Genomic DNA, 97,716 nt, shown 5'->3' on the forward strand with positions numbered 1-97,716 from the left:
CCGCCGGCGCGCCGATCCTAGCTTGCCCGGACCCGGCTCATGCCCCAGATCGCCCAGCTTGCCGAAACCTATTTCAGTCAGATCTTCTGGCTGCTGGTGTTCTTCGGCATCACCTTCTTCCTCATCGGCCGCGGCATGGTGCCCAAGGTGATGGGCACGGTGCAGCTGCGCGACAAGCAGATCGCCGACGATCTCGCCGCGGCGCGGGCCGCGCGCGACGCCGCCGACGATCAGGAAGAGGCCTGGCGCGAGCGCGAGAATGCCAATCGCGCCAAGGCGCAGGCCCTGATTGCGGAGGCCAAGGCCAAGGGTGCGGCCGCGTCCGAGGAGAAGTTGGCCACCGCGCAGGGGCGCTTTGACGAACAGCTGGCCGAGGCGGAAGCCGAGATCGATGCCGCGCGCGCCTCCGCGATGACCGAGATCGAAACCGTCGCGACCGAGGCTGCGCAGGACATCGTCGCGCGCCTTGCCGGTGCCAAGGTCGACAAGCGCACCGCGCGCAGTGCGGTCAAAAAAGAGCTCGCCCATGGTTGATATCGCCGCCCTCCTGCCGGTCGCCACCGCCGCTCCGGCCTATGCCGCGCCCTCGGCTTTCGGGCTCGAGGACTACCAATGGGTCAGCCTTTCCATGGCGGTGCTGATCGGCATCATCCTGTGGAAGAAAGTGCCCGGTGCGATCGCCGGCGGGCTCGACAAGAAGATCGCCGAAATCAAGCAACAGCTCGACGAGGCGAAGTCCCTGCGGCTCGAAGCCGAAAAGCTGCGCGACGAATATGCGACCAAGATTGCCGGCGCGGAAAAGGACGCCGAGGCGATGATGGAAAGCGCCCGGCGCGAAGCCGACACGATCCTCGAAAAGGCGGAAGCCGACAGCCAGGCGATGGTCGCGCGGCGTCAGCGCATGGCGCAGGACAAGATCGCCGCTGCCGAACGCGAAGCGGTGGCCGACGTGCGCGCGAAAGCCGCCAATGCCGCAACCGGCGCCTCGCGCAAGCTTATCGCCGAGCGTCACGACGGCGAAGCCGACCGCAAGCTCGCCGACGACATCATCGCCTCGATCTGAAAAGAGTTCCCCGGCCCGACCGTGCTAGCGCGGACGATCGCAAGTCCACATTCGCCGGCCGGACCGAGGGATCGTCGCTTCAGGCTTCAGGGCCCGCCGCGTCGAGTTCAATGATCGTTTCGGACGCGGCCGACATCGCGCCCGTGTTGTTCACGCCGTCGCTTCAGCGTTCGAGCAATGTCACCTGCAGATCCTGCCCGCGATCGCTCGTGACCATGCGAGTCTCGCCGATCGTATATGGGGTGTAGGGCCAGCATTCGGCGCCGCGCGGCACGAAATTGACGCAGAGCGTGTCCGCATCGGCGAAGCCGTAGACGCCCTGGATCACCGGACCGCCCGGATCGACCAGGATGTTCATCACCCCGTTGGGCTCGAAATTGATCTCGTTGACGACGCCCTCATCGGTCTCGATCCGCGCGACGCGGCCTTCGAGTTCGCTCGGCCAAGTGGCGTAGGGCTCGACCTGTTCGTCCGGGATGATCGCGCCGCTTTCCGCGACCTCATATTGCATGCAACCGCCAAGCGCCGCAGCGCTGCCGGCGAGAATGAAAAGGGTCCTGCTCTGCATCGTGATTTCCTTTCGTTATCAAAGGAATGGATGCTGAGCGTATTCGTTCCTGACGCGTTAACTTTACCGGCTAACGTCGAACACTACTTTGCCGACCAGTTCGCGATTCGCCATCGCCTCGAACCCCTCGCGCCAGTGCGACAGAGGCAGGGTGCGGTCGATGGCCGGCGCGATACGTCCTGCTTCGGCGAGCCGGGCGATTTCGGCAGCGATGGCGCGCCCGCGCTCGGGGAAGCGGCGCGCATATTCGCCTGCGCGCAGGCCGACGATGGAAAACCCTTTGATGAGCGGGATGTTGGTCGCAACCTCGGCGATCCGCCCGCCGGCAAATCCCACCACCACAAGCTTGCCGCCGAACGCGACGCAGCGCGTGCATTCGTCGAAGACGTCGCCGCCGACCGGATCGAAGACGATGTCGCAGAGTGCGCCGCCCGTCAGCTCGGCAACCCGTTCACGAAAGCGCCCTTCGGCAAGGATTACGTGGTCGGCTCGCGAACGCTCCTCTAGCATCGCCCGCTTGCCCGGCGATCCCGTCGCGGCGATGACCTTCGCGCCCAGCGCCTTGGCAAGGTCGATCGCCGCCAGCGCCACGCCGCCGCTCGCGCCCGTCACCAGCACCCATTGCCCGGCGGTAAGGCCGCCCAGCTCGACGAGGCCGGTATAAGCGGTCGAATAGGCCGCGCCCAGCGCTGCGCCTTGGGCGAAATCCAGGCCCTCCGGGATGCGCGACAGCCCGCCTTGCGGAACGCTGGCGATCTCGGCGAAGGCGCCGGTCTTGTTGCCGCCCATCACGCGGTCGCCGGCTGCGAAACCGCTGCCGGCGTCGGCATCGATCACCTCACCTGCCAGTTCGAGGCCGCTCGTGAAGGGGGGGTCGGGCTTGAACTGATATTCGCCGCGCATCATCAGCAGGTCGGGGAAGTTGAGCGAGGCGGCGCGGACGCGGACGAGCACTTCGCCGGGTTGGCGCTCGGGCGCGGGAAGGTCGCCGAGTTCGACGCCCGACAAGTCGTCGGAGAGCTCATTCACACGCAGCGCGTGCATACGCTCAGAAATCGTCCTTGGCAGCCCGCAGCGCGGCAAAGGTCTCATGCGGGGCCTCGCCGCCCCACCGCTCCTGCAAAGTGGGATCGTCGGCACGCAGGAAGGGGTTCGTTTCGAGTTCGCGGCCCAGCACGGTGGGCACGGTCCATTCGCCGCGCGCGCGCTTTTCGTCGATCTCGGCGGCGTATTTCTGAAGAGCCTCGTTGTCGGGATCGGCGTGCAGCGCGAATTTTGCATTGGCCTGCGTATATTCGTGCGCGCAATAGAGCACGGTGCCGGTCGAGAGCCGCTTGATCCGTTCCAGGCTGCGCCAGAATTGCTCGGGCTCGCCCTCGAACATGCGGCCGCAGCCGAGCGCGAAGACGCTGTCGCCGACGAAAGCCATGCCCTCCTCGACGATGTGATAGGCGATGTGCCCGTTGGTGTGACCCGACACGTCGATCACGTCGGCGCTGTGTTCGCCCAGCGTCACCGTGTCGCCATGTTCGACCACCCGGTCGATCGGCGAGAGCTTCTCGACCTCCTTGGGCGCCAGTACCCGCGCGCCGGTCGCCTCGACGATCCCGACATTGCCGCCGGCATGATCGGGGTGCCAGTGGGTGTTCCAGATATGCGTGATGGTCCAGCCCTTGGCCTCGGCTTGCTTCAAATATTCCTTCGCATCGGGCGTATCGATCGCGGCGGTCTCGTTCGACACCGAATTGTGAAGCAGGAAGCCGTAATTGTCGGTGAGGCATGGGAATTGATGGACGGTGAGCATGGTGCGCATTCTACGCCTGCATGACGCAATAGAAAAGGCCCGCTCTCCGGTTCGGGAGAGCGGGCCTTTGTTTTTGACGTCATCCCGGACTTGATCCGGGATCCGTTGCAGCACCGTCCGAGCTTATGGCCCTGGGTCCCGGGTCAAGCCCGGGATGACGGTGCGTGCGATCAGTCGTCCGACTTCTTGAGCGCCTCACCCAGGATGTCGCCGAGCGATGCACCGCTGTCGGACGAGCCGAACTGCTGCACCGCTTCCTTCTCTTCGGCGATCTGGCGCGCCTTGATCGAGAAGTTGGGCTTTTTCGAGCGGTCGAAACCGGTCACCATCGCGTCGAGCTTGCTGCCGACCTGGAAGCGGTCGGGACGCTGTTCGTCGCGGTCGCGGCCAAGGTCGCTGCGCTTGATGAAGCCGGTTGCGCCGTCGTCGCCGACCTGCACCTCGAGCCCGCCATCGCGCACTTCGAGAACGGTGACGGTGACAGTCTGGCCCTTGCGGAGCGAACCGGCGGCCGCGGCGCCCGCTTCGGTCGGAGCACCCTTTTCGAGCTGCTTCATGCCGAGGCTAATGCGTTCCTTTTCGACATCGACGTCGAGCACGACCGCCTTGACCTCTTCACCCTTGCGGTGGAGCGCCAGCGCGTCTTCGCCCGAAATGCCCCATGCAATGTCGGACATGTGGACCATGCCATCGACGTCGCCATCGAGGCCGATGAACAGGCCGAATTCGGTGGCGTTCTTAACTTCGCCCTCGACTTCGCTGCCGATCGGATATTTCTCGGCGAACTCGTCCCACGGATTGCGCTGGGCCTGCTTGAGACCGAGCGAAATCCGGCGCTTCTCGCTGTCGACCTCGAGCACCATGACCTCGACTTCTTGGCTGGTGCTGACGATCTTGCCGGGATGGACGTTCTTCTTGGTCCAGCTCATTTCGGAGACGTGGACGAGGCCCTCGATCCCCGGCTCCAGCTCTACGAAGGCGCCATATTCGGTGATGTTCGTGACGGTTCCGGTCAGCTTCATGCCGGTCGGATATTTCGCCGAGACGCCGTCCCACGGATCGCTTTCGAGCTGCTTCATGCCCAGGCTGATGCGCTGCGTTTCGGCATTGATGCGCACGATCTGGACGGTCACGGTCTGGCCGATCTCGATGATCTCGCTGGGGTGGTTGACCCGCTTGTAGCTCATGTCGGTGACGTGGAGCAGGCCGTCGATACCGCCGAGGTCCACGAAGGCGCCGTAATCGGTGATGTTCTTGACGACGCCGTCGATCACCTGACCCTCGGCCAGCTTGTCGATCAGCTCGCTGCGCTGTTCGGCGCGCGTTTCCTCGAGCACGGCACGGCGCGAGACGACGATATTGCCGCGGCGGCGGTCCATCTTGAGGATCTGGAAGGGCTGCGGCATGTCCATCAGCGGGGTGACGTCGCGCACGGGGCGGATATCGACCTGGCTGCCGGGCAGGAAGGCGACGGCGCCGTCGAGGTCGACGGTGAAGCCGCCCTTGACCCGGCCGAAGATGCGGCCTTCGACACGCTTGCCTTCGCCGAATTCGTTTTCGAGCTTGTCCCAGGCGGCTTCGCGGCGGGCACGGTCGCGGCTGAGCATGGCTTCGCCGTCGGCGTTTTCGACGCGGTCGACATAGACTTCGACTTCGTCGCCGACCGAGAGGCCGTGATCGTCTTCGCCGCGGGCGAATTCCTTGAGGTTGACGCGACCTTCGCTCTTGAGGCCGACATCGATGACGGCGTTGCCGGCTTCGATCGCGGTTACGGTGCCCTTGACAACCCGGCCTTCGAAGCCGCCATCGTCGGCGCCGCCGAGTTGTTCGTTGAGGAGCGCTTCGAAATCGTCGCGCGTTGGATTGGGTGCAGTTGCCATAAGTGAGGCGGTTCCTGTCGTTTTCGTTTGCTACCGGCCACCGGTTTTACCGGGGTCTTAAACCGCCGCCTGGCGCACCATTGCGCTGGCCTTGCGGGCAAGAGGCCGTGTGACTGCACGAGGCCGAATGCCGCCGCGCAGGTTCCTTCAACCAAGGCTCAAGGGAACGGGCGCGCGCCTAGGCGATGGCGGGGCAAAATGCAAGCGGAAAGGGGGGGTGTGGGGCCCACGCGGAGACACGGAGGCGCGGAGGGGGTTGGCGCCATTGGGCGAAGCCCCTTCACGATTACGATTGTCCCGCAAGGTATCGAGGACAGCAAGATGAAGGTCGACTGCGCCGACGGCATTTCCTCTCCGCGCCTCCGGGTTTCCGCGTGAATCCGATCAGCCCTTCCGTTCGGCCAAACTCGCCTCGACCGCTTCAAGCACGACTTCGAATGCCTGGTCGCGGTCGAAGCTGGTGGTGTCGATCACCAACGCGTCGGGCGCGGCGCGCAATGGGGCGTCGGTGCGGCCGATGTCGCGGGCGTCGCGCGCAGCGATGTCCTTCTCGATCTCGGCGAGCGGGATTTCCTCCTCGCCATCCAGCGCCTTGTCGACCATTTCTAGCCACCGTCGCCGCGCGCGCGCCTGCACACTGGCGGTGATGTAGAGCTTCACGTCGGCGTCGGGCGCGATCACCGTGCCGATATCGCGCCCGTCGAGCACCGCGCCGCCCTCCTGCGCGGCAAAGGCGCGCTGCCGATCGAGCAGCCCTGCGCGCACTTCCGGATGGACCGACACGCGGCTGGCGAGGCCGCCGACTTCCTCGGTGCGCAGGATCGTGTCCTCGAGCAGTTCCTCGGCAAAGTCGACCGCGGCGCGCGCATCGGCCACATTGTCCGGATCGCCGCCCGCAAGCGCGACCTGCCGCCCCACTGCGCGGTAGAGCAGACCCGTGTCGAGATAGGCGAGCCCATAATGCGCCGCCAGCGCCCGCGCAATCGTGCCTTTTCCGCTGGCGGTGGGGCCGTCTACGGCGATGATCATTCCGTTGCCTCGCGCTCAGCGCTTGATGCCGCATTGGACGCGACAGTGCGCATGGTCTTAGTCTGACCAACCCCTTTGTCATCTCCGCGAACGCGGGGATTCAGGGCGGCGGCGAATGACCGAGGCCATCCTGGGTTCCCGCGTTCGCGGGAATGACATTTGAGATCATTCATCCCGCCACCCCTTCCAGCAGTTCCATGAAATTCGGAAAGCTCGTCGCGATCGGGGCGGTGTCGTCGATCGTCACGCCGTCGCGGCTCGCCAGTCCGGCGACCGCCATGCTCATGGCGATGCGGTGGTCGAGGCGGGTCTTGACCTGCGCGCCTTCGGGCGTGCCGCGCAGGGGTTCGCCGCCGCTGCCGTGAACGGTGAGGCCGTCGGACTTTTCCTCGACCCGCGCGCCCGCCAATGTCAGCGCCGCAGCCATAGTCGCAAGCCGGTCGCTTTCCTTGACGCGCAGTTCCTCTAGCCCGCTGCTGCGCGTCGTTCCTTTCGCGAAGGCGGCGGCAACGAAGAGGGCAGGAAATTCGTCCACCATGCTCGGCACGATCGCGGGATCGACCTCCACGCCCGAAAGCGCCGCATGGCGCACGCGCAGATCGGCGACCGGCTCGCCGCCGACGTCGCGCGGGTTCACCTCCGCGATGTCCGCCCCCATCTCGCGCAGCACGGTGACGATCCCGGCGCGGGTGGGGTTGAGGCCGACATTCTCGATCGTCAGATCGCTGTCCGGCACGATGCTCGCCGCGACCAGGAAGAAGGCGGCGGAAGAGGGATCGCCGGGCACGGTCACGTCCATCGGCGCTAAGTCCGCCTCGCCATGGACCGCGACGCTGCGCTCCTTCCCCTCGGCGACGTCCTCTTCGCCGATCTCGATCTTCGCGCCGAAGCCCGCCAGCATCCGCTCGGTGTGGTCGCGCGTGGCGACGGGCTCGATCACGCGGGTGATGCCCGGCGTGTTGAGCCCGGCCAGCAAAATCGCGCTCTTCACCTGCGCGCTGGCGACCGGCAGGCGATAGAAGATCGGGACGGCGGGAAGGGCGCCGCGCACCATCAGCGGCAGCGTGCCGCCAGTCGAGGCTTCGAACGCCGCGCCCATCTGCGAAAGCGGCTCGATCACGCGCTTCATCGGCCGGGCGCAAAGGCTCGCATCGCCGGTAAAGGTGGCGGTGAAGCCGTGGCTTGCGAGGAGGCCCATAAGGAGCCGGGTCGAAGTCCCCGAATTGCCCATGTCGAGCGCGCCTCTCGGCTCGATCAGGCTGCCGAGCCCCGTACCCTCGACGACCCAGGCGCCATCCTCCTGGCGCTCGATATGCGCGCCCATCTGGCGCATCGCGGCGGCGGTGGCGAGGACGTCCTCGCCTTCGAGCAGCCCGTCGATCCGGCTTGTCCCCACCGCGAGGCTGGCGAAGATCAGCGCGCGGTGGCTGATCGACTTGTCGCCGGGCACCGCGATCCGGCCGGTAAGCGGAGGTGAGGAGGTGAAGAGGCGGCTGGGCATGGCGCAGCGGGTCTTTGACAGCGCCTCCCCCTTCTGGCAAGGCGCGCCGCAATCCGGCCACACCCGCGGTGACGTGCGGTCTTGATCGCAGCGGTGCGGCCCCCAATTTTCCACCTCGAACAAGGGGGCGTGCCCACCCTTCGGCGCGCTCGATTTAAGGACATTTGCAGACATGGCGAAGCCAGAATGGGGAACCAAGCGGACCTGCCCCGATTGCGGAACCCGCTTCTACGATCTGGGCAAGGACGATCCGGTCACCTGCATCGAATGCGGCAATGAATGGACGCCCGAACCGGTGCTCAAGTCAAAGCAGCCGATCCCGCTCGACGATCCCAAGAAGAAGGACGGCGAGGCGGACAGCGATCTGTCGGGCGACGACGATGACGATGATCTGAAGGACATCGAGAATATCGACGACGACGACGATTCGCCCGACAACGACGTGGACCTGGGAGGCGACGACGATCTCGGAGTCTCCAAGGGCAAGGGCGACGACGATAGCGACGACGATACGTAAGGGGTGGCGAAAACCGTAGCGTGTCCCCGCGAACGCGGGGACCTAGTGGAAGGTTGCGCTGAGGTTCACTGTTGCGCCCGACTTGAGGTAGGTCCCGGCCCTTCGCGGGGACGCGGCGGGTTTGACGCGACCGCTCGCCAGCCCCCGTCATCCCCACGAAGGCGGGGATCCCGCTTCTTTATCACCACTCGGGAAAACTCTTGCATTCCCACGGCAGCTTTCATAGAGGGCTGCCTCCCTTGCGAGAGCGGGGGCGATGCCTTATTTCGGTAAGGTATAAAACGATGGATATGGGGCCTTAGCTCAGCTGGGAGAGCGCAACACTGGCAGTGTTGAGGTCAGCGGTTCGATCCCGCTAGGCTCCACCATCGACCCGGCCTTTCCGCCGGGATGGGCTGCAAATCGCCCGAAATTGCGCTTCCTGTGCTCACGACCCTTAAGGTCGCTGCGCGCCGGGTCACAATCTCGAACGATTTTCGCCTTCATCCCGACGAAAATTCCGGGCCGATGGCAAGCCATCGAACCATATTCAGTCGGACATCCAACCAGGATATCCGCACGCTGGCCGACGAGGTTTCGTCCGCCGGCGTTTTTCGCGTTTAGCGGGTGCCCACGGTGCTCGTGAGGAGTTGAAGACGAATGTTCGACAATCTGTCCGACCGCCTTGGCGGCGTCTTCGACCGGCTGAAGGGGCGCGGTGCGCTTCGCGAACAGGATGTGCGCGACGCGATGCGCGAGGTGCGCGTGGCGCTGCTCGAAGCCGATGTCGCGCTTCCTGTCGCGCGCCGCTTCATCGACGCCGTTACCGAAAAGGCGATCGGGCAGGAAGTCCTCAGGGCCGTCAGCCCGGGCCAGCAGGTCGTCAAGATCGTCCACGACGAACTCGTCGCGATGCTTTCGGGCGAGGATGCGAGCGCGGAAGGCGAGATCGTCGGCGAGGGGCTCAAGCTCGATGCGAAGCCGCCGGTCGTGGTGATGATGGTCGGCCTTCAGGGCTCGGGTAAGACCACCACGACCGCCAAGCTCGGCAAGCTGATCCGCGAGAAGTACGGTAAGAAGGCCATGATGGCCTCGCTCGACGTCAATCGTCCAGCCGCGCAGGAACAGCTCAAGGTTCTGGGCGAACAGGTCGATGTCGCGACCCTGCCGATCGTCGCAGGCCAGCAGCCCGTCGACATCGCCCGGCGCGCGATGGAAGCGTCGCGGCTGCAGAATTTCGACGTGCTGCTGCTCGACACCGCAGGCCGCCTGCATGTCGACGAAGCGCTGATGGCCGAGATGAAAGCCGTCAGCCAGGTTTCCGCGCCGACCGAGGTGCTGCTCGTCGTCGATGCGCTGACGGGGCAGGACGCGGTCAATGTCGCGCAGTCCTTCAGCGGCGAGGTGCCGCTCACCGGCGTGGTGCTCACCCGGATGGACGGCGATGCGCGCGGCGGCGCAGCGCTCTCCATGCGCGCGGTCACCGGCAAGCCGATCAAGTTTGCCGGCACCGGCGAAAAGCTCGACGCGATCGAGCCCTTCCGCCCCAAATCGGTCGCCGACCGCATCCTGGGCATGGGCGACGTCGTCAGCCTGGTCGAAAAGGCCGCGGCGACGATCAAGGAAGAGGAAGCGGCCAAACTCGCGGAGAATTTCGAGAAGGGCAAGTTCGACCTCGACGACCTGCGCATGCAGCTGAAGCAGATGCAGAATATGGGCGGGATCGGCATGCTCGCCGGCATGATGCCTGGCATGAAGAAGGCCAAGCAGGCGATGGCCGCGGCCGACATGGACGACAAGGTGTTGGTCCACATGGATGCGATTATCGGCTCGATGACGGCCAAGGAACGCGCGAACCCGAACCTGATGAACGCCAAACGAAAGAAACGCGTCGCGGCGGGCAGCGGCACTGACGTGCAATCGGTCAACAAGCTCCTGAAGATGCACCAGGAGATGGGCCGCGCGATGAAGCAGTTGAAGAAGATGGGCGGCTTGAAGGCGCTCGCCGGCATGTTCGGTGGCGGCGGAATGCCCCCCGGCCTTGGCGGTCCCGGCGGCGCTGGCGGCTTGCCCGGCCTAGGCGGTCCCGGCAGCGGGCAGGGCGGACTTCCTCCCGGTCTCCCCGGCCTTGGCGGTCCGAAAAAGAATTAGAACCAGGTTTCACATCAATTCAGTCAGTTACATTCGAAAGGTAATATACAATGGCAGTTGCAATCCGGCTTTCGCGCGGCGGCGCCAAGAAGCGTCCTTACTACCGCATCGTGGTCTCGGACTCGCGATCCCCGCGTGACGGCAAGTATCTCGAGCAGATCGGCACCTACAATCCGCTGCTCGCCAAGGACGACGACAATCGTGTGAAGCTCGACACCGACCGCGCCAAGTACTGGCTCGGCGTCGGGGCTACCCCGTCTGACCGCGTCCTGCGCTTCCTCGACGCCGCCGGCATCATGGAGCGGCCGGCGCGCAACAATCCGCAGAAGGCCGAGCCGGGCGAGAAGGCCAAGGAACGCGCCGAGGAGAAGGCGGAAAAGGCCAAGGAAGCCGAAGAAGCCGCGAAGGCGGCCGAGGAAGAGGCGAAGGCCGAAGCCGAAGCGCCTGCTGAAGAGGCGGCTGCCGAAGAGGCTCCGGCTGAGGAAGCGCCTACTGAGGAAACCGCTGCCGAGGAAGCGCCCGCAGAAGAGGCGAAATCGGACGACGGCGATGAGGAAAAAGCCGAAGGCTGAGCTTTTTATGCCCAAAGCCGTTCGCGCTGAGCTTGTCGAAGCACCGTACTTTTTCCCGCGACGTATGTGTCGAAAGAAGTGCAGCCCTTCGACAGGCTCAGGGCGAACGGAGTTCATTAAGTGAGCGATGCCCCCATCACCCTCGCCGCCATCATCGGCGCGCATGGCGTGGCGGGCGAGGTGCGGCTCAAATTGCTGGGGGAGGGCATCGACGCCCTCCGCCGGCATTCCACCTTCAACGGTGGCAGGTTGACGCTCGCAAAAGTGCGCTCCGACAACAAGGGCGGTGCGATCGCGCGCTTCGCCGAGGTAGCGAGCCGCACCGAGGCCGAGAAACTGCGCGGCACAGCCCTTTCGGTCCCGCGCGAAGAACTGCCCGACCTTGCTGACGACGAATATTACCACGCCGATCTCGTCGGTCTCGAGGTCGTCACCGATGCGGGCGATGCGATCGGGACATTGCTCGCCGTGCACAATTTCGGCGCGACCGATATTTGCGAGATCGAGCGCGTCCCCCCGCCCGAAAAGGGCCAGAAAACGTTCATGGTGCCCATGACGAGGGCCGCGGTGCTCGAATGGGACGATCGCCAGCTTGTCATCGCACAGGATTTCGCCGACCAATAGGAGCCATGAGCGAGGCTCCCTATCGACCGGCTATCGCCACCGATCTGTGGCAACGTCTCGCCGAATACGAGATCGGGCCGCAGGCGGCGACATTGTCCTTCGCGAAGCGCCTGGCGCGCGAAAATCGCTGGCGCGAGGATTTCGCCCGGCGCGTCATCCTCGAATACAAGCGGTTCTGCTACCTCGCCGTCACCGCGCGCGAGGAGGTGACCCCCTCCGATGCCGTCGACCAGGTCTGGCATCTGCATCTGACATACAGCCGCGACTATTGGGACGTATTCTGCCGCGAGATCCTGGGCACACAGCTTCATCACGGGCCGACCCGGGGCGGCCAGAGCGAACGCAAACGCTATTACGACCAATACGCCGCAACGCTGCTCCTTTACGAGGAGGCATTCGGCGAGCCGCCGCCGGCGGACATCTGGCCGGGCGCCCGGCGCCGCTTCGGCATCGATCCCGAGGGACAGCGCGTTAACCCCAAGGATGTTATGGTCCTCGACCGGCGCTACGCGGTGCTGGGAGCGGCGGCGTGGGTCGCGCTGGGTATCGGGATTGCCGTCCTCGTGGGAGCGATTGTCTGATGGAACTGTTTGCGTCCTATACCGGGCCCCAATTCCTGATCTTCTACGCGATCATGCTGGCAACTTGCGTGTTTCTGGGCCTGTGGATCCCCGCCTCGCTGCGCGAGGAAGGACGGCCCGGCTCGCTCGAAAACGCCGAGGAAGCGGCTCTGCTCGCCGGCGGGATCGATCGCTTGAACATGGCCGTGCTGTCCGCGCTGTTTGCAAAGGGCGCGGCGGGTCCGGGCGGAAAACACACGCTGCGTGTCGAACACGGCGAGCTGGCGAACAGCCCGGCCGAACGTGCCGTCGCGGCGCAGGTGGGCGAGGTCCAGCTGCGCGAGGCGAAGAAGGCGCTGAAGATCGAGGCCGAGCGGATCGGGGCGCGGCTGGTGCGCAAAGGTCTGCTGATGCGGGAGAGCGCGCGGCGCAAATTGCGCTGGCTCTCGGTCCTGCCCTATGCCGTGCTCTTCGCCATCGGCCTCTATCGACAACAGGCGGGCGCGGCGCTCGGCGAGCCGACCGGCATCCTGATCGCGCTGCTGGCGATTACGGCAGCGTTCGCACTCGGGCGCTTTTTCACGGGCTATCCGCGCACGATGGCGGGGAATGCGGCGGTGCGACGGCTCGAACAGGGAAGCAGCCGCCTGAAGCGCGCGCCCCAGGCGGGCGAGGTCGGCTATGCGGTCGCGATCTTCGGCACCAGCGTTCTGGTCGGCACGCCGTGGGAGCCGGTCCATGCGGTCCGGCAGGCGGGCACCGGCGGCGATGGAGCGGGCTATGCGGGCGGCGACAGCTCGGACAGCGCGGACGGCGGTGGCGGCTGCGGCGGGGGATGCGGCGGTTGCGGGGGCTGAGCAGGCTTCGTAAGCGGCGTGCATGACCATGCTAGACGTTGCGATTTGCCAGGCCGCCCCGATCCCGCTCGACATCGATGGGGGGATCGAAAAGGCAACCCGGCTAGGCCGCGAAGCGATCGCAGCGGGCGCTCGCTTCGTGGCCTTCGGTGAGACGTTTCTAGGCGGCTATCCGCTCTGGCTCGACGAGGCGCCGGGCGCGGCCTTATGGGATCATCCCGGGACGAAGGCGCTCCACGCGATCATGCTGGAGCGGGCGGTGGTGGCGAATGACGAGCGTCTGCTCCCCTTGCAGGAGCTGTGCGACGAGAGCGGGGCCTGCATCTCGGTCGGCGCGCATGAGCGAGTGCGCCGGAGCCTTTACAACAACCAGCTGCTCTTCCGCCCCGGCGAGCCGCCGCTCGATCATCGCAAGCTGGTGCCCACCCACGGCGAGCGGCTGATCTGGATGCGCGGCGACGGCTCGACGCTGGGCGTCCACGAGGCCGAATGGGGCCGGGCGGGCAATCTCATCTGCTGGGAGCACTGGATGCCGCTGGCGAGGGCGGCGATGCATAATCTGGGCGAGAGCGTCCACGTCGCCGCATGGCCGACCGTGTGCGAGGAATACGGCATCGCCTCGCGGCATTACGCGATGGAGGGCCGCTGCTTCGTGCTGGCGGCGGGGCTGGTGCAGACAAAGGCGGATCTGTTCGTGGGGCTCGAGCGGGTCGGCGGCAATGCGGAGGCGAAGGCGCTGTTCGAGATGATCGAGGGCGACGCGCTCAATTGCGGCGGCTCGATGATCATCGCGCCTGACGCGCGGGTGCTGGCGCGGGCGGGTGATGGCGAAGAAATCCTCTATGCGGAATTGGACGTGGCTGAGATCGGGCAGGGTCTGACGAGCCTCGACACCGACGGCCATTATTCAAGGCCCGACGTCTTCGAGCTCAATGTCGATATGCGTGCGAAGGATGGGGTGAATTGGGGCGAATGACTTTCTCCGCCACCATTCTCACGCTCTACCCCGAGATGTTTCCCGGGCCGCTCGGGCAATCGCTTGCGGGCAAGGCGCTGGAGCGGGGGGACTGGTCGTGCGCTACCGTCAATCCGCGCGACTTCGCCAGCGACAAGCATCGGACGGTCGATGACACGCCTGCGGGTGGCGGGGCGGGTATGGTGCTCAAGGCGGATGTGATGGCGGCGGCGTTGGATAGTGTGACGGAAAAGCCCTCGCCCCTTCAGGGGGGAGCGTTGGGAGGGGCGCTGGCTTCGGACCGGCCCCTCCCCCCGACCCCCTCCCCGAGCGGGGAGGGGGAGAGAATACCAATCCTCGCCACGACGCCGCGCGGCGCGCCGATCACTCAGAGCCGCATCCGCGAAATTGCCGCCGGCCCCGGCGTCACCCTGATCTGCGGCCGGTTCGAAGGCTTCGACGAGCGGCTGTTCGAGGCGCGTCCCGAGATCGAGCAGGTCAGCCTCGCCGACATCGTCCTCTCCGGCGGAGAGCCCGCCGCGCTCGCCATACTCGATGCTTGCATTCGTCTGCTTCCCGGCGTAATGGGCGCGGCTTCCAGCGGGCATGAGGAGTCGTTCGAGGACGGCCTCCTGGAATACCCGCACTACACCCGACCTCAGACATGGGAAGGGCGCACGATCCCCGAAGTGCTGCGATCGGGGGATCATGCGAAGATCGCGGCTTGGCGAAAGGCCAAGAGCGAGGAAATCACACGGTTACGCAGGCCGGACTTGTGGGAACGCTATAGTGGCGATCCGGTCCTGTCTGCCTCTGGCGCGCGGCGCAAAAACAAGGATACGGACCAGTGAACCTGATCCAGCAAATCGAAGCCGAGGAAATCGGCAAGGTCGAAAAAGAGATTCCCGAGTTCCGCGCCGGCGACACCGTGCGCGTCGGCGTGAAGGTGACCGAGGGCAACCGCGAGCGTGTGCAGAACTTCGAAGGCGTGGTGATCGCGCGTTCGAACCGCGGCATGGGCTCCAACTTCACCGTGCGCAAGATCAGCTTCGGCGAAGGTGTCGAGCGCGTGTTCCCGCTCTACGCGCCGATCGTGGACAGCATCACCGTGGTGCGCCGCGGTGTCGTGCGCCGCGCGAAGCTCTACTATCTGCGCGGCCGCACCGGTAAGCGTGCGCGCATCGCCGAACGCCGTGAGAACGCGCCCAAGGCGTAAGCCTCGCGCGACAATCGAATTTATGAGGGCGGTCCTTGAGGGGCCGCCCTTTTTCGTTGGAGACTTGCCTTTCCCATTCGTCATTGCGAGGACCAGCGGAATTGATCCGGGGGCTGCGGAAAGCTGCGCTCGCAATGACGAGGTATGATTTGGAATGCGCCTGTTCTTCGCTGCCGCCGCTCTCTTGTCTGCCACGCAGGCAACGGCTCAAGAGCCGATGACCGACGCCCCCGATCTGACTTTCGAGCGCGTCTTCGCTTCGCCCTCGCTCAATGGACCGACCCCGCGCGAGGTGAAGTTTTCGCCGGATGGCCGCTATTTAACCCTCTTGCGTAACCGCGAGGAGGATGCGCAGCGCTACGATCTGTGGGCCTACGATGTCGAAACGCGCGACTGGCGGATGCTGGTCGACAGCGAGGCTTTCGGCGAAGGGGGCGAGCTGTCGGAAGACGAGAAGATGCAGCGCGAGCGCGCGCGTGTGGGCAACCTCAAGGGCATTATCTCTTACCAATGGGCGAGCGATGCCTCGGGCGTGCTCGTTCCGCTGGACGGCGACCTTTATTTCGCGCGTCTTGGCGGCGAGGTCACTCGGCTTACCGATACCGAGGAAAGCGAGCTCAATCCCAAGCTTTCAAGAAACGCCGGCTACGTATCCTTCGTGCGCGATCGGCAGTTGTGGGTCGGCGGGATCGGCGAAGAGGCGGTGCCGATCACCCCCAAGGAAGAAGACACGATCCGGTGGGGCGAAGCGGAATTCGTCGCGCAGGAAGAGATGAGCCGGATGGACGGCTATTGGTGGAACGGCGACGACACCCGCCTCGCCGTCCAGCGCACGGACGAGAGCCCGGTCGGCATCGTCACCCGCGCCGCGATCGGCGCCACAGGCACACAGGTGTTCGACCAGCGCTACCCGATAGCGGGCAGCGACAATGCCATAGTCGAACTCTACCTGATGGACCCGGATGGCGAGAACCGGGTAAAGGTGGACCTCGGCGAGGAAACCGACATCTACATAGCCCGCGTCGACTGGGCTCCCGACGATTATCTCTATGTTCAGCGCCAGAACCGCGAGCAGACCGTGCTGGACATGCTGCGCGTCGATCCGGCGACGGGGGAGAGCGAGGTTTGGTTTACCGAGAAAGCTGTGCGCGAAGATTACTGGATCAATCTCTCAGACAATTATCGTTTCCTGAAAGATGGGACGCTGCTGTGGTGGTCGGAACGCGACGGCTTCGGCAATTTCTACCGTTTCAATGGGCGCGACTGGACGCAGCTGACCGCGCTCGATGAGCCGGTAACGAAGCTCGTCGGCCTCAACGAGGAGACGGGCGAACTGTTCTTCACCGCGGTCGAGGACGTGCTGACCGAGCAGGTCTACCGCGCGAGCCTATCGGGAGATGGCGAGCCCACCCGCCTGACCGAGGAAGCCTTCACCCACTCTGCTAGCATGGACGAGGCCGGGCAGCAGCTGCACATCATCCGTTCCGCCCCCGACCAGCCGCCGCAAAGCTATCTCGCTTCGCGCAATGGCGAACGCATCACCTGGGTCGAGGAAAACGCGCTCGGCGAAGGGCATCCCTACGCGCCGTATCTCGCAGGGCACACCATGCCCGATTACGGCACGATTTCCGCCGAGGATGGGAAGCCACTGCATTACATGATGCTCAAGCCAGAGATGGAAGAGGGCAAGCGCTATCCGGTGTTTTATTATCACTATTCCGGCCCCGGTCCGCAGATCGTGGACAAGGGCTGGGGCGGGGCGCTGGCGCAGGCGATCGTCGACATGGGCTACATCTATTTCGCGCTCGACAATCGCGGCAGCGCCAATCGCGGGGTGGAATTCGAACAGCCGATCTACCGCGCGATGGGCGGCGTCGAAGTGCGCGACCAGAGGACGGGCGCGGAATATCTCAAGACGCTCGATTTCGTCGATCCGGACAAGATCGCGCTCTATGGCTGGTCCTATGGCGGCTACATGACGCTGAAGCAGCTACAGGCCGATCCGGGGCTCTATGCCGCTGGGGTCTCGGGCGCGCCGGTGACCAAGTGGGAGCTGTACGACACCCATTATACCGAGCGGTTCATGGGCGACCCGCGGGAGGTTCCCGAAGCCTACGAAGCGGCGAGCGCGATCCCCGATGCGGCGAAGATCAGCGACCCGCTGCTGCTGATACACGGCATGGCGGACGACAATGTGGTGTTCGAGAACTCCTCCGAGCTGATTTCGGTGCTGCAGGAGGGCAACGTGCCGTTCGAGATGATGCTCTACCCCGGCTACACGCACCGCGTGGCGGGCGAGAACATCAGCCCGCATCTGTGGAACACGATCTTCCGCTTCCTCGAAGCGCATGGGGTCACGCCGCCGGAGTAAGCCACTCCAGCGCGATCCGCGCGACCTCTTCGGGCGCCTCGACCTGCGGATAGTGACCGACGCTCTCGATCAGGTGATGCCGCGCGCCCGGCAGCACCTCGCGCCAGCGCTCGTAAGCGTGTCGCCCCGAAACCGGATCGAGCGCGCCGTTGATAAGCCCGATGCGGTCCTGCGCCGTCACCAGCGCCGCCTCCCAGCGTTTCTTGTGCCGGGTCCGGTCGGCCATGTAATGCAGCAGCTTGTGCGTGAGGCGGTTGCCTCCGTTGAAGCTGATGAAGTCCCAATAGGCGTCGAGCTCCGCTTCGCTCGGCTGGGAGTCGGGGCCGAAGACTTCGGAGAAGCTCCTGCCGAAGCCCCCGCGCCGCATCAGCAGGCCGAGCAGGAAACCGAAGGGCGAGACGCCGAGCTTCTGCAGCGGGCGGGGCCGGTGCTGATCGGGAAAGATGCCGCCATTCAGAAACACCACCTGGCCGAGCCCCGCCGCGCCCGAACCCTCCTGCTGACGCGCGAGCAGTTCCTGGCCGACCGACACGCCGTAATCGTGCACCAGTGCGTCATGCTCGCCGATGCCCAGATGCGCCAGCAGCGCCTCGTTCAGATCGCTCTGCCGGTGGATCGAATAGCCATCGCCGTCGAACCCGCGCTTCGGTTTGTCCGAAAGGCCGAAGCCCAGCATGTCGCAGGCGATCAGGCGGTGGTTTGCGCCCAGCTGCTCCCACACATGCGTCCAGTCCCAGGACGAAGTCGGAAAACCATGCACCATCAGCAGCGGTCGCGCCTGCGCCGCGCCGCCCTCCCACCAGGCGATCCGGTGCCCCGCATAGTAGAAACATCGCGCGCGCCTGCGCCAGTCCTGTGCGCTCAAACTCATGTCTTTACCCTTGCTATTGCCTCATAGTGCCGTCAGCGAGGATCGCCAGAACGCGAAGCGGAGGTGAGTGAATTGGGTTACCGGGTGGCAGTCGTCGGGGCGACGGGAAATGTCGGGCGCGAGATGATGCAGATCCTCGCCGAGCGTGAATTTCCGGTGGACGAGGTGGCCGCGGTCGCGTCGGGGCGCTCGCAGGGTTCCGAGGTCGAATTCGGCGACACCGGTAAAATGCTCAAATGCAAGAATATCGAGCATTTCGATTTCGCCGGCTGGGACATCGCGCTGTTCGCCGCCGGAAGCGGCCCGGCCAAGGATTACGCGCCCAAGGCCGCCAAGGCCGGCTGCGTCGTGATCGACAATTCCTCGCTCTTCCGCATGGAGCCCGACGTGCCGCTGATCGTGCCGGAGGTGAACCCGGATGCGATCGACGATTATCCAAAGCGCAACATCATCGCCAATCCCAATTGCTCGACCGCGCAGCTCGTGGTGGCGCTCGCGCCCCTGCACAAGGCAGCTCGGATCAGGCGCGTCGTGGTGGCGACGTATCAGTCGGTTTCCGGCGCGGGCAAGGCGGGGATGGACGAGCTGTTCGAACAGTCGCGCGCGATCTTCGTCGGCGATCCCGTCAACCCGTCCAAATTCACCAAGCAGATCGCCTTCAACGTCATCCCGCATATCGACGCCTTCCTCGACGACGGTCAGACCAAGGAGGAGTGGAAGATGGTGGTCGAGACCAAGAAAATTCTCGATCCCAAGATCAAGCTCAGCGCCACCTGCGTTCGCGTGCCGGTCTTCGTCGGCCATTCCGAGGCCGTGAATATCGAGTTCGAGGACGAGATGAGCGCAGAACAGGCGCAGGAGATCTTGCGCGAGGCGCCGGGTATCATGCTCGTCGACAAGCGCGAGGACGGGGGATACGTTACCCCGGTCGAGAGCGCCGGCGACAGCGCGACCTATGTCAGCCGCGTGCGCGACGATCCGACGGTCGAGAACGGGATCGCGCTGTGGTGCGTCTCCGACAACCTGCGAAAAGGGGCGGCGTTGAACGCGGTCCAGATCGCCGAATTGCTGGGCCGGCGGCATCTGCAGAAGGGATGAGGATCATGCGGACACTGGCTCTCGCCGCACTCGCTGCGCTGCTGGCCGGTTGCGGCGGCAACGACGTGCCTTCCCCGGCCGAGCGGCAGGCCGGGGCAGAGGCCGGCGCCGAAATCGACGAGGAATTGGTGGCGCTCCATTCGCAGGGGCTGGTCGCGGGCGCGGAGAGCTTCTTCTTCTCCGCCGGGCAGGCCGAGGTCACGGCGGCGCTCGAAGATGTGCTGGGCGAGGCGGGCGAGGCGTCCATGAACGATGAATGCGGGGCGGGGCCGATGGCTATGGTGCGCTATCCCGGCGATCTGCACGTCCATTTCCAGGACGAGCGCCTCGTCGGCTGGCGTCTCGGCGAAAGCGCCGTGAATATCGAGGTCGACGCGGACGTCGCGCTCGGCACGCCACAGGCGCAAGCCAAAGCCGCGCCCGGCTTCGCGCCGATCAAGGGCAGTACGCTGGGCGACGAATTCATCGTCGGCGATGAGCTTGGCGGGTTCATCGAAGACGGCGAAGTGGCGATGCTCTATGCGGGGACGCAGTGTTTTTTCCGGTGAACGTCGCGGGGCGGCGAGCATGACGCTCGCAGCCGATCTCTTCTTCAGCTTCCGCTCGCCCTATTCCTATCTCGCGATCGGTCGCTATCGCGAGATGGTGCGCGAATACGATCTCGAGATTAAGCTGCGCGCCGTCTGGCCGATCGCGATCCGCGATCCCGACATCCTCTTCACCGGCAATCCCGCCGCCCCGCGCTACATCCTTATGGACGCCTACCGGGTTGCACAGATGCGCGGCATCCCCTTCCGCTGGCCGCGGCCCGACCCGATCGTGCAGGACCCCGAAATGCACCGTGTCGCCGAAGAGCAGCCCTACATCCGCCGCCTCGTCCGCTTGGGCCAGGCGGCAGCGCGGCGCGGGCGCGGGCTCGACTTCGCCTGCGAGGTGTCGACGCTGATCTTCTCAGGCGAAGTCGACGACTGGCACACTGGCGACCACCTCGCCAACACAGCCGCGCGCGCGGGGCTGAACCTCGCCGAACTCGACGCCGAGGCGGAGAGCGACGCCGAGGCGCTCGATGGCGAAATCGAGGAAAACCAACGCGCGCTGGAAGCCGCCGGACATTGGGGCGTGCCGACGCTGGTATTCGAAGGCGAACCTTTCTTCGGCCAGGACCGGATCGACGTCGCACGCTGGCGCATGGAGCAGAAGGGATTGGCGAAGCATGGCGACTGAGATGATCGAAAGTTTCGACGGCACCCGCCTTGCCATTCACCGCGCCGGCGAAGGGCGGCCCGTTATCCTCCTCCACGGCCTGTTTTCCAGCGCGCATATGAACTGGATGAAGTGGGGTCATCACGAGCGCCTCGCCGATGCGGGGTTCGAGGCGATCATGCTCGATTTTCGCGTGCATGGGGAAAGCGAGGCGCCGCGCGAGGCGGCCGCCTATCCCGAGGGGGTGCTGGTGCGCGATGCGCAGGCACTGGTCGCGCATTGCGGGCTAAGCGAGGGCGAATACGATCTCGTCGGCTTCTCGCTCGGGGCGCGTACGGCGCTTCATGCATGCGCGAGCGGTGTGCTTGCGCCGCGCCGGCTTGTAGCCTGCGGCATGGGGCTCGAAGGCCTTTCCGAATGGGAACGGCGGGCGGACCATTTCAAGCGCGTCATCGACGAATTCGACACCATCCGCCCCGGCAGCCCGCTCTACACCGCGCGCAGTTTCCTGAAATCGCAAGGGGTGGACCGCGCCGCCGCGCGGTTGCTGCTGGACGGGATGGGACCGTTCTATCTCGCCAGCCTCGGCGACATCGCCATGCCGGTCGCCGTCATCTGCGGCAAGGAGGACGGCGATAACGGTTCGGGCGAGGCGCTTGCCGAAAAGCTGCCCGACGCGCGCTATATCGAGGTGCCGGGCAATCATCTCAACAGCGTGACCAAGCCCGAATTGGGCGAGGCGATCGTCCGGTTCCTGGAGGGAGAATAAGCCATACGAAGCTGGACCATCCTGGCGGCCATTCTCGCGCTTTGCGCCTGCCAGCCTGTCGCCGATCCGCTTCCCGCCGCCGCGGTGCCGGCAGCGAGCGAGGGCACGCTGTTCGTCGCGCAGAAACGCGGCAATACGCTGACCAAAGTCGATCTCGCAAGCGGCGAGGAGGTGCTGCGGCGCGACGCCTGCACCAATCCGCACGAACTCGCCACCTCGCCCGACGCGAAGCACGTCGCGCTCGCCTGTTATGGCGGGACCAACGTCGACATCTTTCAGACATCGGACCTCGTGCGCATCGTCAGTATCGATTTCGGCGCCAATGCCCGCCCGCACGGCATCGTCTGGCATGACAGCGGGATGCTCTATGCGACCGCGGAGGGACGCCGCTCGATCTTCCGCATCGACTGGGCGCCGGGACACGCGGCGGCGCTGACCGAGTTCGCGACCGGCAAAGAGGGCAGCCACATGCTTGCCGTTGCGCCCGGCGAAGATGTCGCCTGGACCACCGATCTCGGCTCGCGCACGGTCACCCGGATCGACCTGACGGGCGCGCGCGATCCGCTGTCGGTGACGGTCGGCGAGGAACCCGAGGGCATCGCGCTGGCTCCAGATGGCGAGACGCTGTGGGTGTCCGCGCGCGGCTCGAACCAGGCATTTGCCCTCGACCCGGCGACGATGGAGGTGCGCGAGACGCTTTCCACCGGGGCCTTCCCCTTGCGGCTCGCGATCCGGCCGCAGGGCGACGTCGCGGTCACCTCCGACCTGGCTGATGGTAGCCTTAGCGTTATCGACCTGCCCGCCGCGCGAGTGGTCAGGACGATTGCCGTCTCCTCGCCCCAGGAGGCGGAGCGGCGTCAGCAGGTGACGATCCTGTGGTCGGACGATGGCAGGCGCATCTATGTCGCCGAAACCGGCAGCAACACCATCGCCGAGGTCGATTATGCGAGCGGCGAGGTGTTGCGCCGGCTGCCCGGCGGCGAAGGCGGCGACGGGCTGGCGATCCTGCCATGAACGCACCCATCTCTTTGCCTGTGGTCGGCTGGCGCGAGCTCATCGACCTGCCCGGTATCGGCCTTTCCGGCATCCCCGCGAAGATCGACACCGGCGCGCGCACATCATCGCTCCATGCCCGCGTGCTCGACCGGTTCGAGCGGGGCGGCAAGCCCTTCGTGCGCTTCGCGGTCGACTGGGACGATATCGCGCATGAGGGCGAGGCGGTTCAGGTCGACCGGCGCGGCATCACCAGCTCCAACGGCGAGACCCAGCAGCGCTTCGTCATCAAGACCCCGCTGCGCATCGGCCCGCATGAATTTCGCGCCGAGCTTTCCCTCGCGGACCGTTCCGACATGCAGTTTCCGATGCTGATCGGGCGCACAGCCTTACGTCGCCGCTTCGCGGTCGATGCCGGACATTCCTGGCTGCAATCGCCGGCGGCGCGGGGTAAGACAGTTTGAAACCACCGCTCGAAAGGCCCGTCCCATGAAAATCGCCATGCTTGCCCGCAATCCGAACCTCTATTCGCACACGCGGCTGAAGGAGGCGGCGGAGGCGCGCGGGCACGAGCTCGACATCCTCAACACGACGCGCTGCACCGTGAACATCGCCAGCCATCGCCCGACGATCATGTATCGCGGCGAAACCCTGAGCGGCTACGAGGCGGTGATCCCGCGCATCGGCGCCTCGATCACCAGCTATGGCCTTGCCGTGCTTCGCCAGTTCGAGATGGCGGGGGTATGGTCCTTGAATGAAAGCGTCGCCATCGGGCGCAGCCGCGACAAGCTGCGTTCGACCCAGATCATGGCGAAATACGGCCTCGGACTGCCGCTAACCGCCTATGCCAATGATCCCAAGGCGGCCGAGGAGATCATCAAGGCGGTCAACGGCCCGCCGGTGGTCATCAAGCTGCTCGAAGGGACGCAGGGGATCGGCGTGGTGCTGGCCGAGACGCTGAAGGGCGGCGCGTCAATCATCGAGGCGTTTCGCGGCGCGAATATCGCGATCATGGTGCAGGAATTTATCAAGGAAGCCGGCGGATCGGACATTCGCTGCCTGGTGGTCGGCGGCAAGGTGGTCGCGGCGATGAAGCGGCAGGGGGCGGAAGGCGAATTCCGCTCGAACCTTCACCGCGGCGGCAGCGCGCAGCTCATCAAGATCACGCCAGAGGAACGCTCGACCGCGGTGCGCGCAGCCAAAGCGATGGGACTCAACGTCTGCGGCGTCGATCTCCTGCGCTCCAACCACGGCCCGGTCATCATGGAAGTGAATTCCTCCCCCGGCCTAGAAGGCATCGAAAACGCCACCGGCAAGGACATCGCCGGCATGATTGTCGAGTTTATCGAAGGCAATGCGAAGGCGGGGAAGACGAAGACCAAGGGGAAGGGGTGAGGGTGCGATTGACGGGTATATGTAATTTACATATATGAAGGTCGAGTACGACCCGGCGAAGGATGCCACCAATCGCGCGAAGCACGGCGTATCGCTCGCGTTCGGTGAACGGGTTTTCGATGATGTGTTTCGTCTGGTTATCGACGCGTCCAGACAGACCGATGGTGAGAACCGCCTGAAAGCGATAGGTGTGATCGACGGGAAAGTTTGGACCGCGGTATACACTCTGCGCGGTTCGACAGTTCGCTTGATTTCGGTGAGAAGGAGCAACGGCGGTGAGCAACGACAATACGAAGCCTACGCCGATCTATCCGGACGATGATGTCGTCAGGAAGGATGACGAACAGTCGATAGGCCTGCCTGCCGACCCCGAAGACCCCGAAGATCGCGATGTGAGTGTCGCTGCGCTGAAACGGGCGCGGATGGGACGCTTTATTCGCATGCTTCGCCACAGCCTCGATTTGAGCCAAACCGAGTTTGCCGAGCGCTACGGCATTCCCGTGGCCAATATCCGGCAATACGAGATAGGTCGTACCATGCCTCCGCCCGCGGTGCGATCCTTCTTGAAAGTGATTGCGGCCGAGCCGGAGCGGGTCGCCAAGGCCGTGTCGGCATGAGCTGAGCGCGATCGATTACCTAAACGGCGGCTCGTTAAATGCCCGCAACTTCCGCGAATGCAGCCGGTCGCCTTCGTCGCGCAGCCTTGCGACCGCCTCCAGGCCGATTTGCAGATGCGCGGCGATGGCTTCTTCGTAGAACTTGTTGGCCTGTCCGGGCAGCTTGATCTCGCCGTGGAGCGGCTTGTCCGAGACGCATAGCAGCGTGCCGTAGGGGACGCGGAAGCGATAGCCTTGGGCAGCGATGGTGGCGCTTTCCATTTCGACCGCGATGGCGCGGCTTTGCGAGAAGCGTTTGGCGCTCGAGGAATAGTGCAATTCCCAGTTGCGATCGTCGGTAGTGACGACAGTGCCGGTGCGCATGCGCTGCTTGAGGTTCGCACCCTGAACGCCCGAGACGTCCTCGGCGGCGAGGGCGAGCGCCTGCTGCACTTCGGCGATCGGCGGGATCGGGATCTCGGGCGGCAGCACGGCATCAAGCACGTGATCGTCGCGCAGATAGGCATGGGCGAGAACGAAGTCGCCGATCTTCTGGCTCGAACGCACGCCGCCGCAATGGCCGATCATCATCCACGCATGCGGGCGCAGCACGGCGAGGTGATCGCAGATCGTCTTCGCATTGGACGGTCCGACGCCAATATTGACGAGCGTGATACCGCGCTTGTCGGCGCGCTTCAGGTGATAGGCGGGCATCTGGTGCCGGCGCCAGGCGGTGTCGTTCAACTGGGCTTGCGCATTTTCGGTCGCGGTCTCGATCGACAGGCCGCCCGCGCCCGACAGGCCGGTATAGCCGGTGCCGCGATCGTTCGGGCCGATCTGGCGCGCGCCCCAGTTCACGAATTCATCGACATAGCGATGATAGTTCGTGAACAGGATGAAGTCCTGGAAATCCTCGACCGCGGTGCCGGTGTAATGCGCGAGGCGCGCGAGCGAATAATCGGTGCGTAGGCCGTCGAACAGCGACAGCGGCATTGCCTGATGCTCGGCAAATTCGATCCCGTCGGCAAGCTCGTCGCCGATGAGTGAGAGGTCGGTCGAGGGGAAATGCTGCGCGATTTCGGAGGGCGGGGTGCCCTTGACGGCGGCGCCCGCATCCCCGTCGAGCACGTAGGGGAAGGGGATTTCCTGGCGCGAGCGCCCGACTTCGACCTCGATTTCGTATTCGTCGGCGATCAGTCCGATCTGTTCGGCAAGATAGCGCGCGAAAAGATCGGGGCGGGTCACCGTGGTGGTGTAGGTGCCGACCATTTCCAGCCGCCCGAAAGCGCGGCTGCGATCCTTGGGGTCGCCGATACCGGAATAATGCAGCGTCAGCGAAGGATAGGCGTAGCTGCCATCCTCACGCTTGCGCCGCGGGGGGACGGCGCCGGTCTGGCCGTAGGCGATGACGTCGTCGCGCAGGGCCGAGACGGCGGCTTCGTATTCGCTCTGCAAGCGTTCGAGGATTTCGGGGATCGGGGTCATGCCGGTGGCGATAGCCTTGCTTCTGATGCGCTTCAAAGACAGCTCTTACAAAAAGGGCGCGGGGGTCAAACGACCACCGCGCCCGTTTTGACGTGATATCGCGGGAGAAGCTGCCTCAGGCAGGCTCTCCGCCGGTTTCGTCCGTCTTGGGATCGGTCGCCTCGATGAGAGCCTCGGTCTCGGTGACCTCTTCTGGCTTCGCAACTCCGTCTTCGAACAGTTCTTCGGGGATTTCGCCCGGCTCGAGGTTGGGATCGGTGCGGTTCGCTTCGGCCGCTTCCTCGATCTCGCGCTGCTCTTCCTCGAACAGCTGGGCGAGGACGTCGACGCCCTGCGACTGCAGCTCGGCTTCGTCATCGGAGCGCGCGACATTGGCCTTGACGGTCACATGCACCTCGGGGTGCAACGCCACGGTCACATCGTGCATGCCGATCGTCTTGATCGGCGCGCCCATGATGACCTGCTTCTTGTCGATGTCATGGCCCTTGTCATTGAGACCGGCGACCATGTCGCGGACGTTGACAGAGCCGTAGAGCTGGCCGGCATTGGACGCGGCGCGGATCAGGACGACTTCGGCGCCCTCGACCTTTCCGCCCGCCTTTTCGGCTTCGCTGCGACGCTCGGCGTTCTCTTTCTCGAGACGCTCGCGATTGGCTTCGAACACCTTCTTGTTGGCGTCGTTTGCGCGCAGGGCCTTCTTCTGCGGAAGCAGGAAGTTGCGGGCATAGCCATCCTTCACGGTGACGACGTCGCCGATCGAACCCAGGTTCTGGATGCGCTGGAGGAGAATGATATCCATGAGTCTCTCTCCTTACTTCACGATGTACGGCAGCAAGCCGATGTGACGCGCGCGCTTGATGGCTTTGGCGAGCTCACGCTGCTTCTTGGCGGAAACGGCGGTGATGCGCGACGGTACGATCTTGCCACGTTCGGACATGAAGCCCTGGAGCAGGCGCACGTCCTTGTAATCGATCTTTGGTGCATCGTTGCCCGAGAAGGGGCAGGACTTGCGGCGGCGGAAAAATGGACGGGCCATCAGTTGCGCTCCTCACGATCGCGGCGCTTCTTGGAGTCGCGCTCGTTCTTGCGCATCATCACGGACGGGCCTTCCTCGTGCTCTTCCACGCGGATGGTCATGTAGCGGATGACGTCTTCGTTGATGCGGGTCTGGCGTTCCAGCTCCTCGACCACCGTGCCCGGCGCGTCGATATTGAGCATTACGAAATGCGCCTTGCGATTGCGATCGATCTTGTAGGCGAGGGACTTGAGGCCCCAGGTTTCGGTCTTCGTGACCTTGCCTTCGTTCGCTTCGACGATTTCGGTCGCCGTGGCCGCCAGCGCGTCTACCTGGGACTGCGATAAGTCCTGACGCGCGAGGAAGATATGCTCGTAAAGAGCCATCTCGCGTTCCTTCATTTGCAATGCCGATCGTTGGCTTGTCCGCACCATTGCGGGGCCCCTCCGGCTTTCTTCGATATCCCTCGCACTACGGCAGGGGATGGGCGCACATAGCGCCTTGGCCCGGTAATGCAAGTCTTGCGCGCGGGGAACGGGGGCGGCAGGCGGCGGTTCTTGAATAAACCGCAACCAGGATAATCCGCCATATGCCCTCAGGTCTGACCGCACTGCTCGACGATGTCGCGGTGATCGCCAGAGCCGCCTCCGCCTCGGTCGACGATATCGCCGCCGCCGCGGGGCGCGCGGGTTCGAAGACGGCGGGCGTGGTGATCGACGATGCGGCGGTGACGCCGAGCTACGTCACCGGCCTGTCGCCAGCGCGCGAATTGCCGATCATCTGGAAGATCACCAAGGGCAGCCTGTTCAACAAGATGGTGATCCTGCTTCCGGGCGCGATCCTGCTTTCCGAATTCCTGCCCTGGGTCATCATCTACATCCTCATGCTGGGCGGCGCCTTCCTGTGCTACGAAGGCGCGGAAAAGGTGATGGAAAAGCTGGGCGGGGCGAAGCACGGCAAGACGGTCGACGACGTAATCGAGGACCCGGTCGAGTTCGAGAACAAGCGGGTCGCCGGGGCGGTGCGCACCGATCTGATTCTCTCGGCGGAAATCATGGCGATCGTGCTGAACGAGCTCGACCTGCCGACCTGGTGGGAGCGGGCGCTCGCGCTGGCACTGGTCGGCTTTGCGGTCACCGTGCTGGTCTACGGGACGGTCGCGATCATCGTGAAGCTCGACGATATCGGCCTGGCCATGGCGAAATCGGGCAGCGCGGCGAAGCGTTCCTTCGGCGAAGGGCTGGTCGCCTTCGTGCCCAAATTGCTGACCGCGCTCTCCTTCATCGGCACGGTCGCGATGCTGTGGGTCGGCGGCGGCATCATCATTCACGGCACGCACGAGATTGGCTTCGACCTGTTCTACGAGATCGCGCATGGCGCCGAATATGCGGTTAAAGACGCGGTGGGCGCACTGGCGGGCGTGCTCGGCTGGCTGACCTATGCCGCAATTTCCGCCGTGCTCGGGCTCGCACTGGGTTTCGTCATCGCTTTCGTCATTCACAAGGTGCTCGGCATCGGGAACACGCATGATGAGCCGGCGGGAGAGGCCGCATGACGTTGCCCGTCCTTCATACCTGCGCAGGTTCGCGGGGGCTGCGCGCGACCTGGGCGGCGGAGGAGGCGGGGGTCGATCTCGACCTTCGCGTCTTGCCCTTCCCGCCGCGTCACAAGGCGCCCGAATATCTCGAGATCAATCCGCTGGGCACCGTGCCGCTGCTCGAGGACGGGGAGACGCGCATGACCGAAAGCTGCGCCATCGCCCATTATCTTGCTGTAAAGGGCGGGGCGGACGCACTTATCGTCGGACCGGACGAGGTGGATTACGGCGCCTATCTCGACTTCACTTATCACGCCGATGCGACGCTGACCTTTCCGCAGACCGTTTTCATGCGCTTCGCCATCTTCGAAAAGCAAAAGGGCTGGAGCGAAGCGGGCGAGGCCTATGCGACCTGGTTCGAGAAGCGGCTGGTCAAAGTTGAGGAGCGGCTGCAGGGGCGCGAATTCCTGTGCGCGAACCGGTTCACCGTCGCCGATATCTGTATTGGCTATGCGCTGATCCTGGCCGAGAAGGTCGGCCTCGATGACCGCCTGCCCGCTAGTCTGCGCAACTACCGCGAACAATTGACCGCGCGCGAGGCATATCGGCGGGCGGTCGCGAGGGAGGAAGCGGGCTCAGCGTCTTGAACCGCGCCCGTCACTGTCCCTCCGGGTCCGCCAGCCTGGTCCCACACTTGCCGCACACCCGGTTGGGCCAGGGGACCACCAAAATCCCGCGAAAGAACAGGTTCTTGCCGCAGGTCGGGCAATTATAGGTCAGCATCCGCCGGTTCGCGATCACGAGGCCGATGATCGCCACGCCGAATGCGATGGTCGAATGGCCGAAATAGCGGTCGATCACCGCCACGAACAGGATCGACAGGATGAGGGCCCCCGCCATGAACCAGGCATGGCGGCGCGCATTTTCGTAGACCATCACGCGAGCCGCTCGAAAATCGAACGGGCGAAGGTGCTGAGCGTGTCGTCGCGCGCGCCCATGACGACCACGCGGTCGCCCTCTTGCGCCAGTTCGACGATCCGATCGGCGCAGGCATCGCGCTCGGCGATATGCTCGGCTCGCCCACCCTGGTCCGCGATCATGGCGACGATCCGCTCGGAACCTTCGCTGCGATCGACCGTGCCGCCGAAATAGACCGGATCGCACATGATGGTCATGTCTTCAGGCCCGAGTTCGCGCGCGAAGGTGGCGGCTAGTTCCTCGCCCATCTGCTGCAGCGGACCGTAGCCATGCGGCTGGAAGAAGGCGATGACCCGGCCCGGCGTCGCTTTGAGCGTGCGCAGGGTCGCGGCGCATTTCTCCGGATTGTGCCCGAAATCGTCGATCACCGTGACCCCGCCCGGCGTCGTCCCCACCACGTCGAACCGCCGCGCCAGCCCCTTGAAGCCGCGCAGTGCATAGACCGCGCGCTTGACGTCCATCCCGGCGGCCGAGAGCGCGGCGATCGCGGCGAGCGCGTTCGACAGGTTGTGCATGCCCGGCATCGGCAGGATCAGCGGAAAGACCTCGCGGCTGCGATTGTCGATCACCGCGGCGCGGATCCCGAGCGCGCTCTGATCGATCGAATCGGGTTCGACCGTGATGTCGGCCCTCTGATCGCGCACGGCGAAGCTCACGATATGGATGTGCTTGCGGTCCATCCGGCGCTGGGGCTTTTTCGCCCGCCGCGAAAGTGCGCGCGCTTCGGGATCGTCGAAATTGAGCACCGCGCGGTCCGCCGCGCCCACGAAATCGCCGAACAGCGCGCGCAGTTCGTCCATCGACTTGTGATCGAGGCTGACATTGAGGAGCACGCCGATCAGCGGCTTGAACAGCGCGATCGAGCCGTCGCTCTCGTCGACTTCGCTGACGAAGACCCGGGGGCTGCCGACCCGCGCGCTGGCGAATGGATTGTCGTCGCCGACGAAATTCTTCATCACCGCGCCGTTCATCACCGTCGGATCATAGCCGCCCTCGGCAAGGATCCAGGCGATCATGCCGGTGACGGTAGACTTGCCCGACGTGCCCGCCACCGCGATCGGGTAGGACGCGTCGTTGAAGAAGCGCGCCAGCAGCTCCGCCCGGCTGAGGCGCGCGCATCCCAGCTCTTTCGCGCGCGCGACCTCGGGCACCTCGTCCTCGATCGCGGCCGACGCGATCAGGACCTGTTCGCTGGAGGTGATGCCGCTCCCGTCCTGGGGAAACAGGGTAAAGCCATTGGCTTCGAGCCAGGCGAATTTTTCGGGCGTGCGCCCCTGGTCGAAACTGCGATCTGATCCGGCGACATCGTAGCCGAAGCCCTTCGCCAGCTGTGCCAGCGGCAGCATGCCCGACCCGCCGATTCCGCAGAAAAACAAAGGGCGCCCGTTCAGCGCCTCGCCTTCGATCCCGTCCATGACGCGCATGGTTATGGGCTTGCAAGGGGACTGACAAGCGCCATAGGGAGACGCCATGACGAATATCGCCATCTGTGCGCCGGCGCGCGCGATCACGCGCGAGCATGCCGCGGCGCTGGAGACGCTGGTGGCGCAGGAATTCGCCGAGCATTCGGTGACGTTTCACGAACAATGCTTTGCCAGCGCCGGCCACTTCGCCGGCGACGATCTCACCCGGCTGGACGGCCTGCTCGATTGCGCCAACGATCCCGCTTTCGACGCGGTCTGGTTCGCACGCGGCGGCTATGGCTCGAACCGCATCGCCGAGGCGGCGGTCGCGCGGATGAATGCCAGCGCGAGAAGCAAGACCTATGTCGGCTTTTCCGACTGCGGCTACCTTATGGGTGCGCTCTACCGCGCCGGGATCGGACAATGCGCGCATGGTTCGATGCCGATCAGCGCGCGTTCGGAGCGCGGACGCGAGGCGGTGCGCCGCGTGCTGCGCTGGTTTGCGGGCGATACGTCGGGCCTCGAGCCGAGCCTCGACGGCGCGATCCCCGCCGCCGCCTTCAACCTCATCACGCTCGCCATGCTGGCGCGTACGCCGATGATGCCGGACCTCACTGGGCATATCGTCATGGTAGAGGAGGTGAGCGAACCGCTCTACGCCATCGACCGCGTGTTCTTCGCGCTCGCCGGCAGCCTTCCGCGGGTCGCCGGCCTGAAACTGGGCGCGGTGACCGACATTCACGAAAACGACCCCGCATTCGGCCAGGACGAGGAGGAGATCGCGCGCTTCTGGTGCGCGCGGGCGGGCATCCCCTATCTCGGCCGCGCGAAGATCGGCCATTACGCCGACAATCACGTCGTGCCCTTCGGCCTCGCCGGGCCGGCACGCGCATCCTGACCGGGCGCGCCAAGAGGAGTTTCAACGCATATGATCGCATTCATCTTTCCCGGACAGGGCAGCCAGAAGGTCGGCATGGGCAGCGACCTCGCCGCGGCGAGCCCGGCCGCGCGCGAAGTGTTCGAGGAAGTCGACGAGGCGCTCGGCCTGAAGCTCTCGGCGATCATGCGCGAAGCGCCCGAAGACCAGCTGACGCTGACCGAGAATGCGCAGCCGGCGATCATGGCCAATTCGATCGCCACCGCCCGCGTGCTACGGGCCGAGTTCGGCATCGATCTGGCGCAGAAAGGCGGCTGCGTAGCCGGCCATTCGCTAGGCGAATACTCGGCGCTGTGCGCCGTAGGAGCGTTCGACCTCGCCAGCGCCGCAAGGCTCCTCAAACTGCGGGGCGGCGCGATGCAGGACGCGGTGCCGGTGGGCGAGGGGGCGATGGCGGCGTTACTCGGCGCGGACATCGAAAAAGCCGGCGCGCTCGCCAAGGCCGCAGCCGGGGGGCAAGTGTGCGAGATCGCCAATGACAACGACCCATCGCAAGTGGTAATTTCGGGGCACAAAGGCGCGATCGAACGCGCGGTCGGCATCGTCAAGGATCACGGCATCAAACGCGGCGTGCTGCTGCCCGTCTCCGCCCCGTTCCACTGCTCGCTGATGCAGCCCGCTGCGACACGGATGGAAGAGGCGCTGGCCGAGACACCGCCGGGCGCGATGGCGCTGCCGGTCTATGCCAACGTCACCGCCGCGAAAATCGTCGACCCGGACGAGGAGCGCGCGCTCCTCGTCGAACAGGTCACCGGCCGCGTGCGCTGGCGCGAAAGCGTGCTCGCCATGCGTGAGGACGGCGCCGAACGCTTCGTCGAACTGGGCGGCAAGGTGCTAACCCCCATGATCGGCCGCATCGAGAAGGAAGCAGCCACGGCGAGCCTCGTGACAATGGAAGACATGGAAGCCTTTGCGAAGGAGATCGCTTGATGTTCAAGCTCGATGGAATGAATGCGCTGGTGACGGGTGCGAGCGGGGGGATCGGCTCGGCGATCGCGACCGCGCTGGCGGCGCAGGGCGCGCGGGTGGCGCTGTCGGGGTCCAATGGCGACAAGCTGCGCGTCTTTCGCGAACAGCTGATCGACGAGGTCGGCGGCAAGCATGTCGAGATCACCTGCGACCTGTCGAACACCGAGCAGGTCGAGGAGCTGATCCCCGCGACGCTCGATACGCTGGGCGGGATCGACATTCTCGTCAACAATGCCGGGATCACGCGCGACAACCTCGCTATGCGGATGAAGGACGAGGAATGGGACCAGGTGGTTTCGATCAACCTCGAAGCCGCCTTCCGCCTGATGCGTGCCAGCGCGCGCCCGATGATGAAGGCGCGGTTCGGACGGATCATCAACATCACCAGCGTCGTCGGGCACACCGGCAATCCGGGGCAGATGAATTATTGCGCCGCCAAGGCCGGGCTCACCGGCATGACCAAGAGCTTCGCGCAGGAAGTCGCCAGCCGGGGCATCACTGCAAATTGCATCGCGCCCGGCTTCATCCGCACCGCGATGACCACGTCGCTCGACGAGAAACAGGCCGAAGCGATCAACGCCCGCATTCCGATGGGCAAGATGGGTTCGGGCGAAGATATCGGCGCCGCCGCCACCTTCCTCGCCAGCCGCGAGGCCGGCTACGTCACCGGCGAGACGATCCACGTGAACGGCGGCATGGCGATGATCGGCTAAGGCGGAGCGCCGCGCGCGCCCTTATCCCCAAGCGAATTCGGGTCGTGTAAAGTGCGAACTTGCCCGGTTTGCCCGGGGCGCTAAGGTTTTTCGCAATCTCACGGTTGGCGAGGGGGCGATTCCGTCTTTCCGCCGCCGGGCCACTCGAAGCGATAGGGCAGAGCGATGAAAGCCACGATCGAACGCGCGACACTGCTGCGGTGTCTCTCCCACGTCCAGTCGGTGGTCGAGCGCCGCAACACCATCCCGATCCTCTCCAACGTGCTGATCGACGCCTCGGACGGGGGCAGCGTGAAAGTGATGGCGACCGATCTCGATCTGCAGGTGGTCGAGACGATGAGCGCCGCCTCGGTCGACAGCCCGGGCGCGTTCACCGTTTCCGCCCATCTCCTGTTCGACATTGCGCGCAAGCTGCCCGAAGGTTCGCAGGTCAGCCTCGAAACCGCGGAAAACCGGATGGAAATCAAGGCCGGACGCGCGCGCTTCAAGCTGCCCACCCTGCCGCGCGACGACTTTCCGGTGATCGTAGAGGGCGACCTTCCGACCTCCTTCGAACTGCCCGCGCGCACGCTGGCCGAGATGATCGACCGCACGCGCTTCGCGATCTCGACCGAGGAGACCCGCTATTATCTGAACGGTATCTTCCTGCATGTGACCGACGACAACGAGCCGGTGTTGAAGGCCGCGGCGACCGACGGACACCGGCTTGCGCGCTTCACACTCGCGCGCCCCGACGGCGCGGAAGGAATGCCCGACGTGATCGTGCCGCGCAAAGCGGTGGGCGAGCTGCGCAAGCTGCTGGAGGAAGCGCTCGACGGCAATGTCCAGGTCGATCTCTCGGCCTCGAAAATCCGCTTCACGCTGGGCGGCGAGGGCGGAGTAGTGCTCACCAGCAAGCTGATCGACGGCACCTTCCCCGATTACAGCCGCGTCATCCCGACCGGCAATGACAAGCTGCTGAAGGTCGATCCCAAGCTGTTCTTCGAAGGGGTCGACCGCGTCGCGACGATTGCCACGGAGAAAACCCGCGCGGTCAAAATGGGGCTCGATACCGACAAGGTGACGCTTTCGGTGACTTCGCCCGACAATGGCAATGCCGCCGAGGAACTGATGGCGTCCTATACCAGCGACGGCTTCGAGATCGGTTTCAACGCCAATTATCTGAAAGACATCCTGGGCCAATTCGATGCGGAAGAGGTCGAACTGCATCTCGCCGATGCCGGCGCGCCGACCCTGATCCGCGAGAGCGAGTCGAGCCCGGCGCTTTATGTGCTGATGCCGATGCGGGTCTAGGGATGGTGCGAGGGGGGACGATCGCGCTCGCCGCCGGGGCTTTGCTGGCGACACCGGTGCTCGCGCAAGACGGCGCGGCGCCTTCCGAGGGCGGCTTCACCCCCGAAGACGATCTCGATTGCGCGCTCTATGTCGGCGCGCTGATGGCGGAGAGCGAGGCCGAACTGACCCCCGACAGCCGCACCGCGCTCACCGGCGCTTTCACCTATTTCGTCGGGCGCTATGAAGCGAAGCGGGGCACCCGCCTCGCGGAAGCCTTCGCCGCGCGCTACGCCGAATACCAGAACGCCGACCCCACTCAGATCGCGCAGACCTGTTCGGTGCGAATGCGCAGCTTCGGCGGACGTCTCGAGCGCTTGCGCCAGGCGCAGGCGGTCTTGCCGAGTGGCGAATAACGGCCGGTCCGCTTGCCCGAAGCCGCACAGGTCAGGATCGTCGGCACGGTCGTCTCGACCTATACCCGCATCGTCGAGATCACCTGCGAAGAGGCCGGCCTCACCCACGAGATCATCCCGACGCCGGCAAACTCGCCGCAGAACCGCCATCCGTTCGGCAAGGTGCCGGTGGTCGAGGTGGACGGACTCGAACTGATCGAAAGCGGCGCGATCGCGCACTATCTGGACAGCACTCACAATGCGGCCGCGCTGCAGCCGCGCGAACCCGCCTCGCGCGCGACCGCCGACACATGGATCGCCATCGGCAACAATTATCTCTTCCTCCTGTTCGAGCGCGGTCTAGTCATGCCCTATGTCATGCACCGCCATGGCGGCTTTCCGCTCGACGTGCAGTCCATCAACCGCGCATTACCGGATATCGGCCGCGCGCTCGGCTTTCTGGAAGCCGAACTGCAGCGAGACGGCGCGTGGACCGCCTGCGGCTTCACACTGGCGGACGTCTTTCTCTATCCGATCATCCGCTCCCTCCAGATGACCCCACAGGGCGCGGCGGGGATCGCGCAATGCGACGCGCTCGCCGCATGGCTCACCCTATGCGAGAAGCGTCCCTCGATCCGTGCAAGCCGGTGGGAAAGCGAAAAATGATCGTCTACACGAGCCTCGCAGATTGGTGGAGATTCTCATGCAATTGTCGCAGGTTCACGTGTCGAAGCAGGAATTGCAGGACGCGAAACTCGTAGAAGTCGAGGCGGGCGAGCTTGCCGACGGGGCGGTGCGGCTCGCAATCGAGAGCTTTTCGGTGACGGCGAACAACGTCACCTATGCGGTGGTCGGCGACAATTTCGGCTACTGGAACTTCTTCCCGCCGCGGACCAACGAGGTCGGTAAGGGCATTGTACCGATGTGGGGCCATGCCCGGGTGATCGAAAGCCGGCATGACGAGATTGTGGTAGGCGAGCGGGTCTATGGCTACCTGCCGATGGCGACCCATCTCGACATCTGGCCGGGCAAGGTCGGTGCGGCATCGTTCATCGACACCGCCGCGCATCGCCAGCCCATGAGCCCGGTCTACAACCAGTATACCCGTCTTGCCGCCGATCCCGAACACGACGAAACGCGCGAGGACGAGCGGATGATCTACGGCCCGCTGTTCAAGACCGGTTTCATGATCGACTATTTCATGCGCTCGAAGGACTGGTTCGGCGCCGAGGAAGTGGTGCTGACCAGCGCATCATCGAAGACGGCCATGGGGCTCGCCAGCGTCGCCAAGGAAAATTCGCGCAAGATCAAGCGGATCGGCCTGACCTCGGAGGGCAACGCGGATTTCGTCGAGGAAACGGGGCTTTACGACAGGGTCTATACCTATGCCGAGATCGGCAACCTCTCGATCCGTGACTGCGTCAGCGTCGATTTTGCCGGCAATGCCGAAGTGCTTACGAAGCTGCACAAACATTTTTCCGACACGCTCAAATATTCATGCCTCGTCGGCGCCACCCATATTGAGGCGCGCTCGAGCTTCCACGAGGACGCCGATCTGCCCGGGCCGAAGCCGGAAATGTTCTTCGCACCCGACCATTTCGTTGCCTTCTTCAAGGAGCACGGCCCCGAAAAGGGCGGGGCGATGATTGCGGAGAAATGGCACGCTTTCCTGAACGCGGTCGAAGGCACGGTGGAGATCGAGAGGCGCGAGGGGCTGGAGGCCGCGCGCGCGACGTTCGTCGCAATGGTCGGCGGTGAAGTCGACCCCTCGAAGGGGGTTGTGATTCTGCCTTAGTCGTTGAGCAGTCATTCAGGTAAAATAGGGCCGCGCCTTACCTTATATTTACCTTATAGCTTCAGCGCTCGCGCTCTCTTGCAGCAAACGAGTGCTTATCATGAGAACACTTACGGCAATTATCGCTCTTACCTTGGGAGCGTATGCCACCCCCGCGTTGGCGAACGACGGGAACACCGCGCCTTCTGGACCCCGGATCGAGGCGATTTTTGGCTACGATCGTGTAGAGGTCGGGGTGGATGACACCGAAGACTTCGACGCCAATGCCGAAGATGTAACTTATGGTGCGAACATCGGCTACGATTTTTCCAGAGGTATGATTTCCTTTGGCGTCGAAGCCGAGATTTCAACTTCAAATCTTTCGGACAGCGCAACCTTTAACGACGTAGAGCTCGATGGAGACTTGTACAATGGTGTCCTCAGGCTCGACAGCAACCCGGATTACTACATCGGTGGGCGCCTGGGCTTTGGTTCACACGACAAGCTGGTTTACATTAAGGCCGGCTATGCAATGAGCAGTATCGACATCGATGCCGACGGTACGGTGAATGGAGTTCCCGACGCTGCGGACGCAGATATCGATCTGGACGGGTTGCGACTGGGTATAGGGTTCGAATACGGTCTATTGGAAAACTTCTACATGAAGACCGAATATCGCTTTACCGATTACTCCGGCGGCGAAGTCGAGTTTGAAGGTCAATCCTTCGGCCTGGATGATGAGCTGGATGCCGTAAACGTCAATCGACATCAGGTGGTAGTCGGAGCCGGCCTGCGTTTCTAACGCCGTCTGTTCGATAGCACCAAAGGCTTTTCTTCAATCAGCGCGATGCGATAATTCGCCGGTCGAAACGAGCCCTCTTCGAGTTCTATAGCTCGGAGAGGGCTCACTTCCTTAAGCGTCATGTTCGATTACTCGGCCGCCTCGGCCAGCGCGGCGCGCTGCGGTCCGCGCACGAGGCCGCCGGGTGTTGCGCCGGTCCATGTGCCGTCTTCGAATGTCACGACGCCGCTCTTGATGGTGGCGACATAGCCTTCCGCCTTTTGCAGCAGACGCTTGCCTCCCGCCGGCAGGTCGAAAGCGAGCCACGGACGGCCGAGCTTCAGCCGCTCCATGTCGATGACGTTGATGTCGGCAAGATAGCCGGGCGCAATGATCCCGCGATCTTCGAGCCCATACAGCATCGCGGTGTCGCGGCACTGGCGCCGGATCGCGTTTTCGAGGCTGATGCGGTCACCGCGCTTGCGGCTCTTCACCCAATGCTCGAGCATGAAGGTGGGCGACGCCGCATCGCAGATCGTCCCGCAATGCGCGCCGCCATCGCTCAGCGAATTGACCGTGTCGTCGGCATGCTGAAGCGGGTGGAGGAAATCGAGATTGCCGTCGGCGTAATTGAGAATCGGCAGATAGATAAAGCCTGTCGCATCCTCTCGGCAGAGCAGCTCGTAGGCATATTCTTGGCTGTCCATTCCGGCAGCCTCGGCCCGCGCATTAATGCTCGCGCTCGCATCGGGCTCGTAGTCGAAGTCCGGGTCCATTTCGTATTGCAGCGCCCAGCCTTGCGTGACCACCATCACCACCTCGATGATGTCCTGCGGCGCTTCGGAATAGTCGTTCGCTTCGGAAAGCAGCTGTTTTTTGAAGGCGGGATCGAGCAGTTTCGCCTTCTGCTCCGCCCACGGGAGTTCGGCGATCGCCTGCCAACTGGGGCGGTAGACGAAGGGGTGGACGGTGCCCTGCCAGGCCATGACGATGCCATTGCCGCGCAGCGCGATCTGCGCGACGATATTGGCGCCGTTGTCGTTCTCGGCGCGCATGGTCTCGATCTGCTCGTCGAGCGGCATTTCCTTGGCGATCGATTGGAGCGCGGCGAAGGTGACGGGGACGCCCGCCTCGCGGGAGAGCTTACCCATCCACTCGAACTCGTTCCATTCTCGGCGCAGATCGCTCGCCATCTCGAACACGGCATGGCCGCCCGCCGCCTGACCGCGGCCCATGGCGTGGCCGATCGCGACCAGCTCTTCTGCCGTGGCGGTGGTGCCGGGCACGAGCTCGCCATCGACCGACTTGTGCAGCACGGTGCGTGAGGTGGAAAAGCCCAGTGCGCCCGCACGCACGCCTTCCTCGACGATGTCGGACATCGCCTCGATGTCCTCTTGCGTTGGCACCGCGCCTGGTTGTTCGCGGTCGCCCAGCACATAGGCGCGCACCGCGCCGTGGGGGACATGCGTGCCGACATCGACCGTGCGCGGCAGTTTCTCGAGCGCATCGAGATATTCAGGGAAGGTTTCCCAGTCCCAGGTAATTCCTTCGGCGAGAGCGGTGCCGGGAATGTCCTCGACCCCTTCCATCAGGCTGATCAGCCATTCGTGGCGGTCGGGCTTGGCGGGCGCGAAGCCGACGCCGCAATTGCCCATTACGACGGTGGTGACGCCGTGCCAGCTCGACGGGGCCATTTCCTGGTCCCAGGTCGCCTGGCCATCGTAATGTGTGTGAATGTCGACGAAGCCGGGCGCAACCACCTTGCCGCGCGCATCGATCTCGCGCGCCGCGTCGCCGGTGATCTTGCCCACCTGTGCGATCAGCCCGTCCTTCACCGCGACATCGCCGGTATAGCGCGCTTCGCCTGTGCCATCGACGATGGTGCCGCCGCGAATGATTAGGTCGAATTGTGGCATCTTCTCTCTCCCTTTGCGCGCGAGGATGTCGTAATCGCAGGCTCGAGTCCAGATGGTCCGCGCGGGGTCGCCCGCCCTGCGCGACGGACCTTGCTTAGGAGACAGACGACGTGTCAGCCTTCTCGCGCCCGCTCGCCGCGGCCATCGCCCTGACCCTGGCCGTACCGGCAAGCGCTCAGGCCGGAGACGGGGCGTGGCGCTTTTCACCCGGCGGCGATCTTTCCGCGCTGCTCGACTGCCACGAGGCGGCGGGCCGCACGCTGGTTTCCGCCCACCGCGGCGGACCTACACCGGGCCTGCCGGAGAACGCGATCCAGACGATGGACGCGGTATTGACGGCGATCCCAGCGGTGATGGAGGTGGACGTCGCACGCAGTCCGGACGGGGTGCATTACCTGATGCACGACCGCACGCTTGATCGCACTACGACCGGCAATGGCGCGGTGGCCGACACGCCGTGGAGCGTCGTTCGGGAACTGTTCCTGGTCGACGAAGCGGGATGGACCACGCCCTACCGCGTGCCGACACTGCGCGAGGCGCTGGATTGGGCGCGGGGGCGCACCGTGCTGCAGATCGACTTCAAAAGTACCGCAGATTATGCGGAGGTCGTCTCGATGATCCGCGAGAGCGGCAATGCGGACAACGTCATCCTGATCGCCTATTCGCCGGCACAGGCCGCCCGGCTCGCCGCGCTGGCGCCCGAAATGCTGCTGTCGGTCTCGATCGCGGACAACGGCGATCTTGAGGAATTGCGCGCAAGCGGCATCGCGGACGAACGCATGGTCGCCTTCACCGGCACGCGCCTGCCGCGCCCCGATCTCTATGACGCGCTCGAGGCTGAGGACATCGAGGTGATTTTCGGCACGCTCGGCCGCCCGCCCGGTTCGATCGACAGTGTGATCGAGCGCTACGGCACGGGAGAACGCTATGCCGAACTCGGCGAAGGCGGCGTCGACATCATCGCGACCGACCGCCCGCGCGAGGCCGCCGCGGCGCTGGCTGAGGCGGGGCGGCTGCCCGAGGCGGGGCTATGCGGCGTCTCGCGCGGGGGCGGCGGCGAGTGAAGGGTAAAGTGGAACGGCAGCCGAGCTGGGATCCGCCGGCGGAAAGCGGCGTCGCGATCCGCTGGATCGAGGCGAACGGGCTCACCTTCGAGGTCGCCGAAGCGGGCGCGGGAGACCGGCTCGCGCTGCTGCTGCACGGCTTTCCCGAACTGCATTATTCGTGGCGGCATCAGATCCCGGTATTGGCCGCGCAGGGCTACCGCGTCTGGGCGCCCAACATGCGCGGCTATGGCGCGAGCGAGCGACCGCAGGGCATCAAGGCCTATCGGCTGAACACACTGGCAGAGGACGTCGCGGCGCTGATCGATGCGAGCGGCGCCAAGGAAGTGACGCTGATAGCGCATGACTGGGGCGCGCTGGTCGCGTGGCATTTCGCGATCCTCGAAATCCGCCCGCTCGCCAATCTCGTCATCCTCAATGTGCCGCATCCCAAATGCTCGCAGCGTGAATTGAAGCGCTGGCGGCAGCTGAGGAAGAGCTGGTACATCTTTTTCTTTCAGCTGCCACGCCTGCCCGAGAAGCTGCTGGGCCGCTCGAATGCCGAACCCGTCGCCGACGTCTTCAGAAACTCGGCGGTCAACAAACACTTCTTCGACGATGCGGCGGTGGAGCCCTATCGCCGGGCGGCGGCGCAGCCGGGCGCGCTGAAAGCGATGATCAATTATTACCGCGCGTTGCTACGCACGCCCGATGTCCGCCAGATCGGCGACGGCAAGGTTGACACGCGCACCCTCGTCCTGTGGGGCGAGCAGGACTTGGCGATCGACATCCATGTGCTCGATGGCACGGACGAATATGTCCGCGATCTGACGGTGAAGCGCTTCCCCGACGCCTCCCACTGGGTGCAACAGGACGTGCCGGATCAGGTGAACGCGGCGCTCGTGGAGTGGCTGGCGCGCGGTTAGGCCGCGGCGAGCTTTATTTCGCGCTCGCTTGCCGGGCTGTCCAGAAAGTCGCGGATCGCGGCGACGCTCTCGTCCTTGTGGCTCAGCAGGAAGAGATGTCCGCCGCCCTTCATCACGACCAGGTCGCTATTGGGGATCAGCGCCTCCAGGATCTTGCCGTTGGCGAGCGGCACGATCGCATCGTTGTCGCCCATCATGATGAGCGTGTCCTGCTTTAGCAGGAAACGAAGCGCAGGCGCGCTGGTCCAGCCGATCATGGCAAGCACCTGATACATGTAGCCGCGCGGGGAAGGGGATCTGAGCCGCGCCATATGGCCGCCCTTGCCCTCGCTCTTGCCCAGACCTTCGCCATAGAGCGTCTCGAAATTGCGCATCATGAAATCGGGGTCGGTGTAGCGGCGCGGATTGGCCATCTTGGTCAGAGCCTGCAGGCGGCCCGGAACCATCAGCATGCCGGCGCTGGTGGCGATCAGCACCACGCGGCGGGTGCGCCCGGGATGCTGCATGGCGAAATGCTGCGCCATGCCGCCTCCCCAGCTGATCCCCATGACATCGACCTGGTCCACCCCGAGCAAGTTCAGCAATTGCATCGCGGTCCAGCTCATCGTGAAGGGATTGTAGGGCACCACCGGATCGGGCGATTCGCCGATCCCGGGCATGTCGAACATGATAAAGGGTCGCTCGTCCAATGCCTCGGCAAGCGGGGCGACCGCCTCGATATTGGCGCCGATGCCGTTGAAGAACAGAACGGGCGGGTGATCCGAGGGCTGATCCAGCCGCCAGCGCGCAACCCGTAGCGTCCGGCCGCCAACCTGCTCCATGGTGACCGTGGCGCCGTCCAGATGTTTGCTCACGTGAAAACTGTCCTTTCGCGGCCCCTTGATTGGGGGCCGGGTGGGAAGCACGTGTCGCAGATCCCGTGCGATACGTGCCTCCCATAAGCGGGTTGGCGGGGCCGAAGCCTCGCCCAATACGACTGGGGCCCTATCAGACTTCTTCGACGACGTAGAGTCCGGGCGCGCTTTCCATCGCGGGATAGCTTTCATTGCCCACATGTTCGGGCGCCGGCACCTTGTCGCCCGAGCGTTTCTGGATCCACTCGATCCAGAACGGCCACCAGCTGCCCGGGACCTCCTTCGTGCCCTGTAGCCACTCGTCGGCGGTGGCGGGGAGCTTGCCTTTCTTCTTCTGGACGAAATATTTCGCCTTGGGATTGCCCGGCGGGTTGAGGATCGCCTGCATGTGGCCCGACTGGCTGAGCACGTAGGTGACGTCTTTCGATCCGAAGAGCTGGGTCGAGCGATAGGTCGCCTTCCACGGCGTGATGTGATCGGTCACCCCGCCGATGATGAAGAGGTTTGCTGTCACCTTGGATAGGTCGACTTTGTGATCGGCCATCTCGACTTCGCCTTTCTTCGTGAAGGCGAGCGTTTCGTAAAGGGTGAGGAAATCGCCCATCAGGCTGGCGGAAAGATTGGTCGCGTCCGAGTTCCAGAACAACACGTCGAAGGCGGGCGGGTCCATGCCGAGCAGGTAATTGTTGATGACATAGCCCCAGACAAGGTCGTTGGGACGCAGCCAGGCGAAGCCGCGGGCAAGATCGTCGGCCTTGATGATGCCGGCCTTGTCGGCGCGGCGCCGCGCGAGCTTCATGCCATTGTCGCTGACCAGCGAGGCGGCCTCGATATCGGTCTGCTTGGGATGGAGCACACAGACCATCAGGGTCAGCGTGCCAAGAATGTCGTTGCCCGTCGCGGCGAGTTTGGAGACGAGCACCGATGCCGTCTGCCCACCCGAACAGCCCGCCGAAACGTTGACTTTGGCGCTGTCGGTGATGTCCTTGACGATCTCCAGCGCTTCCTCGCACGAGGAAATATAGTCGTCCATGCCCCACACGCCCTGTTCCTTCGACGGGTTGCGCCAAGAGATGACGAAGGTATGGACGCCGTTGTCGAGCTGCCACTTGATGATCGACTTTTCGGGGCTGAGATCGTTGATATACATCTTGTTGATCTGCGGCGGGATCGTCAGCTGCGGGACTTCGTAAACTTCGTCGGTCGTCGGGGCATACTGGATGAGTTCGTACATCTCGGTGCAGTGGACGACATTGCCTTTGGACGTCGCGATATTCTCGCCCAGCTTGAAGGGCCGCTTGTCGACCTGGCTGACCATCCCCTTGTTATGGACCATGTCGTTATAGGCGTTCTGCAGCCCCTTGATGAGCGAGAGGCCGCCGGAGTTGATCAGCTGTTTCTGCGCCAGCGGATTGCCCGCCAGCGTGTTGGTCGGCGCCAGCCCGTCGAGGATGATGTTCGCGATGAAGTTCGCGCGGTTGCGTTCGAGCTCGTCCAGTTCCAGGTCTTGGAGCCAGCCTTGCATCCCCTTCTGCACGGCGAGATAATATTGCGCGCCCGCACGGAAGAAGGGATTGTACTGCCAGGCGGGATCCTGAAACCGTTTGTCTTTGGGATGCGGCGCAAGCTCGCTTTTGCCGGTCATGATCTTGACCATGTCCTCGCCCATCGAACGCGCGTGCTTCATCAGCCGCGCCGGATCCGAAGCCGTTTCGCGCAGGAGCAGCGCGACCGCCCCGACGAAATCCTCGCGCGCGACGCCGATCAGCGGCCCCAGCGCGTTGGTCGATTGCGCCGCCTCGTTTTCGAGCGTGACTTTCGCTTCCGCCATATCGGCACATCCTCTCCTATCGTGCGGGCATTCTACGGCGCCCGCTTGCCCGCCATCCATACCGACCCGGGACGCCGTGACAAGGCGACGAGGGTGGGTTGCGCCTGGCCTTCCGGCGGGTGATTGAGCCGCCACGATGCCGCGGTCCGACACTCGCCCTCCCGACACCGTTAAGGTCCCATAGGCCGCAAGGTCCCGCATAATGACGGCAAAAGCGTCGCATTAGGTGATTGCTAACCATCGGGGTTTACACCCGGCGAGGGTGGATACGAAGGCGCGTCATTCGGCGCGCCCGATGCGGCGCGATGGAAAGGATTAGCGAGGCGATGCCCCTTAAGGGTTTCCTGTCGGCAAAGCATAAAGCGCGCTCGCAGCCCGCCTCCGGCGACCTGTCCGCGACGAAACTGTCCGACGACGAAAAGCTCGCCATGCTCGACGAGCTCGAAACCAGCGGCCTCGGCTGGTTCTGGGCGAGCGATCGCAACGGCAATCTCACCTATCTCAGCCCCGCCATCGCCGACCGGATCGACCTGCCGCTGGACGAACTGATCGGACAGCCGCTGGCCGGCGCCTTCGTTTCCGCCGACAGCGACGGGCGCACCAAATCGCTGGCGCTGATGCTGGGGGCACGCAAGGCGTTCTCGGGCTTTGTCGTGCGCGCCGAAAGACGCCCCGAACGCGCGGTGCTGCGGCTTTCGGGTCGTCCGGCCTATGATGGCGAGACCTTTACGGGTTTTCGCGGTACCGGAGCGGACATCACCGACGAATTCTTCCGCGAGGCGGAAACCGCGCGGCTCGCCAAATACGATTCGCTCACCGGCCTTTCCAACCGTCACCGGATGAAGCACCTGATCGAGACGACGCTCGCCGCGTTTCAACCGGCCAAGCGCAATTGCGCGGTGATGATGCTCGATCTCGACAAGTTCAAGCATGTCAACGACACGCTCGGCCATGCTGCGGGCGACGAGCTGCTCAAACAGGTCGCCGACCGGATGCGACGCGCGCTCGAGGTCGAATGCGAGATCGGGCGGCTGGGCGGCGACGAGTTCCAGATCATGCTGCCCGACCAGGACGATCGCGGCGTGCTCGGCGAGATCGCGTTGAAGCTCATTACCATGATCAAGCAGCCCTACACGCTCGAGGAAGGGCGCTGCGTCATCGGCTGTTCCGCGGGGATTGCAGTGGCGCCGCATGACGGGGTGAGCTTCGACGATGTCGTGCGCTCCGCCGACCTCGCCCTCTACGCTGCGAAGAATGGCGGGCGGGGACAATATCGTTTCTTTTCCGGCGAGCTCGAGAACGAGGCGATCTTTCGCCGCCGGCTGGAGGAAAATCTCGGCGAGGCCGTGCGCGAGGAGCAATTGTTCCTCAAATACGAGCCGATCGTCGATGCCGCGAGCGGCAATGTCGATGCGCTCGAGGCGCATATCTGCTGGATGCACGAACAGCGCGGGGAGATCGAGGAGGAGGAATTCGCCTCGATCCTCGACGGTTCGCAGCAGGTCGGCGAGGTCGGCTTGTGGGCGATCCGCGAGGCTTGCGCCGAAGCGGCGAAATGGCCCGACAGCGTGCGGGTCGCGGTCAACGTGCCGGTGCCCCTGTTCGTGGCGGAAGGCTTCGCCGATGCCGTCTCGCAGGCGCTGGCCGACACCGATCTGGCCCCGCGCCGGTTGGAGCTCGAAATGAGCGAGGCGGTGTTCTTCGGCGACACGCAGGACGTCGATCGCACGCTCGCGCAGCTGTTCAAGCTCGGAGCCCGGCTGACGCTGGACGAATTCGGCAGCGGCTATTCCTCTCTCGCCTATCTGCGCCGCGCGCCCTTCGACACGATCAAAATCGACGAAAAGCTGGTCGCCGAAGCGGCGCGGCACGATGGCGAGGAGCTGAACCTGATCCGCGCCATCGTCGCGCTTGCAGGGGCACTGGAGATGGACACGATCGCAAACGGGATCGAGACCACCGAGCTGTTCGAGCGGCTGCGCGAATGCGGCGTGGGGCGGATGCAGGGACCGATCTATTCCGACCCGATCGGGCGCGATGTCGTCGAGGAACAGCTTGCCGGTGACAGCTGGAAGATCGCGCCGAGCGGCGACCGGGTAAAACGTTCAAAGCGGCGAACGGTCTATCGCCGTATCAACATCATCCACGACGATCATTCCTATGAAGTGGTGCTGCGCAACCTGTCGAAGACCGGCGCCCTGATTCAAGGCTTGGCCGATGTGCCCAAAGGCACGCAATTCGTGGTCGACCTGGGCGGCGGACAGTTGGCGGTGGCAACCGTCATCCGCTCCAGCGGCGACACGCAGGGACTCGAATTCGAACAATCGCTGATCGACGATGGCTCAGGCGGCTTGTGCACCCGCAACCGGGTCAGCCCCTACGCGCTGGCTTCCGCCGGCGCGCCGCTCGCTGCATTATCGCCTGGGAGCTACAAGACGATGCCCGGCGGCGCGCTCGAGGGTCAGGCCAGCGTTCCGCAATTCTCCTACGCCCCAGGCGCGCGCTCCGAAGCCGCCTGACAGCACCCCCTTTTGCGGGTTGCATTATTCGCGAATGACAGTGTGCTTTCCTACAGCTATCTGCGCGTGATAATGACCGAGCTCTCCAAAATCCGCAATTTTTCGATTATCGCGCATATCGATCATGGCAAGTCCACGCTTGCCGACCGGTTGATCCAGTTTACCGGCGGGCTGACCGCGCGCGAGATGTCCGAGCAAGTGCTTGATAACATGGATATCGAGCGCGAGCGGGGCATCACCATCAAGGCCCAGACCGTTCGCCTCAACTACACCGCGAAGGATGGCGAGACCTACCAGCTCAACCTCATGGATACGCCGGGGCATGTCGACTTCGCCTATGAAGTCTCCCGCTCCCTGGCCGCCTGCGAAGGCGCGCTGCTGGTCGTCGACGCCGCACAAGGCGTAGAGGCGCAAACTCTCGCCAACGTCTACCAGTCGATCGAGCACGATCACGAAATCGTCTCCGTCATCAACAAGGTCGACCTACCCGCCGCCGAGCCCGAGCGCGTCAAGGAGGAAATCGAGGAGGTTATCGGCCTCGACGCCTCCGACGCCGTCCTCACCAGCGCCAAGACCGGCATCGGCATCGAAGACGTCCTCGAAGCCGTCGTCGCAAAGATCCCGCCCCCCAAGGGCGAACGCGACAAGCCCCTCAAGGCCTCCCTCGTCGATTCCTGGTACGACCCCTATCTCGGCGTCGTCATCCTCGTGCGCGTCATCGAGGGCGTCCTCACCAAGGGCCAGCAGATCAAGTTCATGCAAGGCGGCACCCAGCACCTCGTCGACCGCGTCGGCTGCATGCGCCCCAAGATCGAGCACCTGCCCGAACTCGGCCCCGGCGAAATCGGCTTCATCACCGCGCAGATCAAGGAAGTCGAACAGGCCCGCGTCGGCGACACCATCACCTTCGTGAAGAACGGCGCCAGCGAGCCGCTCAAGGGCTACAAGGAAGTCCAGCCCGTGGTTTTCTGCGGCCTCTTCCCGGTCGACGCGGCGGATTTCGAGAAACTGCGCGAGAGCATCGCGAAGCTGCGCCTCAACGATGCCTCCTTCTCCTTCGAGATGGAAAGCAGCGCCGCATTGGGCTTCGGCTTTCGCTGCGGCTTCCTCGGCCTCCTCCACCTCGAGATCATCCAGGAGCGCCTCAGCCGCGAATACGACCTCGACCTCATCACCACCGCGCCATCGGTGGTCTACCGCGTCCACCTCGCCAAATCGAAGAGCGAGGACGCGGCGACGATCGACATTCACAACCCCGCCGACTGGCCCGACGTGAACCGGATCGACATGATCGAGGAGCCGTGGATCAAGGCGACGATCTACACCCCCGACGAATATTTGGGCAGCATCCTCAAGCTGTGCCAGGACCGCCGCGGCATCCAGACCAACCTCACTTACGTGGGCGGCCGCGCGCAGGTGACCTACGAATTGCCGCTCAACGAAGTGGTGTTCGACTTTTACGACCGCCTGAAATCGATCTCCCGCGGCTATGCGAGCTTCGATTACGAGCAGGTGGGCTCACGCGAAGGCGACCTTGTGAAGATGAACATCCTCGTCAACGCGGAAGCCGTCGATGCGCTCTCGCTGATCGTGCACCGCTCGGTCGCCGAAGAACGCGGCCGCGGCATGTGCGAGCGCCTCAAAGACCTCATCCCGCGCCACCTCTTCAAGATCCCGATCCAGGCCGCCATCGGCGGCAAGATCATCGCCCGCGAGACGATCGCAGCCCTACGCAAGGACGTGACCGCCAAGTGCTATGGCGGCGACATCTCGCGCAAGAAGAAGCTGCTGGAGAAGCAGAAGAAGGGGAAGGCGCGGATGCGGGAATATGGGAATGTAAGCATTCCGCAGGAGGCTTTTATTGCTGCGCTGCGGATGGGGGAGGAGTGATTAGTGCCTTCGGAATCCAAAGAGGGATTAGATTACGCGTTTCGATACTTCGACCTACACGCTAAGCAACGAATGACAGTCTTTAATTTCTTCCTAGCGATTTCGGGTGTGTTAGTAGGATTGGTTGCAGCTAGCCTCAGCGGAGACGATCAATATCCTCTCGCTGCGCTCTCCCTTTCGATTTTTCTTCTCGCGCTCAGCTATATTTTTTGGCAGCTCGATATTCGGACGTCGTTCCTCATTAAACACGCTGAAAGTGCACTCGAGCTTTCTGAGAAGGAGCTTTTTCCAAGCTATTTACGCCTAGTAGAGCAAGAGGACAAAGCTTTTGAAGAGTTTCGGGCCGGAAAGAAGGGACTCGCGAAGGGTCTGTCTTACAGTGGTGCATTAAGGTCAATCTTTGCTTTGATGGCCATCTTGGCATCAATTGGAATAGTGTTGTCGACTTTCGAAATCGTTGGTTTTACAGACCTCAATCGACTAAATTTGATTTTTCAGGGAGTGGTTGAGGCATGTCTGAGCTAAACGGGCCAAGCTACGAGGAGCAGGTTCGAGCAATCGAGTCCATGCTCAAATCCGTTCTCGGAAATGCGAAGTACGATTACCTGAGTGGCCCCATCACAGGAGGGCCCCGGTTCGTCGGTTGGCAGAGGACGGTTGGAGAGATGCTCTCCAACGATAACGACACTTACTCGATGCTTTTGAGGCGGCAAGTCATTGGGCCGAATATTGAGGACCTAAAGGGTCTCGCAAAATTGATGCGGGAGAACGACAAATTCATTATCGAACCTGGCAGCTTCGAGTCTCCTAGCCGACTTTGGTCTCAAGCTGAGTTCTACAGGTTTTGGGAGCAAGTGATCACGGAGCATGCGGAGCGTGTTATCTTCAGCGAGGGTTGGCACCTGAGTGTAGGTTGCGTTTACGAATACCTATGCGCGGTTCGCGGCACAAAACCCTGCTTCGATCAGAATGAAGACGATCTTCCAGTGGAGATGGCTTGCGAGCTTATCAAGAAGGGCGCCAAAGACCTAGATCCCAAATCGCTTGTCCTTTCCAAACACCGGGGGAGAATTGAGGCCATGATGGAGGCAATCAAGTTCGCTTCGAGTGAAGCAGCATGAAGCGAACGAGCTTTATCCCCGGCCACAAGCAAAAAACTCATAGAGGAGCTAGCGAGTAGGGACTATAGAACCCTAGCCTTTTCGTCGCTTCAATTGTGGATTATGGGGGCTTGGCACTTGCTTTTGATGAGTGCCAAAGCGCATCAGATTCTGATGATGAGAAGTGGGGACCGAGCGGCAACTCGGCCCCCGTTCAACCACCGACTAACTGTTGGTCGCGGTGGAAGCTGTCCCGTCTCCGGGACGTCCTGCCTATGGCAACGACGCCTGCAGCCAGTCAAGCGACCAATCTTATGCACAAGGTTGTGAACATGGCTGACTACAGGATTACGCACAGTCGGAAAGATGGAGCTGATGCTGATCGTCGCTTGGACGGCTTTCTGATTGATGGAAATTACTTCACGATTGATCAAATTATTCGATGGATCCTCAACGGTGAACATCGTTTCTGGGTGTCCGCCAATGGCCGCTCTGTTTGGGTCGAAGTGCGGCGGCACGCACAGTCTGGCCGCTATTTTCTGACGACAGAGGGCGACGGATTTCCGCCCAATAATCTTTTGAAGTTACCCGACTGCTGACCCAAAACATCGTCAGTGCAATCTCCCATTCATGTAATACGCTAGTCAACTCAGACAACGACGAAGAATGAACGACGAGGAACAGAAAATAACTTTAGTAGGTGTAGATGAATCAGGCCCTTGATCCTTAGATGTCAGGGAATAGGGGAAATTTGTAGGTTAGATTAAGGGGCTTGGAGGCCAATATGCCCAGGAAGTCAGGACTAGATAGGGTTGCGAAAGATTTTGAAGAGGCGTCCAAAGCACTCAGTCAATTGGACGGAACCCTTGGAGAAGTGAACTTTGATCCTAACGACCCTGCCAGCATCGAACGAGCTATCAATGCGGTGAACTCGATGGTCGATGAGAAGACTATAGGCTTCGAAAACAACCCTATTATCGAGCCCTTGGTGAGGGAGATGAAGGAAAAGTATCGTGACGCGATATTAGAGAATGCAGCCGCTGCGAGACTCGAAGGCGAACCAAAGAATGACTGAGCGTGATCTCTTCAAGAGTATCAATGATGCTGTGCTGGATCTTCAAGCTAGCCAGCTCCAAAGCTACCCAAAGCCTTTAAAGCGGTTGGCAAATTTGCTGCAACACGAGGATCTGGCTGCAGCCAACGCTAAACTCACTGAGGGGGTAGACTTGTCGGAGTTTCTCGCATCGAGTCCAACTTCGACAGGAATGGTCGGTACTGGAAATTTGAGCTGGCCCGAGAGTGAGAGGGAGTCACTCGGCCTTACCTTTTTACTGATTCAAAAATTCGCCGAAAACCCTGATTTTATGGCAGGTTTTGGTCGGAACTATTACAATGGCGGACGCAAGGTGATTGCGAGCGTTCATAATGTCGTCAGTCAGCTAATTATTCCATTCGCGAGGGACTATAAGACTTTTGTCGAGTCAAATGGTACCGTTGAGCCAAAGTTGATTTTAGCTATGTCTCGTCGAGTTTTCGTAGTTCATGGACACGACGAAGGTGCAAGAGAAACCGTTGCGCGATATCTTGAGAAGCTAAATTTCGAGCCGATCATTCTGCATGAGCAGGCTAACATGGGCAGGACGATTATCGAGAAGGTAGAGGCGCATGGCGATGTAAGTTTCGCCGTCGTTTTGATGACGCCTGATGATGAGGGCGGCGTCCTAGGCGAGCGTCCCAAACCGCGGCCAAGACAGAATGTCTTGTTGGAATTGGGTTACTTCATTGGTCGGCTCGGACGACAGAATGTTTGTGCACTAAAACGAGGCGTGATGGAGTTACCAAGCGACTTTGCCGGTGTTGTTTGGGAAGAAATGGATGAGATGGGTGCTTGGAAGTTAGCGCTAGCTCGAGAATTGGCCGCGGTCGGACACAATGTCGATTTGAACCTCGCAGTTCCTCGACCGGGATCGTAGTCCTCATCGGTTTTCAGCATAGCCGTCGCGCCGCCACGCGCGGTTGCACGATTGCTCCCGCAAACATTCCATGCGCCCTTCGACAGCCTCAGGGCGAGCGGTGCCTACTCCTTCTCGTCCCAAGAGCTATCCTTCAACCGATGCACCGTCTTGCGCGCCTTCGGCGGTTCGGGCTCCTTATGCGGGGGCGGGGTGGCGTTGATGTGCTCGCGGGGGCCGCGTTCGTGGGCTCGGCGGAAGTCTTCGTCCGCTTGCAGGCGCGCAAAGTCCCGGTCGCGTAGTTCCTCGAAACGGCGCCGGGCCTCGCGGGTTTCCGCGGACATCTGCTCCCATTCGCGCGCGCGTTCGGCTTCGACCTGGCGGCGTAAGGCATCGATCTTGCGATCGATGCTGGCGCGCACGTCGGCGGCGGTGACGCCGGCCTTTTCGGCGCGCTCGGCCTCCCATTGCTTGCGCCACTTTTTTTTGAGGCGGCGCTTTTCCATCTTGCCGACGGCGTTGAGGCCTTTGAGCGACCCGCCGCCTTTGGTGACCGAATTGCCGAACCGTTCGGGCGCGCGGTTCCTGAGCATGAACATAAGCAAGCGGTCATTGTACTTCTTGCGCGTGCCGACGTGCTGGCCCCTTCGACTGCCTGCCAAGGCAGGCGCTCAGGATAAACTGCGCCGTAGAAGGGCTCCTCAACGCCGTTCAGCGCGCGGGCCCCATTTAGATCTAGCTGCGCGATGCGCAGCAAAAGGCGCGACGTCCTCCAGCCGGCGCACGCCGAGGTCGAGCGCCTTGTCCCACGCCTCGGCAAAGCTCTTGCCTTCGGGCAGGCGGCGGATGCGGTAGGCGCCGACGGTGCTCATATCGACATGCTTGCACGCGGCCTCGACGCTGCCGGTATCGGCGAGGGCTTCGATGAACTGGTGCTGGCGTTCGGGGGTCCAGCCGTCGGAGCGCGGCTTGATCGGCACGGGATCGAAGTCGGGAAGCTCGCCATATTTGACGGGCAGGCGAATGGTGCGGGGGTCTGCGCGGCGGGTCATATTCTCCTTTCCGCACCCCATCCGGGGCGCGACATCCTCGCGCCTTCGGCGCTGCGGGCGGGCGGCCGCCCTTGTGGTTGCTGCGCAACCGACGGGTATGAACCACAAAAGCGGCGAGTAGGAAAATCCGGGTAAGCGGTGTGGGCGGCGCGCTCGACTTCACTTGGCGTTCACGCGCGCGCTGGCTATAGGCTGGCCCATGTCGATCCGCATCCGCTCCGCCGTTCTCGCCGCCGCCGCCGCCGCCACGCTTGCCGCCTGTTCGGGCGGCTCCGCCGACGAGGACGTCGCCTATGTCGCGCGCGACGTCGAATCGCTCTATGCCGAGGCGCAGCGACGCCTGGATCGCGGCAACACGCAGCTCGCCGCCGCCCTGTTCGACGAGGTCGAGCGCCAGCATCCCTATTCGCCCTGGGCCCGCCGCGCGCAGCTGATGAGCGCGTTCAGCTATTACATCGCGCGCGATTACAACAAGGCGATCCAGAACGCGCAACGCTTCCTGCAGATCCATCCGGGCAACAAGGACGCGCCCTACGCCTATTACCTGATCGCGCTGTCCTATTACGAGCAGATCAGCGACGTGAACCGCGACCAGAAGATCACCGAGCAGGCGCAGACGGCCTTGCGCGAGGTCAATCGCCGGTTCCCGCAGACTGAATATGCCGCCGATGCGCGGCTGAAGCTCGATCTGGTCGCCGATCACCTCGCGGGCAAGGAGATGGAGATCGGCCGCTTCTACCAGCGTTCGGGCCGGTGGCTGGCCGCCGCTCTGCGGTTCCGCAACGTGGTCGACACCTACGAGACCACCAGCCACGCACCCGAGGCGCTCTATCGCCTGACCGAAAGCAGCCTGGCGCTGGGCATTCGCGAAGAAGCGGTGAAATATGCAGCGGTGCTGGGCGCGAACTATCCGGGCAATGAATGGTACGAGCGCGCCTACGAACTGGTCGAGGACCATGCCGACGGCGTGACCGCGAGCTAGGCTGTTCGAACGACCAAGTTGCGAACGCTCGCCTGCGAGCCCGAGCAACCAGGCGGCTTTCGCAGCATGGGGGCTCCTATTTGCTACCCGGCACCACGACCGCGCAGTCAGGGGCCGCGAACGTCGGACCACGGAGGCGCGAAGCTGAGCCGGCGCGAAAGCCGCGTAAGGCGGGAGCGAACGATCCGCTGTGCGGGACGTTCAAACCCGTAAAAGGATGCCGCCGATATCACCGTGGCGATCAGCATAACGACCGGAAAACCCAGCTCGGCCCGCAAGACGCCCGTGGTCACCAGTTCGAACACTCCGGCAACCGCGAACATATGCAGGAGGTAAAACGAATAAGAGATTTTGCCGTACCAGCGCAGGACCGTATGCTTGAACACCGAAAACGGGCCGAGCAGAAATATCGTGCAGACCAGCAGGGCCATTGGATAGCCTACCGTAACAGGATCGAGATAGTTCGCCAGTGTCTCGAACCCCAGATCACGGCGCAGTTGGGGCGGGGCGAAAATCCCCAGCAGCAAGATCAGCCAACCGAACCCTGAAAGAAGCCCCGCAAATCGGGTTGTTCGGAGCCTGCGTCTGATCGGATCGTAATATGCGCCGATCAGGCTTCCGAAAAGGAAGACGTGCAGCCACGAAAACAGGATCGGGCCGTAGGATATCCCGTTCGCATACAGTACGATCAGGATCGCCAGCTGAACTGCGCCTACCCCTACCGCAAGCCTGAAGAAGGCGGGAGCCCGATATGAACCACAAGCCGACGAATACCACGTAGAAATGAAGTTCCACCGGGATGGTCCACAGGACCGATGACCCCCTCAGGAGAAACAGGTTTCCCGCAACTTGCTTCCAGGACGTAACCTTCAGGAAAGAATAATCGAACGCTGCAAAGCATACGGTCACGAATATCGCGACAATATAAAACAGGGGAAGCACTCGCGCGATGCGATTGATGGTGTAATCCCTGATGTTCTCAAGCGTTGGCGTCTTGTCGTAATAGAGATACGCCATCAGGAAGCCGCTCAACCCGAAAAAGAGCGTAACACCCATTTGGCCAAGCCCATAGCCAAGAAAATCGGGCAGAAACCCGCGATTGGCGCAGTGCGAAACAACAACCAGCAGGGCAGCGAACCCGCGCAGGCCATCCAGCGCAGAAAGGTGAGCCGCTATCGGGGATGCTTGTCCAGTCACGGCGCACGCGCGATCCAAGACGAAGTGTGGTCATCAATGCTTGCAATCGGAATTGCCTCTGCCCCTCACCGCCAATGGGCTCGATCCGCTTCTCCCGGCGCCCCGAGCTGTCAGCCACCCTGCGCTTAACGGTTTTGCGTAAGATCATTTGAAAACAAGGGCGGGGGCGGGGGCGGGGGCATCAGAGGGTTGATCCAAGGAAAAAAGGGTAAGTCTCTCGCTCCCCTTCGGCTAACTCAAACCATGGGATTTGTCCGAAACCATTCCCGTGGGGCTCGTAAGAAGGATGACGCGATCGGCGCCCTTTTTCCGCTCCTTCAGGTTGCTGCGCTCGCGCGGTCTCGCGGCATTGCACGGCGCAGCCCGGTTCCGGGCGGGTGTAGCTGTTGAAACCACTGTTCTAGGCGTGACGCCCTCGATGAGTTGGGCTAGACCTCGCGCACGATGCTCACCCGCCTTTCGATCCGCAACATCGTTCTGATCGAAGCGCTCGACCTCGATTTCGCGCGCGGGCTTGGTGTGCTGACGGGGGAGACGGGGGCGGGCAAGTCGATCCTGCTCGATGCGCTCGGGCTGGTGCTGGGCGACCGCGCCGAGACCGTGCTGGTGCGCGCCGGGGAAGCCAAGGCGAGCGTGACGGCGACCTTCGAATTCGCCAACGCCCCCGAACCGCTCACAGCGGCGCTGGACGAGGCGGATCTCGAGATTGAGCCGGGTGAACCGCTCATCATCCGCCGTCAGGTAAAGGCCGATGGCGGCTCGAAGGCCTTCGTCAACGATCAGCCCGCCAGCGTCGCCTTGCTGCGCCAGCTCGCGCCCGCGCTGGTCGAGCTGCACGGGCAGCACGACGATCGCGGTCTCGTCAATCCGCGCGGCCACCGGCTGCTGCTCGATCGCTATGCTGGAGTCGATCTTGCCGGGCTCGAGCGCTGCTGGGCCGGATGGGCGAAGGCGGAAGCGCGGCTTGCCGAGGCCCGCCAGAGCCACGAACAGGCGCGCGCCGACCAGGATCTGCTGATTGCGCATCTGGCCGAACTGACCGCGCTCGAGCCGCAGGCGGGCGAGGAAGCGCGCCTCGCCGCCGCGCGCGCCGACATGCAGAAGGGCGAGCGTCTGTCGGGCGAGCTGGAGACTTTGCGTCACATCTGGGAGGGTTCCGATTCCCCGCTCGCCGAGCTGCGTGTCGCGGCGCGCAAGCTCGATCGGATTGCGGCCGAGCATGTGCTGCTGACCGAGGCGCTGGCCGCGCTCGACCGCGCCGTGATCGAGGCGGGCGAGGCGGAGGAAAAGCTCGAAGAGGCGGCGCGTGCGCTGGTCCACGATCCGCAGGCGCTGGACGCGGCGGAAACCCGCCTGTTCGAGCTGCGCGCGCTCGCCCGCAAGCATCGCTGCGACGTCGATGCGCTGCCCGAATTGATGCGCGAGATGCGCGGGCGACTCGATGCGATCGAAGGCGGGGAGGCGCAGCTGGACGCGCTGGAGGCGGCGGCGAAAGAAGCGCAGGCCGCCTATCGCACGCGCGCAGAAAAGGTGCACGAGGCGCGGGCAAAGGCAGCGCGCCGGCTCGACAAGGCGGTCGCTGCGGAACTTGCCCCGCTCAAACTCGACGCCGCGCGCTTCCGCACCCGGATCGAGATCCTGCCGCAAGAGAAATGGGGCGCGGGCGGGATGGATGCGGTGGAATTCCTCATCGCCACCAATCCCGGCGCCGATTTCGCCCCGCTCGCCAAGATCGCGAGCGGCGGCGAGTTGTCGCGCTTCATCCTGGCGCTCAAGGTCGCGCTGGCGGAGAAGGGCGGGGCGGCGACGATCATCTTCGACGAGATCGACCGCGGCGTCGGCGGCGCGGTGGCGAGCGCGATCGGCGAACGCCTGGCGCGCCTCGCGGCGCAGGAGGGACAGCTCTTGGCGGTCACCCACTCGCCCCAGGTCGCCGCGCGCGGTTCGCGGCACTATCTGATCGCCAAGGCGTCGAGCGGAACGGTGACCAGGACCAGCGTCGCACTGCTCGACGAAGCGGGCCGGCAGGAAGAGATCGCGCGCATGCTGTCGGGCGCGCAGATCACCAGTGAAGCGCGCGCGCAGGCGGATAGGCTGTTGGAGGGTGTGTGACGTTGCGCCCATCGAACCATTCCCCGACACCCTCCTCGTCCAAGGAGGGGGAGCGGCGCGAAAAAGCCCCCTCCTTTTCAGAGGAGGGGGGTGGGGGTGGTGGCGTGTCGTCAGACACGCTGGCGCGCCGCGCACGCAATATGCGGAACGATCCGACGGAGCCGGAAAAGCGGCTTTGGCAAGCGCTGAAGGGCAAGCAGTTAGCGGGATTCAAATTTCGTCGCCAGCAAGTCCATCGGCCGGCGGGTCGTCGATTTCTACTGTCCCGCTGCCAAACTCGCGATCGAGGTGGATGGGAACACGCACGATGTTGTATCTGATCGGCAGCGAGATCGGCGACTGTTGGAAGAGCGCGGCATCCGCATCCTGCGGTTCAGCAATGAGGAGGTAATGCGCAATCTCGATGGCGTTCTGCTGTCTATTGGCGAAACCGTTCGCTAGTCGAACCACCCCCGACCCCCTCCTTCTCCAAGGAGGGGGAGGAAAGCGCAATCCCCAATGGTCCTAACTGTTTAAGCGAGGGTGTGATCTCACGCTGAACAGGAACATCGTGTCGAGCCGGTCCCATGCGACGCCCCGACGATGAGACTTTCTTAGCCTCGCGCTGATAACGCCATGCTTATGGAAAGGCTCTACGGTCTCGACTTCCTGCGTGGGGTGGCGGCACTTGTCGTGCTGGTAATGCATATTGCCGGGTTTGCGGGCGGGCATCTGGCGGTCGATTTCTTCTTCATGCTGTCGGGCTTCGTAATGGCGCGCAGCTATGAAGCGCGGCTGCGGGACGGCGCGATCTCGCCGCTGGCTTTCGCGAAGATGCGCTTCAAGCGGCTGTGGCCGGTGATGGCGGTCGGCGCCGCGCTCGGGCTCAATGTCGCGATTGCAGTGGCGGGGGTTTCTGCCGATCTGTTCGTTGCCTTCGGCTTCGCGCTGCTGATGCTCCCGGGCAGTCTCACCGTGCCCTATCTCCTGAACCTGCCCGCATGGTCGATCTTCTACGAGTTGCTCGCCAACGTCCTCCATGGTGCGTGGTTCGCGCGCTTGGGGAACCGCGCATTGAACATAATGCTGGCGCTGTGCGGCGCGGCATTCGTCGCCTCGTTCGAAGTGACGGGTTTCCCGCGGATCCTGCACGAGACCGACCTGGCGATGCAGGTCGCGGTCGTGTTTCGCGCGCTCGTTTCCTACCTGATCGGGGTGCTGATGTTCCGCCGCTTCGGCGATTGCGCGCCTGTCGCCGTGCCGCTTGCCGCAGGGGCCGTCTTGCTGGTCGGATATATCGCGCTCGTCTCGCTTTATCCGTTTCCCTTCTGGCCAGTGCCCTTCGTCGCGCTGGTCGCGCCGCTGGCACTGATGGCGGGACTGGATCGCCGCGCGCCGCCGCGGCTCGGCCATATGCTTGGGGAGATATCCTTCCCACTTTACGCGGTGCATTACCCAATCATCACCGCCGTGGCGCTTGCCGGTCTCGGGGCGGGGACGGCGCTGGTCGCCTCGCTTTCGGTCGCCTCTGTGTGGCTGATCGGGTCGCGCTGGCCCGACCCGCCGAGGCCCGCGCCCGCCGCTGCTTGAGCATTGCGCTTTGCCGCGCACGCCGCCATTGCTCGCGCGCGCATGAGCAAGCCAGACGATCCCGACAATGCGGCCGACATGACCGAGGCCGAAGCCGCGAACGAGCTGATGCGGCTGGCGAAGGCGATCGCGAAGCACGATCAGCTGTATCATGCCGAGGACGCGCCCGAGATCACCGACCAGGAATACGATGCACTGGTCCGGCGCAATCGCGAACTGGAAGACACGTTTCCGCATCTGGTGCGCGCGGACAGCCCTTCGGCGAAGGTCGGCCACGAGGTCGCCGGCTCGCCGCTGTCCAAGGTCGCCCACGAGGTTCGCATGATGAGCCTCGAAAATGCCTTCGACCGCGAGGAAGTTGAGGAGTGGGTTCAAAGGGTCGCGCGCTATCTCGCCCTCGATGAAGCGAGCGGCATAGCGATCACCGCCGAAGACAAGATCGACGGCCTGTCCTGTTCGCTGCGCTACGAAGGGGGCGAGCTGGTCCGCGCAGCGACGCGCGGGGACGGGCAGGTCGGCGAGGACGTGACGCCCAATGTCCGGCACATCGCCGACATTCCGCAGAGCCTGCCTGATGGCGTGCCCGACATCTTCGAAGTGCGCGGCGAGGTCTATATGTCGCGCGCCGACTTCGCCGCGCTCAATGCGGCGCAGGCGGAGGCGGGGGGCAAGCTGTTCGCCAATCCGCGCAATGCCGCTGCCGGTTCGCTGCGCCAGAAGGATGCGAGCGTGACGGCGCAGCGCCCGCTCAGATTCTGGGCCTATGGTTGGGGCGCGGCGTCCGATGCGGTGTGCGAGACGCAATACGAGATGATGCGCCGGATCGAGGAATGGGGCTTTCCGGTGTCACCCTTCCTCAAGCTGGCAGACAGCGTCGATGCGATGATCGCGCATTACGAGAAGATTGGTCGGCGGCGGCCCGATCTGCCCTACGAAATCGACGGCGTCGTCTATAAGGTCGATCGGCTCGACTGGCAGAAACGGCTGGGCGCGGTCGGCAAGGCGCCGCGCTGGGCGCTGGCGCACAAATTCCCGGCGGAGCGTGCGGAGACGACGCTCGAGGCGATCGACATTCAGGTCGGGCGCACCGGCAAGCTGACCCCGGTCGGGCGGCTTGCCCCGGTGCTGGTCGGCGGTGTCACCGTCACCAATGTGACGCTGCACAATCGCGACGAGATCGTGCGGCTGGGTGTGCGGCCTGGGGACCGCGTGGTCATCCAGCGTGCGGGCGATGTCATCCCGCAGGTGGTCGAGAATTTGACGCCCGGTGAGAAGCGCGAGAGCTTCACCTTTCCCGATCACTGCCCCGAATGTGGCAGCGAGGCGGTGTCGCAGGAGGGCGAGGTCGATGTGCGCTGCACGGGCGGCCTCATCTGCCCGGCCCAGCGCACCCAGCGACTCGAACATTTCGTCAGCCGCAAGGCGCTCGATATCGACGGCTTCGGCTCGAAGACCATTGCGCAGTTCTTCGCGCTGGGCTGGCTCGAAAGCCCGGCCGACATCTTCCGCCTGAAGCACCGCCGCGAGGACATTCTCGCGCTCGAAGGGTGGCAGGACAAGTCTGTGGACAATCTGTTGGCGGCTGTGGAAAACCGCCGCGAACCCGACGCGGCGCGACTGCTGTTCGGGCTCGGCATCCGCCATGTCGGCGAGGTCACCGCGCGCGACCTGCTGCGGCACTTCCATACGCTGCCCGCATTGCGCGAGGTCGCCGAGAAAGCGCGCGGCGGCGACGAGGAGGCGGCGGGCGAATTGACCGCGATCGACGGCATCGGCAGCGCCGTGGTCGAGGCGCTCGGCGATTTCTTTCACGAACCGCACAATGTCGCGGTGTGGGAAGACCTGCTCGGCGAAGTGTCGCCGCCGCGCTTCGAAATAGAAACGCTGGCCAGCCCGGTCGCGGGCAAAACGGTGGTCTTCACCGGCAAGCTGGAAACCATGAGCCGCGACGAGGCCAAGGCGCAGGCGCAGCGGCTGGGCGCAAAGGCCGCCGGCTCGGTCAGCGCGAAGACCGACCTGCTGGTGGCGGGTCCGGGCGCGGGTTCGAAACTTAAAAAGGCTGAGGAACTCGGCATCGAGGTGGTGGACGAAGCGGGCTGGGCGGACATCGTGCGCCAGGCCGGCTGAGCGATATTGCGCCGATATCGGACCCATCGCGCAGGCAGCCCGTTGCAAACGATATGTCGATCCCCGCGCGCTTCTTGTGGCTCATCCTGCCGCTCCTCGCTTTCGCCATCGCCCTGCCGTTTCTCGTCAGGCCAGAGCGCGGCGAGCCGGCGAGCCGGGTGATGCTGGCGATGGAGGAGCGGATCGAGACGCCCGAGGAACGCGCCTTCGAACAGCGGCTGGAGGAGATCGGCGCCGGGCTGGACGGCGAGGTCGGGATCGCGGTGGTCGACGCCGAGACCGGCTATGCCTACGATTTCGACGGCCATGAGATGTTGCCGCAGCAATCGGTCAGTAAATTGTGGGTCTCGATGGTGGCGCTCGCGCAGGTCGATGCGGGCGAACTCGACCTGGACGAAGGCGTGACTATCCGGCGCGAGGACCTCGTCCTGTTCCACCAGCCGATCCGCGAGATCGTGCGCACGCGCGGCAGCTTCACCAGCGACTATGCCGACCTGCTGCAGCGCGCCATCACCCGCAGCGACAATGCCGCCAACGATCGCCTGCTGCGCCGCGTCGGCGGCGCGGAAGAAGTGCAGGATTGGCTCGACGATAACGACATCGAAGGCGTGCGCTTCGGCCTCGACGAACGCACCAAGCAAAGCGCAATCGCCGGGCTCGAATGGCGCCAGAGCTATTCCTACGGCAACGAATTCTACCAGGCGCGCGACCAGGTTCCCGAGGACGTGCGCCGTGACGCCTTCGAGAGCTATCTCGCCGATCCGGTCGACGGCGCGACGCCGCTCGCCATTGCGCGGGCGCTCGCGCGGCTGGCGAACGGCGAATTGCTGAGCCCGGCCTCGACGCAGGCGCTGCGCGACACGCTGGAGGCGACCCGCAGCGGACCGCGGCGTCTTAAAGGGGGCGCGCCCGAAGGCTGGCGCGTCGAGCACAAAACCGGCACCGGCCAGTTTTTCGACGGCGAGCAATCGGGCTACAACGATGTCGGCATTCTGACCTCGCCCGAAGGCCGCGACTATGCGGTCGCAGTGATGATCGGGCGCACCCGCGAGCCTACCCCTGCGCGCATGGAGATGATGCAGGCGGTGACCGCCGCGGTCGCCGAATTCGACCGCGCGCGCCGGGACGAAAGCGAGCCGCAACTGGCGGCGGCGCGCGGCAGCGAGCCGTCCTAGGTTTGCTGCACGATTTTCACCCCAAGGCGGCGCGCATCGCCGACGGCCTGCGGGCAAGGGGCGAGAAAATCGCGGTTGCCGACGGCGCGACGGGCGGTCTGATCGCCGCCAGCCTGCTGACTGTACCGGGCGCGCTCGAATTCTACGTCGGAGGCGGGGTGGTCTATTCGCTGCGGGCGCGCGACGTGCTGTTCGACCTGCCGGCTTGCGCCTATGACGGCATGCGCTCGGTTACCGAAGATTACGCCCTGCTACAGGCACGCGCGATCCGCGACCGGCTGGGCGCCGATTGGGGTCTGGCCGAAAGCGGCTCTGCGGGGGCGAGCCGGCATCCGATGGGCGTCGCCTCGGGTCGCAGCATCGCCGCCATCGCCGGGCCGGATGGCGATTGGACCGCGGGAATCGAAACCGGCAGCGAGGATCGGATCGCCAATATGACGGCCTTCACCCACAACGCGCTGGACCTCGCCGTGCGGGTCCTCGCCACAGAGGCGTGATCAGTCGTTGGGCATGATATAGATCTCGCGCACCGCCGCCGTGTCGGGCTGCGAGATCGCGTAGACCACCGCATTCGCCACATCCTCGGGCTGGATCTTGCTCGGCTTGGGCTCGTCGAAGAAGGCGGTGTTGACCATCCCCGGTGCAATCACCGTCACCCGCCCGCCCCATTCGCGCATTTCCTCGGCGAGGTTCTCGCCGAAGCCGTGGACGAAATGCTTGGTCGCTGAATAAACCGAGCCCTTGAAGGTGTCGCGGCCGGCCTTGGAGCCGGTGACGAGGAAATGGCCCTTGGTCTTCTTCAAATGCGGGATCGCAGCGTGGGCTGAATAGAGCACGGCGAGGATGTTGACGTGGATCATGTCGTGCCATTCCTGCGGATCGCCGGTCTCGACGCCGGGTTTCTCGACGCCCGTGCCGGCATTGGCATAGACCGCGTCGACGCCGCCGAAATGCTCGGTGGCCTTGTCGAGCGCTTGCCTGGTTTCGTCCAGCTTGGTTACGTCGCAGGGGAGGGCGAGGGCGGTGTCGCCGATCTCATCGGCCAGTGCTTCGATCTTGTCCTTCGAGCGGGCGCAAAGCGCGACATTCCAGCCCGCCTTCGCAGCGGCCCGCGCGGTCGCTTCGCCGATACCGGAAGAGGCGCCGGTGATGAGGATGGTCTTGGCCATGGGGGATGTTCCTTCGGATAGAATAGGGGGTTCGCGTCTCGACCAATCAAGCGTTGGTCGCTGCGATCGGTTCCGCCGGCGCCGGGATCGCCGCTACCACCGGCGGCGGCGGCGCAGCCATAGGATCGCCCAGTCCCCGCGTTCGAGCCGCGCCGCGAGGCGAAAGCCCGCGCGGCGATAGGCGCGCCGCACCTGGGCCTCCTGCTCGCCGTGCAGCAAGCCCGCGAGGAGCAGGCTCGCCCCCGGCGCCGTCGCGGCGGCGAAATCCTCGGCCAGCTCGATCAGCGGCGCGGCCAGGATATTGGCGATCAGCAGGTCGTAGGGACCGCGCACGGTCAGCAGCGGATCCTCGAGCCCCGGCGCGACCACCATGGTAAGCTCGTCGGCCCGCGCGCCCAGCGCGACGTCGTTCATCGCGGCATTGTCCGCGACCACCTCGGCGCACACCGCGTCGATGTCGGAAGCGGTGACCCGTGCCGGGGGCCACAGGCTGAGCGCCGCGAAGGCCAGCAGCCCTGTGCCCGTGCCGATATCGGCGATGGCCCGCGCGCGCATGCCGCTCGCCTTCATCGCGGCGAGCATTTCGAGACAGCCCGCGGTGGTCGCATGCTGTCCGGTGCCGAAAGCCTGCGCGGCGGGAATGGCGAAGTTGATTGCGCCTTCGATCGCCGGGTAGTCTGGCGTGTGAACGTAGAATGGTCCGGCGCGGATCGGCTTCGCGCCCTGCTGGCTGAGCGCAAGCCAGTCCTCCTCGGCAAGCTTCTCCACTTGGATCGCGGGCGCGTCCCCTTCGAACAGCCCCGCCAGCGCGCGTTTCTGCGCTGCACCCGGCCGGCGCGGATACCACGCCTCCAGCACCCAGTCGCCCAGCCGATCCTCGCTTACCTCGCGGCCGGCGATGACGAGGTCCGGGTCCCAGTCCTCGACCTCGTCATGCGTCAGCAATGCGGCCTGGATGAGAGGCTTGGGTGCGTAGGCGGTGAGTTTGTAGGTGGTGGGCACTAGGTTCGAACGCATCCTTCGTCGCCCCCGCGAAAGCGGGGGTCCCGCTTTCTACCGGTTTAGATGTTCGTAAAGGTCTCGCCAATCGGGATTGGCTTTTTCGATCAGTTCGATCTTCCACGCGCGTCGCCATTTCTTGATCGCCTTTTCGCGTTTGATCGCATCCTCGATCGTGTCGTGCCTTTCAACAAACACGAGCCGCGTGAAGCCGTAGCGTTTCACGAATTGCGAACCGGTCCCCTCGCGATGTTGCGCTACCCGCGATGCGATGTCGCTGGTGACACCGGTGTAGATGCCGCCGCGGTATCGATCGCTCATCATGTAGACCCAACCCTCTTTCGTCATCGCGAAAGCGGGACCCCCGCTTTCGCGGGGGCGACGGGTAAGGGCGGGATGTCCATTACCATCCCCTCACCGCACGAAACTGGCCCCATTTGCATCGATCACCGCACCCGTCATGCTCGGCGGCGCGTCGAGGGCGCAGAAGGCGACGATACGCGCGATCTCCTCCGGTTCGGCCACGCGGCCGAGGGGAATGTCGGCGAGCAGGCCAGGTCCACCGCGGCTTTCCAGATAGTCACCGGCCATCGCGGTGTCGGTGAAGCCGGGGGTGACGGCGTAGCTCAGGATGCCCGCGCCGGCATAGGCGCGCGCGATCGTCTTGTGCATCGCCACCATGCCGCCCTTGGCCGCGGCATAGTGCCAGTGCGCGGGGCTGTCGCCGCGATAGGCGGCGCGGCTGGCGACATGAACCAATCGCCCGCGCACACCGTCCGCGTCGGCAGCGCGCTGTTGCCAGTGGCGCACGGCGAACCGGCTGAGCTGCGCGGCGGCGGTTAGGTTGATGCGAAGCGTGTCTTCCCACGCATCGAGCCATTCGATGTCCGAGGCGTCCAGCGGATTTGCCGCGAAAAGCCCGGCATTGTTAACGAGGCAGGCGATCTGCCCATCGGCCTGTTCGAGTGCCGCGTTCCACAGCGTCTGCGCCCCCATCGGATCGGCGAAATCGGCGCCGATAATGGCGGGGTCCGCGCCCTCGCTCGAAGCATGTCCGATCACCCGCACCCCGCGCGCCTCGAGCGCCGCGTGTGTGGCCGCGCCGATCCCGCGGCTCGATCCGGTAACGAGCACGTATCTCATCGCATGTGTCCCATGCGAAAGCCCTATCGGATTTTTTGCAAGTGAAGTCGAGCGCCGCCGGGCTTGCGCGAAGAGCGTCATGCGCTAAGTGAGAGCGGGGGCAATTACCGATTTATGGGACAATCATGAGCCAAAGACCGCTTTCGCCGCACCTTCAGATATGGCGGTGGGGACCGCACATGCTGGTCTCGATCCTGCACCGGGTAACGGGCGACGGGATGGCGCTGGTCGGGCTTGCCGTGCTGGTCTGGTGGCTGGGCGCGCTGGCGAGCGGGCCGGAGGCGTACGAGACCTTCGCCAGCGTCCTGGGGTCGCCGATCGGCTATATCGTGCTCGCCGGGCTCACCTGGGCGTTCTTCACCCACATGATGAGCGGGCTGCGGCACTTCGTGCTCGATATCGGTGCGGGCTACGAGCTCGACACCAATCGTTTCTGGTCGATCGCTTCGCCAGTCATCGCCATCGTGCTGACGGTGGCGCTGTGGGCCTATCTTCTCTTCGTGAAGGGGATCTAAGCGATGGGTAACGGCACCACCATCGGCCGCGTGCGCGGGCTCGGCTCGGCGCATGAGGGCGCACATCACTGGCTCGCCGCGCGCACCACGGCGGCGGGTAATCTGATCCTCATGACCTGGCTTATCGCCAGCTTCGTGATGCTTCCCGACTATAGCTACGCGACGGTCGCGGGCTGGTTGGCGCAGCCGATTGCGGCGGTGCCGATGATCCTGCTCGTTTTCAGCGTGTTCTACCATGCACGGCTCGGCCTGCAGGTGCTCGTCGAGGACTACATTCACGAGCCCGGATCGAAATTCGCGCTTCTGACCGCGCTCAACCTCGCCGCGTTCGGCGGCGGCGCCTTCGCGATTTTCAGCGTCGCCAGCCTCGCACTTACAGGAGCAGCCTGATGGCTACCACGCCAGCAAACGATCCCGGTCCTTCGCTGACCGGTTCCTACAAGATCATCGACCACACCTATGACGTCGTCGTCGTGGGCGCGGGCGGGTCGGGCCTTCGCGCAACGACAGGCGCCGCCGAGGCAGGGCTGCGCACGGCGAACATCTCCAAGGTCTTCCCAACGCGCTCGCACACGGTCGCGGCGCAAGGCGGCATCGCGGCAAGCCTGGGCAACAACACGCCCGATCACTGGACCTGGCATATGTACGACACCGTGAAGGGGTCGGACTGGCTGGGCGACCAGGACGCGATCGAATATCTCGTGCGCGAGGCCCCGCAGGCGGTCTACGAGCTCGAACACGCAGGCGTGCCTTTCAGCCGCAACGAAGACGGCACGATCTACCAGCGGCCCTTCGGCGGTCACATGCAGAATATGGGCGAGGGCCCGCCGGTCCAGCGCACCTGCGCCGCCGCCGACCGTACCGGGCACGCGATGCTCCACGCACTCTATCAGCAGAGCCTTAAATACGACGCGGACTTCTTCATCGAGTATTTCGCGCTTGACCTTATCATGAGCGAAGAGGGCGGCGAGAAGAAGTGCGTGGGCGTGATGGCCATGTGCCTGGACGATGGCACCATCCATCGTTTTCGCGCGCAAAGCGTCGTGCTGGCAACGGGCGGTTATGGCCGCTGCTACTACACCGCGACCTCCGCCCACACCTGCACCGGCGATGGCGGCGGCATGGTGCTGCGCGCAGGGCTCTCGCTGCAGGACATGGAGTTCGTCCAGTTCCACCCCACCGGCATCTACGGCGCGGGCGTGCTCATCACCGAGGGCGCGCGCGGAGAGGGGGGATACCTCACCAATTCCGAAGGCGAGCGCTTTATGGAGCGCTATGCTCCGAGCGCGAAGGACCTTGCCAGCCGCGACGTCGTCAGCCGCTCGATGGCACTCGAAATGCGCGAAGGGCGCGGCGTTGGCGAAGATGGCGATCACATCCACCTACACCTCGACCATATCGATCCCAAGGTACTGGCCGAGCGCCTGCCGGGCATCACCGAAAGCGGCAAGATCTTCGCCGGCGTCGACCTGACGCGCGAGGCGCTGCCCGTTACGCCGACCGTCCACTACAATATGGGCGGCATACAGTGCGACTATCACGGGCGCGTGGTGACGATCGGCCCCGATGGCAATCCCGACCATGTGGTCCCCGGCCTCTACGCCGTGGGCGAAGCGGCCTGCGTATCGGTCCACGGCGCGAACCGCCTTGGCTCTAACTCGCTGATCGACCTCGTCGTCTTCGGACGCGCGACCGGCCTGCACCTCAAGGACAATCTGACGCCCGGCGCCAGCCAGCCCGAACTGCCCAAGGACAGCGCCGACATGGCGCTCACCCGGCTCGACCATTTCCGCTATGCCGATGGCGGCTCGCCCACCGCGGCCATTCGCAGTGATATGCAGAAGGCGATGCAGAAGCACTGCGCAGTGTTCCGCGATCAGGAGCTGATGGACGAAGGCGTCAAACTGCTCGCCGAGCAGAACAGGCGGATGGAGGACATCCACGTCACCGACCAGTCGCTGATCTGGAATAGCGACCTCATCGAAACGCTCGAGCTCGACAACCTCATGGCGCAGGCGAATGTGACGATGGCGAGCGCCGCCAACCGCAAGGAAAGTCGCGGCGCGCACGCGCATGAGGATTATCCCGACCGCAACGATGCCGAGTGGATGAAGCACACCGTCGCCTGGTTCGATGGCTGGGGCGGACGCGGCTCGAACATCCGCATCGATTATCGCCCGGTTCACGAATACACGCTGACCGAGGACGTGACCTATATCGAGCCCAAGGCGCGGGTCTATTGAACGAAAACGGCCCGCGACAGCGCCCTGATAGGGCTGTCGCGGGCCTGCTCGCCGGCTGGCTGCGGATCGGATGCAGCCTGCGGGCGCTTCCTTCGCGCGCCCCTCCCCCCGAGAGGCGCGCGAAGTGACGTCAGGCAGCCGTCATGACCAACTCGCAATCGTGGCATTTTCCGTCAGGCATTGATCCGCCCGCCGGAGCGTTTGCCGCGCCGCGCAGGCCGAACAGCCCGGCCATCGCGGGACGTGCGGTGGGCCGACTTTCGGGAGCCTCTTTCCGCTTGCGGCGCTCTTTTTCCTGAAACTCGTCCATGCTCGTTCTCCTCGTTGACGCAGCATGTATCAGGCGAATCGCGCGGGCCGCTTGTAGTTTTTGGCCAGCCGCGCGAGATTGTCGCTTCGATACAATGGATGGGACCACAATTGTCGCTTCGATACAAATGAAGGGCGTTTGCGGGCGCCTCTTGACGCTAGCGGCGGCCTCGCGGATGGTTCGGCGCGAATGCTCCGCCGCGCCTCGTCCCTCCTCGCCACGCTGACGGCGATCTTCGCGCTCGCGCTCCACCCGGCGGCAGCACAGCAAGCGGAAGACGCGCAGCCGCCCGCGCACACCCAGCCATTCCCCAATCTCGGCCAGGGAGAGACGCGCGAGGAAGTGATCGCGAGCTTCGAACAGGCGCCGCATCTCCAGCGCGGGCTGCCGGTGCGCGAGATGATGGAGCAGCGGCGGCGGCTGGATGCGGCGCTTGGCGCCATCGCCCCGCCGCGGCCCGGGGTGGTCGATGCCTATATCGTAAGCATCGCTCTCGACAGCGATCCGGTCTTCGCGCGCGAGGCCCGCGAGGCGGCGCTTGTGCTGTCGGCGCGTTATGACGGGGCGGGGCGATCGCTGGTTCTGGCAGGGCCCGACGGTGTGCGCGACGATGCCCCGCACGGCTCGATCCGCAGCCTGCTGTTGAGCCTGGGTCATATCGCCGAAATCATGGATCCGGGTGAAGACGTGCTGGTGCTCTACACGACGAGCCATGGGGTGAAGCTTGGCCTCTCCTATCATTACGGCGACACCGGCTACGGTATTCTCTCGCCTGCGCGGCTCAAATCGGTGTTCGACGAGCTCGGGATTGAGCGGCGGCTGCTGATCCTGAGCGCCTGTTTCTCCGGCGTCTTCGTGCCAGTGCTGGCCGGACCCGAGACCGCGATCCTCACCGCGGCGGCGGCCGAGCGCGCCTCGTTCGGCTGCGATCCCGAGAACGATTGGACGTTTTTCGGCGACGCGCTGATCAATCGCGCGCTGCGCCGGCCGCAACCCTTGCGCGAGGCGGCGCATGAGGCGAGCCGCACGATCGCGAAATGGGAGAGCGAGCGGCGGCTGCTCGCCTCGCTGCCGCAAAGCATGATCGGCGCGGGCGCCGAGAGATGGTTGAGCGAGCTCGAGGCGAACATGCCGCGCACCGCGAGCGCACCGGTCGGCCGCCCGGCGGTGGGCGAGTGATCAGGGCGCCGCGGACTCGGCCCGGCGCGCCTCGACGATGGTGACCGGCTGCGCCAGCATCTGACCCTTCATCCAGCCTTCGCCCTTGTCGGGGTCGATTGCGCCTGCATGGATCGCCTTCACCACGTCCATTCCCTCGGTGACATAGCCGAACACGGCGTAGCCGTTTTGCCAGACCGGGTCTTCGGCGGAAGGGTTGGCGTCGAGCCCGGTCTGGTCGCCGATCATGATCGAGAAGTCGCCATTGGCGGTCCCCGGCTCGCCCATCGCCATCGAGAGCGCGCCGCTGGTGTGGCTGAGGCCGGTGAGGGTGGTGGGCTCGTGCGCGATGCCGGGCAGGACGCGTGTCGGATCCCACTGCGTGCCGCCCTGCAGCAGGCCGTTGGGCCCTTCGCCGCGATCCAGGTGCATCGCACGGTAGAACACGGTCCCGTCGAAGCGCCCCTCCTCGACATAGCGCAGGAAATTGCCCGCGGTGATCGGCGCGCGCTCGGTCTCGAGCGCGATGGTGATCGGACCCATCGCGGTGTCGAGCACGACGTCGACGGTTTCGAAGGTCTCGCTTGCCTCGACGCTCGGTTCACCCGTCGGCGTGTCCTGCGCGGCAAGCGGCGCGGCGGAGAGAGCGAGCGCGATCGAGACGATCGCTCCGGGGGCAGCGCTGGATAGGTTCCATGTCATTCATCCGGGTCTATCGACCGTTCGCAGAGAAGCAAGCGGCGAGCGGCGTTGTTCATCCGGGCGCAATGTTTACAGGCGTAGTCGATATGACTACGGGCGTAATCGTAGCGATATGCCGATTGCGCGTGCCGATGCCAATGCCGACGGTGGTGGAGGGACCCCTATGAGCAAAAGCCCGAATGACAGCGACGCCAGATCGTCCGGCCTTGGCCGCGAACGCATCAGCGAGGCCGAACATGCGGTGATGGAGGTCCTGTGGGATCGCGGCACCGCCAGCGCCGCCGATGTCTGCGAGGCGGTCTGCGAGACCCGTGACTGGAGCCTCGCCACCGTCAAGACGCTGCTCTCGCGGCTGGTTCAGAAAGCCGCGATCGAAACCCGGCCCGATGGACGCCGCTATCTCTACAGTCCGGTGATCGCGCGCGACGAATATGTCGGCGGCGAATCGCGCCGGCTGGTCGATCGCCTGTTCGGCGGGCGCGCCGCATCGCTGGTCGCGCATCTGGCGCAGAGCGAAGCGCTGACCGATAACGATCTCGCCGAAATCGAGGCATTGCTGAAGGAGCTGAAGCAATGACCGACTGGCTGCTCGAAACGCTTGTCTGGACCGGTGTGCTGATCGCCGCGGTCCTTCTCGTGCGCCGCCCGGTGGCGCGGTTGTTCGGTCCGCAGGTCGCCTATGGGCTGTGGGCGATCCCCGCGCTGCGACTGGTGCTGCCGCCGATCGAACTGCCCGCCTGGATGAAGCCTGCCGAAGCGGCGGGCGGCGGGGCGGGGGAGCTGGCCTTGCTGCCGGCTTCGTCCCTGCCGGTTGCGAACCCGACACTGATTGCAGCGCCACCCGTTCCGCTCCCCGAAGCCGAAGCGGGGGCCGCAATTCTCGATATGCAGCTCGTGCTCGCCGCGCTTCTCACCGTCTGGCTCGGCGGCGCGCTCGTCTTTCTCTACCGGCGCTTCGATGCCTATTTCCAGCTGCGCGCCGAACTGCTCGAAGAGGGCCGCGAAGTAGGCCGTGACGGACGCATCCGGCTGGTCGAGACCTCGGGGACCGAGGCACCGCTGGCGCTCGGCATTCGCGACAAGGTGATCGCCCTGCCGCCCGGTTTCCTCGCCCAGCCCGACCGCCGGGCGCGCGACCTCGCGCTGGCGCATGAGCTGGCACATCACCGCGCGGGCGATCTGCTGGTCAATTTCCTCGTCCAGCCGCTGTTTGCTATTCATTGGTGGAACCCGCTGGCGCTCTATGGCTGGCTGGCGCTGCGGCGCGATCAGGAGGCAGCCTGCGACGCGCGCGTCATGGCCGACGCGCCGCGCGAGGAACGCCAGGCCTATGCGAGCCTCATCGTCAGCTTTGCCGCCGGTCCCAATGTTGCCCTGGCCGCGCCGATGGCCTGTCCGGTGCTCGGCGACAAGTCGATCATTCACCGTTTGAGGAGCCTCAGGATGAACCGCGCCACGTTCCGCCGCCGCATAGCCGGACGATTGATGCTGGGGGCAGCCGTCGTCGCCCTGCCGGCGACCGCCTCGATCAGCTATGCAGCGAGCGAAGTGCCTCCCGCACCGCCCCTCGCGCCGCCTGCGCCCACCGCGCCGCTAGCGCCCGCCGCGCCGCTCGCTTCGTTCGCGAGCCAGGACGAGGCGCTCCAAGATGGAGAAGAGACGGGAGAAGACGCGATCGTCATCATCGATCCCGATATTGACACCGCGCCGAGCCGCTGGTCCGACCCCGACCCCGATATCGATGTGCAGGTCGATAAGGTCGAAACGCCCAGCGTCGACGCCCGTCCGCGAATATTCATCTCAAGGGACGGCGAGCGGATCAGCAAGGCATTACGGGCAAGGGACGACGCGAAAGTGTTCGCGCGGCTCCATTCCCGTCACCTCGGGGGGCTAAGTGAGGCCGAGCTGGCCGAGATCAGGGCCGAAATGCGCGAAAGCCTAGCCGAAGCCGAGCGCGTGCTTGAGGACGTGCCCGAAATCGTCGAGCGCTCGTTCGCCGCGCGCGCGCTGGCCGAAGAGGGCCGGTTGCGCGGCACTACCCGGATCGAGATGCATTGTGCGAATGGCGGCGAAGACGTCGTCAAGACGATCGAGCGCGAGGATGGCACCGCCACCGTCCTGATGTGCCGCGAGCGCATTCTGGAGCAAGCGCTCAATGGGCTGAAGCAGGCGCGCAATAGCATTGCGAAGAACCGCGAGATGCCCGCCGACACCCGCAGGGAAGTGCTGCGCAGTCTCGATGAAGAGATCAAGGAAATGCGCCGCAAGACGCGCTAGGGCGCCCGCATTCCAACGGGCGCCATTATTCTCACGATACTTCAGTCGCCTGTGCGGTTCACCTGATCGTCCATCGATTGGTCCTCCGCCGCCACGGCTACGATCTCGCGAGGGCGGGCGGGATAATCGCAGCCCTGCGCCAGGCCAACGCCTTTGAGGAAACCGCGCCGGACCAGCCCCGCGGCAGCCGCCAATTCCTGTTCGCGCCGTTTCTCATTGGCACCGGTCACTTCGCGCAGAATCCCGCGAAAGGGCAGGAGCGAGCCGACCACGCTCTGTGCCACGCGGCCCACGCTCAAGCCGCCATCGTCGCCGCGCGGCAGATCGAAATCGTCGCCCAGCGCGTTGTCGAGCTCGGCAATCTTCATATGGATTGCATCGCAGCTCTGCGTGCCCTCGGTTGCGTAGACGTCCGCGAGAGCCTTGAGCAGGATCGGGTCGATATCCTCCGAAGAGATGTTGAGATCGCGAAAGGGGGTTTGAGCCACATCCATCGCGTCGGGTTCTTCCTGCCGCGTCTGGGCGGCGGCGGGGGCGGCAATCGCGCTCGCCACGCAGACGAGTGTCAGGCCGAGCCCTACGCCCTTAGCGGATTTGCGTAATCTGGTCGCAGGCACGGTCGTCTCCCCTTAAGCCCAATTGCAATGCTTCCTGGCGCTGGCGGCTTGTACCATGCGTGAACGTGTCGGGATCGATCCCGCGTCCCGAGCGCCGCTGCAGCGTGTCGTCGCCGATCGCGCTCGCAGCGCGCAGGCCTTCCTGCATGTCGCCGGCTTCCAGCAGATTGCGGTTCTTGCCCGCCCATACGCCGGCATAGCAATCGGCCTGCAATTCCATCAGCACGTTGAGCTGGTTCGCGCGGGACGGATCGGCGCTCTGCGCGCTGCGAATCTGGCCGCTGATGCCGGTGATGGTCTGGATGTGGTGCCCGAATTCATGCGCGACAACGTAGAGCCGCGCGAAATCGCCGCGTTCGCCGGCCATCTGTGCGAGCTCATCGTAGAAGCCGACATCGATATAGATCGTCTCGTTCGCCGGACAGTAAAACGGGCCCATGCCGGTCGACGCGGCGCCGCAGGCGGTGTTGAAGCGCTCGCTGGTGGCAAAGCGCAGGGTCGGCTGGCGAAACTCGTAGCCCTGGTCTGCGAAGACGTCGGCCCAGGTCTGGTTGAGCGAGGTCAGCGCGGCGCAGGTCTCGCTGGCATAGGCGTTGGAGGAACAGATCGCGCTCTCGTTCTCGTTAGCCGGCGCTTGCGTGGTCGCGGTGGTCTGCTGCACGCCTTCGATCAGGCCCAGCGTCTGGCGCGGATCAACCCCGAACACGACCGCGCCGATCAGCGCGATGACGATGCCGACGCAGCCAACGCCGCCCACCGCCCCCGCACGGCCCCCGCGGCCCGTGGTCCCGACATTGATCTTCGACGTGTCGAACGGGTTTAGACGCATGCCTTTGTTCTCCCCTCTGGTGCCGCCGATGCAGCCTATGCCGCCGCGCCCCCGCGCGGGCTTTTGCTGAAGGCAGCGACGCGCTATGGCACCGCCCGATCTGTTTCTTCAATGGTTTATGCAAAGGATTGTGCCCGATGCTGGCAGGAAAGCGCGCGCTCGTAACGGGATCGACGTCGGGGATCGGCCTGGCGATCGCGCGCGCGCTTCGCGCCGAGGGCGCCGATGTCGTGCTCAACGGTTTCGGCGACGAGGGCGAGATCGCGGCGCTGCGCGAGGAACTGGGTGCCGATTACAACGGCGCCGACCTGATGGATGCAGCCGCGATCGCGCGGATGATGGAGGAGGTCGGCCCGCTCGACATTCTGGTCAACAATGCCGGAATGCAGCATGTCGCCCCGGTGGAGGAGTTTCCGCCCGAGAAATGGGACGCGGTGATCGCGCTCAACCTGTCGGCGGTGTTCCACACGACCAGAGCCGCGGTGCCCGCGATGAAGGAAAAAGGCTGGGGCCGGATCATCAACACCGCCAGCGCCCATTCGATCACCGCCTCGCCGTTCAAGAGCGCGTATAACGCCTCGAAACACGCGGTCGCCGGCTTTACCAAGACGATCGCGCTCGAACTGGCGACCAGTGGGGTGACCGCCAATTGCATCAGCCCCGGCTATGTCTGGACGCCGCTGATCGAGGGACAGATCCCCGACACGATGAAGGCGCGGGGCCTGAGCCGCGAGAAGGTCATCGAGGATGTGCTTTTGGCCAAACAGCCGACCAAGAAATTCGTCCAGCCCGAGGAAGTGGGTGCGCTCGCCGTCTTCCTTTGCCGCGAAGAGGCGGGCAACGTGACCGGCGCGAACTGGAGCATCGACGGGGGGTGGACGGCTGAATGACTTCGCGGGGGCGGTTTGAACGCGGCAGTCGGCTGGGCTGGGCGAGGGCGCTGGCGTCGCTCGCGTTCGTCTGCGCCTTGGCCGCCTGCACCACCACGCCCGAACCCGACCCGCTCGCCGCCGAACGCGCCGAAATCGCCGAGCGGATGCGGGCCGATATCACCACGCTGGCGAGCGATGCTTTCGGTGGACGCAAGCCAGGGACGCCAGGCGAAGAGCGCACGCTCGCCTTCCTCTCGCAGCGCATGGCCGAGACCGGACTGGTTTCCGGCACCAACGATCCGGGCAGCGCCTGGCGCGGAGCGGTGCCGCTGGTCAGCACAATCCCGCTCGAAAGCCGCATCACCATGCGCACCAATAAGGGCTCGATCACCTTCGATCCGGACGAAGCCGTCGCCTATACGAGCTCGCGCCGCGCACTGGTCGATGGCACCGGCGTGGTCTTCGTCGGCGAAGATGCAGGCGAGGTTCCTCCCGAAGCAATGATCGGCAGGATCGTGGTGATGCGTGGGCGGCCCGTTATCAACTCGCCGCGGCGCGACCACGTCTTTCAGGCGCGACCCGCCGCGGTCGTGACCGTGCTCGAGAACGAGGCAGAGATTGCCGAGGTCGAGGCGCTGCTGGGCCGCGAAAGGATCGCGCTCCAAAGCGAGGCGAACGACCGTTTCACCGCATTCGTGACCCGCGAGGCGCTGGCCGAGGCATTGCCGGCGGGCGCGTGGGACGCGTTGGTCCAGCGGGCGCGCGGCGATGATTTCATGTTCGAGGAACTCGAAGCGACTATCGCGATCGATGCGCGCACCGAGCGCCGCGAATTTGTCAGCGCCAACCTCCTCGGCCTCCTTCCCGGCACCATGCGCGGTGCAGGCACGGTGCTGGTGCTCGCGCATTGGGATCATTTGGGCGAATGCGCGCCCGGCAAGCCCGATCCGATCTGCAACGGCGCAATCGACAATGCGAGCGGGATCGCCGCGATGCTCGAACTCGCGCGGCGGCTGGGCGCGAGCGGCCCGCACGATCGCGACATCCTGTTCCTCGCCACCAGCGCCGAGGAATTCGGGCTGCTTGGCGCGAAAGCCTTCGTCGCGCGGCCCCCGATGCCGCTCGACAGCATCGTTGCCGCCTTCAATCTCGACACGGCTGCGGTCGCGCCTGCGGGCAGCGCAGTCGGCTTTGTGGGCGAGGGGCGCACCGCACTCGACGAAATCGTCCTTCGGACCTTGCGCGAACAGGGCCGCGAGCTGGGAGACCGCGACTTTGCCGAAACCTTCGTGCAGCGGCAGGACGGTTGGGTCTTGCTCGACGAAGGGGTGCCGACGGTGCTGCTCTCGACCTCGTTTGGCTCGCGGCTCGTCCTCGGGCCCTATCTCACCGAGGCCTATCACAAGCCCGGCGACGAGGGCCGCAGTCTCGAACTGGGCGGGGCGATCGACGACATATTGCTGCACGAAGCGCTGCTCACCCGGATCGCCAGCACCTCGGCCTATCCTGGCGCCTATCCGGCGCGCGATTGATTGCGCGACCAATGGCGGCGAGATTTTCGTCTCGGGAATGACCGGATGACGCGCACTGGATAAGTCGGCCCGGCGGCTCTACATGGACGTGCACGATTCGCTCCGTCCTTCCCAAGCAGAAAGCCCCTCGTGCACACCGACATTCCCCTCGGCCTTACCTTCGACGACGTCCTGCTGCGACCCGCCGAGAGCAATGTCTTGCCCAGCATGGCGGACACCCGGACGCAGCTGACGAAGGATATCGCGCTCAACATCCCGGTATTGTCGAGCGCGATGGACACCGTGACCGAGGCCGATATGGGCATCGTCATGGCGCAGCTCGGCGGGATCGGCGTACTTCACCGCAATCTCGACATCGAGGAGCAATGCGCCGCGGTGCGCGCGGTCAAGCGCTACGAAAGCGGCATGGTGGTGAACCCGATCACGATCGGCCCCGATGCAGCGCTTGGCGAAGCCAAGGAGCTGATGGAAGCCAACCGCATCTCGGGCATCCCGGTGACCGATGCGAACGGCAAGCTTTGCGGCATCCTGACTAATCGCGACGTGCGCTTTGCCGAGAACCCGGCCCAGCCGGTGCGCGAGCTGATGACGACGCAGGACCTCGCCACGGTTCCCCTGGGCACCAGCGGCGAGGAAGCGCGCCGGCTGCTGCACAAGCGGCGGATCGAGAAGCTGTTGGTGATCGACGAGGATTATCGCTGCATCGGCCTTATCACGGTGAAGGATATCGAAAAGGCGGTGACGTATCCCAATGCCACCAAGGACGGCGCCGGGCGCCTGCGGGTGGCGGCGGCGACGACGGTGGGCGATGCCGGTTTCGCGCGGACCGAGGCGTTGGTCGAGGCCGAGGTCGACGTGGTGGTGATCGACACCGCGCACGGTCACAATCGCGACGTTGCGCGCGCAGTCGAACGGGTGAAATCGCTCTCCAACTCGGTGCAGGTGATCGCCGGCAATGTCGCCACCGCCGAAGCGACGCGCGCGCTGATCGATGCGGGCGCGGATGCGGTAAAGGTCGGGATCGGGCCGGGCTCGATCTGCACCACGCGGGTGGTCGCGGGCGTCGGCGTGCCGCAGCTGACCGCGATCATGGAAAGCGCCGGCGAAGCGGCGAAATCGGGCGTTCCGGTGATCGCCGATGGCGGCCTTCGCACCAGCGGCGATGCGGCCAAGGCGCTGGCCGCGGGCGCGTCGAGCGTGATGGTCGGCTCCATGCTGGCCGGCACGGCGGAGAGCCCGGGCGAAGTGTTCCTCTACCAGGGCCGCTCCTACAAGGCCTATCGCGGCATGGGCAGCGTCGGCGCGATGGCGCGGGGCAGCGCCGATCGCTATTTCCAGCAGGATATCTCGGCGCAAAAGCTCGTGCCCGAAGGGATCGAGGGACAGGTCCCGTTCAAGGGGCCGGCGGCCGACGTCATTCACCAGCTGGTCGGCGGCGTGAAGGCGGCCATGGGCTATACCGGCTCCGCCACCATCGCCGATTTGCGCGAACGTGCACAATTCGTGCGGATAACCGGCGCCGGCCTGTCCGAAAGCCATGTCCACGACGTCGCCATCACCCGCGAAGCGCCGAACTATCCGACGAGGTAATCTTTACGTGCTCGCATCCGCGAGCACGTCCTCGCTAGACGCGCAGCTGAAGCTGCGCCCGCTGCGGGCGGGCGGTCGCCCTTGCGGACGCTGCGCGACCGAGATGCGGCGCGAACATTTTAATCTATTGTCATCCCCGCGAAAGCGGGGACCAAGGGGCTGTCCGCGCAGCGCTCGAAGAAAAGCGGAATCCCGCCTTCGCGGGGATGACGGTTGAAGCAGAAGCGACGCAGCCGGCCTCTTCCGCCAACGCAATTCCCAACCGGACCTTTCCTACCCCCACCCGAACATGGCACTAGCTTCCGCATGACAAACCTCCGCCAAATCTGCACAAACCCGCCATTTCCCACCACAGGAGCGCACCCGAAAAAACTCCCCCAGGACCGTGTTCCATGTGTTCCATCCTGTAGGACTTGCCGCCCATGACCCCTGCCGCTCGGGTTCAGGCCGCAATCGAACTGCTCGACGCAATCATCGAGGCGGCGCAATCAAAAGGCGCGCCGGCCGATCGGCTGATCGCGGCCTACTTCAAGCAGCGGCGCTATGCCGGATCGAAGGATCGGCGGGCGGTGCGCGAACTGGTCTACCGCGCGGTGCGGCTGTGCGGCGAGGTGCCGGCGAGCGGGCGCGAGGCGATGCTGGCGTTGGCGCAGGAGGACGCGCAGCTGGCGGCGCTGTTCGACGGGTCGCGCCACGGTCCGGCGCCTATCGGTGCGGACGAGCAGCCGGCGACGGCCGGCCTCGCCCCGCAATGGCTTTCAGAAAGGCTGGCGGCGTCGGGCATCGACGCGCGCGTGGGTGCCGCCTTGCTGGAACGTGCGCCGCTAGATCTCAGGGTCAACGCGCTTAAGGCGCGCCGCGAGGCGCTCGCCCTGCCCGAACCCGCCGAGCCGCTCTTGGCGCCACATGCGCTGCGCCTGGAAGCCGCTGCCAATGTCGAGGCGTGGCCGGAATATCGCGCGGGTTTCATCGAGATACAGGACCACGGCAGCCAGTGGATGTGCGAGGCGGTCGCAGCCGAGGCGGGGGAGACGATCGTCGATCTGTGCGCCGGGGCGGGCGGCAAGACGCTCGCCCTAGCTGCCGCGACCGGGAACGATGCCGAGATCATCGCCGCCGACACCGACAAGCGACGCCTCGGCAATCTGGCCCCGCGGGCCGAGCGCGCCGGTGCGAGGATTGCGCAAACGCTGCTCCTCGACCCGGGCCGCGAGATGGAGGCGCTGCGGCCATGGGAAGCGAAAGCCGACCGCGTGCTGGTCGATGCGCCCTGTTCGGGCAGCGGCACCTGGCGGCGCAATCCGGAAAGCCGCTGGCGCCTTACGCCCGCCATGTTGGGTCGCCTCGCCGCTTTGCAGGACCACGTGCTCGATATCGGCGCTCAGCTGGTGCGGCCCGGCGGCACGCTCGTCTTCGTCACCTGTTCGCTGCTCGATAGCGAAGGCCCCCAGCGCATCGACGCCTTCCTCGCGCGCCATCCCGGCTGGCGCGCGACTGCCCCCGACATGCCGGTGGGCCGGCCGCGCGGTAAGGGATTGCGGCTGACACCGTACCACGACGGCACGGACGGGTTTTTTGTCGCCATATTGCGTTCATCGTGATAGCCCTAAAAACCATGGCAATGCCGACTTTCCCGGGCCTCGCCGATATCAAGGAGCTCTTCATGCGTTTTGCGCCTGCCGCCGCTGCCCTTTCGCTGTTCCTCATGGCGACGGCGAGTGTGACCAGCGCGGGCGAACGCGAGCCCAAGCCGGCGGCGGCGGCGCTGATCGCGCAGGGGCAGGCGGCGCTCGCATCGGGCGATACGCAGGGCGCGGTCGATGCGTTCGAGGCGGCCTTTGCAGTCGATCCGGCCTATTCGCCGATCTTCCTCGAGCTTGCCGAAGCGGCGCGGGCCGACGGTTTGCAGGGCAAGGCGATCCGCTATTACCGCGAGGCGTTGAACCGCGATCCGGACAATTTCGCAGCGATTTCGGGCGAAGGCGAGGCGCTTGTGGAAAAGGGCGCGCTCGAAAAGGCGCAGCGCAACCTGTCGCGGCTGGAGAGCCTGTGCGGCGCTTCCTGCCCAGAAACGATGGCGCTGCAGGCGCGCATCTCCGCCGGACCGCCCGCGCGGCTGGCGGTCGACACGCCCGAAGGCGGCCCCACCAGCAATTGATCAGGCCAGCAACTGATCAGATCAGCGGGGCGAATTCCTCGACCAGCGCCGCGTAGACTTCGCGCTTGAACGGCACGATGAGGTCGGGCAGGCGCGCCGGTTCGACCCAGCGATAGGCGCGGAATTCCGGGGGGTCGTGCGCTTCGAGATCGACGTCGTCTTCGCTGCCGAGGAAGCGCCCGAGATACCAGTGCTGGAGCTGTCCGCGATATTTGCCGCGCCAGACCTTGCCCAGCAATTCGGGCGGCAGATCGTAGCGCATAGGACGCGAGGCGGGCGCGACGATCTCGACCAGATCGGCGCCGATCCCGGTCTCCTCGTGAAGCTCTCGAAGGGCGGCATCCTTCGGCTCCTCGCCCGGATCGATCCCGCCCTGCGGCATCTGCCAGAAACCGAGCGCCTTCTTGTCGATCCGCTCGCCGACGAAGACGAGGCCTTCGGGATTGGCGAGCATGAAGCCGGCGCAGGGGCGATAGGGAAGACTGCTCATGAGCCACTCTCCGGCGCCGGATGGTCCAGCATGAAGCGCATGGCGGCGACGATGCGTTCGAGGTCGGCCTGCGTGCTCGGCACCGCGCCGCGCAGATTGGTGAAGCTGTGGGTCACGCCCTCGATCTCGAGATAGACGAAGTCGCGCCCGGCATCAGTCAGTCCCTTGGCATAGTCGCGGCCCGAATCGCGGATCGGATCGAGGCTGGCGGTGACCAGCACGGTCGGCGGAGCGGCGGAATGATCGCCGAGTATGGGAAAACCGCGCGCATCGTCCCTGTTCGCCCGGTAGCTTTCGGCGAAGAACTCGATCGCGGTCCGGGTGAGGACATAGCCATCGCCGAACTGCGCCAGACTGTCCGAACCCATCGCATCGCTCGCCAGCGGAAAGATCGGCACCTGCAAGGCAATGGGCACCGCCGCCGGCTCCCGGCCGAGCAATTGTCCGACGACAATGGTCGCATTGCCGCCGGCGCTGTCGCCGATGGTGACGATCCCGGTCGCCTCCCGGCCCAGTTCGCCGGGCGAGCCCGCAATCCAGCGCGTCGCCGCCTCGCAATCATCGATCGCGGCGGGGAAGGGGTGTTCGGGCGCGCGGCGGTAATCGACCGCGACCAACGGCAGATCGATCAGCGCGGCGATCTCGGTGCAGAGCGCGTGATGGGTTTCCAGATCGCCGATGACGAAGCCGCCGCCGTGATAGAAGGTGACGATCGGCCCCGCCTCGCGGCTGTCGCGCGCATCGTAGAGCCGCAAGGGGATGTCGCCCGCCGGACCGGGGCAGGAAAGGTCGCGGATCACCACCAGCTCGCGCGCCGGACGATCCGCCATGGCGTGCAGCGCAACATAGGATTCGCGCGCTTCGGCCAATGTCATATCGGTGATCGCCGGGCCGTCCATCGCCTCCAACGCGTCGAGAAACGCTTTCATCTCGGGCCGTACGAAAGGGGCTGTTTCACTCATGTCCGAACAATTCTCCCAGAAACGCGACATGGCTAGGGCAAACGCCCACGCATTTCCACTCGCTTTGCCTTCGGGCTGCAGATAGGCGAACGGGCGATGGACAATCTCACTCACGGCCTGGTCGGTGCCGTCATCGGACAGACCGGGCTCAAGCGAAAGACCGGCCTTGGCATGCCCGCGCTGGTGATCGGGGCGAACCTGCCCGATGTGGATGCGGCGTGCTTCTTCTGGCTGGAGGGCACCGAGCATCTGGGCTTTCGCCGCGGTATCACGCACGGCCCGCCCGCCATGGTGCTGCTGCCGCTGATCCTCGCCGGGCTGTTATGGGGTTTCGACCGCTGGCAGGCGCGCCGAGGCAAGCGTCCCGAAACCCGCGCGCCGGTCCGCTTCGGTTGGCTTTATGCGCTCGCCTTCGTGGGTTGTCTGTCGCATCCCGCGCTCGACTGGCTCAACGTCTACGGCATCCGCCTGCTCGAGCCGTTTTCGAGCCGCTGGTTCTATGGCGATACGCTGTTCATTATCGACGTCTGGCTGTGGGCCTTGCTCATCGTCAGCGTCTTGTCGGCCTCGCGGCGTGAGAAGGCGGGCGGCGACCAGCGAGGGATCGCGCGCGCCGCGCTCGCAATCATGCTGGCCTATATCGGGGTGAACGGCGCGCAGACCGCGTCGCATTATGCGCACCGCGGCGATCATTGGCATCCGCAAGCCGTCTCCTTCATCGCGTCGCCGGCGCCGATCCGTTCGTGGGAGCGCGAACGGATCGCGCAGCTCGAGGATGGTCGCTGGGTCTCCGATGCCTGGGGCGGGGAGGCGGCGGGCGAGGGCTACCGTGCAAGCGAAGACGTGCAATGCGCGCTTCCCGATCTCGCTGACGAGCGACAGCGTTCTTCGCAGGTCGAGGCGTTCCTGTCGTGGTCCAGAGCGCCCTTCGCCACGCGCGCCGAGGACGGATCGATCGTGCTGCGCGACGCGCGCTTCTACGATCCACGCGCGCGGGGCCGGTTCGGTGTGGCGCTTCGGCACGTGCAATGTGCGGAACTTCCATCGCAGTAGAAGCATTCATCCGACAATGTCCAAACCCCAAATCGTCTGGCTCCGACGCGATCTGCGCATGGCGGACAATCCCGCGCTCTATCACGCCGCCGAGGCGGGGCCGGTCGTGTGCGTTTATGTCCTCGATGACGACGCGCCGGGCGAGCATAAGCTGGGCGGCGCGGCGCGCTGGTGGCTGCACCATTCGCTCGAAAGCCTGTCGAAGAGCCTGGGCAAGCGCAACGCCGAGCTCATTCTGCGGCGCGGGGATGCGGTGGAAGAACTAACCGCCTGCGCAAACGCCGTGGGTGCCACGGCCGTCCATGCCAATCGCCATTACGAACCGTGGTGGGTGCGCGCGCAGGATGAGCTTGCGGACGAACTCGACCTCACGTTCTACGATGGGAATTACCTGTTCCCGGCGGGCCACGTGGCGACCGGATCGGGCGAACCCTACAAAATCTACACGCCCTTCTACAAAGCGACCCGCGCCGAGTTTCCACCGCGCGACACGCTGCCTGGGCCCGAAGAGCTCTCGTCCCCCGATGACTGGCCCGCGAGCGACGATCTCGCCGACTGGAACCTCTTACCGACCAAGCCCGACTGGTCGGGCGGGATCGCCAATTTCTGGGAGGTCGGCGAGGAGGCGGCGCATCAGCGGCTGTCCGAATGGGAAGGGGATGTCGGCGACTACGAAGATCGGCGCAACCTGCCGAGCGAAGACGGCTCCTCGCGCATGTCGCCGCATCTACATCATGGCGAAATCACCCCGGTGCAGATCTGGCACGCGCTCAAGCACAAACGCTCCGACGGATGGCAGACGTATGAAAGCGAGCTCGTCTGGCGCGACTACGCGCAGAACGTCATCTGTCAATTTCCCGATTACGGCCGCGAGAGTTACCGCGAGGATTACGAGAAGCTGAGCTGGCGCGATCCCGACAGCGACGATGACGCGGCGAGCGACCTTCGCGCCTGGCAGAAGGGGGAAACCGGCTATCCGATCGTCGATGCCGGAATGCGCCAGTTATGGCAGACCGGCTGGATGCACAACCGCGTGCGGATGATCACGGCGAGCTTTCTCATCAAGCATCTGCTGATCGACTGGCGGCGCGGCGAGCAATGGTTCTGGGATTGCCTGGTCGATGCCGATTACGGCTCCAACTCGGTCAACTGGCAGTGGAACGCGGGAACGGGCGTCGATGCCAACATGTTCAGCCGGATCATGGCGCCGCTGACGCAAAGCGAGAAATTCGACGCCGCGGCCTATATCCGCACCTATGTACCCGAGCTGGCTGGTCTGCCTGACGAGGCCATCCACGATCCGGAAAGTCACGATTGCCGGCCGGAGGATTATCCCACCAAGCTGATCGCCCATAAGGAGGGACGCGAGCGAGCGCTGGACGCCTATCGCGCGATGAAGGACGATTGACGGGCAAAGGGCGCGTCGCGGCCGCCACTAGCGACTTGCCGGGGCGCTACGAGGCTGACTATTAGGGCGCCATGACGGCGCAAGGGGTCAAGAGAGAGGCGGCGCGCGGCGCATTGCTACTGCGATCGGGCAGGCTTTTCCTGAGCCGTCCCGGCTTCGTCTCGCGCGCCATCGCGCCGGGTTTCCGCACGATGCTTACCCGGATCGATGCCGGCCTGGGACAGGGATCGCTGCTCGCCCATCTCCCCGACGGTTCGACCCGAATGCTCGGCGGGCGAGCGCCCGGCTTCGCTGCCGAGATCGAGCTCAAGGACTGGCGCGGATTGCTGCGGCTGGCGGGCGGCGGGGTGATCGGCTTTTACCAGGCCTACGAGGCGGGCGAATGGGAAACGCCCGATCGGGTCGCCCTGTTCGCGCTGTTCTCCGCCAATGCGCGCAGCCTGGGTCAGATCGCGCGCAGCACCGGGCCGCTGCGCTGGATCGGCCGGATCGCGCATTGGCTCAATCGCAATCACCGCCAGGGCTCGGCGCGCAACATCGCCGCGCATTACGATATCGGCAACGATTTCTACGGCGCCTGGCTCGATCCGACGATGACCTATTCGAGCGCGCTGGGCCTCGCGACCGGCGGCGACGAAGCCGCTCTTAAAGCCGCGCAGGAGCGCAAGCTGGCCGCGCTCGCGGATCGTCTCGGCACGCCTGAATCCGTGCTCGAAATCGGTTGCGGCTGGGGTTCGCTCGCGCGGTTGCTGGCGCGGCGCGGGGCCACGGTCACCGCGATCAGCCTCTCGGACGAGCAACTCGCCTTTGCACGCGGGCAAGGGGGGGAGGGGATCGACTATCGCCGCCTCGATTACCGCGACATCGACGGCACCTATGACGCAATCGCCAGCGTCGAGATGGTCGAGGCGCTGGGCCGCGAATACTGGCCCGGTTTCCTCGATTGCATCGCGCGCAGCCTCAAGCCGGGTGGGCGCGCGGGGCTGCAGTTCATCTCGATGGCGGACGACCTGTTCGAAACCTATGCGCGCACGCCCGACTTCATTCAGGCCTGCATCTTTCCGGGCGGCATGCTCATCAAGCGAAGCGAGTTTCGCCGCCTCGCCGAAGCGCGCGGGCTCGTCTGGCGCGACGAAACCCGCTTCGGTTGCGACTATGCCGAGACGCTGAAACTGTGGCACGAACGCTTCGACGACGCCGTTCGGGCAGGGCGGCTGCCGCCTGGCTTCGATGCGCCCTTCGTGCGGCTCTGGACATTCTATCTCGACTATTGCGAAGCCGGCTTTCGCGCCGGCAATATCGATGTGCGCCAGGTTACGCTGGTCAGGGAAAGGTGAGGGGAAAGATGACGGGAATGAAGCACAAGGCTTCGATCATGGCGAGCGCGGCAGCTGCAATGCTGGCGCTTTCGGCTTGCAGTTTAGGCGCGGTAGATGGGCCGGGCGTCCAGCCGGTCGCGCAGGAACCGGTCGCCTTCGTCGAGCCGCCGGCGCGCGATCCGTCCGAGCTTCAGGTCCTGTTCTGGAACGACGAGCAGAGGTCCGCCCGGTTTCGCGCCATGGAAAACTGGTTTCCCGGTCACGAAGTGCCCGCCGCGACGACCCCGCGCGAATTGCGGGCCGGCGAGCCGCTCCCCGCAAGCCTCGCGCAGGATATCCGACGCACCATGATCGATACCGGCGCGGCGGGCGTCATGGTGTGGGAGGATGGCGGCGTCCGGTTCGAGGATTACGCTCTTGGCTTCACCCCCGATCAGCGCTGGACCAGTTTCTCGGTCGCCAAGAGCTTCACCTCGACGCTGCTCGGCGCGGCGCTGAAGGACGGTTTCATCGCCAGCCTCGACGATCCCGTCACCCGTTACGTCCCGGGCCTTGCGGGATCGGCCTATGACGACGTCACCGTGCGCCAGGTCGCGACCATGACCAGCGGCGCCGCCTGGAACGAGGATTATACCGACCCGGAAAGCGACGTGGCCCAGCTCGCGCGGTTCACGCTCGAATACGGGGAAGGGGCGATCGTCGAACAGATGAAGCGTCTCGAACGCGAAGCCCCTCCGGGCGAGAAATTCGTCTACAAGACCGGCGAGACCAACCTTCTCGGCCTCATTATCGAAAACGCTGTCGGCCTGCCGCTCGCCGCTTATGCGCAGGAAAAGATCGTCGAGCCGGCGGGCTTTGCCGGTGGGCTGTTCTGGATGAACGATCAGCGCGGCGGCAACATCGGCGGCTGCTGTCTGTCGCTGCGCCTGTCCGATTATACGCGGATGGGGATCTTCGCGCTCGAAGGCGGCGGCACTGTCGTTCCCGAAGGCTGGTTTGCCGAAGCCGGCGACAGCCAGGTCGATTTCCCAAGCAGGCCCGGTTTCGGTTACGGCTATCAGTGGTGGACCTATCCGCAAGGCTACGGCGCGCAGGGGATTTTCGGTCAGTCGATCACCATTCTCCCCGAGCAGGATCTGGTGATCACCATCGTGGGCAACTGGCCAACGGCAACCGGCCCGAACAGGGATGTCTGGTTCGAGATGATCGGCAGGATATCCGCTGCGGAATGATTGTCGCTCGCGGATGTAAGCCGCGTCACGCCATCGGGCGATAGACGCCTGTATTGCTGTAACGCTGCAGGATGTTGTCGTGCACGATCGGGCTCAGCAGTTCGCTGAACGCGCAGCCGACGATGCAATTGTCCCACCAGACCACCTGCGCCTGAAGCGATTCGAGGCCGGGGAGAGTTAGCCAGCACATCTGGCCGTCATGCATGCGGTTGATCGAGGCGGCCGAGAAACCCGAGATCGAAAGATCGTGCACCACGCTCTGAAATGCGCGCCCGCCCGATGCCCGGAGAGTGGCCGGGATCGTCAGCCGCGTGCGCGGGGAGCAGCGGTCTTCCTGCGATGCCAGCTCGTAACGATTGTTGTTGCTCGGCATGGTCTTCTCGTAACCTTCTTTTGTCCGTACTCCCGAAGGAGTGCGATTCGGCGCTTCGACCCGGCGTCCACGCGAATGTCATCGGCGAGAATGCTTCACCGAAGATAGAAAGAAATGGTTAACAGCAGCCTAAGACGTCGTTTTGCGCGCGAAATTGACGTCACGCCGCGATTTACGGCCATCGACGAGGACCGGTGTCGCTCCGTCTGCCGGTCAGTCTTCCGGCTCGGCCACGCGTTCGCGGTGTCCGGTCTCGAAATCTTCTTCGAGCAGCGCAACGATGCGTTCCGCCACCACTTCGGGCGGCTTTACGGTTTCGGGCTTTTCGCCGGGATAGGCGCGCGCGCGCATGTCGGTGCGGGTGGCGCCCGGATCCAGAATGGCGACGCGCAGCTCGCTCAGCTTTTCCACCTCGGCGCCGTACGTTTCGAGCAGATTGTCGAACGCCGCCTTGGTCGAGCCGTAGGCGCCCCAAAAGGCGCGCGGATGAGCGCCGACGCTGCTGGTGAGGCCGATGATCCGCCCCGCCTCGGCCCGGCGCATCAGCGGATCGAACGCCGCAAGCAACGTCTGCGTGGCGACGACATTGGTCAGGATCGCCTGATTGTATTGCTTGGGATCGATCTGACTAACCGGTGTGAGCTCCGGCAGGTAAGCTGCCGAAATAACAAGAATATCCAACGTCTGCCACCGGCCCGCAATCGCCGTGCCGAGACGGGCGATGGCGTCGGGCTCTGCAAGGTCGAGCGGGGCGATGGTCGAGGTGCCGCCCGCGTCGTGGATCTCGTCCTCGATCGCCTCAAGCGCCTTCACCTTGCGCGCGACCAGGATGACATGCGCGCCGGCAGCGGCCAATGCCTTGGCCGTCGCCGCACCGATCCCCTTGCTCGCGCCCGTCACCAGGGCCGTCTTACCGGCTAGTCTCTTTTTCTCTGTCATGGGTTCAGGCGGCTCTCGGATCGGCGAAGGGCAGCTCGCCCGAACGGTCTTCCCTCATGCGAAGATCGGTCAGCGAGGTGGGATAGTCGCCGGTGAAACAGGCGTCGCAGAATTGGGGGCAGGCTTTGTCGCGCCCCTCCGATCCGACCGCGCGATAAAGGCCATCGATCGAGATGAAGGCGAGACTGTCGGCCTTGATGAAATCGCGCATGGGTTCGAGCTCCATCCGCGCGGCGAGCAGTTTGGAACGCTCCGGCGTATCGACGCCGTAGAAGCAGGAATGCGCGGTCGGCGGGCTGGCGACGCGGAAATGCACCTCGCTCGCCCCCGCTTCGCGCATCATCTCGACGATCTTGAGACTGGTCGTGCCGCGTACGATGCTGTCGTCGATCAGGACGATGCGCTTGCCAGATACCAGACCGCGATTGGCGTTGTGCTTGCGCTTGACCGAGGAATGGCGCGCGCTGTCCGAGGGCTGGATGAAAGTGCGCCCGACATAGTGCGAACGGATGATGCCGAGCTCGAAGGGCACGCCCGAGGCCTGGGCATAGCCGATTGCGGCGGGCACCCCGCTGTCGGGCACCGGCACGACGAGATCGACGTCGCACGGCGCCTCGCGCGCGAGTTCGCTGCCGATCGCTTTCCTCGCTTCGTAGACGCTGCGCCCGGCGAAATAGCTGTCGGGACGGCTGAAATAGACATGTTCGAAGATGCACGGCCGCGGACCGACCGTGCCGAAGGGGTGCAGGCTTTTGATGTTGCCCGCAAAATCGACCTGGCACATCTCGCCCGGCTCGACTTCGCGGATCATCTCGGCGCCGACGACGTCGAAGGCGACGCTCTCCGACGCGAACAGCACCGCATCGCCCATCCGGCCCATGACGAGCGGGCGAATGCCCAACGGATCGCGGCAGGCGATCATCCCCTCGGGCGTCATCACGATCAGCGCATAGGCCCCTTCGACCAGCCGCAGCGCGTCGATCAGCCGGTCCGCCACGGTCGGATAGCGCGAGGTTGCGACAAGATGGATGATGACTTCGGTGTCGGAGGTCGACTGGAAGATCGAACCCTTCCCGACGAGATCTTTCCGGAGCGACTGCGCGTTCGAGATATTGCCGTTATGTGCGATCGCGAAGCCGCCGCTGGCGAGCTCGGCATAGAGCGGCTGCACATTGCGCAGACCTGCGCCGCCGGTGGTCGAATAGCGGACATGGCCGGCCGCCATCGGGCCGGGCAGTTCGGCGATCGCTTCGGCGGCGGAGAAGTTATCCGCGACATGGCCGAGCCCGCGGCGCGAGATGAAATCGCGCCCGTCGAAGCTGGTGATGCCGACTGCTTCCTGCCCGCGATGCTGCAGCGCATGCAGGCCGAGGGCGGTCGCTGCCGAGGCCTTCTCCGCATTGATTGCGCCGAACACCCCGCATTCCTCGCGCAGGGTATCGCCGTCCTCGTCGTGAAACGGGTGCGTCAAATTGCCTGCAAAGGGACTTGCTGGGGTCATGGCTATCGCTCGTTGCGGGTTCGCTTGGGCTGCGCTTGCGACGCGTGCGATCAATGGCGATGTTACGGCGCAATTACAAGGCCGACCATCAGGGGTAGCTCCCCGTCGCCTCGCTCGCGCGCCCGCTTTTCGCACAGCCCCGCGCAAACCGGCGATTGTGCGCGCGGGTCGGGCGCCCTACAGGCTCGGTTCACCTTTCCCGCCCCAGTTGCGAATGCCATCCATCATGCTGTCCCCCTTCGAAAGATTCATCGCCAAGCGCTATCTGTGGCCGGGCAAAGGCGAAGCGTTCATTGCGCTGGTCGCCGGTATCTCGGTCGGCGTGGTGATGCTTTCGGTCGCGATGCTCGTACTGGTGATGAGCGTCATGGGCGGCTTTCGCACCGAAATGCTGGAAAAGTTCAGCGGGCTCAACGGCCATGCCATCATCCAGGCCTATGGCGGGCAGCTCGACGATTGGGAAAGCGTGCTCGCGGAAGTCCGTGAAACGCCCGGCGTGACGAATGCCTCGCCGCTGATCGAGCAGCCGTTGCTGACGAGTTACAACGGACGCACCAACGCGGTCTTCGTGCGCGGCAATACCGCCGAGGATATCGCCGATCTGTCCGACAAGGTGCTGATGGGCGATATCGCCGCAATCCAGCCCGGCTCGGGCAAGGTCGCGATCGGATCGCGCCTTGCCGCCAATCTCGGCGCGCGGGTGGGCGACACGATCACGATCATCAATCCTCAAGGACGCGCGACACCTTTCGGCACCTCGATCCGCCAAGTCGGCTATGAAGTGGGCGCGATTTTCGAGATCGGGCTCTATGATTTCGACGAGACGTTCGTCATCATGCCGCTGTCGGACGCGCAGACCTTGTTGTTGCTGGGCGATACGGTGGGGTTGATCGAGGTGACGGTGACCGACCCCGACGATGTCGGCAACATCCTCGCTGATGTCGAACGCTCGCTGACCGGGCGGGCCGTCATCGCCGATTGGAAGAGCATCAACTCGACCCTGTTCGAAGCGCTCGAAGTGGAGCGGGTCGCGATGTTTTTCGTGTTGAGTTTCATGGTGTTGGTCGCGTCCTTTAATATTCTGTCGAGCCTCGTCATGCTGGTGCGCGCCAAAACTCGCGACATCGCCATCATGCGCACGATGGGGGCGACGCGGCGCAGCTTGCTTAAGATCTTCGTCACCACCGGCACCACGATCGGTGCGATCGGCACGGTAACGGGGCTCGTCGTCGGCTTCGTGCTGCTCTATTTCCGCAACGGCATCGTCAACGGCATCGCCGCGCTGACCGGGGTGGAGATCTGGGACCCGCAGGTCCGCTTTCTCACCTCGCTCCCCGTGCGCGTCGATCCGTGGGAGATCATCGGCATCGTTGCGCTCGCCCTTGGCCTCAGCTTTCTCGCAACACTCTATCCCGCGTTGACCGCGTCGAACACCGATCCGGTCCAGGTCCTGCGCTATGAGTGAAGCGGATCCTGCTTTGGAGCCAAGCACACAGGCCAGCGCCGCGCCGATCGTCAGCCTGCGCGGCTTGAAACGCAGTTTCGAACAGGGCGGTCAGCGGATCGATGTGTTGCGCGGGGTCGATCTGGACATCATGCCGGGCGAGATCGTCGCGCTGCTCGGTCCGTCGGGATCGGGCAAGTCGACCATGCTGCAGGCGGTCGGCCTGCTCGAAGGCGGGTTCGAGGGTTCCATCGCGATCGCCGGCGAACGCGCGGAAAAGCTCGCATCGGACGAACGCACCCGCATAAGGCGCGAACATCTAGGCTTCGTCTACCAGTTCCATCACCTGCTGCCCGATTTCAACGCGACCGAAAATGTAATCATGCCGCAGATGGTTGCAGGGCTTTCGCGCAGCGAGGCGGCGACCCGTGCCGAGGCCCTGCTTGCAACGCTCGGCCTCGGCCATCGTCTCACCCACCGCCCCAGCCAGCTTTCGGGCGGCGAACAGCAACGCGTCGCCGTCGCGCGCGCGCTCGCCAACCAGCCGACGCTGGTGCTCGCCGACGAACCGACCGGCAATCTCGATGAGGAAACTTCGGACACGGTGCTCGGCCAGTTTCTCGAGCTTGTCCGCGGGGAGGGCAGCGCGGCGCTCGTCGCCACGCATAACGAGCGCCTCGCCGCGCGCATGGATCGCATTGTACGCCTGCATGACGGGGTCCTGAGCTAGGCACGTTCGTGGCGTCGACCCCGAAACCATCGGCGCGCTGGCCCGTTGATCTTTCAAACAAGGAGAGCTCGAACATGGCAGACCATCCCAGCACTTACGACGGCACCCCGGTCAATAGCGACGAAGATGCCTGGAACGATCGCGCCGCCCTGCACAGCAAGGCGACCAGCGACGGCGTCATTTCAGGCGGCAACGCCCTGCGCCGCGGCACCTTCGCTGAAATGATCCGCCACGTCGCCACCCTGCCGGCGGACGAGCGCGACAAATACGTGATCGAGAAGAAGGGCGACCGCGAATATACCGCCGCCGAAGCGGTGGCGCTGTCCGAACGGCCGGACTTCCCGCGCGGATAGACCGCATCAACACAAGGACTGCGCGCTCAAATGACGACAATCGCCGATTTCACAGTCACAACCAATCGCGGCGAAAGCCTCGATCTGGAAGCCAAGCGGGGCAAGGTCCTGCTGATCGGCAACACCGCATCCAAATGCGGCTTCACCCCGCAATATGACGGTCTGGAGAAGCTCTATCAGCAATATAAGGATCGCGGCTTCGAAGTACTCGGCTTTCCCTGCAACCAGTTCGGGGCGCAGGAACCGGGCAATGCCGACGAGATCGCCGAATTCTGCCGCGTCAATTACGGCGTAAGCTTCCCGCTGATGGAGAAAGTCGACGTCAACGGCCCCGACGCCTCGCCCCTGTTCGACTGGCTCAAGCAGGAGAAGAAGGGGCTGATGGGATCGAGCTCGATCAAATGGAACTTCACCAAGTTCCTGGTCGACCGCGACGGCAAAGTGGTGAAGCGCTATGGTCCGCAGGACGCGCCGGCGGGGATCGCCAAGGATATCGAGAAGCTGTTGTAGTCGCTCTTCGGCTATTTCCAATGCCACCTCAGCGGCTTGGTCTGCTCACGCACGAGCTGCCCCTTCGCTTCGAGGTCGAGCTGCACCGTCTTCGCCCACCATCCGCAGGTCTTCCCGCCGGGAAACAGGTCTTGGGACAAATGCGGTTTGACCGCCTCGCGCACTTCGCCTTGAGTGAGCCCCGGTGACGACTTCGGCACCGCGCGCTCGAATGCCGCGAGCATATCGGCATATTTCGCCGCATTGACCCGGCTCACCTTGCCCGGCGTGTTGACGTTTTCGACTTCGATCATCTCGGTCATCTTGCCCTCCCGCAACAATCGTAGCTTGCCCCCAGCTTTTCCCCAAGACCGGCCCGTCGCTGCTTGAAAGCCGCCTGTCGAGGCGTAACTTCGAACGATGCCATTCGCCCCCTTCGTCCCTTTGCGCGTGCTCTCTTCCTATTCGATGCTCGAAGGGGCGATCGATCCCAAGGCGCTGGCCACGCTGGCGAAGGAGCGGGGTTTTCCGGCGATCGCCATCTGCGACCGCAATGGGCTCTACGGCGCGGTGATGTTTGCCAAGGCCTGCACGGGCGAGGGCGTGCAGCCGATCATCGGCACCATGCTCGGCGTTGCGCGCGAGGGTAGCGAGGGCAAGCTCGTCGATTATCTGCCACTCTATGCGCAGGACGAGGCGGGCTACGACAATCTGTGCGATCTCGTGTCCAAGGCGCATCTGGAACGTCCGCTTGAACTCGAGCCGCATGTCGCACTGAGCGATCTCGAAGGTCGCACCGATGGGCTGATCGCATTGACGGGAGCGGGCGAGGGGGCGTTGACGCGCCTTCTGGCGGAGGGACAGCACGATGCGGCGGACGCGCTCGCGGATCGGCTCGAGGCGCTGTTCGCAGGCCGGCTCTATATCGAGTTGGCACGCCACGGCGATCCCGTCTGCGATCGGGCCGAAGAGGCACTGGTTGACATGGCCTATGCCCGCGATCTGCCGCTGATCGCCACCAACCCCGCCAATTTCGCAGAGCCGCATATGCACAAGGCGCATGACGCCATGCTGTGCATCGCGAACTCGACCTATCTCGAAAACGAGGAGCGCGCGCGCACCAATCCGCAGGGCTTCGTCAAATCGGCGAGCATGATGGAGGAGCTTTTCGCAGACCTTCCCGAAGCGACTGCCAACACGCTCGTCATCGCGCAGCGCTGCGCCTATGCGCCGCCCTATCGCGACCCGATCCTGCCAAGCCTTGCGGGCGATCTCGAAGGCGAGGCGGCAATGCTGGCGGAGCAGTCCAAGGCCGGGCTCGAAGCGCGTCTCGAACCTTACGAGGACCTCTCCGAGGAAGAGCGCAAGGTCTATTTCGACCGGCTCGATTACGAGATCGACATCATCGTCAATATGGGTTTCCCCGGCTACTTCCTGATCGTTGCCGATTTCATTCAGTGGGCCAAGGACCAGGGCATTCCGGTTGGGCCGGGGCGCGGATCGGGGGCGGGGTCGATTGTCGCCTGGGCGCTCACCATTACCGATCTCGATCCGATCAAGCTGGGCTTGCTGTTCGAGCGGTTTCTCAATCCAGAACGCGTATCGATGCCCGATTTCGACATCGACTTTTGCGAAACGCGCCGCGGCGAAGTGATCCGCTATGTGCAGCGCAAATATGGGCACGATCACGTCGCGCAGATCATCACCTTCGGCAAGATGAAAGCGCGCGCGGTGCTGCGCGATTGCGGACGGATTTTGCAGATGAGCTACGGCCATGTGGATCGTCTCTGCAAGATGGTGCCCAACCATCCGACCGATCCGTGGACGCTGCCGCGCGCGCTCAACGGCGCGGCGGATTTCAAGCGCGAATATGACAATGACAACGAGGTGAAGCGCCTCGTCGATCTGGCGTTGCAGCTCGAAGGGCTGCCGCGCAATTCCTCGACCCATGCGGCGGGAGTGGTGATCGGCGATCGCCCGCTGGCGAAATTGCTGCCGCTGTACCGCGATCCGCGCTCGGACATGCCAGTGACGCAATTCGACATGAAGCATGTCGAGAGCAGCGGGCTCGTCAAGTTCGACTTCCTCGGCTTGAAGACGCTTTCGGTGCTGCGCAAGGCGGTCGACCTGCTGGCGGAGCGGGGAATCGACATCGATCTGGGCGCGCTCCCGCTCGACGATCGCGCGGTCTACGATCTCATGCAGGCGGGCAACACGGTCGGCGTCTTCCAGCTGGAATCCGAAGGTATGCGGCGCACGCTGACCGCGGTGAAGCCTTCCAATTTCGGCGACATTATCGCGCTGGTCTCGCTCTATCGCCCCGGTCCGATGGACAACATCCCGCTCTTCGGAAAACGCAAGGCGGGCGAGGTGCCGATCGAATACCCGCATCCGAAGCTCGAGGGCATTCTCGCCGAGACCTACGGCATCTTCGTCTACCAGGAACAGGTGATGCAGGCGGCGCAGATCCTTGCCGGATACTCGCTTGGCGACGCAGACCTGTTGCGCCGCGCGATGGGCAAGAAGGTCCAGGCCGAAATGGACATGCAGCGCGGGCGCTTCGTCGAGGGGTGCAAGGAAGTATCCGGGATCGAAGCCAAACAGGCGAACGAGCTGTTCGACTTGATCGACAAGTTCGCAGGCTACGGCTTCAACAAGTCGCACGCCGCCGCCTACGCGCTGCTCGCCTATCAGACCGGCTGGCTCAAGGCGCATTACCCGGAGGAGTTTTACGCAGCCTCGATGTGCTTCGACATGCATCAGTCGGAAAAGCTCGCCATCTTCGTCGACGATGCGCGCCGCTATCCTGCCGAGCGGGTGGAAAGCGAGGGGATCGAAGTGCTTCCGCCCGACGTCAACGCCTCACAGGCGCGCTTTACCGTGCAGCAGACCGACGACGGCTACGCGGTGCGCTATGCGCTCGCCGGCATTCGCAATGTGGGCGAAAAGGCGATGGAGGCTGTCGTCGCCGAGCGCGGGGCGAACGGGGAGTTCGCCAGCCTCAAGGACTTTTTCGAGCGGCTACCGCAAGGTTCGATGAACCGTCGCCAGTTGGAAGGGCTGATTTGCGCCGGTGCGCTCGACGGCCTGCACCCCAACCGCGCCGAACTCTTCGCCAATGCCGATCTGTTGCTGGCGACCTCGGAGGCCGCGGCGCGCGAACGGGTCAGCGGGCAGGGCGGCTTGTTCGGGGGCGAGGATGCGGTGCAGGACGACCTGCGCCTCCAGCCGACCGATCCCTGGACCCCGCGCGAGGCGATGGCGAAGGAGCGCGAGAATTTCGGCTTCCGCTTCGCCGGCGATCCGCTCGCCGATTATCGCGCGGTCGCCTCGGCGCAAGGGGCGCGCTCCTATGACAGCCTGATGCAGACCGAGCTTGCCGCCGGCCAGCGCATCAAGGCCACGATCGCCGTCGTTGTCGAAGGCGCGAACAAGGCGAAGACGCGCACCGGCAAAGACTTCGTGCGCGTCGATTTCGACGACGGCTCCTCGCAATTCTCCTCGGCCTGTTTCGAGGAATCGCTCGTATCGCAATTCCTCGACTGGGCGCAGGCGAACGAGGCCGTGCTGCTGACAGTGGAACTCGATTGCCCGACCTCGGGCGAAGCGCCCCGCCTCACCGTTCGTGGCGCGCGTCCGCTCGCCTCGATAAGGGGCAGCACACCGATGATTTTGAGACTGGACGTGACTAGCCTGTCCGGCCTCGCCGAACTGACGCTCGAACTGAAGCGCGAAACGCGAGCGCCGGGCGAAGTTATGGTTCGCGTCGTGCTGGGCGATGAAGAGGAAGCGCATATCCGCCTCGGCTCCGACTTCGTCCTTGATGGCGACCTCGCGGAACGATTGGCGGGCGTCGAGGGCGTCGAGAATGTCGCGCTCGAGCCCCTGGGCGGCAGGCGCAGCCGGGCGAACCTCAAGCTGGTGGCCTGATGGCCCGCGATATTGACGCGCTCACCGACAAGGAGAAGGAGGCCCTGCGGCTGCTCCTCGCCGGGCACGATGCAAAGTCGAGCGCGTCCGAGCTCGGCATTTCCGTCCATGCGTTCAACGATCGCCTGCGCAATGCACGCCGCAAATTGTCGGTAGGCAGCAGCCGGGAAGCCGCAAGAATTTTGGGGGACTTCGAAAGCGATGACCCCCAATCTCAAGCGCACAGAGCTTTCGGGATGGAGAAGGAAAGCCCGCCCGAAGACACTGCAGTCCTCAATCAAACGCGCCCCGCCGGCCTTTCGCGGTCGGCCTGGCTCACAGGAGGAATGCTAATCATGTCTATCGCAATAGCCGCCATCGCCGTCTTCATGTTCGCAGGCATCGGGGATGGTTCCACACCCGCATCAACTAAAGCGGCCTCGACCACTCCCGGCGACGTATCAGCTGCCGAGGCCGATCCGCAGGCACTCTCTTCGGCGCGGATATTCCTGAATCGCGTCGATGCGTCCGATTGGGATGGCAGCTGGGAGGTGGCCGGGACCCTTTTTCAAACGCAGGTCAGCGCAGCTGAATGGGCGGAGCGGGTCGAGCCGGTACGCGCTCCGCTGGGCGCGGCCAAGTCGCGAAAGCTCACCAATGTACAACGCGCATCGAGTTTGCCCGGCGTGCCAGAAGGGGAGTTCCAGATCCTTCAGTTCCGCACCGATTTTGCAGGCAGGGAAGGGGATGCCATCGAAACCGTCGTCATGATGCAGGGCGAAAGCGGGTGGGAAGTCAACGGCTACTTCATCGCCTGAAGTCCGCCGCCCTCGAGCAAAAGAAAGCGTAAACAAAAAGGGCCGGGAGATATGCTCTCCCGGCCCTTTCTTTGTTCGCTTGTGAAGGCGCTTACATGCCGGAACCCGGCCCGTAAGTGACTTCCACGCGGCGGTTCTGCAGCTCGCGCACGCCGTCCGCGGTGGGGACGCGCAGATCGTTCTCGCCAAACGCTTCGCTCGAGATACGACCGCCCGGGATACCGCGACCGGTCAGATACTCCTGAACGCTGTCATTGCGGCGTGCGGCCAGATCGAGGTTGTAGCTCTGCGGGCCGACCGTGTCGGTGTGGCCCGCGAGCATGATCGAGGCCATGCCGCAATTGGCATAGGCCGTCACCGCATTGTCGAGGATCGTCGCTGCATCCGCGGTAATGTCGGATTCGTCGAACTCGAAGAAGACGATATACGGACCCGTGTTACACGCAGGCGCCGGCGGCGGAGGCGGCGGCGGTGCCGGAGGAGGAGGCGGCGGCGGCGGGGGAGCC

Annotated in this window: 103 protein-coding genes, 1 tRNA gene and 2 pseudogenes; 71 read left to right on the forward strand and 35 right to left on the reverse strand. The window is 64.4% G+C overall.

Annotated features, from left to right (window positions below; all coding sequences use genetic code 11):
* The first annotated feature begins 39 nt into the window (after positions 1–39).
* On the forward strand, positions 40–534 hold the full coding sequence (locus tag V2I30_RS00005; protein WP_330660006.1) for a F0F1 ATP synthase subunit B family protein: 495 nt from the start codon (positions 40–42) through the stop codon (positions 532–534).
* On the forward strand, positions 527–1,063 hold the full coding sequence (locus V2I30_RS00010; RefSeq protein ID WP_330660007.1) for a F0F1 ATP synthase subunit B family protein: 537 nt from the start codon (positions 527–529) through the stop codon (positions 1,061–1,063). The genes V2I30_RS00005 and V2I30_RS00010 overlap by 8 nt, the downstream gene beginning before the upstream one ends.
* A gap of 163 nt (positions 1,064–1,226) precedes the next feature.
* Here V2I30_RS00010 and V2I30_RS00015 read toward each other — a convergent pair whose 3' ends face one another.
* The 6 genes from V2I30_RS00015 to aroA form a co-directional block, all read right to left on the reverse strand.
* Positions 1,227–1,631, reverse strand: coding sequence for a hypothetical protein (locus V2I30_RS00015; RefSeq protein ID WP_330660008.1), 405 nt, complete (start codon positions 1,629–1,631; stop codon positions 1,227–1,229).
* A 63-nt stretch (positions 1,632–1,694) separates the two neighbouring features.
* Entirely contained in the window at positions 1,695–2,675 is a 981-nt protein-coding gene (locus V2I30_RS00020; RefSeq protein WP_330660009.1) for an NADPH:quinone oxidoreductase family protein, read from the reverse strand.
* Between the two features lie 4 nt (positions 2,676–2,679).
* Positions 2,680–3,435, reverse strand: coding sequence for a hydroxyacylglutathione hydrolase (gloB, locus tag V2I30_RS00025; RefSeq protein ID WP_330660099.1), 756 nt, complete (start codon positions 3,433–3,435; stop codon positions 2,680–2,682).
* Positions 3,436–3,605: 170 nt separating this feature from the next.
* On the reverse strand, positions 3,606–5,315 hold the full coding sequence (gene rpsA, locus V2I30_RS00030; RefSeq protein ID WP_330660010.1) for a 30S ribosomal protein S1: 1,710 nt from the start codon (positions 5,313–5,315) through the stop codon (positions 3,606–3,608).
* Between the two features lie 384 nt (positions 5,316–5,699).
* Positions 5,700–6,344 carry a (d)CMP kinase gene (gene cmk / locus V2I30_RS00035; protein ID WP_330660011.1) on the reverse strand — a complete coding sequence of 215 codons (645 nt, stop codon included), beginning with the start codon at positions 6,342–6,344 and terminating at the stop codon, positions 5,700–5,702.
* 169 nt (positions 6,345–6,513) lie between these two features.
* Positions 6,514–7,845: a 3-phosphoshikimate 1-carboxyvinyltransferase gene (gene aroA, locus V2I30_RS00040; RefSeq protein ID WP_330660012.1), complete on the reverse strand. Its 1,332-nt coding sequence runs from the start codon at positions 7,843–7,845 to the stop codon at positions 6,514–6,516.
* Between the two features lie 172 nt (positions 7,846–8,017).
* On the opposite strand from aroA, the gene V2I30_RS00045 reads away from it, so the two are divergent.
* From V2I30_RS00045 to V2I30_RS00095, 11 genes are all read left to right on the forward strand, one after another.
* Entirely contained in the window at positions 8,018–8,362 is a 345-nt protein-coding gene (locus V2I30_RS00045) for an FYDLN acid domain-containing protein (protein ID WP_330660013.1), read from the forward strand.
* Between the two features lie 292 nt (positions 8,363–8,654).
* Positions 8,655–8,730, forward strand: a tRNA-Ala gene (locus V2I30_RS00050).
* A gap of 271 nt (positions 8,731–9,001) precedes the next feature.
* Positions 9,002–10,492 (forward strand): signal recognition particle protein, encoded by a 1,491-nt coding sequence (gene ffh, locus V2I30_RS00055; protein WP_330660014.1) that lies wholly within the window; start codon positions 9,002–9,004, stop codon positions 10,490–10,492.
* A 50-nt stretch (positions 10,493–10,542) separates the two neighbouring features.
* Positions 10,543–11,064, forward strand: a complete 522-nt coding sequence (rpsP, locus tag V2I30_RS00060) for a 30S ribosomal protein S16 (protein WP_330660015.1) — start codon at positions 10,543–10,545, stop codon at positions 11,062–11,064.
* Between the two features lie 120 nt (positions 11,065–11,184).
* Complete coding sequence (gene rimM, locus V2I30_RS00065; RefSeq protein WP_330660016.1) at positions 11,185–11,688, forward strand: ribosome maturation factor RimM; 504 nt, start codon at positions 11,185–11,187, stop codon at positions 11,686–11,688.
* A 5-nt stretch (positions 11,689–11,693) separates the two neighbouring features.
* Positions 11,694–12,269 carry a glycine-rich domain-containing protein gene (locus V2I30_RS00070; protein WP_330660017.1) on the forward strand — a complete coding sequence of 192 codons (576 nt, stop codon included), beginning with the start codon at positions 11,694–11,696 and terminating at the stop codon, positions 12,267–12,269.
* Complete coding sequence (locus tag V2I30_RS00075; RefSeq protein ID WP_330660018.1) at positions 12,269–13,105, forward strand: TIGR04222 domain-containing membrane protein; 837 nt, start codon at positions 12,269–12,271, stop codon at positions 13,103–13,105. Before V2I30_RS00070 ends, V2I30_RS00075 begins: the two co-directional genes overlap by 1 nt.
* A 22-nt stretch (positions 13,106–13,127) precedes the next feature.
* Positions 13,128–14,081: a carbon-nitrogen hydrolase family protein gene (locus V2I30_RS00080; protein ID WP_330660019.1), complete on the forward strand. Its 954-nt coding sequence runs from the start codon at positions 13,128–13,130 to the stop codon at positions 14,079–14,081.
* Complete coding sequence (gene trmD / locus V2I30_RS00085) at positions 14,078–14,911, forward strand: tRNA (guanosine(37)-N1)-methyltransferase TrmD (RefSeq protein WP_330660020.1); 834 nt, start codon at positions 14,078–14,080, stop codon at positions 14,909–14,911. Before V2I30_RS00080 ends, trmD begins: the two co-directional genes overlap by 4 nt.
* The gene (gene rplS / locus V2I30_RS00090; protein WP_330660021.1) at positions 14,908–15,276 is read left to right on the forward strand and encodes a 50S ribosomal protein L19; all 369 of its coding nucleotides are present in this window, start codon (positions 14,908–14,910) and stop codon (positions 15,274–15,276) included. The genes trmD and rplS overlap by 4 nt, the downstream gene beginning before the upstream one ends.
* 154 nt (positions 15,277–15,430) lie before the next feature.
* A complete protein-coding gene (locus V2I30_RS00095; RefSeq protein ID WP_330660022.1) occupies positions 15,431–17,647 on the forward strand; it encodes a S9 family peptidase in 2,217 nt (738 codons plus the stop codon).
* Here the strand turns inward: V2I30_RS00095 and V2I30_RS00100 are convergent.
* Positions 17,631–18,518 (reverse strand): alpha/beta fold hydrolase, encoded by an 888-nt coding sequence (locus V2I30_RS00100; RefSeq protein ID WP_330660023.1) that lies wholly within the window; start codon positions 18,516–18,518, stop codon positions 17,631–17,633. The genes V2I30_RS00095 and V2I30_RS00100 overlap by 17 nt on opposite strands.
* A 72-nt stretch (positions 18,519–18,590) precedes the next feature.
* On the opposite strand from V2I30_RS00100, the gene V2I30_RS00105 reads away from it, so the two are divergent.
* The 9 genes from V2I30_RS00105 to V2I30_RS00145 all read left to right on the forward strand — a co-directional run bounded on the left by V2I30_RS00105 (position 18,591) and on the right by V2I30_RS00145 (position 24,593).
* Positions 18,591–19,616: an aspartate-semialdehyde dehydrogenase gene (locus V2I30_RS00105; protein WP_330660100.1), complete on the forward strand. Its 1,026-nt coding sequence runs from the start codon at positions 18,591–18,593 to the stop codon at positions 19,614–19,616.
* A 5-nt stretch (positions 19,617–19,621) separates the two neighbouring features.
* On the forward strand, positions 19,622–20,164 hold the full coding sequence (locus V2I30_RS00110) for an aspartate-semialdehyde dehydrogenase (RefSeq protein ID WP_330660024.1): 543 nt from the start codon (positions 19,622–19,624) through the stop codon (positions 20,162–20,164).
* Between the two features lie 19 nt (positions 20,165–20,183).
* Entirely contained in the window at positions 20,184–20,840 is a 657-nt protein-coding gene (locus tag V2I30_RS00115; protein WP_330660025.1) for a 2-hydroxychromene-2-carboxylate isomerase, read from the forward strand.
* On the forward strand, positions 20,830–21,588 hold the full coding sequence (locus V2I30_RS00120) for an alpha/beta fold hydrolase (protein ID WP_330660026.1): 759 nt from the start codon (positions 20,830–20,832) through the stop codon (positions 21,586–21,588). Before V2I30_RS00115 ends, V2I30_RS00120 begins: the two co-directional genes overlap by 11 nt.
* A gap of 84 nt (positions 21,589–21,672) precedes the next feature.
* Positions 21,673–22,602, forward strand: a complete 930-nt coding sequence (locus tag V2I30_RS00125) for a Vgb family protein (RefSeq protein WP_330660027.1) — start codon at positions 21,673–21,675, stop codon at positions 22,600–22,602.
* Positions 22,599–23,045: an ATP-dependent zinc protease family protein gene (locus V2I30_RS00130; protein WP_330660028.1), complete on the forward strand. Its 447-nt coding sequence runs from the start codon at positions 22,599–22,601 to the stop codon at positions 23,043–23,045. Before V2I30_RS00125 ends, V2I30_RS00130 begins: the two co-directional genes overlap by 4 nt.
* Before the next feature lie 25 nt (positions 23,046–23,070).
* Positions 23,071–23,976: a 30S ribosomal protein S6--L-glutamate ligase gene (gene rimK / locus V2I30_RS00135; RefSeq protein ID WP_330660029.1), complete on the forward strand. Its 906-nt coding sequence runs from the start codon at positions 23,071–23,073 to the stop codon at positions 23,974–23,976.
* 34 nt (positions 23,977–24,010) lie between these two features.
* Positions 24,011–24,298, forward strand: a complete 288-nt coding sequence (locus tag V2I30_RS00140) for a BrnT family toxin (RefSeq protein WP_330660030.1) — start codon at positions 24,011–24,013, stop codon at positions 24,296–24,298.
* Complete coding sequence (locus tag V2I30_RS00145) at positions 24,252–24,593, forward strand: helix-turn-helix domain-containing protein (protein ID WP_330660031.1); 342 nt, start codon at positions 24,252–24,254, stop codon at positions 24,591–24,593. Before V2I30_RS00140 ends, V2I30_RS00145 begins: the two co-directional genes overlap by 47 nt.
* Before the next feature lie 15 nt (positions 24,594–24,608).
* Here V2I30_RS00145 and V2I30_RS00150 read toward each other — a convergent pair whose 3' ends face one another.
* From V2I30_RS00150 to rpsF, 4 genes are all read right to left on the reverse strand, one after another.
* Complete coding sequence (locus V2I30_RS00150; protein WP_330660101.1) at positions 24,609–26,057, reverse strand: AMP nucleosidase; 1,449 nt, start codon at positions 26,055–26,057, stop codon at positions 24,609–24,611.
* Positions 26,058–26,172: 115 nt separating this feature from the next.
* Positions 26,173–26,856 (reverse strand): 50S ribosomal protein L9, encoded by a 684-nt coding sequence (gene rplI, locus V2I30_RS00155; RefSeq protein ID WP_330660032.1) that lies wholly within the window; start codon positions 26,854–26,856, stop codon positions 26,173–26,175.
* 12 nt (positions 26,857–26,868) lie between these two features.
* Entirely contained in the window at positions 26,869–27,093 is a 225-nt protein-coding gene (gene rpsR, locus V2I30_RS00160; RefSeq protein ID WP_034904833.1) for a 30S ribosomal protein S18, read from the reverse strand.
* Positions 27,093–27,458, reverse strand: a complete 366-nt coding sequence (gene rpsF, locus V2I30_RS00165; RefSeq protein WP_330660102.1) for a 30S ribosomal protein S6 — start codon at positions 27,456–27,458, stop codon at positions 27,093–27,095. The genes rpsR and rpsF overlap by 1 nt, the downstream gene beginning before the upstream one ends.
* Positions 27,459–27,661: 203 nt before the next feature.
* On the opposite strand from rpsF, the gene V2I30_RS00170 reads away from it, so the two are divergent.
* Positions 27,662–28,627 (forward strand): DUF808 domain-containing protein, encoded by a 966-nt coding sequence (locus V2I30_RS00170; RefSeq protein WP_330660033.1) that lies wholly within the window; start codon positions 27,662–27,664, stop codon positions 28,625–28,627.
* Positions 28,624–29,256 (forward strand): glutathione S-transferase family protein, encoded by a 633-nt coding sequence (locus V2I30_RS00175; RefSeq protein WP_330660034.1) that lies wholly within the window; start codon positions 28,624–28,626, stop codon positions 29,254–29,256. The genes V2I30_RS00170 and V2I30_RS00175 overlap by 4 nt, the downstream gene beginning before the upstream one ends.
* A gap of 10 nt (positions 29,257–29,266) precedes the next feature.
* Here V2I30_RS00175 and V2I30_RS00180 read toward each other — a convergent pair whose 3' ends face one another.
* Together V2I30_RS00180 and V2I30_RS00185 are read right to left on the reverse strand one after the other, a co-directional pair.
* On the reverse strand, positions 29,267–29,545 hold the full coding sequence (locus V2I30_RS00180) for a hypothetical protein (protein WP_330660035.1): 279 nt from the start codon (positions 29,543–29,545) through the stop codon (positions 29,267–29,269).
* Complete coding sequence (locus tag V2I30_RS00185) at positions 29,545–31,002, reverse strand: glutamate ligase domain-containing protein (RefSeq protein WP_330660036.1); 1,458 nt, start codon at positions 31,000–31,002, stop codon at positions 29,545–29,547. The genes V2I30_RS00180 and V2I30_RS00185 overlap by 1 nt, the downstream gene beginning before the upstream one ends.
* Before the next feature lie 55 nt (positions 31,003–31,057).
* Between V2I30_RS00185 and V2I30_RS00190 the strand changes: the two genes are divergently transcribed.
* The 8 genes from V2I30_RS00190 (at position 31,058) to V2I30_RS00225 (ending at position 37,852) form a co-directional block, all read left to right on the forward strand.
* Positions 31,058–31,888 carry an LD-carboxypeptidase gene (locus V2I30_RS00190; protein WP_330660037.1) on the forward strand — a complete coding sequence of 277 codons (831 nt, stop codon included), beginning with the start codon at positions 31,058–31,060 and terminating at the stop codon, positions 31,886–31,888.
* A 30-nt stretch (positions 31,889–31,918) separates the two neighbouring features.
* Positions 31,919–32,857: an ACP S-malonyltransferase gene (gene fabD / locus V2I30_RS00195; protein ID WP_330660038.1), complete on the forward strand. Its 939-nt coding sequence runs from the start codon at positions 31,919–31,921 to the stop codon at positions 32,855–32,857.
* A complete protein-coding gene (gene fabG / locus V2I30_RS00200; protein WP_330660039.1) occupies positions 32,857–33,609 on the forward strand; it encodes a 3-oxoacyl-[acyl-carrier-protein] reductase in 753 nt (250 codons plus the stop codon). Before fabD ends, fabG begins: the two co-directional genes overlap by 1 nt.
* A gap of 165 nt (positions 33,610–33,774) precedes the next feature.
* Positions 33,775–34,902, forward strand: a complete 1,128-nt coding sequence (gene dnaN, locus V2I30_RS00205; RefSeq protein ID WP_330660040.1) for a DNA polymerase III subunit beta — start codon at positions 33,775–33,777, stop codon at positions 34,900–34,902.
* A 2-nt stretch (positions 34,903–34,904) separates the two neighbouring features.
* Entirely contained in the window at positions 34,905–35,297 is a 393-nt protein-coding gene (locus V2I30_RS00210) for a hypothetical protein (protein WP_330660041.1), read from the forward strand.
* Between the two features lie 12 nt (positions 35,298–35,309).
* Positions 35,310–35,942, forward strand: coding sequence for a glutathione S-transferase family protein (locus V2I30_RS00215; protein ID WP_330660042.1), 633 nt, complete (start codon positions 35,310–35,312; stop codon positions 35,940–35,942).
* Between the two features lie 25 nt (positions 35,943–35,967).
* Positions 35,968–37,071 carry a DUF2855 family protein gene (locus tag V2I30_RS00220; protein ID WP_330660103.1) on the forward strand — a complete coding sequence of 368 codons (1,104 nt, stop codon included), beginning with the start codon at positions 35,968–35,970 and terminating at the stop codon, positions 37,069–37,071.
* Positions 37,072–37,171: 100 nt separating this feature from the next.
* Positions 37,172–37,852 (forward strand): outer membrane protein, encoded by a 681-nt coding sequence (locus V2I30_RS00225; protein WP_330660043.1) that lies wholly within the window; start codon positions 37,172–37,174, stop codon positions 37,850–37,852.
* 128 nt (positions 37,853–37,980) lie between these two features.
* On the opposite strand, the gene V2I30_RS00230 is transcribed toward V2I30_RS00225, so the two are convergent.
* A complete protein-coding gene (locus V2I30_RS00230) occupies positions 37,981–39,747 on the reverse strand; it encodes an N-acyl-D-amino-acid deacylase family protein (RefSeq protein WP_330660044.1) in 1,767 nt (588 codons plus the stop codon).
* Positions 39,748–39,857: 110 nt separating this feature from the next.
* Between V2I30_RS00230 and V2I30_RS00235 the strand changes: the two genes are divergently transcribed.
* On the forward strand, positions 39,858–40,811 hold the full coding sequence (locus tag V2I30_RS00235; protein WP_330660045.1) for a glycerophosphodiester phosphodiesterase family protein: 954 nt from the start codon (positions 39,858–39,860) through the stop codon (positions 40,809–40,811).
* Positions 40,812–40,819: 8 nt separating this feature from the next.
* The gene (locus tag V2I30_RS00240) at positions 40,820–41,716 is read left to right on the forward strand and encodes an alpha/beta fold hydrolase (RefSeq protein WP_330660046.1); all 897 of its coding nucleotides are present in this window, start codon (positions 40,820–40,822) and stop codon (positions 41,714–41,716) included.
* On the opposite strand, the gene V2I30_RS00245 is transcribed toward V2I30_RS00240, so the two are convergent.
* Positions 41,713–42,570 (reverse strand): alpha/beta fold hydrolase, encoded by an 858-nt coding sequence (locus tag V2I30_RS00245; RefSeq protein ID WP_330660047.1) that lies wholly within the window; start codon positions 42,568–42,570, stop codon positions 41,713–41,715. The genes V2I30_RS00240 and V2I30_RS00245 overlap by 4 nt on opposite strands.
* A 133-nt stretch (positions 42,571–42,703) precedes the next feature.
* Complete coding sequence (locus V2I30_RS00250) at positions 42,704–44,401, reverse strand: PHA/PHB synthase family protein (RefSeq protein ID WP_330660048.1); 1,698 nt, start codon at positions 44,399–44,401, stop codon at positions 42,704–42,706.
* 326 nt (positions 44,402–44,727) lie between these two features.
* Between V2I30_RS00250 and V2I30_RS00255 the strand changes: the two genes are divergently transcribed.
* From V2I30_RS00255 to V2I30_RS00285, 7 genes are all read left to right on the forward strand, one after another.
* A complete protein-coding gene (locus V2I30_RS00255; protein ID WP_330660049.1) occupies positions 44,728–46,920 on the forward strand; it encodes an EAL domain-containing protein in 2,193 nt (730 codons plus the stop codon).
* 72 nt (positions 46,921–46,992) lie between these two features.
* A complete protein-coding gene (gene lepA / locus V2I30_RS00260; protein ID WP_330660104.1) occupies positions 46,993–48,810 on the forward strand; it encodes a translation elongation factor 4 in 1,818 nt (605 codons plus the stop codon).
* A 3-nt stretch (positions 48,811–48,813) separates the two neighbouring features.
* Complete coding sequence (locus tag V2I30_RS00265) at positions 48,814–49,335, forward strand: RipA family octameric membrane protein (protein WP_442896880.1); 522 nt, start codon at positions 48,814–48,816, stop codon at positions 49,333–49,335.
* Positions 49,323–49,931 (forward strand): hypothetical protein, encoded by a 609-nt coding sequence (locus tag V2I30_RS00270; protein WP_330660051.1) that lies wholly within the window; start codon positions 49,323–49,325, stop codon positions 49,929–49,931. The genes V2I30_RS00265 and V2I30_RS00270 overlap by 13 nt, the downstream gene beginning before the upstream one ends.
* Positions 49,932–50,242: 311 nt before the next feature.
* Positions 50,243–50,509 (forward strand): DUF3892 domain-containing protein, encoded by a 267-nt coding sequence (locus V2I30_RS00275; RefSeq protein WP_330660052.1) that lies wholly within the window; start codon positions 50,243–50,245, stop codon positions 50,507–50,509.
* 173 nt (positions 50,510–50,682) lie between these two features.
* A complete protein-coding gene (locus tag V2I30_RS00280; RefSeq protein WP_330660053.1) occupies positions 50,683–50,985 on the forward strand; it encodes a hypothetical protein in 303 nt (100 codons plus the stop codon).
* Complete coding sequence (locus tag V2I30_RS00285; RefSeq protein ID WP_330660054.1) at positions 50,978–51,883, forward strand: nucleotide-binding protein; 906 nt, start codon at positions 50,978–50,980, stop codon at positions 51,881–51,883. The genes V2I30_RS00280 and V2I30_RS00285 overlap by 8 nt, the downstream gene beginning before the upstream one ends.
* Positions 51,884–51,987: 104 nt before the next feature.
* Here V2I30_RS00285 and V2I30_RS00290 read toward each other — a convergent pair whose 3' ends face one another.
* Positions 51,988–52,461 carry a hypothetical protein gene (locus tag V2I30_RS00290; RefSeq protein ID WP_330660055.1) on the reverse strand — a complete coding sequence of 158 codons (474 nt, stop codon included), beginning with the start codon at positions 52,459–52,461 and terminating at the stop codon, positions 51,988–51,990.
* 102 nt (positions 52,462–52,563) lie between these two features.
* Positions 52,564–52,914 (reverse strand): hypothetical protein, encoded by a 351-nt coding sequence (locus tag V2I30_RS00295; protein ID WP_330660056.1) that lies wholly within the window; start codon positions 52,912–52,914, stop codon positions 52,564–52,566.
* Between the two features lie 199 nt (positions 52,915–53,113).
* On the opposite strand from V2I30_RS00295, the gene V2I30_RS00300 reads away from it, so the two are divergent.
* Entirely contained in the window at positions 53,114–53,896 is a 783-nt protein-coding gene (locus tag V2I30_RS00300; protein WP_330660057.1) for an outer membrane protein assembly factor BamD, read from the forward strand.
* A 107-nt stretch (positions 53,897–54,003) separates the two neighbouring features.
* Here V2I30_RS00300 and V2I30_RS00305 read toward each other — a convergent pair whose 3' ends face one another.
* The gene (locus tag V2I30_RS00305; RefSeq protein ID WP_330660105.1) at positions 54,004–54,681 is read right to left on the reverse strand and encodes an acyltransferase family protein; all 678 of its coding nucleotides are present in this window, start codon (positions 54,679–54,681) and stop codon (positions 54,004–54,006) included.
* Positions 54,659–55,093: pseudogene (locus tag V2I30_RS00310) on the reverse strand (acyltransferase family protein); the annotation flags it as partial. The gene V2I30_RS00305 and the pseudogene V2I30_RS00310, both read right to left, overlap by 23 nt.
* Positions 55,094–55,537: 444 nt before the next feature.
* Between V2I30_RS00310 and recN the strand changes: the two are divergent.
* The 7 genes from recN (at position 55,538) to V2I30_RS00340 (ending at position 62,573) form a co-directional block, all read left to right on the forward strand.
* The gene (gene recN / locus V2I30_RS00315) at positions 55,538–57,205 is read left to right on the forward strand and encodes a DNA repair protein RecN (protein ID WP_330660058.1); all 1,668 of its coding nucleotides are present in this window, start codon (positions 55,538–55,540) and stop codon (positions 57,203–57,205) included.
* A 140-nt stretch (positions 57,206–57,345) separates the two neighbouring features.
* Positions 57,346–57,525 carry a DUF559 domain-containing protein gene (locus V2I30_RS14895; RefSeq protein WP_442896882.1) on the forward strand — a complete coding sequence of 60 codons (180 nt, stop codon included), beginning with the start codon at positions 57,346–57,348 and terminating at the stop codon, positions 57,523–57,525.
* The gene (locus V2I30_RS14900) at positions 57,440–57,646 is read left to right on the forward strand and encodes an endonuclease domain-containing protein (protein ID WP_442896883.1); all 207 of its coding nucleotides are present in this window, start codon (positions 57,440–57,442) and stop codon (positions 57,644–57,646) included. Before V2I30_RS14895 ends, V2I30_RS14900 begins: the two co-directional genes overlap by 86 nt.
* 180 nt (positions 57,647–57,826) lie before the next feature.
* On the forward strand, positions 57,827–58,774 hold the full coding sequence (locus V2I30_RS00325) for an acyltransferase family protein (RefSeq protein WP_330660060.1): 948 nt from the start codon (positions 57,827–57,829) through the stop codon (positions 58,772–58,774).
* Positions 58,775–58,816: 42 nt separating this feature from the next.
* On the forward strand, positions 58,817–60,901 hold the full coding sequence (gene ligA / locus V2I30_RS00330; protein ID WP_330660061.1) for an NAD-dependent DNA ligase LigA: 2,085 nt from the start codon (positions 58,817–58,819) through the stop codon (positions 60,899–60,901).
* A 53-nt stretch (positions 60,902–60,954) separates the two neighbouring features.
* A complete protein-coding gene (locus V2I30_RS00335; RefSeq protein WP_330660062.1) occupies positions 60,955–62,076 on the forward strand; it encodes a serine hydrolase in 1,122 nt (373 codons plus the stop codon).
* Positions 62,077–62,078: 2 nt separating this feature from the next.
* Complete coding sequence (locus V2I30_RS00340; protein ID WP_330660063.1) at positions 62,079–62,573, forward strand: CinA family protein; 495 nt, start codon at positions 62,079–62,081, stop codon at positions 62,571–62,573.
* On the opposite strand, the gene V2I30_RS00345 is transcribed toward V2I30_RS00340, so the two are convergent.
* From V2I30_RS00345 to V2I30_RS00360, 4 genes are all read right to left on the reverse strand, one after another.
* Positions 62,574–63,245 carry an SDR family oxidoreductase gene (locus tag V2I30_RS00345; RefSeq protein ID WP_330660064.1) on the reverse strand — a complete coding sequence of 224 codons (672 nt, stop codon included), beginning with the start codon at positions 63,243–63,245 and terminating at the stop codon, positions 62,574–62,576.
* 93 nt (positions 63,246–63,338) lie between these two features.
* Complete coding sequence (locus tag V2I30_RS00350; protein WP_330660065.1) at positions 63,339–64,247, reverse strand: 50S ribosomal protein L11 methyltransferase; 909 nt, start codon at positions 64,245–64,247, stop codon at positions 63,339–63,341.
* 51 nt (positions 64,248–64,298) lie between these two features.
* The gene (locus V2I30_RS00355) at positions 64,299–64,592 is read right to left on the reverse strand and encodes a GIY-YIG nuclease family protein (RefSeq protein ID WP_330660066.1); all 294 of its coding nucleotides are present in this window, start codon (positions 64,590–64,592) and stop codon (positions 64,299–64,301) included.
* Positions 64,593–64,658: 66 nt separating this feature from the next.
* Positions 64,659–65,387 carry an SDR family NAD(P)-dependent oxidoreductase gene (locus V2I30_RS00360; RefSeq protein WP_330660067.1) on the reverse strand — a complete coding sequence of 243 codons (729 nt, stop codon included), beginning with the start codon at positions 65,385–65,387 and terminating at the stop codon, positions 64,659–64,661.
* A gap of 125 nt (positions 65,388–65,512) precedes the next feature.
* Here V2I30_RS00360 and sdhC point away from each other — a divergent pair, with 125 nt between their 5' ends.
* From sdhC to sdhA, 3 genes are read left to right on the forward strand one after another with little or no spacing between them, the layout of a single operon-like run.
* Entirely contained in the window at positions 65,513–65,902 is a 390-nt protein-coding gene (gene sdhC, locus V2I30_RS00365) for a succinate dehydrogenase, cytochrome b556 subunit (protein ID WP_330660068.1), read from the forward strand.
* Between the two features lie 3 nt (positions 65,903–65,905).
* A complete protein-coding gene (gene sdhD, locus V2I30_RS00370) occupies positions 65,906–66,292 on the forward strand; it encodes a succinate dehydrogenase, hydrophobic membrane anchor protein (protein WP_330660069.1) in 387 nt (128 codons plus the stop codon).
* On the forward strand, positions 66,292–68,145 hold the full coding sequence (sdhA, locus tag V2I30_RS00375) for a succinate dehydrogenase flavoprotein subunit (RefSeq protein WP_330660070.1): 1,854 nt from the start codon (positions 66,292–66,294) through the stop codon (positions 68,143–68,145). The genes sdhD and sdhA overlap by 1 nt, the downstream gene beginning before the upstream one ends.
* Before the next feature lie 130 nt (positions 68,146–68,275).
* On the opposite strand, the gene V2I30_RS00380 is transcribed toward sdhA, so the two are convergent.
* Positions 68,276–68,455 carry a hypothetical protein gene (locus tag V2I30_RS00380; protein ID WP_330660071.1) on the reverse strand — a complete coding sequence of 60 codons (180 nt, stop codon included), beginning with the start codon at positions 68,453–68,455 and terminating at the stop codon, positions 68,276–68,278.
* A 189-nt stretch (positions 68,456–68,644) separates the two neighbouring features.
* Here V2I30_RS00380 and V2I30_RS00385 point away from each other — a divergent pair, with 189 nt between their 5' ends.
* On the forward strand, positions 68,645–69,634 hold the full coding sequence (locus tag V2I30_RS00385) for a C13 family peptidase (protein ID WP_330660072.1): 990 nt from the start codon (positions 68,645–68,647) through the stop codon (positions 69,632–69,634).
* On the opposite strand, the gene V2I30_RS00390 is transcribed toward V2I30_RS00385, so the two are convergent.
* The gene (locus V2I30_RS00390; protein WP_330660073.1) at positions 69,635–70,315 is read right to left on the reverse strand and encodes a peptidylprolyl isomerase; all 681 of its coding nucleotides are present in this window, start codon (positions 70,313–70,315) and stop codon (positions 69,635–69,637) included.
* Positions 70,316–70,478: 163 nt separating this feature from the next.
* Between V2I30_RS00390 and V2I30_RS00395 the strand changes: the two genes are divergently transcribed.
* Positions 70,479–70,892 (forward strand): BlaI/MecI/CopY family transcriptional regulator, encoded by a 414-nt coding sequence (locus V2I30_RS00395; protein WP_330660074.1) that lies wholly within the window; start codon positions 70,479–70,481, stop codon positions 70,890–70,892.
* A complete protein-coding gene (locus V2I30_RS00400; RefSeq protein WP_330660075.1) occupies positions 70,889–72,592 on the forward strand; it encodes a M56 family metallopeptidase in 1,704 nt (567 codons plus the stop codon). The genes V2I30_RS00395 and V2I30_RS00400 overlap by 4 nt, the downstream gene beginning before the upstream one ends.
* Positions 72,593–72,633: 41 nt before the next feature.
* On the opposite strand, the gene V2I30_RS00405 is transcribed toward V2I30_RS00400, so the two are convergent.
* Both V2I30_RS00405 and ypfJ read right to left on the reverse strand, forming a co-directional pair.
* On the reverse strand, positions 72,634–73,209 hold the full coding sequence (locus V2I30_RS00405; RefSeq protein ID WP_330660076.1) for a hypothetical protein: 576 nt from the start codon (positions 73,207–73,209) through the stop codon (positions 72,634–72,636).
* Positions 73,178–74,038, reverse strand: a complete 861-nt coding sequence (ypfJ, locus tag V2I30_RS00410) for a KPN_02809 family neutral zinc metallopeptidase (protein ID WP_330660077.1) — start codon at positions 74,036–74,038, stop codon at positions 73,178–73,180. Before ypfJ ends, V2I30_RS00405 begins: the two co-directional genes overlap by 32 nt.
* Before the next feature lie 137 nt (positions 74,039–74,175).
* On the opposite strand from ypfJ, the gene V2I30_RS00415 reads away from it, so the two are divergent.
* From V2I30_RS00415 to V2I30_RS00435, 5 genes are all read left to right on the forward strand, one after another.
* Positions 74,176–74,928, forward strand: a complete 753-nt coding sequence (locus tag V2I30_RS00415; RefSeq protein ID WP_330660078.1) for a 3-hydroxybutyrate dehydrogenase — start codon at positions 74,176–74,178, stop codon at positions 74,926–74,928.
* Positions 74,925–76,442 carry a M20/M25/M40 family metallo-hydrolase gene (locus V2I30_RS00420; RefSeq protein ID WP_330660079.1) on the forward strand — a complete coding sequence of 506 codons (1,518 nt, stop codon included), beginning with the start codon at positions 74,925–74,927 and terminating at the stop codon, positions 76,440–76,442. The genes V2I30_RS00415 and V2I30_RS00420 overlap by 4 nt, the downstream gene beginning before the upstream one ends.
* 129 nt (positions 76,443–76,571) lie before the next feature.
* Positions 76,572–78,032 carry an IMP dehydrogenase gene (guaB, locus tag V2I30_RS00425; RefSeq protein ID WP_330660080.1) on the forward strand — a complete coding sequence of 487 codons (1,461 nt, stop codon included), beginning with the start codon at positions 76,572–76,574 and terminating at the stop codon, positions 78,030–78,032.
* 422 nt (positions 78,033–78,454) lie between these two features.
* Positions 78,455–79,633, forward strand: coding sequence for an RsmB/NOP family class I SAM-dependent RNA methyltransferase (locus tag V2I30_RS00430; protein WP_330660081.1), 1,179 nt, complete (start codon positions 78,455–78,457; stop codon positions 79,631–79,633).
* A 20-nt stretch (positions 79,634–79,653) separates the two neighbouring features.
* Positions 79,654–80,190 carry a tetratricopeptide repeat protein gene (locus V2I30_RS00435; RefSeq protein WP_442896881.1) on the forward strand — a complete coding sequence of 179 codons (537 nt, stop codon included), beginning with the start codon at positions 79,654–79,656 and terminating at the stop codon, positions 80,188–80,190.
* 16 nt (positions 80,191–80,206) lie between these two features.
* Here V2I30_RS00435 and V2I30_RS00440 read toward each other — a convergent pair whose 3' ends face one another.
* Together V2I30_RS00440 and V2I30_RS00445 are read right to left on the reverse strand one after the other, a co-directional pair.
* A complete protein-coding gene (locus V2I30_RS00440) occupies positions 80,207–80,680 on the reverse strand; it encodes an RNA pyrophosphohydrolase (protein WP_330660083.1) in 474 nt (157 codons plus the stop codon).
* A complete protein-coding gene (locus tag V2I30_RS00445; RefSeq protein ID WP_330660084.1) occupies positions 80,677–81,642 on the reverse strand; it encodes an alpha/beta hydrolase in 966 nt (321 codons plus the stop codon). Before V2I30_RS00445 ends, V2I30_RS00440 begins: the two co-directional genes overlap by 4 nt.
* A 96-nt stretch (positions 81,643–81,738) precedes the next feature.
* Here V2I30_RS00445 and V2I30_RS00450 point away from each other — a divergent pair, with 96 nt between their 5' ends.
* The 4 genes from V2I30_RS00450 (at position 81,739) to V2I30_RS00465 (ending at position 86,654) form a co-directional block, all read left to right on the forward strand.
* Positions 81,739–82,695, forward strand: a complete 957-nt coding sequence (locus V2I30_RS00450) for a metal-dependent hydrolase (protein ID WP_330660085.1) — start codon at positions 81,739–81,741, stop codon at positions 82,693–82,695.
* 16 nt (positions 82,696–82,711) lie between these two features.
* Positions 82,712–84,103: a cryptochrome/photolyase family protein gene (locus V2I30_RS00455; protein WP_330660086.1), complete on the forward strand. Its 1,392-nt coding sequence runs from the start codon at positions 82,712–82,714 to the stop codon at positions 84,101–84,103.
* 71 nt (positions 84,104–84,174) lie between these two features.
* Positions 84,175–85,440, forward strand: a complete 1,266-nt coding sequence (locus tag V2I30_RS00460) for a cyclopropane-fatty-acyl-phospholipid synthase family protein (protein ID WP_330660087.1) — start codon at positions 84,175–84,177, stop codon at positions 85,438–85,440.
* A 17-nt stretch (positions 85,441–85,457) separates the two neighbouring features.
* Positions 85,458–86,654 carry a serine hydrolase domain-containing protein gene (locus V2I30_RS00465; protein WP_330660088.1) on the forward strand — a complete coding sequence of 399 codons (1,197 nt, stop codon included), beginning with the start codon at positions 85,458–85,460 and terminating at the stop codon, positions 86,652–86,654.
* 25 nt (positions 86,655–86,679) lie between these two features.
* Here V2I30_RS00465 and V2I30_RS00470 read toward each other — a convergent pair whose 3' ends face one another.
* From V2I30_RS00470 to purF, 3 genes are all read right to left on the reverse strand, one after another.
* A complete protein-coding gene (locus V2I30_RS00470) occupies positions 86,680–87,027 on the reverse strand; it encodes a PilZ domain-containing protein (protein ID WP_330660089.1) in 348 nt (115 codons plus the stop codon).
* Between the two features lie 213 nt (positions 87,028–87,240).
* Positions 87,241–87,966, reverse strand: coding sequence for an SDR family NAD(P)-dependent oxidoreductase (locus V2I30_RS00475; RefSeq protein ID WP_330660090.1), 726 nt, complete (start codon positions 87,964–87,966; stop codon positions 87,241–87,243).
* Between the two features lie 4 nt (positions 87,967–87,970).
* Positions 87,971–89,467, reverse strand: coding sequence for an amidophosphoribosyltransferase (gene purF / locus V2I30_RS00480; RefSeq protein WP_330660091.1), 1,497 nt, complete (start codon positions 89,465–89,467; stop codon positions 87,971–87,973).
* 223 nt (positions 89,468–89,690) lie between these two features.
* Here purF and V2I30_RS00485 point away from each other — a divergent pair, with 223 nt between their 5' ends.
* The 4 genes from V2I30_RS00485 to V2I30_RS00500 all read left to right on the forward strand — a co-directional run bounded on the left by V2I30_RS00485 (position 89,691) and on the right by V2I30_RS00500 (position 92,504).
* Complete coding sequence (locus V2I30_RS00485) at positions 89,691–90,932, forward strand: lipoprotein-releasing ABC transporter permease subunit (protein WP_330660106.1); 1,242 nt, start codon at positions 89,691–89,693, stop codon at positions 90,930–90,932.
* A gap of 13 nt (positions 90,933–90,945) precedes the next feature.
* Complete coding sequence (locus V2I30_RS00490; protein ID WP_330660092.1) at positions 90,946–91,641, forward strand: ABC transporter ATP-binding protein; 696 nt, start codon at positions 90,946–90,948, stop codon at positions 91,639–91,641.
* 74 nt (positions 91,642–91,715) lie between these two features.
* The gene (locus V2I30_RS00495; RefSeq protein ID WP_330660093.1) at positions 91,716–91,994 is read left to right on the forward strand and encodes a hypothetical protein; all 279 of its coding nucleotides are present in this window, start codon (positions 91,716–91,718) and stop codon (positions 91,992–91,994) included.
* A 30-nt stretch (positions 91,995–92,024) separates the two neighbouring features.
* Complete coding sequence (locus V2I30_RS00500; RefSeq protein WP_330660094.1) at positions 92,025–92,504, forward strand: glutathione peroxidase; 480 nt, start codon at positions 92,025–92,027, stop codon at positions 92,502–92,504.
* Positions 92,505–92,515: 11 nt separating this feature from the next.
* On the opposite strand, the gene V2I30_RS00505 is transcribed toward V2I30_RS00500, so the two are convergent.
* Positions 92,516–92,806, reverse strand: coding sequence for a DUF6958 family protein (locus V2I30_RS00505; protein ID WP_330660095.1), 291 nt, complete (start codon positions 92,804–92,806; stop codon positions 92,516–92,518).
* A 97-nt stretch (positions 92,807–92,903) separates the two neighbouring features.
* Here V2I30_RS00505 and dnaE point away from each other — a divergent pair, with 97 nt between their 5' ends.
* From dnaE to V2I30_RS00515, 3 genes and pseudogenes are all read left to right on the forward strand, one after another.
* The gene (gene dnaE / locus V2I30_RS00510; RefSeq protein ID WP_330660096.1) at positions 92,904–96,413 is read left to right on the forward strand and encodes a DNA polymerase III subunit alpha; all 3,510 of its coding nucleotides are present in this window, start codon (positions 92,904–92,906) and stop codon (positions 96,411–96,413) included.
* Positions 96,413–96,535: pseudogene (locus V2I30_RS14905) on the forward strand (LuxR family transcriptional regulator); the annotation flags it as partial. The gene dnaE and the pseudogene V2I30_RS14905, both read left to right, overlap by 1 nt.
* A 114-nt stretch (positions 96,536–96,649) precedes the next feature.
* Positions 96,650–97,210 (forward strand): DUF4019 domain-containing protein, encoded by a 561-nt coding sequence (locus V2I30_RS00515; protein ID WP_330660097.1) that lies wholly within the window; start codon positions 96,650–96,652, stop codon positions 97,208–97,210.
* A gap of 91 nt (positions 97,211–97,301) precedes the next feature.
* Here V2I30_RS00515 and V2I30_RS00520 read toward each other — a convergent pair.
* Positions 97,302–97,716: OmpA family protein (locus V2I30_RS00520; RefSeq protein WP_330660098.1), on the reverse strand; the 415-nt coding region annotated here is incomplete at its 5' end.

It is taken from the genome of Erythrobacter sp., from assembly GCF_036351135.1.
Lineage (GTDB): Bacteria > Pseudomonadota > Alphaproteobacteria > Sphingomonadales > Sphingomonadaceae > Erythrobacter.

What these genes read in the sequence shown, in the direction of transcription:
- V2I30_RS00380 (WP_330660071.1), bottom strand. Translation starts at nt 68,455, where the DNA reads ATGGACGAGTTTCAGGAAAAAGAGCGCCGCAAGCGGAAAGAGGCTCCC.
- V2I30_RS00465 (WP_330660088.1), top strand. Translation starts at nt 85,458, where the DNA reads ATGAAGCACAAGGCTTCGATCATGGCGAGCGCGGCAGCTGCAATGCTG.
- V2I30_RS00250 (WP_330660048.1), bottom strand. Translation starts at nt 44,401, where the DNA reads ATGGCGGAAGCGAAAGTCACGCTCGAAAACGAGGCGGCGCAATCGACC.
- V2I30_RS00385 (WP_330660072.1), top strand. Translation starts at nt 68,645, where the DNA reads ATGCTCCGCCGCGCCTCGTCCCTCCTCGCCACGCTGACGGCGATCTTC.
- V2I30_RS00400 (WP_330660075.1), top strand. Translation starts at nt 70,889, where the DNA reads ATGACCGACTGGCTGCTCGAAACGCTTGTCTGGACCGGTGTGCTGATC.
- V2I30_RS00395 (WP_330660074.1), top strand. Translation starts at nt 70,479, where the DNA reads ATGAGCAAAAGCCCGAATGACAGCGACGCCAGATCGTCCGGCCTTGGC.
- V2I30_RS00230 (WP_330660044.1), bottom strand. Translation starts at nt 39,747, where the DNA reads ATGCCACAATTCGACCTAATCATTCGCGGCGGCACCATCGTCGATGGC.
- V2I30_RS00460 (WP_330660087.1), top strand. Translation starts at nt 84,175, where the DNA reads ATGACGGCGCAAGGGGTCAAGAGAGAGGCGGCGCGCGGCGCATTGCTA.
- V2I30_RS00335 (WP_330660062.1), top strand. Translation starts at nt 60,955, where the DNA reads ATGTCGATCCCCGCGCGCTTCTTGTGGCTCATCCTGCCGCTCCTCGCT.
- V2I30_RS00275 (WP_330660052.1), top strand. Translation starts at nt 50,243, where the DNA reads ATGGCTGACTACAGGATTACGCACAGTCGGAAAGATGGAGCTGATGCT.
- V2I30_RS00115 (WP_330660025.1), top strand. Translation starts at nt 20,184, where the DNA reads ATGACGCTCGCAGCCGATCTCTTCTTCAGCTTCCGCTCGCCCTATTCC.
- sdhD (WP_330660069.1), top strand. Translation starts at nt 65,906, where the DNA reads ATGGGTAACGGCACCACCATCGGCCGCGTGCGCGGGCTCGGCTCGGCG.
- ligA (WP_330660061.1), top strand. Translation starts at nt 58,817, where the DNA reads ATGAGCAAGCCAGACGATCCCGACAATGCGGCCGACATGACCGAGGCC.
- V2I30_RS00270 (WP_330660051.1), top strand. Translation starts at nt 49,323, where the DNA reads ATGTCTGAGCTAAACGGGCCAAGCTACGAGGAGCAGGTTCGAGCAATC.
- V2I30_RS00190 (WP_330660037.1), top strand. Translation starts at nt 31,058, where the DNA reads ATGACGAATATCGCCATCTGTGCGCCGGCGCGCGCGATCACGCGCGAG.
- V2I30_RS00470 (WP_330660089.1), bottom strand. Translation starts at nt 87,027, where the DNA reads ATGCCGAGCAACAACAATCGTTACGAGCTGGCATCGCAGGAAGACCGC.
- dnaE (WP_330660096.1), top strand. Translation starts at nt 92,904, where the DNA reads ATGCCATTCGCCCCCTTCGTCCCTTTGCGCGTGCTCTCTTCCTATTCG.
- V2I30_RS00505 (WP_330660095.1), bottom strand. Translation starts at nt 92,806, where the DNA reads ATGACCGAGATGATCGAAGTCGAAAACGTCAACACGCCGGGCAAGGTG.
- V2I30_RS00020 (WP_330660009.1), bottom strand. Translation starts at nt 2,675, where the DNA reads ATGCACGCGCTGCGTGTGAATGAGCTCTCCGACGACTTGTCGGGCGTC.
- sdhC (WP_330660068.1), top strand. Translation starts at nt 65,513, where the DNA reads ATGAGCCAAAGACCGCTTTCGCCGCACCTTCAGATATGGCGGTGGGGA.
- V2I30_RS00420 (WP_330660079.1), top strand. Translation starts at nt 74,925, where the DNA reads ATGACTTCGCGGGGGCGGTTTGAACGCGGCAGTCGGCTGGGCTGGGCG.
- V2I30_RS00360 (WP_330660067.1), bottom strand. Translation starts at nt 65,387, where the DNA reads ATGAGATACGTGCTCGTTACCGGATCGAGCCGCGGGATCGGCGCGGCC.
- V2I30_RS00415 (WP_330660078.1), top strand. Translation starts at nt 74,176, where the DNA reads ATGCTGGCAGGAAAGCGCGCGCTCGTAACGGGATCGACGTCGGGGATC.
- V2I30_RS00185 (WP_330660036.1), bottom strand. Translation starts at nt 31,002, where the DNA reads ATGGACGGGATCGAAGGCGAGGCGCTGAACGGGCGCCCTTTGTTTTTC.
- fabG (WP_330660039.1), top strand. Translation starts at nt 32,857, where the DNA reads ATGTTCAAGCTCGATGGAATGAATGCGCTGGTGACGGGTGCGAGCGGG.
- rpsR (WP_034904833.1), bottom strand. Translation starts at nt 27,093, where the DNA reads ATGGCCCGTCCATTTTTCCGCCGCCGCAAGTCCTGCCCCTTCTCGGGC.
- V2I30_RS00180 (WP_330660035.1), bottom strand. Translation starts at nt 29,545, where the DNA reads ATGGTCTACGAAAATGCGCGCCGCCATGCCTGGTTCATGGCGGGGGCC.
- V2I30_RS00010 (WP_330660007.1), top strand. Translation starts at nt 527, where the DNA reads ATGGTTGATATCGCCGCCCTCCTGCCGGTCGCCACCGCCGCTCCGGCC.
- ffh (WP_330660014.1), top strand. Translation starts at nt 9,002, where the DNA reads ATGTTCGACAATCTGTCCGACCGCCTTGGCGGCGTCTTCGACCGGCTG.
- V2I30_RS00440 (WP_330660083.1), bottom strand. Translation starts at nt 80,680, where the DNA reads ATGAGCAGTCTTCCCTATCGCCCCTGCGCCGGCTTCATGCTCGCCAAT.
- V2I30_RS14895 (WP_442896882.1), top strand. Translation starts at nt 57,346, where the DNA reads ATGCGGAACGATCCGACGGAGCCGGAAAAGCGGCTTTGGCAAGCGCTG.
- V2I30_RS00100 (WP_330660023.1), bottom strand. Translation starts at nt 18,518, where the DNA reads ATGAGTTTGAGCGCACAGGACTGGCGCAGGCGCGCGCGATGTTTCTAC.
- V2I30_RS00110 (WP_330660024.1), top strand. Translation starts at nt 19,622, where the DNA reads ATGCGGACACTGGCTCTCGCCGCACTCGCTGCGCTGCTGGCCGGTTGC.
- V2I30_RS00210 (WP_330660041.1), top strand. Translation starts at nt 34,905, where the DNA reads ATGGTGCGAGGGGGGACGATCGCGCTCGCCGCCGGGGCTTTGCTGGCG.
- V2I30_RS00075 (WP_330660018.1), top strand. Translation starts at nt 12,269, where the DNA reads ATGGAACTGTTTGCGTCCTATACCGGGCCCCAATTCCTGATCTTCTAC.
- V2I30_RS00255 (WP_330660049.1), top strand. Translation starts at nt 44,728, where the DNA reads ATGCCCCTTAAGGGTTTCCTGTCGGCAAAGCATAAAGCGCGCTCGCAG.
- trmD (WP_330660020.1), top strand. Translation starts at nt 14,078, where the DNA reads ATGACTTTCTCCGCCACCATTCTCACGCTCTACCCCGAGATGTTTCCC.
- V2I30_RS00455 (WP_330660086.1), top strand. Translation starts at nt 82,712, where the DNA reads ATGTCCAAACCCCAAATCGTCTGGCTCCGACGCGATCTGCGCATGGCG.
- V2I30_RS00150 (WP_330660101.1), bottom strand. Translation starts at nt 26,057, where the DNA reads ATGACCCCGATCCCCGAAATCCTCGAACGCTTGCAGAGCGAATACGAA.
- V2I30_RS00495 (WP_330660093.1), top strand. Translation starts at nt 91,716, where the DNA reads ATGGCAGACCATCCCAGCACTTACGACGGCACCCCGGTCAATAGCGAC.
- rpsP (WP_330660015.1), top strand. Translation starts at nt 10,543, where the DNA reads ATGGCAGTTGCAATCCGGCTTTCGCGCGGCGGCGCCAAGAAGCGTCCT.
- aroA (WP_330660012.1), bottom strand. Translation starts at nt 7,845, where the DNA reads ATGCCCAGCCGCCTCTTCACCTCCTCACCTCCGCTTACCGGCCGGATC.
- V2I30_RS00445 (WP_330660084.1), bottom strand. Translation starts at nt 81,642, where the DNA reads ATGAGTGAAACAGCCCCTTTCGTACGGCCCGAGATGAAAGCGTTTCTC.
- rimK (WP_330660029.1), top strand. Translation starts at nt 23,071, where the DNA reads ATGAAAATCGCCATGCTTGCCCGCAATCCGAACCTCTATTCGCACACG.
- rplI (WP_330660032.1), bottom strand. Translation starts at nt 26,856, where the DNA reads ATGGATATCATTCTCCTCCAGCGCATCCAGAACCTGGGTTCGATCGGC.
- V2I30_RS00475 (WP_330660090.1), bottom strand. Translation starts at nt 87,966, where the DNA reads ATGACAGAGAAAAAGAGACTAGCCGGTAAGACGGCCCTGGTGACGGGC.
- gloB (WP_330660099.1), bottom strand. Translation starts at nt 3,435, where the DNA reads ATGCTCACCGTCCATCAATTCCCATGCCTCACCGACAATTACGGCTTC.
- ypfJ (WP_330660077.1), bottom strand. Translation starts at nt 74,038, where the DNA reads ATGCGTCTAAACCCGTTCGACACGTCGAAGATCAATGTCGGGACCACG.
- V2I30_RS00225 (WP_330660043.1), top strand. Translation starts at nt 37,172, where the DNA reads ATGAGAACACTTACGGCAATTATCGCTCTTACCTTGGGAGCGTATGCC.
- V2I30_RS00355 (WP_330660066.1), bottom strand. Translation starts at nt 64,592, where the DNA reads ATGACGAAAGAGGGTTGGGTCTACATGATGAGCGATCGATACCGCGGC.
- V2I30_RS00435 (WP_442896881.1), top strand. Translation starts at nt 79,654, where the DNA reads ATGCCGACTTTCCCGGGCCTCGCCGATATCAAGGAGCTCTTCATGCGT.
- V2I30_RS00325 (WP_330660060.1), top strand. Translation starts at nt 57,827, where the DNA reads ATGGAAAGGCTCTACGGTCTCGACTTCCTGCGTGGGGTGGCGGCACTT.
- V2I30_RS00140 (WP_330660030.1), top strand. Translation starts at nt 24,011, where the DNA reads ATGAAGGTCGAGTACGACCCGGCGAAGGATGCCACCAATCGCGCGAAG.
- V2I30_RS00300 (WP_330660057.1), top strand. Translation starts at nt 53,114, where the DNA reads ATGTCGATCCGCATCCGCTCCGCCGTTCTCGCCGCCGCCGCCGCCGCC.
- V2I30_RS00005 (WP_330660006.1), top strand. Translation starts at nt 40, where the DNA reads ATGCCCCAGATCGCCCAGCTTGCCGAAACCTATTTCAGTCAGATCTTC.
- V2I30_RS00430 (WP_330660081.1), top strand. Translation starts at nt 78,455, where the DNA reads ATGACCCCTGCCGCTCGGGTTCAGGCCGCAATCGAACTGCTCGACGCA.
- V2I30_RS00515 (WP_330660097.1), top strand. Translation starts at nt 96,650, where the DNA reads ATGGAGAAGGAAAGCCCGCCCGAAGACACTGCAGTCCTCAATCAAACG.
- fabD (WP_330660038.1), top strand. Translation starts at nt 31,919, where the DNA reads ATGATCGCATTCATCTTTCCCGGACAGGGCAGCCAGAAGGTCGGCATG.
- V2I30_RS00080 (WP_330660019.1), top strand. Translation starts at nt 13,128, where the DNA reads ATGACCATGCTAGACGTTGCGATTTGCCAGGCCGCCCCGATCCCGCTC.
- V2I30_RS00045 (WP_330660013.1), top strand. Translation starts at nt 8,018, where the DNA reads ATGGCGAAGCCAGAATGGGGAACCAAGCGGACCTGCCCCGATTGCGGA.
- rpsA (WP_330660010.1), bottom strand. Translation starts at nt 5,315, where the DNA reads ATGGCAACTGCACCCAATCCAACGCGCGACGATTTCGAAGCGCTCCTC.
- V2I30_RS00290 (WP_330660055.1), bottom strand. Translation starts at nt 52,461, where the DNA reads ATGTTCATGCTCAGGAACCGCGCGCCCGAACGGTTCGGCAATTCGGTC.
- V2I30_RS00390 (WP_330660073.1), bottom strand. Translation starts at nt 70,315, where the DNA reads ATGACATGGAACCTATCCAGCGCTGCCCCCGGAGCGATCGTCTCGATC.
- V2I30_RS00345 (WP_330660064.1), bottom strand. Translation starts at nt 63,245, where the DNA reads ATGGCCAAGACCATCCTCATCACCGGCGCCTCTTCCGGTATCGGCGAA.
- purF (WP_330660091.1), bottom strand. Translation starts at nt 89,467, where the DNA reads ATGACCCCAGCAAGTCCCTTTGCAGGCAATTTGACGCACCCGTTTCAC.
- V2I30_RS00095 (WP_330660022.1), top strand. Translation starts at nt 15,431, where the DNA reads ATGCGCCTGTTCTTCGCTGCCGCCGCTCTCTTGTCTGCCACGCAGGCA.
- rpsF (WP_330660102.1), bottom strand. Translation starts at nt 27,458, where the DNA reads ATGGCTCTTTACGAGCATATCTTCCTCGCGCGTCAGGACTTATCGCAG.
- V2I30_RS00500 (WP_330660094.1), top strand. Translation starts at nt 92,025, where the DNA reads ATGACGACAATCGCCGATTTCACAGTCACAACCAATCGCGGCGAAAGC.
- V2I30_RS00175 (WP_330660034.1), top strand. Translation starts at nt 28,624, where the DNA reads ATGACGTTGCCCGTCCTTCATACCTGCGCAGGTTCGCGGGGGCTGCGC.
- V2I30_RS00015 (WP_330660008.1), bottom strand. Translation starts at nt 1,631, where the DNA reads ATGCAGAGCAGGACCCTTTTCATTCTCGCCGGCAGCGCTGCGGCGCTT.
- recN (WP_330660058.1), top strand. Translation starts at nt 55,538, where the DNA reads ATGCTCACCCGCCTTTCGATCCGCAACATCGTTCTGATCGAAGCGCTC.
- sdhA (WP_330660070.1), top strand. Translation starts at nt 66,292, where the DNA reads ATGGCTACCACGCCAGCAAACGATCCCGGTCCTTCGCTGACCGGTTCC.
- lepA (WP_330660104.1), top strand. Translation starts at nt 46,993, where the DNA reads ATGACCGAGCTCTCCAAAATCCGCAATTTTTCGATTATCGCGCATATC.
- V2I30_RS00070 (WP_330660017.1), top strand. Translation starts at nt 11,694, where the DNA reads ATGAGCGAGGCTCCCTATCGACCGGCTATCGCCACCGATCTGTGGCAA.
- V2I30_RS00295 (WP_330660056.1), bottom strand. Translation starts at nt 52,914, where the DNA reads ATGACCCGCCGCGCAGACCCCCGCACCATTCGCCTGCCCGTCAAATAT.
- V2I30_RS00170 (WP_330660033.1), top strand. Translation starts at nt 27,662, where the DNA reads ATGCCCTCAGGTCTGACCGCACTGCTCGACGATGTCGCGGTGATCGCC.
- V2I30_RS00130 (WP_330660028.1), top strand. Translation starts at nt 22,599, where the DNA reads ATGAACGCACCCATCTCTTTGCCTGTGGTCGGCTGGCGCGAGCTCATC.
- dnaN (WP_330660040.1), top strand. Translation starts at nt 33,775, where the DNA reads ATGAAAGCCACGATCGAACGCGCGACACTGCTGCGGTGTCTCTCCCAC.
- cmk (WP_330660011.1), bottom strand. Translation starts at nt 6,344, where the DNA reads ATGATCATCGCCGTAGACGGCCCCACCGCCAGCGGAAAAGGCACGATT.
- V2I30_RS00450 (WP_330660085.1), top strand. Translation starts at nt 81,739, where the DNA reads ATGGACAATCTCACTCACGGCCTGGTCGGTGCCGTCATCGGACAGACC.
- V2I30_RS00120 (WP_330660026.1), top strand. Translation starts at nt 20,830, where the DNA reads ATGGCGACTGAGATGATCGAAAGTTTCGACGGCACCCGCCTTGCCATT.
- V2I30_RS00285 (WP_330660054.1), top strand. Translation starts at nt 50,978, where the DNA reads ATGACTGAGCGTGATCTCTTCAAGAGTATCAATGATGCTGTGCTGGAT.